Here is a 110628-nt window from a genome sequence, read left to right as displayed (position 1 = left end):
AACCGGTCTTGACGAAACTCACCCGGCCGCGACCGACCTTGTGGCGCAGGCGGCGGTTGACCCGGTAGGTACCGCCGGAGACCTGCACCCAGGGCAGCATCCTGAGCAGCCAACGCGGGCTGATGCCCTGCATCTGGGGCGCGGACTTGGTGGTGGTGGCGAGGTTCCGCGCGCCCGCCGTGCTCAGGGACTGCTGCTGCCGGATCTCCGGCTGCGCGCCCGGCGCAGGAATACCGGCATTGGTTTCGGTCGACATAAGGGGAGCCCTTCGCATGCCCGATGAAAGTGTCGGCTTGCACATTCATGTTGCAGCTTCATGGTGGGCCCGTTCGGGGGCGTCCCGCAATCACTCATTCGAGTGGTTCCGAATAACCGAACAAATAGTACGACTAGATCACCTGATCGATATTTGTTCGACTATTTATTCGAAAGTATCGGAACGTCGGCCCCCATCCTCCCCCATCGGCCGCCCCGCCCGCGCCACCCCTTGACAGCTCCCGTACGCACCCGCCCCGCCGGGGCTACAGCGGGCCGTTCCAGTCCAGCGTCGGCTCCAACACCCCCTCCAGGGTGAGCAGCCAGCGCTTCACCTCGATCCCGACCCGGCCGCCGCCGAAGCCGCCGATCCCGTCCGCCGCCACCACCCGGTGGCAGGGCACCAGCAGCGGGACCGGGTTGGCGGCCATCATCTGCCCGACCGTCCGAGCGGCCAGGCCGGGTTCGGTGACGTCCTCGAACACCCCGCTGCGGGCGGCCAGTTCGCCGTAGGTGATGGTCCGCCCGTACGGCACCTGCTCCCAGAGCGTCCGCAGCACGGTGCGGTGCGGCCCGGAGCTGAGGCTCCAGTCGATCGGCAGGCCCAACTCCCGGGTGCGGCCCGCCAGGTAGGCGTCGATCCGCTCGGTGACGGCGGCGACCTTCGCCGGGTCGGTGCACGGCGGCAGCTCGCCGTCCCGGCCGCCGTAACCGGCGGCCGCCACGCCCAGCGGCGTCACTGCGATGTGCATCGGGCCGCTGGGCAGCGGGGTGGGCACGGTCAGCCAGGACATCGACCAGGACTGCGGCACGCTCGGACCCCCACCCTCCGCCTGGACGGCCACCGGTCGTCCCGGCGTCCGGGGGGCGGGCTCGCCCCGTTCGCCATCGTACGGCGGGGCCGCGGGGGCCCCGGCGGGGTATCGGGCGGGGTGCTCGACGGGGTACCGGGCGGGGTGTTCGGCGGGGACGGCTCCGGTCAGTGCCGTCCCTTGAGCTCCGAGGACAGCGCCCGCGCCCAGTGCGACAGTTCGGCGCGGTCCGGCGCCCGGCCCTCGCACAACACGGCGAGCTGGGCCTCGTTGATCCGGTTCGGCCCCGGGATCTCCAGCAGGTACGCCAGTTCGGCCAGGACGGTGGACAGCCGCTCGGCGTCCGCGTGGTCCAGGACGGCCCCGGCCTGGTGGTGGCCGATGGTGAGCGAACCGGGCATGGTCAACCTCCTCCGTGACCCCCGCTCCTCCACGGTACGACCGACCCGGCCACCCCGCCCGCCGCGGAGGCACGCACGCGTGGGCGGAGCGACCGGCGGCACTCCGGGGCCGGCCGGGCACGGTGCGCGGTGGGCCGCACCGGTGGTGGCCGGGGGTGCGCCCCGGAGCCGTCCGAGGGGTGAGTCAGTCGCCCGGGCCCTCCTCCCAACGACGATTCCGAACGGCCGGTACGCCCAACACTACGACCCCGGCAGCCACTTGCCAGACCGCGCCGAGCAGCAGCACCCGACCGGCGCCGAACCGGTCCGCCAGCGGACCGGCCGCCGCCAGCCCCAGCGGACCGAGGACGAAGGCGCCCAGCGCCCCGAAGGAGGTCAGCCGGCCCAGCAGCTCCGCCGGCACCCAGCGCTGGGTGGTGGTGCCGAACAGCGTCCCGCAGACCGCCGAACCGACCCCCGCCGCCAGCGCCCCCGCGACCACCCACGGCAGCCCCGCCCCCGCCGCCAGCGCCGCGGACGGCAGCGCCCAGGCCAGTCCGGCCACCGTCGCCACCGCGAGCGGACGCCCGGGCCGGCGGCCGAGCATCAACAGCCCGCCCAGCACCGCGCCGGCGCCGTACACCCCCATCACCAGGCCCCAGGCCCGGGCGCCGCCCAGCTCCCGCTGCGCGGTGAGCGGGCCGAGCACCAGGAACGGGGCCCAGACCAGCAGGTTGAACAGGCCCATCTGCGCGGTGGTGATCCACAGCCACGGGCGGGCGGTGAACTCCGACCAGCCGGAGCGCAGTTCGCGGAGCATCGAGCCGCCGTCGGCCGCCCGGGGACGGTCGGGCAGCCGGAGGCCGGCCAGCGCCAGGGCGCCGACGCCGTACGTCACGGCGTCGATCAGCAGCACCGTCGCCGGGCCCGAGGTGGCCGTGACCAGGCCGGCCAGCGCCGGCCCGGCCACCGTGGACACCGACCGCGAGAGCCCCAGCAGGGTGTTGCCGTCCGCCAGCAGCTCCTTGCGGCGCACCAGGTCGGGCACGATCGCGCCGAACGCGGGCATGAACAGCCCCTCACCGATCCCCCAGACCGCCACCAGCACGACCATCACCCAGACCGGCGCGTGCCCGGCCGCCAGCAGCGCCGCGAACAGCGCCTGGACGAGGCCGCGCAGGACGTCCGTGCCCAGCATCAGCCGGCGGCTGCCCAGACGGTCGGCGATCACCCCGCCGGCCAGCAGGACCAGCACCACCGGGAGGATCCGGGCGGCCATCACCCAGCCCAGGTCCGTACCACTGCCGGCGCCGGTGCCGGCCCCAGCTCCGGTCCCGCTGCCGTCGAGCACCGCGAAGGCGACCGCAACCGGTGCCATCGAGGAGCCGAGGAGGGAGGTCGTGTACCCGATGAAGAAGCGGGTGAAGTCGCGCTCGCCCAGCACGGCGAGCCGGTCTCCCAGCCGCCGGGAGCGGGCCGGGATCCGTTCTGTTTCCACTGCCATGGGCAGTCAGTCTGCGCGCGCCGGGGAACGGGGTTCAAGGGGTTCCGGGGAAAAACTTGAGCCTGTTGGCATCAATGTTTGGCAGGGTCGGTCCTGCCGCAGTAAATAGCCTGTGATATGGCTACTGAGCTGCCGTTTACTGCGGTTGGCGGATATCATAGAAGGCGATGGACCAGGGTCGTTTACTGCGGAAGAAGGCGGACGTGACGGAGCTCCCCCCGGTCGAGTACGGCCTCGCCGTCGAGCGCTACCTGGCCGCCTCCGGGCTCGCCGAGGGCTCCCGGCGGATCTACCGGATCGCGCTCGACACCTGGGCCTGGGCCCTCGCCGACCGGACCGCCCCCACCGGCCCCGAACGGCGGCGCGCCCACCCGCCCGTACTGCCGCTCGCCCTGCTCGACCACCCGGACGCCCCCGACCGGCTGCGGGCCGCCGTCGCCCGGCGCGCCGCCGACACCGACCCGCGCACGCTCAACCGCGAACTCTCCACCCTGCGCGCGGCCGTGGCCTGGTGGCGCGCCAAGGGCTGGATCGACGGCGACCCGAGCACCGCCCTGCGCCCCAGCCCGCTGCCCTCACCGGCCGGCGCCGGGGCCGGGACCGGCCCGCTGGGCGAGGAGCAGCTGCGCGCCCTGTTCACCCGCCGGGCGCCGCTGCGCGAGCAGACGCTCTGGCACCTGCTGCACGAGTCCGGCGCCGCCATCGAGACCGTACTGGCCCTCGACACCGACCAGTTGGACCTCCCCGGCCGCCGCACCCGCCCCCGCCCCGACCGCCCCCAGCTCTGCTGGGGCACCGGCACCGCCAGGCTGCTCCCGCTGCTGATCGCCGGCCGCTCCGGCGGCCCGCTCTTCCTCACCGACCGCCGCGCCCCGGCCGGCACCCCCGCCGCCGACCGCTGCCCGCACACCGGCCGCGCCCGGCTCTCCTACCGCCGGGCGGCCGAACTGTTCACCGCCCACACCCGGCCGCTCGGGGAGGGCTGGACGCTCCGGCAGCTGCGGGCGGGGCGGTAGCGCCCGGCCACCGGACGGGCGCTAGCTCGACGGTGCCACCGCCCGGCGACCCTGCGGGAGCAAGTCGTCCAGGGTGTCGGCCAGTTGGGCCGGTGACGGGCGGTCGCCCGGGTCGAGGCGGAGGCTGGCGTCGATCGCCTCGGCGAGTGGGCGGGGCAGTCGGCGGCGCCGGGACACCGGGGGTGCCGGGCTCAACGGCGGTCCGTCGAAGGGCAGTTCGCCGGTGGCGGCCTCGTAGAGGGTGATGCCGAGACCCCAGACGTCGGTGGCGGCGGTGAGCCGGTCGCCGGCGGCCTGTTCGGGAGCGAGGTAGCCGTTCGTGCCGAGGCCCGGGCGGCCCGGGCCCGGCGGGCGGGCGATGCTGAGGTCGAGGACCTTGGCGCGGCGGCAGTCGATCACGATGTTGGCGGGCTTGAGGTCGAGGTGCAGCAGGCCCTTGCCGTGCAAGTACCGTACGGCGGAGATGAGTTGCAGCCCGAGCAGGGCCAGGTCGGTGGCGGCCGGGCGGCGCGGCTGCCGGTCGAGCAGGTGGGCGAGGGTCTCGCCGCTGAGGGTCTCCGAGACGGCGTACGGCTGGGGGCGTTCGCCGGTGCCGTAGCCGCGCACCAGGTGGGGGTGGGTGAACTCGGCCAGCCAGCGGCCCTCCTGGAGCAGGCGGGCGCGCAGTTCGCGGTCGCGGCGGTGGTCCGGCCGTAGCACCTTGACGACGCAGCGGCAGTCGCGTTCCTCGCTCCAGGCGTCGTAGACGTCCAGCCAGCCGGTTCGGCAGAGGTGGGCGAGCACCCGGTAGCCGGGGGCGATCGGCGTCCCGGCGGGCAGCGGTCGCGCAACGGGCTGTGGCCGTGCAACAGGCAGCGACCGGGCCGCGGTCATCGGGCGGCCTCCGTCGGGGTCGCGGCCCGGGCGAGCCGGGCGTAGCCGTCGTCGCGGGCGAGCAGTTGGCGGTGGCTGCCGGAGGCCACGACGCGGCCTTCGCGCAGCAGGACGATCCGGTCGGCGTTCCGCACGGTCAGCAGGTTGTGCGAGATGATGATCGTCGTCCGGCCGTTCATCAGCCGCCCCAGCGGTTCCAGGATCCGCCGCCCCGACTCCGCGTCGAGACCGGTGGTCGGTTCGTCCAGCAGCAGGACGGGTGCGTCCCGGATCATCGCCCGGGCGATCGCGATCCGCTGGCGCTGGCCGCCGGACAGCAGGCGCCCGCGCTGGCCCACCACCGTGTCGTAGCCGTCCGGCAGCCGGCTGACGAACTCGTGGGCGTCGGCGGCCCGGGCGGCGGCCGTGATCTGGGCGTCAGTGGCGTCCGGGCGGCCGTAGGCGATGTTCTCCCGGACGGTGCCGTGGATGACCAGGGTCTCCTGCAGCAGCACCGCGATGTGCTCGCGCAGGTCCGCCAGCGCCAGGTCGCGCAGGTCCGTGCCGTCCAGCCGGACGGCGCCGCGCTCCGGGTCGTAGAAGCGCAGCAGCAGCTTGGCGACCGTCGACTTGCCCGCCCCGCTCTCCCCGACCAGCGCCACCGTCTCGCCCGGTTCGGCGCGGAGGGAGACGTCGCACAGCGCCGCGCGGGCCGTGTCCGGGTAGCGGAACCACACCCCGTCGAAGGCCACCGCCCCGCGCACCCGGGCCGGGCGCAGCGGCCTCGGCGGATCGGCCACCTCCGGCCGCTGGTCGAGCAGTTCGATGATCCGCTCGGCGGCGGCCGAGGCCGAGAAGAAGCCGTTGCTGAGCCGTCCGATGCCCTGGATCGGGCTGTAGAGCCGGCTCAACAGAGCGACGAAGACGAGGAGTTCACCGAGGGTGAGGCGGCCGCGGACCAACTCCCAGGCACCCAGCCCGAGGACGATCAGCGCGCCGACCAGCTCCAGCTGCTCCACGATCGGCGTGAACAGGGCGCGCAGCCGGGTCGCCGCCATGGTCGCCCGGAACCGCGCCAGGTTCTCCCGCAGGAACCGCTCCTGCTCCCAGTCCTGCCGGTTGTACGCCTGCACCAGCGCGATGTTGCCCAGCGTCTCCTCCGCGAGGGCGCTGACCGAACCGCTGCGGCGGCGCCGCTCCCGGGACGCGGCCTTCACCCTCGTCGAGAAGCGCCGGGCGGTGATCCAGAACAGCGGGGCGACCACCAGCGCGGTCAGCGTGAGGTCCCAGCGCAGGTAGAACAGCACCCCCAGGAAGACGGCCAGCTCGGCGACGTACGCGACCGCGTCCAGGACGCCCGAGAGCAGGAAGGTCTCGACCGCCTCGACGTCCGCGGTCAGCCGCGACAGTACGTCGCCGAGCCGCCGCCGCTCGAAGAAGCCCAGCGGCAGGCCCTGCAGATGTCGGAACACGTCCGTGCGCAGGGCCAGCAGGAAGCGCTCGCTGACCCAGGTGGAGGCCGTCTCGTCCACAAAGTCCAGGGCCCCTGCCAACAGGGTCAGCCCGGCGTAGCCGAGCGCGACCGGCAGGAACAGCCCCAGCTTGCGCGGCACCAGCACGTCGTCGACGACGACCTTGAACAGCCAGACCATGGCCGCGTCGACCACCGGGCCGAGCAGGACGATCACCACCAGGAGGGTCAGCCAGCGCCGTCCCCCTCGGGTGTAGGGCCAGAACCGTCGGAACGTCCGCCGCAGCGGGACGGCCGGCGCCGGGGCGACGACCGGGTCCGCCCGGCCGTCGCCGTCACCGGTGTCGACCGCCGTCAACCGCCGCAGCGACCACACTCGCTCGTCCTAGCCCGGGGACCGGAAGCGGTCCGTCAGCCGTCAATGCCGGTCGTGCTTGTTCTTGCGGCCGTGACGACGACCGCGGCCGGTCGTGTTGTTGGTGTTCCGGGTCTCCTTGTCGTGCCCGCGATCCTTGCGGGACTGCCGCATCGCCGGCAGGAGGTTGGCGAGGATGCTCATCACTGCCACCTTTCTCTCGGTTGCGTCCCCACCGGGAAGTACGGACGAGCGGGCGGGGATGCTCAGCGGGGTGCGCGGTCGGCGTGCGCGGTCGGCGTTCGGCGCGGGCTCGGTCCCGCGGACGTCACGGGGCCGGGCCGGTCGGCCCGGAGACCGTTACGCAGCCGATGGGCGACCGTGACGCGGCCGGGCGGGGACCGCGACACGGCCCTCCTACCGTCACTCACGACGCACCGGCCGTACGGGCCGTACCGACCGTGCTGACCGAGGCGTCCGCGAGAACCGCGGTCTCGCCACTGACGCGTTCACCAGAGCCACGAAGGAGAACCCCCGCCATGAGCAGGACCCGTACCGACCGTTCGCCCGCCCGCCGTCTGCTGGCCGTCTGCGCCCTGACCGGCGCCGCGCTGATGACCGTCGTCACCGGCGGACAGGCCTGGGCCGACGGCTCCCCGCAGCCGGCCCCCGCCAAGCCGACCGCAGCCGCCCCCGACAACGCGGCGGCCGGCGCGGCGGCCGGTGGGGCCCGTCCGACCGCCGCCCCCGCCAAGCCCGGCCAGCCCGGCCAGCCGTCCGCCGCGCCCGCGGGCGGCGCCCCGGGGGTCGCCACCCCGTCGACCGGGCACGCCCCGGTCGGCTCCCAGCCGCAGGTCCGCGAGGTGCCGAAGGGCGCCGCCCAGGCCGGTGACGGCTCGGGCGCGACCGACGGCAACGGCCTGATGCTGGTCGGTGGCGGCACCGTCGCCGCCGTCGGCGCCGGTGCGCTGGGCTTCGCCCTCCTGCGCCGCCGTTCCGGTGCGCGTGGCTGACACCCGTCCCGGGTCCGCCGGGCACCCCGGCGCCCTTCCCCCGCACCCGGCCGGGCGGGGAAGCGGCGCCGGGGCGCCCCCGGCGGCGGGGACCCACCGTCGGGACGGTCGCGGGCGGCGGCGCGCCGCCCGGCCCGGCCCGAGCCTCCTGCAGCGCAGCGTCTTCGGTACGGCCGGCCTGCTCTGCCTCGCCCTCGGCAGCACCCTGGCACTGTCCGGTCGGGACACCCCGGTGGTGCGGATCGAGACCTCCGGCCACGATCCGGCGCCCGCGGCCACCGCCGCCGCCCCCGGCGCCACCACCCCCTCCGGCGCGCCGACCGCCGGTGAGCAGCCCCTCGCCCCCTCGCCGCCGGCCCGTCTGCTGATCCCCTCCATCGGCGTGGACGCCCCGGTGGCCGACCTCGGCCTGAACGCCGACGGCACCGTCCAGGTGCCCTCGGCCGACCACGCCGACCAGGTCGGCTGGTACCGCAACGGCCCGACCCCGGGCGAACCCGGCCCCGCCGTCCTGATCGGCCACCTCGACACCAAGTACGGCCCCGCGGTCTTCCAGCGCCTGCCGGAGCTCCACCCGGGCGACCGGATCGGGGTCCGGCGGGCGGACGGCCGCACCGTGGACTTCACGGTGCGCAGCATGCTCCAGGCCGCCAAGGACCACTTCCCGACCGACACGGTCTACGGCGACACCCCCGGCCCCGCGCTCCGGCTGATCACCTGCGGCGGGCGGATCGGCGCGGACGGGCACTGGACGGACAACATCATCGTCCTGGCGGACCCGGCCTGACCGGGCCGGGGCGGGCCCGGTAGAACTGCAGGACGACCACAGGGAGCGACGAACCGGTACCCCGGGCCACCGCGTCCCACTGCGGGACACCGACACCCGACCCGCGACCGACTGCGGGACCCCCGACCCGCGACCGCGACCGAGGAGGACGAGCACCGACCGTGGCGACACCGACACCGACACCGACCCCGCTCCGCCGCCGCCCCGCCACCGTGCCCGTGGCCGCCCTCGCCGTCCTCGCCGCCCTGACCGCCCTGGGTGTCCTGGCCTTCGGCCGCGCCGCCCCCGGCGGCCTGCGGGACGACGGTCCGCGCCAGGCCGTCGCCCCGCCGAGCCCGACCGCGGTGGCCAAGCCGCTCTGGCCCGGCCTGGCCGCCGCGTCGCCGCCGCCCACCACCTCGACCGACTCCGCCACCCAGGCCCCGCCGCAGCCCGTCCCCGACCTGACCGTCCCCGGGCACGACCTCGCCGCGGTCGACGTCCGCACCCTCCTCGCCAAGGATCCGGCGGTGAGCGCGGAGGAGCGGCGCGCGCTCGACTCCTGCACCGGCTGCGAGGTGCGGGCCCCCGAGTTCCGCGACCTCACCGGCGACGGGCGGCCCGAGCTGATCACCACCGTCGGCTCCCCCGGCGCGCTCGTGCTGCACGTCTACACGCTCGCCGACGACCGGGTCCTGCCGATCCTGCGGGTCCAGGTCCAGCAGGGGTTCAGCGCCGCGACCCTCGACTCCGACCTGTGGCTGTACGAGCCGACCACCTACACCACCCGCACCACCAGCCACTACCAGTGGGACGGTCACCGGCTCACCATGGTCGACCGGAAGGTGGAGGGCGTCGGCCTGCTCCAGCCCACCGACCCGGGCGCCGACGGGCCGGCCGTCGCCGGCGCCGACCACGGGCCCGCCCCGGCGCGCCCCACCGCCGGACCGAAGCAGCCCCCCGCCGGCGGCGGGGCCGCCCCGTACCCCTCACGAGCCACCCCCCAGCCGTCCGGCCCCGCCGTCTCCGCCGTCTCCCCGGAAGCCAAGCGATGACCACCGCAGCCGTCCCCGCCCAGCCGCACATCCTGCTCGTCGAGGACGACGAGGTGATCCGGGAGGCGACCCGGATGGCCCTGGAGCGCTACGGCTTCCCGGTCACCACCGCCGCCGACGGCCTGGAAGGCCTGGAGGCCTTCCAGGCCGTCCGCCCCGACCTGCTCCTGCTGGACGTCATGCTGCCGCTGCTCGACGGGGTCGGCCTCTGCCGGCGGATCCGGGAGGAGAGCCAGCTGCCGATCCTGATGATGTCGGCCCGCACCGACCCGGTGGACGTGGTGTCCGGTCTGGAGGCGGGCGCGGACGACTACGTGGTGAAGCCGTTCGAGAGCGCCGTCCTGGTCGCCCGGATCCGTACGGTGCTGCGCCGCGTCCGGGTGGCCCCGACGGCCGAACCCGACGCCCCCGCCGCCCCCTCCTCCTCCGTCCCCTCCCCCACCCTCCCTTCCGATCCCCTCCCCTCCCCCTCCGTCCGCGACTTCGACGGCCTGCGGGTGGACACCGACAGCATGGAGGTGCGGGTCGACGGCCGCCTCGTCCCGCTCACCCCCACCGAACTGCGGCTACTGCTGGAGTTCACGGCCGCGCCCGGCATCGTGCTGGAGCGCTCCACGCTGCTGGAACGCGTCTGGGACTACGAGTGGGGCGCCGACACCCGGGTGGTGGACGTCCACGTGCAGCGCCTGCGCGCCAAGATCGGCTCCGGCCGGATCGAGACCGTCCGCGGGTTCGGCTACAAGCTGCGGCGCCCGGCATGACCCTGCGCCGCCAGATCGCCACCGCCGTCGCCGCCATCTCCGTCCTGGTCGCGGTCGCCGTCGGCCTGCTGGTCCACCAGGCGATGATCCGTCAGCACGTCGACCAGGCCCGCACCGCGGCGCTCACCGCCCTCGGCTCCGCCCTGACCGACTACGGCCGCGGCATCGCCGCCCCCGGCGCCGCCCTCGACGACCCGGCCCTCCCCACCCGGCTGCACGACCTCGCCGCCGAGGGCCGGCAGGGCTCGCTGCTCGCCACCGACCAGCAGGGCGAGTCGATGTGGGCCGCGGGCCCGGTCCAGGACGGGGTGCTCTCCGTCCGGGTGGACTTCACCCAGGACCGCCGCTCGATCGCCGACCTGGACCGGATCATCCTGATCACCGTCGTCGCCGCGGTGTTCACCACCGTGCTGGCCGGCGTGCTGGTCGCCGACCGGATCAGCCGCCGCCTGCGCACCGCCGCCACCGCCGCCCGCGGCATCGCGGCCGGCGGCACCGACACCCGGATCGGCGAACTCGTCGACGGGAAGGACGAGGTCGCCGAACTCGCCGCCGCCGTCGACCTGATGTCCCGCACCCTGCACCGCCGCCTCGCCGACGAGCAGCGCTTCACCGCCGACGTCGCCCACGAACTGCGCACCCCGCTCACCGGCCTGGTCACCGCCGCCGAGCTTCTGCCGCCCGGCCGCCCCACCCAACTGGTGCAGAACCGGGTCCAGGCCCTGCGCGCCCTGGTCGAGGACCTCCTGGAGGTCTCCCGCCTGGACGCCGACGTCGAGTCCCCCGACCTCTCCGCCGTCCCGCTGGAACGCGCCGTCCGCCGCACCGTCACCCTCACCGGCCTCGACGTCGCCGTCGCGATCGCCGCCGGCCAGGAGGCACCGGAGGTCCGCACCGACCTGCGCCGCCTCGACCGCATCCTCGGCAACCTGCTGCTCAACGCCCACCGCCACGGCGCCGGCCCGGTCGAACTCCACGTCGACGGCCGCCGCATCACCGTCCGCGACCACGGCCCCGGCTACCCCGACGACCTCCTCCAGCACGGCCCCCAGCGCTTCCGCACCAACGCCCCCGAACGCGGCCGCGGCCACGGCCTCGGCCTCACCATCGCCACCGGCCACACCCGCGTCATCGGCGCCACCCTCACCTTCACCAACCACCCCGCCGGCGGCGCCCTCGCCACCCTCACCCTCCCCGCCAACGACGAAGGGCCGACCCGATCGTGATCGGGTCGGCCCTTCGGGCGCCGGTCGCATTGCTTCCTACGCGAGCCCCCTGTCGGGTTCGAACCGACGACCCCCGCTTTACAAGTTTTCGGCGGGCAAGCCTCTGACCTGCGCAAACTTCGGCCACTTGGCCGGTGACCTGCGAGAATGCCTCTCTGGGGCTCTCGCAACCTCTCCGCGTTTCTCGGCCTCATGTGTGCCGATTCCGTGCTGCGAGGCGATCCGCTGGCCTTCTGGCCGCCGCCGATCGCCCCACTGCTCGGCTGGCCGGCGGCCCCATCAGTATCGCAGGCCCACGGCCCCCTCGCAGGTACCAAGCCGGGTCGGACAGCGCTGCGAGCCTGCGGGCAGCAGCGCGCCCTCGCCCACCCCAACTATCACGGAACGTAACCAAGGAGCTGACCGTGCACCTCGACACCATCACCCCCCAGCGGTTCGACGAGTTGATCTCGGACTCGACCATCCCTGTCGCTCACCGCGCTCTGTGGGTGCTGCTCGCGGAGGTCAAGTTCAACCTCACGGACTTCCTTTCCCTCGACGTCCGGGACGCGACCGACACCACGTTGTCCACCGCTGGCGCTTCTAAGACCGGGCTGACCGAGATGCTCATCCCGGAAAGTGCATCGGTCCTCCTCCGGGAGGCCATCGGCGACCGTACGGAGGGCGCCATCTTCACCGAAGACGGAAAGGCCATGTCCCGACAGGCGGCGACTCGGGCCGCACGCCAGTACGCCGCGTGCTCGATCCATGCGTTCCGCAGCTCGCGCTTTGCATGGCAGCGGCCGGCCAGCTAGGTCAACCTCGGGCGTCCTCCGGCCATGCGGTCGTCGTTTTGCGGTAGCAAGGCCGCGCAGCATGATTGTTCCGGGCCCGACTCTCCGGTAGCCAGGGCAGACCACGTGGCGAGCCGGAAAGGAAACATCATGGGCAAGGCCAGGATCTCGGGCAGGTTCCTCTATTGGTCCGATCGAGCCATCCAATCGCTCGCGGAGGACAACGGCGTGGACCTGGGGAGGAACTCACGACTCCAGGCCAACGTCAGCGCGACGGTTTCGCACCTTCCGGTATCGGCTCAGCTCCAGGGGGCTTTCAGCGGCAGCGAGAGGAAGACCCGCAACCGATCGGAGGAAGCTGAACGGATCAAGGAGGCGATGGGCTCGGAAGCAACCGAAGCCCTCGACCAAACGCCGAAGGCCGCGTGGGTCTGGACTGTCGGCCGGGTGAATCTCTCGAAGATGATCCACTATGCCAAGAACGACGGCCTTCTCGTCCACCTCCAAACCACCAACCGCGCCGGCCAGCGGGTCGACCTCTGCCTGTTCGGCAGCTTGGACAACCTCCACGGCAGCGGACCGCTCGACAGCTTCACCGGTGGCTGGTACTCCTCGGCCTACTTCGCGGTGCAGGAACTCCTGGAGACCCGGGGCCAGGTCAACACATCGCAGTGGGACGACCCTGAGGCCCTCTCCGTCGAGGTGCTGAGGATCGCGCTCGAAGAGGGCTGGTTGCCCAATTCGCAGCCAGGGCATCCGGAGACCCGCGGCCGTACGATCCTCCACGCGGAGGCGTGCGAACTCATGGCCGAGGTCTACACGGACGTCGTGCTCACCGAATCCCGATGGAACCTCACCGACGACCTACAGGGGGCCCAACGGATCATCGTGGGCCGCCCACTCTGGGTTCGCACCACCACCGAGGAGGCCGTGGTGCGCTACGCCGAGCTGCGCAACGGGCCGCGTTGGGCTCGCTGCTGGTGGCTGTTCAAAGCTCAGCGGTTCGTTCGCCAGCAACTCAGGTGGCTTCCGCTCCTCCACCGCAGGCCACAGCTGCTCCCGATGCCCGCCCCAGAAGAACTCGCACCTCAGCCGCGTCCGGAAGCCACACCGCCAAGCCGAAGTGGCGACACATGACCTGGGAGGCAACCACCGGCCCCTCATGACCTGCTCCACTTCGGGAGGAACACCGCCCTCCCGACCGCGGTTCAGCCGACGTCGGGACCGACCTCAACGCAGCAGCTGATGACCTACACCTCTCCACCCTGGTCGACGTCGGGCAGCGTCTTGCCCGTCGACCGCGACTCGTGCCTGCGCGAGGTGGTGTTCGCCCGGTGTCACCTGCCGCTGTAGACCGGGAAGGCGCTGTGCTCGCCGTAGTCCACGTCGCGCAGCTCACGCAGGACGTCCATGTCGTCGCCGGAGATCTCGAAGTCGACCTCGGCGTTGGCGCGCATGTGCTCGGGGTTGACCGTCTTCGGCAGCGATACCGTGCCCAGTTGCAGGGTGTAGCGGATGCACAGCTGGGGGACGGAGACGCCGTACTTCTGTGCCATCGCCTGGACTTCGGCGTTCTTGAGGATCGCGCCGTGGGCGATCGGCGAGTACGCCTCGACGAGGATCTGCTTGCTCTTGCAGTAGGCCAGCAGGTCGGAGGGGGTGTTGCCGGCGTGCACGAGCAGCTGGTTCACGTGCGGGACGACGCTCGCGCCCTCAAGGATGTTCTCCAGGTCGTGCTGCTGGAAGTTGGAGACGCCGATGGACCGGATCTTGCCGGCCCGGTGGGCGTCCTCCAGGGCACGCCACGCCTCGCGGTTGCCCTGGGCGTAGTCGCCGCCGCGGAAGTCGTCCCACGGCTGCGGGCTGTGGATCAGCATCAGGTCGACGCGGTCCAGGCCCAGCTTCTCCAGAGAGCTGTCGATCGCGGCGAGCGCCTGGTCGTAGTCCTTGATCTCGGCGGCGAGCTTGGTCGAGACGAACAGCTCCTCGCGGGGCACTCCCGAGGTGCGCACGCCTTCGCCGACGCCGCGCTCGTTGCCGTATGCCTGGGCGGTGTCGATGTTGCGGTAGCCGGTCCGGACGGCCGCGCGGACCGCATCGGCCGCCTTGTCGTCGTCGATGAACCAGGTGCCGAGCCCGAGCTTGGGGATCTCGACGCCGCCCGCCAGGGTGTAGGTCTCGTTCAGGATGCTCATGCGTTCGCTCCGCTCTTCGGCAGCTTCCCGTACGCCTCGTCGGTGACGGGCTCCAGCCATTCGTTGCTGACGTCCTCGCCCGGCGTGATGAAGGCGATGTGGGAGAACCACGAGTCGGCCTTCGCGCCGTGCCAGTGCTTGGTGCCCGCGGGGACGCGGACCACCGTTCCCGGCCCCATGCTGACGACCTCCTCTCCCTCGGCCTGGTACCAGCCGCTGCCCGCCGTGCACAGCAGGATCTGGTCGCCGCCCCCGGCGCTGCCGTGGTGGATGTGCCAGTTGTTGCGGCAGCCCGGCTCGAAGGAGACGTTGCTGACGGGAACGCTCCCCGAGGCGAGCGGGGCCAGGTAGCTCTGGCCGGTGAAGTACTGCGCGTAGGCGTCGTTCGTCTCCCCGAGGGGGAAGATCTGATCGAATCCGCTGTCGGTCATGGCGTTCTCTCCTTTCGGCCCGGCAGGCTCTATCGGCCGTGCGGGCTGTCGATGTGTCGCTCGCGGTAAGGGTCAGGCGGAGCGTTCGTCGGCGATCTTCTTCAGCTGCGTGATCGCGGTCATCGCGTTGGGCCATCCGGCGTAGAACGCCAGGTGCGTGATCGCCTCGGACAACTCCTCCACGCTCAGCCCGTTGTCCAGGGCGACGCCCAGGTGGTAACCGAGCTGCTCGCTGCGGTACAGCGCCGCCAGCACGCTCACGGTCACCAGGCTCCGATCGCGGGGGGAGAGCCCGGGACGCTCCCAGACGTCACCGAAGAGGACCTCGTTGGTGACCTCGACCAGCTTCGGGGCGATTGCGGCAAGCGCCTGGGGCGCGGACTGCTTCGGCATAACGGGGTGACTCCTTGATCGGGCGGCGTGGGCCGGATAGGTCCACGGTGTGTCGGTGCCGGGTCCGCAGCAGCCGCTGCGACCCGGGTGCTGACCGGTCCGGGCGGCGCCTGCGGCCTCTGGTATCGAGGAAACCGCAGGTCACCAAGGTGGAGAAGGGCCTGCTGTTACAGGTACTGGCAGGACCCCCCACGTCTGCGCCGTCCGGTCTAGCGTGGAAGGCATGAGCACCGAGAGCGACATCCGGGAGTTCCTGGCCTCCCGCCGCGCCAAGATCACCCCGCAGCAGGCCGGGCTGCCCGCCTACGGCGGCAACCGGCGCGTCCCCGGCCTGCGCCGCGAAGAAGTCGCCCTGCTCGCCGGCGTCAGCATCGACTACTACATCCGCCTGGAGCGCGGCCACCTCGCCGGCGCCTCCGATGAAGTCCTCGACGCCGTCGCGAACGCCCTCCAGCTCGACGACGCCGAACGCGCCCACCTGTTCGACCTCGCCCGAGCCGCCGCCAAACGCCCCACCCGCCGCACCCGCCGCCCCGCCGCAGCCCTCCCGGACAGCGTCCTGCGCGTCCTGGCCTCCATGACCGACTCCCCGGCCTTCATCCGCAACGGCCGCCTCGACATCCTCGCCACCAACCCCCTCGGCCGCGCCCTCTACGCCCCCTTGTTCCCCGACCCCACCGCGAAGACCACCAACATCGCCCGCGCCCAGTTCCTCACCCCCACCGGCCGCGACTTCTTCCCCGACTGGGAAACCGGCGTCAACACCACCGTCGCCCTGCTGCGCACCGAGGCCGGCCGCGCCCCGCACGACACCGAACTGACCGGTCTGATCGGCGAGCTCGTCACCCGCAGCGAGGAGTTCCGCACCGCCTGGGCCAAGCACAACGTGCGCCTGCACCACACCGGCCGGAAGGCGTTCCACCACCCGGCCATCGGCATCCTCACCCTGGACTTCGATGCCATGGAGCTACCGGCACAGCCCGGCTTGACCCTGACCGCCTACAGCGCCGCCCCCGGCACCCCCGACCACGACGCCCTGCGACTGCTCGCCACCTGGGCAGCCACTGAGCACCCGTCAGGCACAGACGGACTCGCCGACGTGTCGTCAAGGGACATCACTTCCGACCGGCTCTGACCACGCCCATCCGGCTGCCCCGTGCTACGCGGAATCATGAGTTGTTCGATGCCTACAGCGGGTCGAGTGCTGTCCAAACCCGCGAGCAACCGCTGTGGTTCTCGGTGAATAGAGCCATCCCCAGGCCCCTGCCAGCACCGCGCTGGTGCTCGGCGCATCGGCGTGGCGAAGTGCTGATCGCAACGGGTTCCCCTACTCTCCTATTGGGCCCGGAGGTGGTCCACGGCTGGCCGTTCGCCCGGACGAATTGTGCTGGAGAGCCGGCGGGTGGGATGCCCAACCTCCTCGCGATTCGCCGTGCCATCAGACGTCTTCACCGTCTCACTTCGCGGCGCAGTCCGGGCTGTCGCCAGCGAGGATCTCCAATGCCGCATGTCAACGACCGTGCGCGCCTCAAGCAGTACCTGGCCCTCATGTCCGTGCCTCAGCACGTGCTGCGGGCGGCAACGGTCAACGGACGAATCGAGCTGGACACCAAGGACGCCGGCCAGCAGAGGTTCCAGGCCCTTCTGTGGGATCTGTTGTTCAGCTCCGGTCGTTCTCACCCGTGGGACCACCGCGGTGGAAGGTCCTTCCGTGAACTCGCCGGGTACTACGAGTGGGTCATGCCCGTACCAAACCAGCTGACGATTCAGGTGAGCGTGGCTCCACGGGTAGCGCACTACCTGCTGCCGACGACCGCGACCTACGCTGACGGCTCACATGTGCACTTCGGCATCCCGGGCCTGCGGATCGAACGTGTCTCTGCCCGAGCCGTCCACTTGCTTCACCTGCCCACGCAGGGCCGTCTCGAACTGCGCGAATCCCACCATGGCACCGTGCGTTTGATGCACTCGCGCCTGCGGTGGGAAACCGGCTCCGACGAGACCCCGGAGAACCTCACGTTCTGGCACACCTCGGGTCTCACGGATGCAGAGGAGAGTGCTTCCCCGCACTGGGCGCCCACTCCGTGTACGCCGTTGCGCAGTGGGCTGATGGTGCGCGCGAGCACCTGGTGGAGGCACTGGCCCCACACCGCCGAGATCGTTCCCGCGCGCCGGAGCAACACCACCCGTTGCCTGACATGGCGAAAGGGGCCGTCCTGCGCTCAGGTAGGGGATCTTCTGGTCAACAGCGCCATCCGAATCGCCGACGCCGTCCACGACTCCGACCCTGACGGGCTCGATGTCAGCGTGCTAAGGCTCGGGCCAGCCGCCATCGAGTTGGCGCGGCCCAGCTAGCGGACCGCCGAGCCGCGTTCGGCCACCCCCACTGAGGGCGCTCGACGTGCGCTCTCCAGGTGCTGCGGGCACCGTCGAGCTATGGGCGTACTGGTGCTGCTGGAGGTTCTTGAGGGATTCGACCCGGATGAAGCCGACCCCGTCTTCATCCGGTCGGTCCACGCCGCCGCGAGCGATCCTGAGGTGCCGGAGGACCCGCTGCTGACGACGCTCTGTGGCATCAGCACCGATCCGTTGGTGCACACGCACTACCAGGCCGGTTACGGGGAGCCGTGGTATCCAGCAGCGTTCGAGGACCGACGATGCCGTGAGTGCGAGAGGGCACTTCGACGGCTCTGACCTCGGCACCGGGCCTGGGACCCTCGGCCGCGAACGGTCATGATCGTCAGCGGATGCGCGGACCGCGCTGGTCCTGGCGAGCCTGCGGCGGCTGCTGGACTTGCTGCTGCGGCGCGGCGGGGCGCTGGACTGGGGCCTGAGCCTGACGCTGTTCGACAGGCTCGGGTCGGCGGCCGGGTACGGGCCGGGCAGCTCGGGTGGGCTGTCCGCCACGCTGCTGGAGCTGCTCACGGTGGGCCTGGCGCTCGGCCTGGCGGCCGGCGCGGCGGCGTTCGGCGAGAGTCGGCTGACGTCGTTCTTCCGCCTGCGGCTGCTCGGGCTGGGTGGCCTCGGCGGTCAGCTGGCGGCGCTCGGTGAGCACGGCGGTGACCTGCTCGGCCACGGACGGCTGGGCCAGGGCGGCGTCGTCCAGGCGCGGGAGGTTAGCGAGCCAGGTGGCGCCGGTGCGGGTGGCGACGGTGCGCAGGATCTCGGCCTGGTCGGCCTCGGGAAGGGCGCGGTAGACGTCGGCGGTGAGCTGGTGGCGGGCCTGCTGGTCGGTGTTCCCGGTGCTGCTCGCCGGGCCGACCGGCGCGGCGGCGGTCCGGCGGGCAGCGAGGGCTGCCGCGGTGGCCTGCCAGTAGGCGTCGTGGCCGGTACGGCCTTCCTCGATGTAGGGACCGGCGGGCTGGATCGCGTTGTCGTCGGTGACCCGGTACTGGTCGCGGTAGGCGGCGACGACGGCGAGGTGCTGCTGCCACTGGGCACGCTGGGTGGGGTCGGTCGGGGCTTCGCCCAGGGTCCGGCTCCACTCCGGACGGTGCTCCACGGTGCGGTCGGCGAGCACCGAGAGCCGGTTGGCGATCAGGGCGGCGCTGTCGGTGAGGTATTCGTGGTGGAGCGGGTTCGCGGCGGTGGAGCGCGGGACGGCACTGATCCAGGCGGGGAGGTCGGCGCGGCCGGAGGCGGCGCGGGTGTGGGCGAGCACCTGCCGCTGGGTGTGCTGGAGCAGTTCGGGCAGGGCGGTGCGGCCGGTCACCTCGGAGAGGGCGGTCTCCGCGGTGGTACCGGTGTTCTCGATCGCCTTGAGGTTCCAGGCGAGGGTGCGCCACAGCTCCGCTTCGGCGCGGTCGCTCTGCTGCTCAGCGGTGGCCGGGGCGTTGGCGGCGAGCTGGCGGCCGATGCGCCAGGCGAGGACCTGGCTGAGGCTGTCGGCGCCGGCGAGCGAGCGGCGCTCGGCAGCCTGGCGCAGCAGGGCGGCGGGTTCGTGGCCGGTGGTCTCGGCGCGGCGCAGGGCGGCGGTGAGGGCGGGCCAGGTGTTCTCGTTACGGGCGCGGGTGAAGTGCGCGTCGCCGAGGACGGTGGCGGCGAGGGCCTGGTGGCGGAGGGCTTCGGGGGCCTGCTGGTGGTGCTCGGGGATGCCGTCTGCGGCCAGGGTGGTGCGGGCGGCGCGGGTCAGGGCGGTGACCGGGTCGCTGGTGCCGGTGGCCTGGGCGGCGGCGGTGGTGAGCAGGTTGGTGGTGTCGTGGCCGGTGCGTTCGGCGGCGGCCAGGGCGCCGGCGAGGTGGGGCCACTGGGTGTGGGCGGTGACCTTGCCGGTGGTGGTGCTGAGCGCGGTGGCGGCGGCGGTGGCGTAGCGGTTGAGGGTGTCGGCGGAGACGTGCGGGTGTGCGTCGGGGGCCTGGGCGGCGGCGGGCGCGATGCGCAGGGCGGCCGGTTCGGTGGTCGCGGTCTCGGGGTCGAAGCGGTCGGCGGGCAGGTTGGTGAGCTGCGCGACCAGGGCGGCGTAGCGGGTGGTGTCGGCGGTGGTTGGGGCGTTGAGGTGGGCGGGGGCGGGGCGGTCGTCGGTGATGGTGTTCAGGCGCCAGGCGAGGGCCTGGGCCGGGGAGTCGGCGGTGGTCAGGTCGCCGCGCCAGGTGGCGGCGGCGATCAGCCGCTCGGGCTGCCAGCCGCCGGCTTCGGCAGTGCGGAGCGCGCGGGTGACGGCGGTCATCGCGTCGTCGGTCGTGATCTGCTCGGCGAGGGCGGGGCCGAGAAGCCGGTGGATGAGCTGGTGGTAGTAGGGGGTGGTCAGGGTCTCGGTGGCGTGCTGGTGCCGGGGTACCAGGGTGGCCAGGGAGACGGCGTCCTCCTGGGCGTTGCGGATGGTCTCGGTGGCGGAGAGCTGGGCGCCCTCGCGGCCCAGAACGCGCTCCAGGACCTCGCGGGCGGCGAAGGAGTCGGGGTCGTTCTTGGGCCGGTCGAGCTGCTCGTCGGTGTCGAACGGGAGGAGTTCGTGGGTGGCGGTGTAGAGGGTGGTCGTGTGGCGGGCGCGGGTGAGCTGGACGTACAGCTCCTCGCGGGTGGTGTCGTCGGTGACCAGGGGGTGGGCGGTGTCGACGGTGCCGCCCTGGGAGCGGGTGATGGTGGAGGCGTAGAGCAGCTGGACGTTGGCGGCGACGTACTCGGCGGGCAGGGTGAGACGTCCGCGGTGTTCCAGGTGGCGAACCTTCAGCGAGCCGTCCTCGTAGCGCTTGAGGATCTCCCAGGCGTCGCCGTTCTTGAGGAAGTCGCGGCCTCGGTTGGTGGTGAGCTTGCGGTCGTTCTCGCGGGTGACGATCCAGTCGCCGCGTCCCGCGCGGTTGCCGTCGCGCAGCAGGACGCCGTCCGCCTCGACCTGACCGGCGGCCACGCGGTCCTCGCGGGCGCGAGCGGAAAGGGCGGTGACGTCGGTGCCGGTGCGGGCGCTGATCAGGGTGGTCCGACCGGCGAGCATGTCGGCCTTCCAGCCGTCGTACGCGGCCTCGACCATGGCGGTGCGCGAGCCGCTGACGACCCGCTGGTTGGCGAAGTAGAAGTCCAGCCCGGCGGTGTCGCCGGTGCGGATCTTGAGGGTGGCGGCGGCCTCGGTCTTGTTGCTGAACCGGTGGAGGGTGGTGAGTTCGACGGCTCCGGCTTCGGCGGCGATCAGCCGCAGCGCGCCGCCCGCTTCGACGCTGCTGAGCTGGCGGTAGTCACCGAGCAGGCGCACGGTCGCGCCGCGCTGATCGGCGATCTTGACGAGGTTGTCCAGGTTGAGGGTGCCCGCCATCCCGGCCTCGTCCACCAGGACGACATCGCCCGGGTTCAGGACGAAGCCGGACCGGCTCTTGGGCACGTTCCGGCCGCTGAGCAACTCGCCCATGTACGTACCGCCGGTGTACTCCCAGAGGAACTTGTGGAGGTTCTCGGCGGGCTGCTTGAGGTCCTTGGCGAGGACGGCGGCGGAGGCTGCGGAAGTGGCGAGCGGGACGACGCGCTGGCCGGCCTGGTTGGCGACGTGGACGTACGCCTGCATCGCGGTGGTCTTGCCAGAGCCGGCCGGGCCGAGGCCGAGGGAGACCATCCGGGTGTCCGTGATGAACGCGGTGACGAGGGCGCGCTGGCCCTCGTCGAGCGCACGGTTCCGGGCCTCGAAGCCGTCCAGGGCGGCGCCGACGAAGGCCGGGTTCGGGCCCACGGTGACGGGGGTGAGGGCTGCGGTGACCAGACGGCGTTCGGCGTCCAGGATGGCGGTGCTGGTGTAGCGGGTGGAGGCGTGCTGGACGAACACGGAGTCGCCGTTGGCCCGGCGCAGTTCCTCGGGCTCGGTGAGCAGGGCGGGGGCGTCGATGCGGACGCTGTGCACCGGGGAGACGGCCTCGGTGACGATCGCCTCGACCAGCTGCTGGTGCTCGGCGGTGCTGGTGGCCGGGTGCTCCGAGCGGACCAGGCGCTCGGCGTGGGCGCGCAGGTTCCACACCGTCCACACCGCGCGCTCCTCACCGACAGCGGTGATGACGGCGGCGGCCAGAGTGGGGATCTCGACCGGCTTCGGCTCCTCCTGCTGGGCAGTGGCCGGGGCGCTTTCGGACGCGGGAACGGCCGCCATCACGCGCTGGACGATGTCCTGGCCGTGGGCGGTGGTGACGGTCTGGGTCCAGTCGGCGCGCATCTCCTCAAGGGAGCGGGCGGCCTTCTTGCCCTCGCGGGTGTCCAAGTTCGCCTGGCGGGCGAGCTGGTGGGTCATGCCGCGGGAGGGGTCGTGCCCGTGCTCGCGCCGGTACTCCCGAAGGAGCTGCTCGTAGCGGGCTTCGATCTCGGTCCTGCGGGAGGAGAAGTGGGTGATCGCCTCGACGGGGACACCGACGATCTCGCGCACCGGCTGGCGCTTGGTGGCGGAGTCCTCACGGGCCTCGAAGGTGACGCCGAGCCGGGCGGTCAGCTCGGTCTCGAACCGCGAGTTGTAGAACTCGGAGGTGGCGACCGTCATCGCCAGGAGGCCGCGGGCGTCCAGCGAGCGCCACTTCCCGTCGATGCCCTGGATCTTGTTGGCGAGGACGACGTGGGTGTGGAGGTTGGGGTCGCCGGCCCGGGAGTCGAAGTGGTCGAACGCGACGGCGACCAGGCCCTTGGTGTCGATCTGGGCCTGGCCGGTGCTGCCGGTGCGGGTGTACGCGGCGTTCTCCTCCAGCAGCTCCAGCGCGGCGTCACGGGCGGCCTCGTGGGCTGCGCGGACGGCGGCGCGGACCTCCGGGCGCTCGTCCAGCGCCCACAGCACCGCGGCGGACTTCACCGGGGCGAAGACCAGGTCGAAGCCCGCGACGGCGGCGCGCTGGCGGCGGGACTCCTCGTGCTGGACCTTCTTGATCTCGGCGCTGCTGGGGGTGCGCCGGGTCTCCTTCTCGATGACGGCCAGGCGTCGCTCGACGCGCTCGGCGAACGGGTCCAGCGGCTCGTACTCGGGGTACTTGCGGCCGAGGGTGGCGGCCTTGATCGCGGCGGCCTGGACGGCCTTGAGCTGCTTATCGTCCATGTCGGCGCGCACGTTGGCGGCCAGGTGCTCGGCGATGATGCGCTGGGCGTCCGGGTGCTGGCCCAGGCCGAACAGGTGCTTCATCTGCTGCTCGGTGACGGTGGTGCCGTCGAGCTCCAGCAGGGGCGCGCCGCGGCCGAGCCAGACGCCCGCCGGGTTGCCCTTCTGGGTGTAGTACTCCTCTGCGGACTGACCCCGCTGACGCTGTACGTCGCCGCCCGCGACCTGGCGCGTCAGGTAGGTGTAGCCGTTGCCGGCGGTGAGCTTGTGGATGGTCATCAACGCGACCACCCCCAGCTTTTCCGGTTACGGATGAGGGTAGGCACAACGGCTATTCGAGCCGCCGATTCACCTGCCTCATCAAATGCCATGTGAGTACTTTAGCCCCGCGCAGCGGACCATGCTCAGAATATCTGCAAGAGGTGTCTGGATGGCTTGGCCTGACTGGCATATGGCCAGCTCAGGACCTCTTGTTGGGCAGTTTCAGTGATTCGCCTCTCGGTTTTTCTATCGAGACTTCTCGATGTTTATCAGTGCCTATCATGCGAGGATCTACAGGGTTTATCACCTGCGGTTTTGCGGCTATGGTGCTGGCATGAGCGGACGAATTTCGGCGTCGCGGGCCAGTGCGGTTCGGGCGGCGCAGAAGGCGAAGGCAGCGCGGGACGCGGAGCGTCTCCGGCGCGAGAAGCAGGTGGAAGCGGCGCTGACCGACTTCTACGAGCAGACGGGGAGGGCGGAGCAGCTGCGCGCGAGCGCGAGCGCGCGGGCGGCGAAGGTCCTGGCGGACGCGGAGGCGGCTGCGGTGGAGCCGGAGCGGCGGGCGCGGGAGGCGGTGGTCGCGCTCCATGGTCTGGGCGAGCCGCGTGATCAGATCGCCGAGCTGACGGGGCTGGCGCTGGGGGACGTCCGGTCGATCCTGGCGGAGTCGGCCGGGTCGGCCGCGCTGCGGGACGGCGGGCGCGGGGTCGGGCCGGAGGTTGCGGCAGGGGCCGGGCCGGCGGGCTCGGCGGTCGGCTCCGGCAGCGCCGTGGGCGGCGAAGCGGTAGCGGGGTGAGCGGGAGGTCCGGGCGTTGCCGGGTGCCGCCCGGGGTGAGGAACGACGACGGCGCTGCCGACCGTGATGGTCGGCAGCGCCGTCGTCGTGTCGGGGTCCGGTTACCTGCGCCAGAAGGTGTCGAAGGCTCGGGGGTCGTAGCGCGTGCCCTCGTCGGTTTCGATCGGGGTCGGGCAGAGTGGGTCGCCGGTCTCCCGACCGCGCTTGAGTCGTCGGCTCACCGCGCTGAGGGTGACTCCGTAGTGGGCGGCCAGCTCGGTCGCCGAGCGGACGGGGCCGACCAGCCAGGCGCGGTGTTCGACGGTGCCCTCCTGGTCGTAGCCGAAATCGCGCAGCACGGCCGCCTGCTCGGCACTCGGCTTCCCCGTCTCGGGGAGGTACCCGAGTTCGACGAGGACGGCGGTCTGCTCCGGGGAGAGCGGACCCGACTCGGGCAGGTAGCCGAGACGCCAGAGCACCGGCAGCAGGGCGGCGGCAGGCCACACCCGCGAGCGGCCCACCTTGCCGCTGCTGAGATCAGCGATCTCGGGGCGGCGGACCAGGGTCTTGACAGCTTCCTTGCCCCGGCCGGTGAGCCGTTCGATGGCGGCGGTGGTGAGCACGTCTGACGTCGGCGCGGTGGCCGGCTTCTCCGTCGTGACCGGGGGTTCGACGGTACCTCGGGGACCGGTGCGGCGGTGGCGTCGGCTGAGCCACGCCTTGACCTCGCCCCAGCTGTACGTGCCCAGGGCATCGCCGACCGGGAACGGGTCGCTGCTGTCCTTGTAGTGCGTGCGCATCGGGCTCAGCGTGCCGCGAGCGATGCCGGTTCGATCCGCGATGTCGGTGATGGTGACCCGGTCGGTGTCCGCCCCGGGCAACTCGGTGACCTCGACCCGGGCGGCCTGGTGGGCGCGCATCCACTTCACGCAGGCATCGCGCGCGAACCGCTGCTCACCTGCGTCCTCCGGCCCGGTGCCCTCCGGCCACTGCGGGTCCTTGATCAGGCGGCGGACGGTGAACTCGGACAGGCCGGTCGCGCTGGCGATGTCGGCGACGCTGAGGCTGTCGGACGGGGCAGCGGCCAACCGCTCGGCAAGCGTCACGGGGGCCATCGGCTAGGTCTCCTTCGGGTAGGCCGGCGGGAGTGACGGCCTCCCTGTTCCGACATGCACTAATCTACCTGCGCGAGGTAGCCGTCTTTCGGGATCGGTCTTCTCGTGGGAGGGGGCCAGACAGCTTGCCCAGCCGACCCGAGAGGTCGGCACGGCTTCGGCCGTGCTGCTGGCCCCCGGCTTCCGTTCAGGTCACGCCGCAAGGGTGACCGAGCGCCGGGTTCCGGGCGCGGCCTGGTGGTGCAGTCGCTCCCACCAGGCGCCGAAGGCGGGCCGCTCTTTGTCGAGAACGCCGGCCGGTGCGAGGGCGAGCGCCTTCTCGATGGCCGGGTAGCCGATGGTGCGCGGGATGATCTCGGCCCTGGTGATGCCGTACTCGTCGGTGACCACGCTTCCGGCCGAGGTGGCGCGGAGCATGTGCTGGGCGTCGTCGTGGTTCCCGGTGAACACCGTACGGACGCTGCGCCACGCCGCGCCCTTGGCCGCGGGGTCGTCGCGGCGGGGGTGGACGATGCGGCGGACCTCGTAGACGCTCCACCGTTGCCGTCGAAGGTCCTCCTCGAACCGGGCGAGGACGTCGGTCAGCCCGTGGGAGCGGGCGAGGTCCTGGGCTGCGACGCTGCCGTAGAGCTTCGAGCGCGGGTTGAGGGCCATGGCGGTGAACTCCAGGGCGAGGGCTTGAGCGCCGATGGCCGGCTCCGCCCGCCAGCGTTCGATCAGCTCGGCCCGGCCTCGGTGGCCCGCCGAGAAGGGGCAGTAGCCGCACGCGGACCTCGACCAGGGCTCCCCGAAGAGGTCGAGCAGGTACTGCGCGCACTGCTGGCGGTCCCACCCCCAGTCGTTGATCAGCGGGTACTCGGGACGGCGGCCGGTGGCGGTGAACCCCTCGTCGCGCTCGGCTCGGCGCAGTTCCTCGGTGGCGAAGCCGAGGACGTGCCGGAAGGGTCGGCCGTCGAACTCGTCGCCGAGCCACCCGTCGAGTACGTCGCCCTTCGCGTGCAAGCTGCACAGCCGACGTTTGGCCGCGAGCTGCGGGACGGTGCCGCTGGCGCGCAGCTCGTCGGACAGGCGCCACGGCCCCTTCATGATCAGCCGGAGCGGGGTTCGGGAGTCGTCCAGCACGGTGTACCCGCCGCGCTGGCTGGTGCGGCTGATCTGGACGAGGCGCGTACCGGTGCCACGCAGCAGCGGCAGCAGGTGTTCCTCGGTGAGGCGGCGGGTCACGTCCGGCTCGTCGCCGGTCATCGCGGTGAGCACGGTCAGCCGCTCCAGAGGGAAGTCGCGGCTCGCCGGCTCGGTGAGCCAGCGGGCGAGGACGGCAGTGCTGTCCAGGCCCATGCCGTAGCTCAGCACGACGGGGAGGTCGGCGTCCGCGGGGGCGTGGCTGGTACGGGTCATGCGGCACACCCCTCCGTACGCTCCCCCACGGTGCGGGATGGTGCCCCGTACGGGCGCAGGGGGCGTACGGGGTCGGCGTCCGTACGCTCGGCGGCGGTGATGATCTGTTCCATCGACAGGTCGCGGCGGAAGGGCTGGCCGATCTCGTCTTCGACGAGGACGTAGTCGAGTGCGGTGTCGGGGGCCATCCGTGCGGCGGTGATGAGCTGGGCGCGTCCGGCGAACGGGCACAGGCGGCAGCTCAGGCGGGGCAGGTGCTGGTAGGCGGGGTGGGGCGGGATGCCGCTGGCCCGTACGGTCTTCCACACGTCGTCGGTGTTGAGTCGGTGGATGGGCAGCCAGGTGGTGATCTGGCGCCGGCCGGAGCTGGCGGCACGGTCCGTGCTGAGGGTGGGGCGGCGAGCCCGCACGGTGCTCTCGTCGGCGCGCAGCCCGAGCGAGGTGACGATGTGCGCGGGGCGGCCGGTGACTTCGAGCCGGGCGGTCAGCTCGGTGTAGAACTTCCTGGCTACGTCTCGCTTCAAGTACGAGCGGCAGAAGGGGGTGCCCGGTCCGGGCCACCGGCCGCGGGACCGGACGAGGTCGAGCAGTCCGCCGCGCTCGCGGCGGCGGACCTCGAAGGGCAGCCCGTACGCGGCGGCCTGGCGGGCGGCGAGGGCCGGCACTCCGTCCCATTCGGCTTCGCCAAGGTCGAGGTGGAGCACGACGGTGCGTTCCAGCATCTCCTCGGTGGCGGTGGTCGCCCACAGGTGGAGCATCGCGGCGCTGTCCTTGCCCGCGCTGTTGTTCAGCACGTACGCATCGGCGTCACGCAGCTGCGGCGGTATGTGGAGGGTGGTGCTCACGTGCGGGTTCCTTGTACGGGTTCGGTGCGGGCTGGGAGGTGGGGGGTACGGGCTGGTCGTCGGCGTCGCGGGGCGTACGGACCGGGCTGAGGGGCTTCGGCGCGTCCGTACGGGCGGCGGCCTCCTGGCAGACGGAGGGTTCCGCACGGCCCCGGTGGAGCTTGCGGGCCTCGCCGACTCGCTTCTCGCACCAGGACCGGCCATAGCCGGTCGTACGGGTCAGCGCGTCGTAATCGGGCTTCCACTGCGGGTCGGCCCTCATCGCGGCGAGCAGCTCGGTCATGACGCTCAGCTGAGTCGGCCGCCGCTGGGGCGGCTGAGCCCGGTCGGGCTGCTCGTCGTCGTCGCGCTCGTCGTCGGCCGACTCGGCGGGCTCTGGTTGCCCGGTCTCGTCCGCCGGTGGTGCCGGGGCCTGGTGCGCGGCGGCCTCGGGGTCGTCATCGTCGGTCTCTCCCGCAGGGTTGTCCTGCGGTTCGGAGGGTGCGGCTGGGGGCTGCGGGTCGGTCGAGCGGGACTCGATGATTCCGGCGGCGGCCAGGAACGCGACGGCGGGCCAGGCGGCCATCACGTATCCCCAGGGTGTGGGCTGTGCGACGGCGAGGTTGGCGGCCAGGCTCATGGCGACGCCGAGGACCAGGACGGCGCGGGGCCAGCGGGCGGAGTGTCCGTGGCGCTTGCGGCGGCGCAGTTCGGAGACGGCGCCCAGGGCCATCAACTCGACCGAGACGGCGATGGCGTACGCCACCCAACCGGTCTGGCCGGCGCGATCGGCGGTTTGGACGACGTGGGCGAAGGACACCGCGAACGCCGCGACTCCGAGGACGCCGACGACGATGTCCGCGGTGAGCGCGTCTCCGTCGCGCGGGAGGCGGAGCCTGGTGGGTGCCGGCTTGACGGAGGCGTTGTGGGAGGGCGCTCTGTTGCCGGGGTGGGTTGGGTTGCTCACGTGGTGCTGGTCTTCCGGGTTCGTGGGAGGTCGTCGCGGCCCGGTTGCCCTCCGGGCCGCGACGGTTGACGGGGCCTGATGTCAGCGGTGCTCGCCGACGTGGCGCTTGCGGCTCTCGTCCACGTAGCCCTTGGTGGTGGAGCGGGTGGCCCACCCGCACGTGCACGCGGCGGTGGAGTACGCCCGTCCGGGGCACCCCTCGGTGAGGGGCCTGCCGCTGCTGGTGTGCTTGTGGGTGGGCGGGCACTCGCTGTCGTCCGCGTGGTGGTCGGTGCGGGGTGCGCGGTACCTGAGCGAAGGAACGTTTCTTCCCGGCTGCCGGGTCGGGGGCGAGGTGGGGTGAACCTCGCGTTCGCGGCGCTCGGCGGTCGTCTTCATCGCGGCCCACTCGGCTTTCTGCGCAGCCCACTCGTCCTGGGTGAAGGCATCGCCGACCACGGGGTCAACGGTGTGGTGGAAGTGGGTCTCCCAGTCGGCCGCGACCAGCCGCCCGGCCTCGGCCTGGGCTGCTTCGGGGGTGGCCGCGGAGACGGTCACCACGTGCACGGTGATGTGGTCCACGGGAATGGTGTACTTCGGCATGCTTCTGGTCTCCTGGGCAGTTGGGGGCTTGGTACTGACCGGGCTCGGCGCGGCCAGGTGGTTGTCGGGCCATGCCGAGGCGGTTCAGGAGTCGGAGGCGCCTGTCAGGGGCTCCCAGTTGCTGCCGTTCCAGAACTCGGTCACGGCGCCGAGGGTGAGGGGTTGGCCGAGGGCTTCGAGAAGCTGCTTCCGTGTGGCGGCGGTCTCGGGCATCACGGCGTTGGCGGTGATCCGGGTGCGGTCTGCGGTGACCTCTCGGACCATCGTGCGGCCGTTGCGAAGATGAGCCCGGAGCGCGCGGGCGATGTTGTACTCCTTGACCAGCAGGTCGAGCAGCAACGACGTGCTGACGGGACGGCCGTTGAGGCGGCATGCGTCGGCGAAGCGCTCGAAGTCGGCCGCGTTGAAGTCCTTACGGGGGACGAACTCGGTGTCGTCCCCCGTGCCGTGGTTCTCCGCGCTTCCGATCGTCACGCGGCCGTGGCTGAGGGTGGCCTTGAACGGGAAGCCGCGCCGAAGCGTCAACTCGCGGTAGGCCGTGACCTCGTAGCGGGGCTGGTCGGGGGTCTGGAGCCCGGTGTGGGGCAGGGTCGGCACGGTGTGGTTCTCCTGGTGGTGCGAAGGGTGAGGGTGTGCAGCAGGAGGGCCGGGAGGGGTTGGGCCGAGGTGCGGGGTCGATCCCCGCAGCTCGGCGCCCCGGGCCGGGTGCCGGCTGGCCACGGGCGGCAGAGGCCGGCGGGCGGTGCGGCGCTTGGTGCTGCGACGGGAAAGCGGCGGGAGGGGTTGGGCCGAGGTGCGGGGTCGATCCCCGCACCTCGGCGCTCCCGGCCGGTGGGCCGCCCAGCGTCGCGCTGGGCGGCGGTTGGACCGGTTAACCGGGCTGGTCGGCCTCGGGCGCGGGCTCGGGCTCGGCTTCCGTCAGCTCGCTGATGACCGTCTCGATGCCGATGGTCGTCCTGTGGAGCAGGTCACGGGCGGCGGCGGCGCGGACGTCGTACAGCTCGAAGTACCGGACTTCGTCGCGTGGTTCGACGGGGCAACCGTCGCGGTTCGGGTCGTACGTCGGAAGAGCTACGCGCAGCTCCTCCTCCCACTCCTCTTCGAAGGTGGTGACCTCGGCGACCAGATCGCGCAGGCGGTCGACGGTGGTGTTCATGGCGGGGTCTCCCTCGGGCGCGCTGAGCTGCGGCTGGTGGTCTGTGACGGGCCGCCCGGCCCTTTCGGGCCGGGCGGCGGGGCGGTCACAGCGCGGCGGCCAGCTCCATCGCGCGGATGCCGAGCGATTCGAGTTCGTGGGCCTCGTCGGCATCGGGCAGGGTCTGGGCGACGGAGGTCACGGCGTGCATGACGCCACCGGCGGACAGGTCGGCGCCCCGAATGAAGTGGGAGAACACGTCGGCCCGAACCGCCTCGGAGAAGCGCAGGCGCTGGCTGACTGTGGTGATCGCCTTCTCGGGGTCCGTGATGCGGGCTCCGGCCTTGTCCTCGATGTCACGAATCTGCCGGAGGATGTAGTCACGGTCGAGGAAGGTTCGGACGGCGTCGGCGGTCTGGGAGGTGACCAGGTCGAGGGTGCGGTCCTGGGTATTGCCGCTCCACTGGATCACGCCGTCCGCCTGGCGTCCGCCGATGTGCACGGACTTCATGGCGTCCTTGGTGATGGTCATGCCGTTGTCGCAGACCTGGACGACCAGCCGGGGCACGATCGTGAACGCCCCGCACCCGGTCTCACTGTTGCTGATCTCGAACCCGGCGAAGACGGTCGGGTTGTCGCTGCCGCGCGCCTCGGTGAACGGGGAGCGGTAGTTGCGCAGCAGCTCCGGGGCGTAGGCGCGGACTTCGTCGGCGATAACCCGGACGTACATCTTCTGGTCGGTGAGGTCGCAGCTGTCCAGGCGGACCTGAACACCCGCGTCGCAGACGCCCCGGAGCGCGGCGGTCAGGATGTCCAGGTTGTCGATGATCCGGTAGCTCGCGCTCAGGAACGCGCGAGCCGTACCGGCGTCCTCGCCCTGGCCGGGCCGGAGCGTACGGATCATGTAGCTCTTGGCCTCGCGGCTCTCGTGGTTCAGCCAGCCGTTGACGTTCTGGTCCCACAGCTCCGGGGCCTCGACGCGGGTCTTGCGCAGGTAGCCCACCGGGATGCCCAGCTTCTCGGCCAGCCCTGCCTCGGCGACGCCGGTGAGGCGAAGCTCGGTGGCCTTGCGGGTGACCCCGTCAGGGGTGATGTCGTACTCGTAGTCGCTGCCGTCCACGATCAGCCGACCACCTTCGGCGCGGATGTTCTGCGCCGGGGTGATGATGTCGGCCTTGCGGGGCTGCTGCTCCCGCAGGATGTCCACGATCTCGCGCAGACTGGCGTTACGGGTGGAGGTCTTGGCCAGGGAGATGGTCATGTGTGAGGTCCCTTCGCATGTGGTCAAATCGTGGGCCGCTGGCCGGGGTTGCCCTCCCCGACCAACAAGACAAGAATACATCAAAGAGGGTTTTTATGCAAGTCACTGGACATGCGGACGCCTGGTCACCTCGTCCACCATGTCCGACATCTCGCGAAAGACGGACACGGTGACGGCCGCCGACCAACGCCGGGTGCAGGCAATAGCCTCCCCGGCACCCGACTCCCACGCGACCGCCGCACGCAGGCCGGGCCGCACCGGAAGTTCGGGGCTGACCACGTAGTGCGCGCCGGGCAGGTAGGCGCTTCGCCACGCCCTGCCGATGGTGTCGAGGGAGCACACGAACGCCAGGCGCAACTGCCACGGAACCGTGAGCCTTCCGCCCTCACGCACAGCCGAGACCCTGGCCTGAGCGCCCGCCAGGAAGGCGTCGAGCGCGACCAGCGCGCGGCACGCCTGCTCCCAGTCGGCGACTGCGAGCGATGGGACGGAGGGCAGTTGCGCAAGCTCCTCCGGGGCCACCTCCCGGACGACGGCGGCGGCGTCGTCGAAGCGCGACCCGATGGCGGACAGGACGGCGAGGACCTCACGGGAGCGGGCCGGACGATCAACGGTGAGATCGTGGTGGACGTCGATGATCTTCATACATCTTCCTTCGAGCGAGGGCAGGCCACGGCCCGGCGGCTCGCCGGGCCGTGTGGAGGGTCAGCTACGGAGGCCGGACGCCCAGAGCAGGCCCGCGAAGCTGCGGGCGACGGCAGCGGGATCGTCGCCGCCCCGGGTCCACGTAGGCACCTTCTCGTCACGGACCTGCGCGGCGGGCGCGGCGTAGATCGCCCCGCGATACAGCGCGTACTCCTCGCCGGACGCGGGGACGCGCAGCTCCCAGGTGCCCAGCTCTTCGCACATGATCTGGACGGCGTAGGTCCGCGCGGAGTGGACGATCACGACCGTACGGGGCGCGCGGGGGATGCCGATCTCGGTAAGCATGTGGTCGAGTTCAACGGCAGCGGCCAGGCGTTCGGCATAGGGGAGTTCGGTGATCGCTTCGGGGGTGAGCCAGCACCAACCACAGCCAGCCCCTTCGGCATGGCCGCACTCGGCCCGCTTGGCCTCGTTGATCTCCCGGAGGCGCATCAGGTCGATCATGCTTAGGTGGCACCTTTCAGTCAGTTCCTCGTGGGCCGCCGGTCGGGGTTGCCCTCCCCGACCAACAAGATAAGAATACACCAAAGAGGGTTTTCAAGCAAGTTCATGGACAGGACTCCCCGCCCCGGGAAAGGCGGGTGACGGACCGTCAGTTACGAGGGCGCACCTCCCCCGTCCCCCCGACAGCTGCCTGGGGTCCGGGGCAAAGAGGCCGTCCGGGTCAAGGGCCGGCCGCAGGCCGGTGGCGAAGCCACGCGACCGCAGGGAGCGCCCTTGAGGCGGGCGGCCGGCTCCGGATACTGGGCCGCGAAGGGGGGCCGGGGGAACCGCGCAGCGGGGCGCCCGGACCAGAAAAGCAGCCGCGCCGAAGGCGCGACCGAATCCCGCCCGCCCCCGGCAGCAACAACCACCGAGGACGGGGAGGGGGAACTGGACTCAGAACGGGTCGAGTTCGGCGATCCTCTCGTAAGCGGCTTCCTCGCGATACCGCAGGTACGCGCCGTGCGTCAACTCCTCGCGGTCGCCCTGGACGCCGGTGGCGTCGGCCAGGTGGAGCAGTCCGGTAATCAGGTCACAGACGACCAGGGACATGCCCTCCGGGATCGTGGGCTCGCACTGGTAGGCGCCAGGTGTAGCGGCGGCGAAGGCGTGGGCGGCGAGCAGCGCGCGGGCCGCCTCGTCGGCGGTGCTCCGCTCGGGACCATCGGTGAACATGAGAGGGCTCCTCGAATCGGCCGGACTGGCAGGGGCGGACAGGGGGCCTAGGAATCGATGGCGGGGATGTCGGCGGCACGGGTCGGGGCGAAGTGAAGATCCCGCTCGACCAGGATCGGGGGTGCCACACTGCCGGGCCGGACGGCAGGGGTGAGGTACAGCTCTTCCAGTTCGACCAGATGGATGTAACACCACTCGCCTTCCGGGTAGTTGACCCGTGCCCAGCCGAAGGCGAGGCCGCTGGCCGGGTCGACCTCGGCGATGTACCAGTCCGATCCGCCGGTGAAGTAGTGGAGGTGGCAGATCTTCTGGTCGACCGGCTGGCCTTCCGTGGCGTACAGCTCGGGGATCTTGGCGAGGTCGGCGAACGGCGGGTAGAACTCGTGGCCCCTGGCACGCCGGTTCTGCTCGGGCATCGCCCCCCAGGACCAGGTTCCGGGTTCGACGGTCGCACTGTTCAGCTCAGTCATGTCCTGCCTCTCGACGGGCGGTTCCTCGTGGGCCGCTGGCCGGGGTTGCCCTCCCCGACCAACAAGATAAGAATACACCAAAGAGGGTTTTCAAGCAAGTTCAGGGACAGGACTCCCCGCCCCGGGAAAGATGGGTGACGGACCGTCAGTTACGAGGGCGCACCTCCCCCGTCCCCCCGACAGCTGCCTGGGGTCCGGGGCAAAGAGGCCGTCCGGGTCAAGGGCCGGCCGCAGGCCGGTGGCGAAGCCACGCGAAGCGCCCTTGGGGCGGGCGGCCGGCTCCGGATACTGGGCCGCGAAGGGGGGCCGGGGGAACCGCGCAGCGGGGCGCCCGGACCAGAAAAGCAGCCGCGCCGAAGGCGCGACCGAATCCCGCCCGCCCCCGGCAGCAACAACCACCGCCACCGGAGACAGTCCGGTGGCGGTGGCCGTAGCTCACGCGGCAGACGAGGTTTCGTCCTCACGATCGGGGATGTCCACGGTGAGAGCTGGGTGGACGGCGGCGATGCGGCGCAGGCGGCTGCGAGCGTCGGCGCGGGCGGCAGGGCTGGGTGCCTGCCGGGCGGCCTCGGTGAGGTAGGCGGTGAAGGCCGCAAGCGCGGCGGGGGTGTGCAGGATGATCCGGCGGGGCTGGAACACCGCTGCGCGGTCGCCGAGTCGGTGAGCGGCGGTCCATGCCCGGTAGAACTCCTGGGCGCCGGGGGTGAGGGGCTGGTGTCCGGCGAACTGGCCACTGAGCCAGTCGGCGAGGAACCCGCCGACTTCCACGGTGGTGGGGCTGGCTTCGGGGGTCCGCAGGCGGCTCCAGCGGGTGATACGGGTTTCCAGTGCGGCCAGGCGGCGGACGGCCGGGCGAAGTTCGTCGGCTTCCCGCGCGGTTCGGCGGAGTTGCTCGTCGGCGGCAGCCCGCAGGTAGTTCGTGTGTTGGGCGTGACGGTGGAGGTCTGCGCGGTACTCGGTGATGATCTTCTCTCCGACGTCCCGTGCGCGGGCGCGGGCTGCCTCGGTGGCTACTTCGTAGGGGCTGCGATGGAGCCGTTCCCAAGGGTCGCGGTCGCTGGTCGCACCGGGTGGGAGCAGGGTGATGCCGTCGTAGATCCACGAGTTGTAGACGGCCAGGCGGTCGGTGTACCCGCTGGGGCTCTCGGTCGGGTCGTAGCGGCCCGAGACGAGGCGCAGGCTGGTGTAGGCGTCGGGGTCGTCGCGTTCACCGGGCGGGGCTTCGGGGTGCACGGTGATGGTGCCGAAGACGCGCGGGGCGCGGACGGTGTAGTAGGTGAGGCCGTTCTCTGCGTACTCGACGTCGTAGCGCAGCAGCAGGCGGGCTGCTGTATGGGTGGTGATCAAGGATTCTCCGGGTGGCCGGCCGGACCGTGGCGGCCCGGCCGGCTGGGGTCGGTCAGCGCTGGGCGCCGGGCAGGAAGGGCGGGATGCCGCGTGCTTCGGCGGCTTCGTTGATGAGCTTCGGCAGGCGCAGGACCACCGTCTGCAGCCAGAGCAGGCCGACGACGACGGCCAGCAGCACCGCGGTGGTGAGGATCTGGTCGTGGACGGCGCACGCCGCTCCGAAACCCATGAGGGTGATGACGGCGCCGAACAGGCCGCGCTGGATGGTGTTGATGGTGCTGGTCAGCCCGGACTCGGGCGACGTGCTGCTCACGGTTGGGGCCTTTCGGTGCCTGGGTTCGGCGGGCCGGGCGGCTTGGGCCGCCTGGCCCGGTTGATCATCCCGCCATAACCGGAGTCGGCCAGGGGTTGGTGGCGGGCGGGGTAGTGGGGCGGGGCGGCCACGTCGCGGCGGGCGCGGCCTGCTGGGGGGCGGCCTGCTGGAGGGCGGGGCGCTTGCCGGACGCCTTGGTGACCTCGGCGGTGGCGAAGCGCAGGCTCGGGCCGACCTCGTCGATCAGCAGCTCGGTGAAGCTGCGGCGGGGCCCGTCTGCGGGCTGGTACGAGCGCTGCTTGAGCGTGCCGGTGACGATCACGCGGGCGCCCTTGGTCAGGCTCGCTGCGATGTTCTCGGCGTAGCCGCGCCAAGCGACACACGGCATGGACAGGGAGTCGCCGTCCCGCCATGCGCGGGTCGCGCTGTCGTACACCTTCTCGTTCGCGATGACGGTCATGTTGACCACCGCCGCACCGCCGTCCGTGTACTGGAGGGTCGGGTTGTCCGCGAGGTTGCCGATGAGGGTGATCTTGGTCTCGCCTGCCATAGTCGCTGCTCCTCTTGAGGTTCGGTACGGGCGCCGTGGTCTCGGTCCGCCGGTCGGGGGTGCCTTCCCCGACCAACAAGATAAGAATACACCAAAGAGGGTTTTCAAGCAAGTTCATGGACAGGACTCCCCGCCCCGGGAAAGGCGGGTGACGGACCGTCAGTTACGAGGGCGCACCTCCCCCGTCCCCCCGACAGCTGCCTGGGGTCCGGGGCAAAGAGGCCGTCCGGGTCAAGGGCCGGCCGCAGGCCGGTGGCGAAGCCACGCGACCGCAGGGAGCGCCCTTGAGGCGGGCGGCCGGCTCCGGATACTGGGCCGCGAAGGGGGGCCGGGGGAACCGCGCAGCGGGGCGCCCGGACCAGAAAAGCAGCCGCGCCGAAGGCGCGACCGAATCCCGCCCGGTTCGCCGTCGAGCACCCGGGCGCTTCGGTCGGTGCTCTACCCTGGTAGTCCGCATGCTCCACCCGTTCGCGGGGGTGCTGTGGTCTCTGGCCGGTGGACCGTGCCAACCCGCTTCCGCGGGGGTGTCCACCGGCCGCCCTCGTTTCCGGGGTCAGCGCCGGATGATCGGCTGGTTGGACGGCTGGACGGCTGGTGGCTGGATCACCGGTGTCGGCGTCGGAGTTGCCCTGACGGTCGCGCTGCTCGCGGTTGCTGCTCGGGTCCTTGGTGCCGGCTGGTCGACGGTGAGGTCCGAGAGCATCGACCGCAACGGGCCGGAGTTGCCGTTGAAACTGGCGATGGACGCGAGCGTGTTGCGGTCGGGGTCGAGGCGGGTCCAGTCGATCGGGTGTCCAGCGTCGGCAGCTAGCTGGCCGAGGTACGCCCGCTGTGCCCTGCCGCTGCCCTCCCTGAACGGATGCAAGGCGTTGACGTCGCCGTACAGGTCGGCCAGGCCGGTGAGGAAGCTGTCGCGGTCGAGGCCGCGCAGGTGGTTCTGGCGGCGGGCGAGACGGCCGAAGGTGTCATTCGCGAAGTCGGGGATCATGCGGACGAGGCAGAACCGGGTGTTGTCCTTGGCGATCTCGATGCTGCGGATCTGGCCAGCCCACGGGTAGATGCTGCCGAAGATCTCCCGGTGGAACGCCTGGAGGTGCGCCAGGTCGTAGGTGCCGGGGATCGGCTTCTCGGCGAGGCGGGTGAGGCGGGCGGCGGTGATGTCGGCCTCGGCGGTGGCGAGGGCCTGGTGGTCGGTGATGCCGAGCCTGTTCCGCAGAACGCCGCTGTCCGGGTCGGCGTACGGGTCGGCCATCAGGGGGCCGGCTGCTCGGTGCCCGGGGCGCGGTGGCGGGCCTCGGCACGGGCCACCAGTTCGTCGGCGGAGATCGTTCCGGCGGCGTACTCCTCCGCGTCGGCGTCGTAGTCCGCCGTGGGGGTGAGTCCCTCCGCCTGGACCGAGCCCAGTGCGGAGGACAACCCGCGGCGGCGGCTCTCCGGAGTGTCGGGGTCGTGCATCGGTGTTGCTCCTCGTCTCCGCGCGGGGCGGGCGCGGGTGGTTCTCATCAGCGTACGTGCCCGGCGCTGACCGGCACACCGGCACTCGGGACGGGCGCGGCAGACGGTCGGCCCCGGTCGGCGGGCGCGCGCGAGGGGGAGGGGCTCGATGCCCCTCCCCCTCGGTGCCGGCCGCCGGTCCGGGCGGCCGGGTCAGGCGGCGATCGGCTGGGCCTCCGCCACCGGCTGAGGCAGCGCTGTCACGCAGCCCTCGCCGGTTTCGGCCTTCTCGATCACGACGGACTGGGCCGCTGCCTGTTCCCGCTCCCGGGCCAACTGCTCCTGGAGCTGGGCCACCTCACCCTCCAACTTCCTGACGGCGTCCTGGTGGTGGCGATGACGGGCGGGTGCGTGCTGCTCGTCGTGGGCCCGGCGCAGCTCGGCCGCCCACGGGCGGGAGAGCATGTGCCGTGTGATCGCGTAGACGATGGCGGCGGTCCTGCGCTGGGTGCCTTCCGGGGCGCTGGGACTGTAGTGACCGCCGATCTCCCGCCGGACGACCAACCACCTGTGACTGGTCGGGCTCATCGACTCGGGGTGGAAGACCGCTTGTTGGGCCAACTGGACTCCGTAGACGGTCGGCGCGTCCTCAAAGTGCTCGGTGAACGGGCTCGGCGTCGGCTTGCCATACGTGATCTCGATGGCGGTGCCGGAGCAGCAGTCCAGGTAATAGTGGCCCGGCTGCCACCCCACGGTGATGGTGCCGCCCAGCTCCGCGACGCGGTACAGGGCGGCCCCGTGTTCCCAGTCCAGAGTGACGGTGGCGTGCATCCGGTAGCCGCCTTCGGTGACCAGGGTGACGTACTGCGGGCCGACCGGCCGGGCGCTGTTCATGCCGCCGCCCGGGTGAGCGCGGGGGCCTCGGCGTCCTCGAAGATCGGCACCTTCCCGGCGGCCAGCTCCTCGATGTCGGGGAGGTTGCCCCACCGGCGCGCGGCGTGCCGGTAGGCCGTGGTCCAGAGGTTGAACTGGCTGGCGACGGCGTCCATGTCGGTGACGATCGTCAGGAGCCCGCCGATGCTGACGCGCAGCTGCGGCGCGCGGGTGGGGCTGAGCTTCGCGGGCAGAACCTCCACGACTGGCGGGCGGACCGGGGCGTCAAAGCGCAGGTGCCCGGAAATCAGGCCCTCGGGCTCCGGAACGACGCCGGACCGTACCCCCGCGAACAGGGCGGCGGCCTGAGCGGCAGCGCGCGACCACGCCTTGTACGCCTCGTAGGCGGGCTGCGGGTGGGCCAGGCGGATGCGGGCGGAGGGCATGGTCATCAGGATCGTTCGGGCGATCAGTACGGCGTGCGCCTCGTGGCGACCGGCGAGGTGCACGGCAAGATCGGTTCGGACGATGGGCGGCGGGTCGTCGGTGGTAGCGAGGTACAGCATGCGGGGCCTCCGGCCTTGGTGGTGTGGTCTCCGAGGGCCGGGGGTGTCCGGTGCCATCGGACACCCCCGGCGTGGCGGGGAGGGCGTCACCCTCCCCGTGGTCAGGCTGCGATCGGTTCGTTGATCTCCGGGTAGCGGGCTTCCCAGTCGTCGGCCTCTTCGACCTGGTCATCCGTGCCGTCGCGGTCCGCGTCTTCGGACTCGTTCTCCGTCACAACTGCGAGGTAGCGGTCCAGCGGGTCTTCCAGCTCCTCGTCCTCGTCCTCCTCGGCGACGGCCGCCAGCTCCGGCCCGTCCCCGCCCTCCTCGCCTTCCAGCTCCTCGTCCTCCTCGGCGACGGCCGCCAGCTCCGGCCCGTCCCCGCCCTCCTCGCCTTCCAGCTCCTCGTCCTCCTCGGCGACGGCCGCCAGCTCCGGCCCGTCCCCGCCCTCCTCGCCTTCCAGCTCCTCGTCCTCGTCCTCCTCGGCGGCAGCCTTGGCGGCGGCCTCGGCGATCCTTGCCCGGAGTACGGTCAACAGGTCGATCTCGGGCTCGTTCAGCTCGTAGCCGTAGGCCATGAGGAGTTCGAACCACGCCACGGCCACCGCCGCCTTCCCCCACCCGGAAACGGCATTTCGAACCTCGCGTTCCGCGCGCACCGCCACGATGGCGAGCATCACCAGGGGCAGTCGTGCCTCGGCCGTCCGTCCGATGAAGCGTCCGAACCGGGCGGTGCGGTCGTCGTCACCCGGCGCCTGGAGGAAGGCCAGCACCTCGGGGTCATGCTGGTCAGCCCCCAGCGAGTACAGCATCGCGAGCACCTTCCGGGTCATCCCCTTCGGCACCTTCTTGGACCGGCAAAGCTGCTGGATGTACTCGTGCCGCACTTCCTGAGCGATGGCGAGCGCCTCCTTTCGCTCACGGTTGGCCTGCTCCGCCGCCGCCTTCGCCTCCTCCTCGGCCGGGCTGCGGAACGAGTAGCTCCGCAGCAGCACCGTGTGCCCGTACTGGTGCGGGTCACGGCACAGCCACCTGGCCTTGATGTCGCCCTGTACGTTCTCGTTGAAGAAGGCCGCGTGTCCGCCACAGCTCTTGTGGTTCTCCGGCGTCAGCACCACCCCGTCAGCGTCGGCAAGATCCTCTAGGCCGACCTCCTTCGACGCGCCCCAGCCGAATCCGTACGGCTCGCCGACCATCCGGACGCCAGCGGCCTTGAGCGCCTGCGTGGTCTCCCGGCGCTGCACGGCCTTCACGGCCTTGGCACGCTCGTTCTTGATGGCCCAGCTGAGCTTGCCACCCCGTTCGATCGTGTCGAGCAGCCGCTTGTACGCCTTCGGGTCGCCCTCGAACTCGGCGATCAGCTCGGCGTCCTCCAGCGTGAGCGCTCCCTCGTCCACGGCGCTCCGGGCGGTCTTCGGCATCGCCGACAGAGCGATCGAGGCCCTGACCTTCTTCGGGTCCTGAGCGACTCGCGCGGCGATCTGGTCGGCGTCGAGGCCGAGTTCGATGGACAGTTGTGCGTAGGCGTCGGCGATCTCGCTTTCGCGCATGTCCTCGCGGTGCATGTTCTCGACGAGCTGCGCGATGATCCGCGCTTCCTCGGCGCTCAGGTCGTTGCGCACGATGACGTCGACGGTCCGGTTGGCCTCGATCGAGCCCTTCGCGCGCCGGTTGCCCAGGATGATCGCGACCCCGCCCTCGTAGGGGGTCGCGATGATCGGCTGGAGGAGGCCGTGCTCCTTGATCGAGCCGACGAAGTCGGGCGTCAACTCGGCCTTGCGGACGTTGCGCGTGAAGATCAGCTCGGCGGGGTCGATTCCTTCGAGGAGGATCTTCGCCGGGGCCTCCCCCGGGTCGGCGGCCTCGTCGTCGGGGTCGACCTCGATTGCGTCCGTCAGCTCGATCGGCTCCGGCGCGCAGCTCTCATCGTCCAGCAGCTCAGCAGGGGCGATTACAGTGGTCACAAATCCTCCAACAGGTGCCTGGTCTCTGCCCGTTGGGCGGGGGTGCCATCCCCTCCCAACAAGAACAATAATACCCCAATGAGGGTTTTTGGTCAACCAGGCCTGATGACTTCGGGCTGCTTCGGCCGAGGCGGATTCATGATCGTTTGCGGGTCGCGCGGAAGGTACGGCGGCACAGCTGACCAGCCCGTACACACCTCCCCCGTCCCCCTGATAGCTGCCTGGGGTCCGGGGCAAAGAGGCCGTCCGGGTCAAGGGCCGGCCGCAGGCCGGTGGCGAAGCCACGCGAAGCGCCCTTGAGGCGGGCGGCCGGCTCCGGATACTGGGCCGCGGAAGGGGGACGGGGCCCTCTGCAACGTCGAGTACACCCGGAAAACCACCCAGCGCAACTAGCGCCTCACCGGGCCCCTCGCGCACCTGGTCCGGTACTCACATGCAACGGGTCAACCCCCGGCTCCCGCAGGTCGTGTGGGGCCTCTTCGAGCACTTCCTCGGCACCCGACAGGGCGCCCTCCATGCGGCTGCGGAAGGGTTCGAACAGGGCAGCGGAGCCGAGTGCACAAGAGGCGAGCATCCGTTCGTACTCGCCTGCAACGTCGGGAACGAGGCGCTCGCGGACAACCGAGTGCCCAAGCAGGTCGCGCAGCACGTAGCCGTCGCCGGTTTCATTCGCCTGGCCGGACACCTTCGCGATCAGGCTTCGGGCGGCAGACGTGTCCGGGTCGGCGGCGTCGAGTGCGGTCAGGGCGAGGCGGGTGGCGAACACCGTGAGGCCGTCTGCCTGCTGGAGCGCGAGATAGCGGTTGATCGCCATCTCTGCGGCACGCCGGTCACCAGGGCGGCACAAGGCGGTGAGCGTCGCCGTGACCGCGTTCTCCCATGCTTCACCCGGCTCGGTGTCCTCCAGCAGGGCGCGGGCGCCGGGAAGGTCGTTGGCGGTGGCTCGGGCGAGGACCGCGACCTGGCGGCCGTCGAAGATGCGCCGACCGATGCCGCGGTGCCCCTCGATGTGTCGCAGGGCCTCGTCCCAGCGGCCAGCGGACGTGAGGGCTCGGGTGCCGTCCGCGAGGACCACACGCCACAGCCACGCCCGGACCTCGGCGCGCTGCTCGGCGGTCTCGGTGAGCTGGGCGGGGACGGTGATGCCTTCCAGGACCGTCTCAGTGGCGCTGGTGATGGCCTGGTAGAGGTCAAGCAGGAGCTGGTGGCCGTGCTGGTGGTGTCCGGCGCGGATGTGAAGGCGTGCGAGGTTGACGATGGGTTCGAGGCCGCGGATGGCGCTCATCGCGGGGAGCGGGCCGCGGGTGAGGTAGAGGGCGGCGTGGCGGTGGCACAGCTCGCGGGCGTAGTCGGGGAGGCCGACGTCGGAGGCCAGGAGGGCGGACTGGTTGAAGACGGTGGAGGCCAGGCCCGGGTCGGTCTGCCGGGAGGCCGTGTCGGCCAGCTGCTGGAGCCGGCCGACACGGGCTTCGAGGGGCAGGCACGCGGGCCGGACGCGGGCGATCAGCGGGAAGCGCTGGGCTATGGGTCCGGTCGGGTGCACGGGGCTACTCCCAGATGACGGTGATCGGGTGGTGGGGGCGGTCCAGGACGAAGCGCCCGGCGGCAGGGTCGGCGGGAGCTCCGGCGGCGTCGGGGAGTTCAAAGCGGAGGGTGCGGTCGCGGAAGTGCTCGTTCCAGGTGCGGAGTTCCTCGCAGACGAGGTCAGCGAGGGCAGCGCCGTAGGGGCCGTGGCCGACGACGCCGGTCTCGTACACCTTGCGGCCGTCGCTGCCGGGTTCGCCGGCGCGCAGGGTGAGGTAGGCGAGGGAGCCGTCGTGGACGGTGGCCATGGCGCCCCAGGGGAGCATGGGGGTGACGCCGCGCTCCTGGGCGGTCTTGGCCACGCTCATCCGCATGATCGACTTGGGGAGGGTGAGGGCCAGCCAGAGGTCGTGGTACTCGTAGGTGGTGCCGGCCGGGATGGTCACGCCGCTCCAGCGCTCGTGGCGCCGGGCGTCGAGGACCCCGAGCAGCTTGGAGGCGTCGACCGCGTCGGCCTGGTCCTTGTGGACCTGGAGGGTGACGTCGCCCTGGCTGGTGAGGGTGACGGTGCGGCGTTCGTCGTCCATGCTGCCGCGCAGCGGCATGAAGACGGCGAGCTGGTCGTTGACGGAGGCCCAGCCGTCCTCACAGCGTTCGAAGGCGATGACCCTGCTGGCGGTGCCGCGCAGGCGCAGCGGCAGGACGATCCGGCCGGTGGGCTTGACCTGCTGGGGCCAGGCGGTGGGCATCTCGCTGGTGCTCACGGTGGCGATGATCCGGTCGTACGGTGCGCCTTCGGGGTGGCCGAGGGCACCGTCGCCGAGGACGACGGTGACGTTGTCGGCTCCGGCGTCGGCGAGGTGCTTGCGGGCTCCGTCGACGAGGTCGTCGTCGACGTCGACGGCGACCACGTGTCCGTCCGGGCCGACGATGTGGCCCATGTAGGCGGCGTTGACGCCGGTCCCGGCCCCGGCCTCGAAGATCTTCTCGCCGGGCTGGACTTCGAGCTGCTCCAGCATCATGGCGACGATCGTGGGCTGGGAGGCGGCGCTGATCTGGGTGCCGGAGCCGTCGGTCTTGGTGTAGGTCGGGTTGTCGGCGTAGGCGACGTCGAGCGGGAAGCCGGGCAGGAAGTGCTCGCGGGCGACGGCGCGGAAGGCGTTCTCGACCGGGGCGCTGGTGATGTGCTTGCCGGTGAGCAGGCGCTCGGTGAGAGCGTCGCGCAGCTGCTCGGCGGCCGGGGTGGTGCTGTCGCTGAGAGTAGTCACGTGGGCGACCCTAGTGGTTGTGCGGATGGTTGACTGCGAGGGCGCGGGGTCCTCGCCGGAGTGGAAGACTGCGGCCACCGCCCTTGCTGCGGTGGCGGATTGGTGCTCGACGGGAACGCCGGCGCGGTTGGCGTGGAAGAGCGTGTGGTGGGCGAGGACGGCGCGCAGTCCGCGGGTGAGGCGGCCGTCGCGGGCCAGGCGGACGAGGTCCTGTCCGGCCTTCTCGAAGGCGTCGACCCAGGCGGTGTGCGCGGCGAGTGGTTCGCCGGGGCGGGTGAGTTGGCGGGTGTCGAGGGTCATCAGTCGGCGCATCGCGGCGGTCAGGGTGGTCACCCGCTCGGGCGCGAGGGCGGGCGGGTCTGGCCGCAGGTCGGCGACCCTGCTCCAGACGTCGCCCTGCTCGTACTGGTCGAGGCCGGCGGCGCGGAGCATGGCGGAGACGAGGACGACGGCGGTCTCGGTGCGGCCGAGGGCGGGCGGGTCCGGCCGGGCGGCGCGGGCCATCAGGTGCCGGCTGTCGGTGTGGAAGAGCCGGTGGGCGGTCTCCATGGCCTCGGCGCCGCCGAACGCCATGGTCTCGGGCTCGTAGACGACGCTCGCCCAGCCGGTGAGGAGTCCCTCCTCGGTGAGGGTGTCCAGGAGCGAGGTGACGACGGGGGCGGGGGCGTCGGCGAGGTAGCGCAGCCGCAGCCCGTGCTTGCGCATGTACCACCAGCCCTCCAGCGCTCCGGACTTCTCGGCGAAGTCGAGGGCGGGGGTGAGGTGGTGGGCGGCGATGGGTTCGACGGTGGCGGGGTCGGCGAAGGTGAGGTCGTGCTGAATCCAGCTGGTCGTCATCGGTCGGTCCTCGGTCAGGCGGTCAGGAGGCAGGCGTCCCAGCGGGTCGCCGGTGCGGCGTGGGTGGCGGGGGCGAGCAGCGCGAGGGCGGTGCCGGCGGCGCCGTCCAGGAAGGCGGGTCCGGTCTGGGCGAGGAGCCGCCGGGCCTGGGCGTCGGGGTCGGTGCGCGGCGGGTGGGCGGTGTCCAGGAGCAGGGCGGCGGCGGAGCGCAGCCGGGCCGCGGTGCGCGGGAGGGCGTCGGCGGCGGCGCGGTGGGCGATGTGGGCGAGTCCGGCGTAGCCGTGGCAGGCGGACAGGTCGGTGGTCGCCGCCAGCGATGGCGGGTCCAGCAGGGCGGTGGCGAGGGCGTCCTCGGCGTCGTGCCGTAGGCGCTGGTCGCCGAGGGCGAGGGCGGCGAGCTGCTGGGCGCGGGCGATTCCGGCGGTGCCGTAGCACCAGCTCGGCCGCTGCGGGGCCAGCGGTCCGCGGACGGCGCCGGTCAGGTGGGCGGGGGTGATCCAGTACGGCCAGGCGTGGCGCTCGCGCCAGCGCTCCAGCCGGGCCAGGATCGTTGCGATCGCGGACCGTTGGCCGTCGACCTCGACTCCGTAGTGCAGGGCTAGGGCGAGGAGGGCGAGGGGACCTGCGATCCCGTGCGCGAGCCCGTTGTTGGCGTGCCCGTCCGGGAACCGGTCGTCCGGTTCGCCGGAGGGGCCGCTGGGGGTCCACCAGCCGGGCAGGACCCGGCCGTGGTGCTTGACGTCGTCGGTGAGGCGGACCAGGTAGGTGAGCACGGTGCGGATCGCCTCGCCGCGCGGGGCGCGGTGCAGCAGGACGGAGCCGATGCCGGCCAGCCCGCGGATCGTGTCGAACTCGGCCAGGGCCGGGAGTTCGGCGGCGTCGATCCGGGCGAGCGCCGCCTCACAGCGGCGCTGCGCGTCGGCGGCGACGGCCTGGCCGAGGTGGTCGAGGGCGCGCCGGTAGGAGCCGGGCCGGGCCTGGGCGGCGCAGCCGAGGACGTGCGCCAGGGCGGGGGCGCCGTAGTAGAGGTGGCTGTCGGGGCCGCTGGTGACCTGGTTGTCGGCCGCCACCTCCAGCCATGCCCGCGCACGCTCCCATGGGCCCCGCCCGGCGGCGGCGCGCTCGATGTGGAGCAGGGCGACGCCGGGGGCGCCGGTGGCCAGGGACTGGCGCCACTGCGGACGCGAAGCCCAGCTCTCGGGGACGCGGTTGGGGTCGGCGAGGAGGTCGGCGATCCGGTCGGAGAGGTGGAGGGCGGGGTGCGTGTTCACAGGTCACCGTCCCGGGAGAGGCGGGCGAATGCGGCGGCGCGGGCCAGGTACAGGACTTGGGCCTCGTCGTCGAAGTCGATGCGGTGGGCGCGGCCGTAGGAGCTGTGCAGCAGCGAGCCGAGGACGTCGTCCGGTGAGACGCCCTGGGTGTGCGGGCCGGGGAAGAAGCGGCGGTAGGCGTCGAGGGCCTGGTGGCGCTCGGCCCAGGCGTCCACGATCGCGGCGCCGCCGGGCTGTTCGCGCAGCGCCGCGAAGCCGTCTGCGGGGTCGGCGAGGCGGACGGCCTCGCGGAAGAGGGGCCGGGCGATGGTGGCGGGGGGCATGGCGGGGACGTTGCGGATGAGCCAGCGCAGCCCGGTGCCGGGCGAGCCGGTGAAACCTGAGGCGATGGCGACGGCGTGGGCGGTCAGTAGCGCCAGCCTCCCGGGCCGGGCGGGCTGGGACAGGTGGGCGAGGGCGGCGGCGGAGTCGGCGCGGAAGGCGCGCTCGGCGGCGGCCCAGGCGGGGCCCTCGCCCCAGCGGCCGTGCTCCGTGTAGGAGGTGGGGTAGACGACTGCGGACAGCAGCCCGGCCCGGTGGAGTCCGGCGGTCCAGGTGCTGATCACTGTGGCGGCGTGCCCGAACGCGTCGGGGTGGGGCAGGGTGATGCGCAGCCGCAGGTGCTGGCCGGGGTCGCGGAAGCGCACGAACCACCAGGGCGGGGAGCCCAGTTGGTCCAGGAGGTCGGGCAGGTGCTGGGTGAGGATGACGTCCTGGCGGTCGAGGTCACCGTACAGCGAGGCGAGCAGGAGGCGGGAGGTGCCGGGGGCGTCGCCGTGGCCGCGCGGCAGGAGCCGCGCGGTGGTGGGCCTGGGCAGCACCGGCCAGGGCGGCGTCTGGGTGGCGGTGACCGGGACGGCGATCTCGTGGGCCCGGCCGCCCGCCCAGCCCAGGTCGGTCGGGGCCGGTGTCTCCACGAGGACGGCGTGCGGCGCGGAGGCGAGGTGGGAGCGCAGCAGGACACGGTGGCCGGGGTGGTCCAGGTCGAGGGGCAGGCCCTGGCTGTCGGCGGCCAGCAGCACCCGCCGCGGTGCCCGGCGCCGCTCCAGCAGGTCGAGCAGAGCCGCCTCCCACTGCTGCCACGGCGCGCGCGGGTTCGGCAGTTCGGCGGCGGACAGCCGCCATGCGGCCGGGGACAGGATGACGCGGCCGTGCCGCAGCCGGGGCCGAAACGGCAGGCTGGACAGCGCGCCCCAGGAGAAGGCGGTGACCTGCGCGCCCTGGGCACGGGAGAGTTCGCAGATCAGCCGGGCCATCGGCGCCGTGTGGGTGCGCAGGTTCAGGGCGTGGGTGGCGTTCGCCTCGATCCGCACCCCGAGCGCGGGCGCGGCCAGGTACATCCGGCGCCCGTCGCAGCCGACCGCCAGGTCCTCCAGCCGCACAACGCCCTCGGTGCCCGAGCGGTGCTCGGCGAGGCTGACGACCAGCTGCCCGGTCGCCGCGCTGCGGGCCACATGCCCAGTCGCCGGGTCCAGCGGCGGGCAGGACAGCTGTGCGGTGACCGCCTGGTCGTCCATGGCCGGCAGGTTCGTCAGCACGCTGGTGAAGGCCGCCCGGTGCTGCGGGTCGAGGAGGTGGAGGAAGCGTCCGGTCGAGACACCGGCGGCGCGGGCGACGGAGACGACCTCCAGCCAGAACTCGCCCCGGTCAAGGGCCTGTCGGCTGGCGGCGTGGAGGCCGAAGACGACTTCCAGGTGCGGGGGCAGGCGCGGCCCCTCGGCGGGGCCGAGGTCGAGCGCGTCCAGCAGCTGCTCGCCGAGGACAACTTCGCGGTGCCCGTCGAGCGCCGCCCGCTGGGCGAGGGAGGCCAGGATTTCATCGCGCTCGCCGAAACGCGGCGGCTCGGCGGGCCGGGCGCCCGGGTAGCCGTCCGGCCAGCCGATCCCGCTGTCCGCGACCACGTCCAGCAGCGGTACCAGCGCGCCCCGGCCGAACCGCTCGTAGAACCGCTGGTGGTAGGAGCGCCACGCCGCCGTCCCGAAGGGGAGGGCGCTGAGGCGGGTGAGCAGCCCGGCGGCCTTCGCCGCCTCGTCGGCCACGGCCTGGGGCAGGACGAGGTCGGCGTCCAGGCGCACGTCGACGGCGAGCCCCGGCCGGTCCTGCGCGCCGGGCCGGTCGGTGGCGGCCATCGCCCGGGTGATCTCCGCACGGGCGGCACGGCTCGGCGACCGGGTGTGGGCGGCGATCGCACGGTCGGCGGCGCGCAGGTCGGCGAGGACCTCGGCGGCGTCCGGGACCTGGTCGGCGCCGGCCTTCTCCAGCGCGGCCAGCAGGTGAGCGAGCGGGTCCGGCTCGGTGGCCGGGGCCCGGAGGCTGGTGATCAGCGCGCCGTGGGCGACCAGCTCGGCCAGCACGCCCTCGATCCTCGCCGTGGCCGCCGCGGGAAACTCCGCACGGAGCTTGCCGGTCACCACCCCGAACGGGACCGGGCGGCGGGCGGCAGCGAGGGCGAACGCAACGGGGCGGGTGTGGCGCAGGCTCACCTCCGCCGCGCCCGTACCGCCCCCGGGCCGCTCCAGCGGCCGGTGCGGGATCACCAGCCGGTCACCGCGAACGTGGCCGGTGTCGTTCGCCGCCACCTCCAGCCGGGAGAGCAGCGCAGGTATGCGCTCCAACTGGCCGGTCACATGGGCGAGCCAGGCGGACGAGGCCCGCGCGACAACCTGGTGGCCGTCGCCCCAGCGCAGGTCGGCGACGGGAGCGAAGGTCGCCGCCTGGACGCCGGCGAAGTGCCCGAACGGAGTCGGCCGCCCGGTCGCCCGCAGCAGGTAGCGGGCGGTGGACAGGGTGGCGCGCCGCACCTCCCGTGGCTGCAGCTCACCGGAGAGCAGCTGTCGGACCTGGCGGGCCAGGGCAGGGCTTGCCAGCGCGAGCGCCTCGGCGGTGTCCTCGTCGGCCCACACCTCGCGCAGCCACCCGGCCTGTTGGGCGGCCGACGCGGGGCTGGTGGTGAGGTCCGGCCAGGCGGGGACCGGCAGGGCGGGACGGGCGACAGCGCGCACCAGTGCCACGTCTGCAGCGCGGTAAGGGGCCGAACGGGCGGAGCGGCGCATCGGGGACCTTCGGGAGTAGTCGGGACGCTGGCGGGGCGGTGGTGCCGCCGGAAGGACGGCTGTCCTTCCGGCGGCACCACGTGGATCAGTGGAAGCCGGTGGTGCAGGCGCCACACGTCGCGCCGCAGCCGTCGTCGGTGAGGACCTCCAGGCTGGCGGCGTCGGTCCGCTCGACGATGGTCACGTCGAGGTCGAACTCGTCGGTGGCCGCCACCGGGGCGGCCGGGGTCTCGGCCTTGATCTGACGGGCCATGTGATACCTCCTGTTCGAACTTCCCTTGCGGGACCTGGTGTCGGGGCGCGGACGTGCGCCTCGCATCACCAGGAGATGGTGGGGCGACCGCGTCGCTCGTGGCCGGGATGTCCAGGGCGGCGGGCGGTCAGCCGTGAGCGCGGGGCGTTACGGCCGGTCGCGGTGACCGGGCGCGGGACGGACCGGGGAGCGGTCGTCGCCGGCGTGGCTCGTGCCGGTTCGGCCGGGGGCGGTCACGGGAGGTTCGCCTGGGTGATCCGGGCGTCGAGGCGCTCCATGTCCCTCAGGCTGGCCAGCGCGGTGTACTGGTCGAGGCTGGCGCTGTACCAGGCGAGCGCCGCCTCCTTCGCCCCCGCGCGTTCGGCGTCCTGGCCGAGGAACTCCGTGGCGTGGGCACACCAGTGGCCGTGGCCGATCCCCTCGAAGGTCTCCCGGGCCTGGGTGAGGGCGGTGACGGCGAGGTCGTGCCGCCCGGCGAGGGAGTGGGCTTCGCCGAGGAAGGCCAAGGCCCGGGCGGCGTTGAGCGGGTCGGGCGGCGTGAGCAGGGCCAGACTCGCGTGGGCTTCCGAGAGCGGCGCCACGCCGTCGTCGGGCTGGCCCTGGCGGGCGGCGGCCGAGCCGAGCAGGATGTCCGCCAGCGCGGCACCGCGGAGGTCTTCGAGGTCGTCGTAGAGGCGGGCGGCCTCCTTGAGGTGGGGCTTCGCGTCGGCGTAGTGTCCGCCGGCCCACAGGCACGAGCCGATGCCCATCGTGCACTGGGCGATCCCGCCGAGGTCCTCGTCGGCAGCGGCCAGGTCGAGGGCCTCCTGGTAGCGCTGTCGGGCATCGGCGAGGCTGCCGGTCCCTTTCAGGGCGAGGGCCAGGGTGGTGGTCATCTCGCGGATCGCCATGCGGTCGCCCCAGGATCTGGCGGACCACAGGCCCTGCTCGTGGGCGGCCACGCTGAGGTCGAGGCGTCGCAGGCGGTGGAAGAGCGGCCACAGGTCGTGGACCAGGACGGTCAGCGCCTGGTGCTCGCCGAGTTCGCGGGCGGCGTCGAGGGCGGGCTGGACGGCGGGTGCGATGGCCTCCAGCCAGGCCAGCGCGCTGTGCTCGCCGTCGAAGCGGATCGGTTCGCTGGGCAGGTGGCGGTGCTGGCGGGGCAGCACGCGGTGGTGCGGGGTGAGCTGCTGGACGGTGGCGTGCGCGGTGGCGGTCAGGACGTCCAGGTAGCGCTGGACGACCAGGGTCCGGATCTTGTTCGAGTCGGTGCCGACTGCGGAGGTCCGGAAGCTGTCGTGCAGGGCGGGCCGGAACCGGTACACCTCGCCGCGGCCGGCACATCGGCCGGTGTGCTCCAACAGGTGGCGGGCGGTGAGGTCTTGGAGCAGCTGTCCGGTGTGGACGACCGGGGTCGCGGTCGCTGCGGCAGCTGTGAGCACGTCGAAGTCGGGTGCGGGCAGCAGCGCCAGGAGCCGCAGCAGCCGGGCCTCGGGTTCGGGCAGCGAGTCGTAGACGAGCGCGGTCGTCATCGTGACGGCCTCCGTGGGTGTGGGTGCGGCGAGCACCGGGTGAGCGCTGAGCGGCCGGGCCGGGTCGAGCACGGCCTCCCCGGCGGCGAGGCCGACCGCGAGCGGGTTGCCGCCGCAGGCCAGGACCATCGCGGCGGCGGCCTGCGGCTCGGCGTGGACGCGCTGCTCGCCGACGATCCGGCCGAGCAGCAGGAGGGAGTGCTCGGGTGAGAGCGCCTCCAGACGGTGGTGGCGTGCGCCGTGGGCGGCGAGGGCGGGAAGGGGCGCCGAGCAGGTCACGACGACCGCGCACTGAGGGCTGGCGGGCACGAGCGGGAGGACCTGCTCGGCCGCTTCGGTGTCCTCCAGCACCACCAGCAGCCGCCGGGTGGCGGTCACCGACCGCCACAGCGCCAGCAGCTCCTCGGTGTGCCACGGCAGCACCTCGCCGTTGCCGAGACCGAGCGCCCGGAGCAGGGCTCGGGTCACCTCGCCGACCGAGGCCGGACGGCCGGCGCGCAGCCGGGCGACCAGCTGGCCGTCCGGGAACCGTTCGGCGGCCCGGTGGCCCCAGCGGGCGGCGACGGTCCGCTTCCCGATTCCGTCCGGGCCGCTGATCACCGCGACCGGCGCGGTGGTCGGCGGCGGGTCGGCCAGCGCCGCGTCGAGGAAGGCGAGCGCGTCCGAGCGGTCGGTGAAGACAGCGGGCACCGCGAGCAGTTGCCGGGGAGTCGGCCAGGCCCGGCGCTCGGGGTGGAAGTGGATGGTGTGGATGTCACGCGCCTGCACGGCGGTGTGGAGCTCGGCGGAGCCGCCGATGGTGTTGCTCACCGAGCCGTGAGTCACTGTGCCTCCACAGCGGTGAGCACGGCCGGTGCGGGCCTGGGCTGGGTGGGCAGAGCAACCGCCTGGTGCTGCTGGGCGAGGCAGGAGTCGACGAGCGCGAGCATGCTGAACGCCTGCGGGTAGTTCCCCAGCTGGCGATCGCTCACCGGGTCGTACTCCTCGGCAAGCAACCCGACGTCGTTGCGCAGCACCAGAAGGCGGTCGAGCAGCTCGGATGCTGCGTCCCGGTAGCCGATCGCGTGGAGCGCGTCGGCGAGCCAGAACGCGCAGGGCAGGAAGGCGCCCTCGCGCCCGGCCAGGCCGTCGACGTTCGCACCGCTCGCCGCGTGGGTGAGGTAGCGGTGGACTAGGCCATCGGGGGTGGCTTGTTCGCGCTGGACGGCCTCCACCGTGGCGATCGTCCGCTTGTCGTCGCCGGGCAGGAACCCGAGCGCGGGGATCAGCAGGAGGGAGGCGTCCAGGTCCTCGCCGCCGTAGTACTGGGTGAACGCCCCGCGCTGCGGGTCCAGGCCCCGCGCGCACACGTCGGCGTGGATCTCCTCGCGCACCGCGCGCAGGTGCTCCAGCCGCTCCGAATCGACAGGAGTCCGGCGCTCCAGCAGCGTGACGAGCCGGTCGAAGAAGACCCAGGCGAGGATCTTGGAGTGGGTGAAGTGCCGGCGCGGCCCGCGCACCTCCCAGATTCCCTCGTCCGGGTCGCGCCACCGCTGCTCCAGCACGTCGGCCTGGAGGAGTAGCCACCGGTCGGCGTCCGGGTCCGGGGCGAGCCCGGCGTCCTCGGCGGCCAGCAGGGCGTCGGCCACCTCGCCGGGAACGTCGAGTTGGAGCTGGTCGGCGGCGCCGTTGCCCACCCGGACCGGACGCGAGCCCTCGTAGCCGGGCAGGTGGTCCAGGACGTACTCCTCCACGCCGGTCTCACCACCGATGCCGTAGAGCACGCCCGGGTCGACGGGGTCGACGTGGGCCAGCAGCCACTCGCGGAAGGTCCTGGCCTCGTCCAGGAATCCGCACCGCACCATGGTCTTGACCGCCAGCGACCAGTCGCGCAGCCAGGCGAAGCGGTAGTCCCAGTTGCGCTCGCCGCCGAGCACCTCGGGCAGCGACGTGGTGGGGGCCGCGACCATCCCCCCGTCCGCGGAGCACATCAACTTGAGGGTCACCAGGGCCCGCAGGACCACGGCCCGGTGCGGCCCCTGGTAGGTGCACGCGGATGCCCAGGACTCCCAGAAGCGCAGGGCGTCCGCGAGTTCGGCCAGGCTGTCGGTGGGCGCGGGCAGCGGCAGGTCGGCGGGCTGCCACGACAGGGCGAGCACCGTCTTCTGGCCGGCTGCCACCGTGAAGTCGGCCCGGCAGGGGCCCTGCTGGCCGACGCTGTGGAGCGGCCCGTCGAGGCAGAAGGAGTCGTGCCCGCTAGTAGCCACGAGCCGGGCCTGTCCGCTGTGCTCCACACGGTGGAAGACCGGGCGGAGGCTCCCGTAGCCGGGGCGCGGGTGGAACTCGGAGGCAAAGTCCACCTTGCCGGTCAGGCCCTCCACCACCCACACGATCCGGGCCGGGGCGTAACCCGTCGCGTCGGGCGCCGGCATGAAGAGCGTGACGCGGGCCGAACCCAGCGGGGTGCTCCACTCCTGCTCCAGCACCGCGGAGTTGCCCGCGTAGCGCCGCCGGGTCCTGAGCGTCGGCGCACCATCGCTGTCGCGGGCGGGAGCGACGCGCCAGAAGCCGTGCTCGTCGTCGCCGAGCAGCGCGCTGAACACGGCGGCGGAGTCGAACCGGGGCCAGCACAACCAGGTGAGCATCGCGTCGCGGGTGACGAGAGCGGCAGTGCGGCCGTTGCCGATCAGGGCATGGTCCTCGATCGGCGGGGCGGACATGGGCAGGGACATGGTGGTCCTGACGCTGGGTGGAGAGGATGGCAGGGCGCCTCGTGGGACGGGCGTTCCCGGCGGCCTCGGGGCGGGTGGGGCGGCTGCGCGGCTACGGCCGGGTGTCGGGCATCAACTCGCCTGCTGCTGCGCGGGCGGGCTGGTGGTCGCGGAGAGCCGGGTGTCCGGCCAGCCGTTGCCCAGGGCGCTCAGCGGCACGATGCCGGTGAGGACGGCGAGGGCCGTCGCCTGCTGCCGGGTGCGGACGCCCAGGATGCGCATGATGGTCTGGAGGTAGGTGCGGACGCTGCTCTCGGCCAGGCCGAGGCGCTTCGCGGTCGCCCTCGGGTGCTCACCGGCGACCAGGCCGGCGAGCACCTGCTTGTGGCGAGGAAGCAGCGCCTCGCCGGTCGGGTGGGACACGGGCACGTCCTCAGGGCGCACCCACCCCCAGGCCGCGCCGAGAGCGGCGGCGCGGTGGCGGTACGGCGTGCCGAGCCGGGCCGTCAGCGCCTCGATGGCGGGGTTGACCGCCTTGGCGGCGAGGCCCGTGGCGCGGCTGATCGGGTCGATCAGGTGACCACCGGCGACCTGGCGCAGCAGCAGGACGTCGGCCTCGGACAGGTCCGGCCGGTCAGGAAGGGAAACGGGCATGACGAAGCTCCTTGGCACGATCAGGTGAGGGCAGGGTGGGGTGTGCTGCTACTGGGCGGCCCGGTCAAGGGCGGCCAGCAGCCTCGGGCCGCTGCGGCGGGCGCCCTCGCTGCCGATGGTGAGGATCACGTCGTCGGCGCGGGCGAGGGAGGCTGCCACCTCCTCGGCGCCCATCTCGCAGGGTCCGGGCTCGGGGATCACGAGCGCGCCGCCGTCCTGACCGCCGACACCGTCGCTGGCGCTGGCGAGCGCGGCGATGCCGTCAAGGTGGAGCTGGGGGCGGGCCGGGGTGGACAGGACGGGCAGCAGCACCGTGTGGTCGGCGGCGGCCAGGGCCGCGGAGATCCGCTCGGCCAGCGCGGCGGTGCGCAGGTGACCGACCGGCTCGTACACCGCGATCACCGCCCCCTCGGTAAGCATCTGCGCCCCCTGGAGGTCGGCGGCGATCTCCTCCGGGTGCTGTGCGCGGGACTCCATCACGGTGACGCGGCCGACCGTGCCCAGCCGGGTCAGCGACCTTTCGGCCCCGGTGAACGCCCCGAGCCCGTCGACGAGGTCGGACGGGGACACCCCGAGGGCCCATCCGGCCGCGAACGCCGCCGCGACGCCGAGGGCGGACGTGGTGCCCGCGATGGGCACGGTGAGCGAGACCCGTTCGCCGCCGGCCTGGATGGTGAGGTGGTGGTCCTCCCCGCTCCAGAGGAGACGGAGGATCTGCACGTCCATGCCCTGGCCCCGGCCCACCGTCACGACCCGCGGGCCTGGGGCTCGGCGCAGGCGCTCCAGCAGTTCATCGCAGCCGGGCTGCCCGGCCCACACCACCACGCTCTCGCTGCTGCGGGCCAGGGCCTCGATGTCGTCCAGCGCGTCCTCGCGGGTCGCGAACATCGGCGGGGCCGTGTCCACGGCGGTGACCAGCGTGACCGCCGGGCGCAGGCCCGAGCCTAGGGTGCGGTGGCGCCAGCCCGGCGGGGCCGCCTCGTGGAGAGCGGTGTCGGGGCAGAGGTCCACCACCAGGACGTCGCCGCCGCCGTCGTAGCCGGGTGCGTCGCCGTGCGGGGCGGCGGTCAGAATCCAGCCCGGGTCGCGGGCAGTCAGGGCGCAGGTCAGAGCGGCGGCGGCCATCGTGGTGGAGTGGCTGCCCACGACGGCCACGACGGTGGGCGCGGTGCCGCCCAGCAGCTCCAGCGCGCGCGAGTAGCCCATGCTCGGCAGGCCCTGGCCGGTCGCACGATCGAGGATCTCGTGCACCGCCGCGCCGTGTCCGCCCCAGAGCAGCGCCGTCGTCACGCCCGGCACCACGGGCTGCAGCACGGCGCCGGCGCGGGCGAGGCGCTGGAGCAGCTCGTCTTCGCGGCCGTCCTGCTGCGGCGCGACGGTCACGCGTGCACCGCGCCGGGCCAGGTAGGACGCGAGCCCGGCCATGCCGGGGCTGTGCGGGTCGACGACGTGCGGGGCGATCAGGACGTCGGGAAGCGGGCGGGGACATCGGAAGCCCCGTGCGGCTCGCCCGGCCGGTGCCGCTTTCACGCCGCCACCAGAGCGAGGAGGCCCTGCTCCGCAAGGCGGATCATCCGGTCCAAGAGTTCGCCCAGGTCCGTGGCCTCGGTACCGACCACGGCGAGCATCGACTTGTCGGGCGCGCCGACCAGCGTGAGGTTCCGGCCGAGCCGGTCCTCGATGATGCTGTGCCCCCAGGGGTACCTGATGGAGGTGACGCTGCCGACGATGTCAACCCCGTTGGTGCTCACGGCACTCAGCGCCGCCATCACGGCGGCCCACTTGTCCGCATCGTCGCGGTCGAGCCCGGGCGAGGTGCCCACGACGAGGCCCTCGGAGCTGACGTGGATGGCGGCAACGGCACCGGTGGTGTCGGTGACCAGCTCCTTCAGGAACTGCGGGTGGGGTGAACTCACGGTGTTGCTCCTTCGCCAGGTCGTGCGGGGAGATGGCCGAGAAGTCGGGGCTGTCGTCTCTGAGTTGCGCGTGATGCCCCTATGGCCAGCGCGCCGACCTGCCCCGGGCCGTAGCCGCTGCTACGGCGGCCGGCCTGCCGCTCCGACTCGGGTGCTCGTCCACCGCTTGGATCACCCAGGCGGACGGCGCTCTTCTGGCGCGACAGGGGGAATCCTGCTCGTGTCCGACCGACTTCGGCTAGTAACCAAACGCTGACACGAGCCGACACAGGTGGACATGAGCCGACATGAGTGCCGACATTTCGCCGCTGCCCCTCCCGCCTCGGGCTGGGATCGGAGATCGTTGACCTGAGGCCGTTCCATCGATCGCCGTAACGGAGTTGTCATGGCGTCAGACCAAGAGATCTCCCTGTTCCAGGTCCTGGTGCAGCAGCGCGGGCTGGGTGAGTACCTCGTCTTCCTCAAGCAGCTGCAAACCGCTGCTGCCGAGGTAGCGCGCCTCGAACACAACCCCGCGCTGGCGAAGGTCACCATTGGAGAGCGTCAGTTCTCCAGATGGACGCGCGGACAGCACGGCAGCGGGCCCAGGCCGCTGACAGCGCGGGTCTTGGAGCACCTGTTCCAGCGCAGTGCCCGGGACCTGTTCGGGCCTGCCCGCGCCGCGGGGGAGCGCAGTTCGCGTCTCCCTGCCGCACAATGCATAGAGCCGGGCGCCAGCTCGGACGCTCACACCCGGGACCTGCTGATGACAGCCGCCAGCGAATCGGCTTCCTTCGCCGCCTATGCGGAACAGAGCAACGTCGGCCCGCACAGCCTCGAACAGCTGTCGGCCGACATCCGCAGGATCGTCTCCACCTACCCCAACCGGCCGGTCGTCCCACTCTTTGAGGAAGTCCTCTCCCTTCGGGACCGATGCTTCGAGCTTCTGGAAGGCCGACAGCCTCCGGCGTACACCAGCGACCTCTACCTGGCGGCCTCGGTGCTCTGCGGAATCCTCGCCAACGCGAGCTTCGACCTCGGCGCCTACCGCGAAGCGGAAACCCAGGCCCGGACCGCGTTCGTCTGCGCCGAACAGGCCGGCCACAACGGACTGCGATCGTGGATCAGGGGCACCCAAGCGCTGATCTGCTACTGGGAGGAGCGCCCGCACGACGCGATCCGCCTGGTGAAATCAGGCGAACAGTACGTCCCGGAAAACGGAACCGCCCACATCCGTCTCGCCAGCATCGCCGCAAGGGCGCACGCCCGCCTCGGTCAGGAGCACGACGCCGTGGCAGCCCTGCGCCGGGCCGACGAGTATCGGGAGCAAGCGGCCGATGACGACATCCCTGGCGGGATGCTCGCCTTCCCGTTGGCCAAGCAACGGTTCTACGCCGCCACCACTCGCCTGTGGCTCGGCGGCGACGCGAACAACAGGGAGGCAGCGGCCCTGGCCGAAGAGGCCGTCGCACTCTACGAGTCCGCCCCGCCGGAGAATCAGCGGCTGGGCGAGCTGTCTCTTGCCCGCATGGACCTGGCCCTCGCAGAGCTGGCGGGTGACGAGATAGAGGGAGCAGCCCACCAGATCGACGCGGTGATCGCCGTCGCGAGCAGGCGACCCACAGAGAGCGTCAGCCGACGACTCGGTCAGTTCGCGCGCCGACTGGCTGCGAGCCCGGCCGGTACCTCGGCGATCGGGTTGTCCCTCCAGGATGGGATCATGCAGCATCGAAGGGCCCGCAACGAACTACCAGCTGGGGGACGCGGTTGAGCACCATCACGGTTCTGCACCCGGGACAGATGGGTGCCGCCGTTGCCGCCCAGGCCGTCACCGCCGGGCACAGGGTGCTGTGGCTCCCGAAAGGCCGCAGCGAGAGCAGTCGGCGCCGTGCCGATGACGCAGGCCTGCTCCCCGTCGATGACCTACGCACCGCGCTCGGGCAGAGCGAGATCGTGATCTCGATCTGCCCACCGGCCGCCGCCGAGGACGTCGCGGCTGACGTGGCGGCCGTCCCTACCTTCGCGGGCATCTTCGTGGACGCGAATGCGATCAGCCCCAGCCGGGCCATGAACATCGCCCGTACCATCTCCCACGCAGGTGCGACCTTCCTCGACGGCTCCATTATCGGCCCGCCACCAGCCGGTTCGACTACTGCACGCCTGTACCTTGCCGGCGACCCGGCAGCGGCGAGGCGGGTGGCCGAGAACTTCGACAACACGTTGGTCACTGCCCGCTGCCTCGACCGGGAGGCCGGTGCCGCCTCAGCGCTCAAGCTGGCGTTCGCCAGCTACCAGAAAGCCGTCAGGACCCTGGTCGGAGTTGCACACGCACTCGCCGATCTCCACGGAGTGACAGCTGAGTTGATCGACGAAGGCAACACGATGGCCGGACCCTTCCTGGCCGATCCGGACTACCTCCGCTCCGTCGCCCCCCGCGCCTGGCGCTGGGTGCCAGAGATGGAGGATGTGGCCCAGACTCTGACGGACGCTGGCCTGCCCGCCGACCTCGCGCACGCAGCTGCCAGCACCCTAACGAGATGGACCAGCCTGAAAGACCGTGGCGATCTCACGGTTGAAGACGTGCTCGACGCCCTCAGATCGACCGACTGACCTTCGATCCACAAGCGAGTTCGCTACGGACGAGAAGCGTCAGCCCGGGGAGTAGGGCGGTCGGCGGTCACAGGGTGAGCGCCTGGCGGTGGACGGCGGCCAGGCGCTCACGCAGGTCCTGGTCACGGATGAGTTCGAGGACACGCGGGTGGTCGGCGGCGCTGGCGGCGAGGAGGCCACGCTGCTGGTCGAGGTAGGCGGTCAGGAAGGCCCGCACGTCGCCTTCGGTGTGCTCTAGGACGCGGGCGGTGTAGAGCATGGTGAGGGGGAAGGCCCAGCAGGCGTGGAGGAAGCCGAACGCGGGCCGCATGCTCTCCCTCCAGGGGGAGTGGAAAACGGCCTGGCCGTCGAACGTGCACCTGGCAGCGGTGAGGGCGTCGTTGAGCCAGTTGTGGCCGGCCTCGTGGATGAGGTCGCGGGCCAGCACGGTGGGGTCGCCGGTGTGGTCGAGGAACACCGTGCCGGGCAGGCGGGTGATGGTCCAGCTGATCAGGGTCTGGCCGAGTTGCTTGGTCCGCAGCAGGACGACCACGACGGCGTGCGCGGCCAGCAGGGGGCCGAAGCCGGTCTGGTCGGCGGTGGTGAACGCGTCGGCCACCAGCGTCCGCAGGCCGGGCGCGGCGTGTTCGGTGCCGGGGCCGAGCACGTAGTACGGGGTCTCCGAGATCGGGGAGCGGGGCAGGCCGGCGGGGTCGGGGGCGACGACGACGCGCGGGCCGAGCACGGTGGGGGTGGAGCTGGCGGTGGCGCCGGCGTGCGGGTTGGCGGTGTACCAGTCGAAGGCGGCCCGCTCGCCGGAGCGGGCGGCGGCTTCGGCACCTTCGAGGGCGTGGTGGGCCAGGCAGTAGTCGGCGGCGACGCCAAGGCCCGTGGGCCGGGGTCGGGTGCCGGGGTTGAGGATTGTGTGGATCTTGGCGGTGCGCTCGTCGTGCAGGCGGCTGGTCGGCGGGTAGTCGAAGAGGTCGGGGTTGTCCACGTGCGGGCTCCTGTCCGGGGCGGAAGGGGTGGCCTGGGGCCGGGCCCGCCGCGGTCGGGTCCGGCCCCAGGTTGGTCACCGCCGGCGTTCAGCGCGCCGGGCGGTCAGGGGTGTTCAGGCGACGTCGCCCTCGGCGGTCAGCCAGCCCTCGGCGGAGACGCTGGAGGTGTGGGCGGTGGCGCGGACGGTCTCGTCCTCGCCGCGCAGGCCCTCGACGTCGGCCAGGAACTCGGAGATGCGGTCGTTGTCCATCGGGTCCTTCTCCTTCTGAGCGAATCGGATGGTGGTGGTGCGTGCCCGTTGCGGTGGTGCGTGCTCGGGCACCGGGCGGTGAACGCGCCCGGGTCACGGCGGCCTCCCGGTCAGTGCGAGGCGGTGCGGGCTGCGGTGCGGAGGGCGGCGGCGAGATCGCTCATGGCGGGACGGTCGCCGCCCTCGTCGGAGAGCGCGGCGACGACCAGGGTCCGCAGCACCGCGGGGATGAGGGCGAGGTTGGCGTGGCCACCGAGGCGGGGGATGTCCGCGCACAGGTAGCGGTAGACCAGGACGGCGAGGCTGAACACGTCGGCGGCCGGGCCGGCCTGGTGGTAGCCGGTCAGGTACTCGGGCGGCCAGTGGACCTCGGGGCCGCGGTGCTCGGGGCCGCGCGGGACGCTGAGGCGGCGGGCGGCGCCGAGGTCGGTGATCAGGCCGCGGCCGCCGTGGATGAGGATGTTCTCCTGGTAGACGTCGCGGTGGACGATGCCGCGCTGATGCAGGACGGTCAGGCCCTCGGCGACGTCGGCGAGGATGTCCAGGCCCTCGTCCGTGTCCTTGCCCGAGGCCATGAAGGTGCGGAAGTTGCCGCCGCCGCACAGCGGCATGGTGTACCAGTCGAACCGCTCGCCGGTGCCCTGTTCGAGCAGGGGGACGACGTGGTCGGCGCCGCAGGCGGCCAGGGTGAGGTCGGCCTCGTGGCGGAAGTCCTCGCGGGCCAGGGCGCGTTCGGCGTCGGTCATCTGCGCGTACCAGTAGAAGCCGTAGGCGGCGCCTCGCTGGTCGGCGGGGAGTTCGGCCAGGACGTGGTTGGAACCGAAGCCGGCTTTCAGCACGACGGGTTGCTGGCCGTCGCGGCGGGCGGTGACCAGGGTGCTGGCGCGAGTGAAGGCGAGCAGGTCGCTCACCTGCCAGCCATCGGTGCGGAGTTGGTCGAGGACCCAGGCGGCGGGGTGGAGGGGGTTGAGGTTCATCAGCTCGCTCCTCGGGTCGTGGACGGGCGGGTGGAGCCGTTCAGGTGGGCGAGGCAGTCAGCGGCCAGCTGGTCGAGGTCGGCCTTGGTGGTGCAGGGCCGCTGCCAGACCTCCAGGCCGGTGCGGCGGGTCCAGGCGGTGGCGGCCTGCGGGTAGAGGTCGGCAAGGCGGGCGGTGGCCTCGGGGCGGTCGGTGAATCGCGGGGCGCTCTCGCGGCCTGCGAGGCGGGCCTGGCACAGGCCGGGCTCGGTGGTCAGCAGGACGGTCAGCTGCGGGCGGGCCCGCTGTTGCTCGGCGAGGCGCTCGACGTACTCGGCGACCGGGCGCTGGTGGACCAGGGCGAGCAGGCAGGCGGTGGACAGGCTGAGCCGGTCGGCGACCACCGGGCCGCGGGCGAGCGCCGGGGTGAGGTTGAAGCGGGCGTGGAGTGCGAGGTCCCAGCAGGCCGCTTCGACGGCCTCCTCCGGGTCGTCGGCGCCGTGTCCCGCCCGCACCCGCACCAGGGTGCGGGTGGCGGCCAGGGAGAGCCAGGAGAACTGGCCAGTGTGGTCGAGCGGGACGCCGCCGGTGCGGGCGTCGGCGAGGAGCCGGTCTCGCAGGGTGCTCTTGCCGGCGCCGGGTAAGCCCTCCAGGGCCATGAGCACGGCGGTCACCTCGCCGGTTCGTCGGCGGCGAGCCAGCTGATGAACTTCGCGCACCGCCCGGCGGTGACCGGCAGGGTGCCGTGGGCGAGCTGGGAGCCGTACAGCAGCGCGGTGCCCGGCGCCGGGTCGACGGACCAGCGGGTGCGGGGCATCTGCTGGAACCAGGCGGCAGAGTTGTCGGCGCCGTCGTGGGCCAGCCACATGCCCTCCGCGTAGCCGTTCGCCTCCGGGTCGGGGGCCGGGCGGTACCAGAGACGATCGCTGGATGCGGTCTCGACGTAGAAGTCGCCTCCGGCATCGGCCTGGGCGACGACGACGCTGATGCCGGCGATCTGGCGGGGCCAGGTGAGGGGGTCGGGGGCGATGCCGTCGAGGTGGCTGGTGATGTGCTGGCCCGCCCCGTACTCGACGTACGTCCACGGACGGCACACGGTGATGGAGGGCATGATTCGGGCCAAGGCCGGGCGGGCGCGGTCGAAGGCGTCCTGGAGGATCTTCTCCGCCGCCTGCGGGATGTCGGGGATCTCGACGCGGCCGGCAGGCTCGTAGACGGCCATCGCCTGCTCGTGGCTGTGGCCGGGGATCTCGTGGATGGAGGTGCGGCGCCCGTCGCCGAACCGGTCGGCGTCGGTCAGGACGTTGTGCATCAGGGCGGCGAGCTGGAGCCGCTCGGTGGAGCCGAGGAAGTTCTCGATGCTGCCGACGCCGGTGGTCTCGGCGATATGGATCGTCACGGTGTGGGCCTCCTGGTGTCGAGGACGCGGCGGATGTCGTCGAGGTCGGTGCAGTGGTTGAGCCAGCTGACGACCGGGCTGCCGCCGCCGGCCAGCGGGTCGCGCCACAGGGCGAGGAGTTCGCCGGTCAGCGGCAGCTCGCCGGTGCCGGGCAGCAGCCAGGCACCGGCCTTCTCGCCGGCCTGGGCCGCGGGGCAGGGGGTGTGGTGCTGGTGGACGAAGACGCGGGTCAGCCGGGCGGCGGCGGCCTCCCGGCACGCCTGCCGCATCGGGGTGTTGGGTTCGGGCCGCTGGTAGGCGCGGTGTTCGGTGGCCAGCCACGCGTCGGCGACGGCGGCGGCAGAGCCCGCGACGCGGCACGTCGCACAGCAGGCGGGCCCGTACGACGGGCACCGCCCGGCCCACGTGCCGAGGGTCGCGGCGACCTCGTCGAGGACCGACCACGCGCTGTGGGCCAGCAGAGCGCCCGCGTCCGGCCGCACCGCCCGCGCCGGGGCGCGGTGGTTGCAGCACGGCTCGCCGCTGACCGAGGCCGGGGCCGAGGCCGGGGCGAGGGCGGGTTCGATGAACAGAGTGTGGAAGTAGGAGATCCGGCCGAGGAGCTGGTGGACGGTCACCTCGTCGCCGGGCCTCATCCCGCCACCGCCCGCTCCACGGCGGCCGGGGCCGGCAGCGGGCAGGCGCACGCGGTGCCCGCCGGGCGCTCGGCCGCCAGCACTGCGGCCAGGGCACGGGCGGTGGTGCCCAGGTGTGCGAAGTAGGCGTCCCAGTCCTGGCGGTGGTTCGGGTGGAGGCTGAGGTCGAGCACCGGGACCGTGGTGCCGGAGGTCTCGCAGGTCAGCTCGGAACGGGCGACGCGGACCTCGATGCCGCCGGACAGCGCGGGGGCGACCGCGGTGGCCGCTCTGCACAGGGCCGCGGCGGTGCGGGCGTACTCGGCGCGGTCGCGCGGCAGCAGGCCGACCCGCAGTTCGGCCGGGGCCAGGTCCAGGCCGTCGTACCGGTGGCCCTGGCAGCTGTCGTAGGTGATCAGGCCCCAGCCGGTGGTGAGGACGTCCACCAGCGGCCAGATGCGGGGCTCGATCGCCTCGCGCCACTTCGGGTGGGCGGGGTCGAGGTCGTCGGCCTCGTGGATGCCGGGCAGGCCAACGGTGTTGATGTTGCCGTGCTCGCTGGCGTGCAGCCTCACCTCGGCGCGGACGGCCGCGGGGTCGTCCCAACGGGTGGCGAAGGTGTTCACGTCGCGCATGTTGTTCGGGCTGCGGGGGTGCCAGCGCAGGGTCTGGCACCAGGCGCCCTCGGGGTGGGCGGGCTGGGCGAGGAGGGCGGCGATGCCGTCGACCATGCGCATCCGGTAGTCGCAGTAGGCGTCGCCGTCCACGGCCGGGTCCTGGCGCCAGCGGGTGGCGATGCAGCCGCCGCCGCAGGTGCTGCGGTAGTCGCAGCTCGTGCACTTGGCCATCAGCGCCTTGCCCTGGTTCAGCAGCAGGCTGCCGTGCTGAAGGCGGGCCACCTCGGCCTGGCCGGTGATCTCGTCGAGCGGGCTCAGGTGGGCCTGGGGCCAGGGCAGTTCGTCGCACGAGCCGAACCGGTTGTCGGGGTAGAGGGTGAAGACGTGGTCGCACTTGAGATCGGAGAAGTGGCAGAAGCCGCTGCCTAAGCCGCGCAGGCGCCGGATCGTGGAGACGGCTGGCTCCAGCTTGATCCGGGTGAAGTGCCCGGCGCTGATCCAGTGGGCGGTGGCGGCCAGCACGAACTCGGCGTACTCGTCCGGATGGATCGCCCACGCCGGACCGCCGTCGCCTGCGAGGGCGGCCTGCTGGAGCAGGCGGCTCGCCGGGACGCGCCTGGTTCGCACCGTGGTGGAGCGGCGGATGGCGGTGTCGAAGCAGGGCACGACGCTGACCGCGTTGACCGCCGCGAAGGAGGCGAGGTGGTCGAGGACCTGCTCGGCCCGGCCCAGTACGGCCGGGGTCACGGTGGTGATGACGCCGACCTTGCGGCCCCTTTCGGCCAGCAGTTCCAGGGCCGCCGCGACGCGCGGGTAGACGGGCTGACCGTCGTAGCCGATGCGCCAGGCGTTGCCCTGGGCGTCGCCGTCGAGGGAGACACCGATCTGCAACTGCGGGCAGAGCTCGTCGAACAGGTCGAGCCAGGCCGCGTCGAGCTGGACGCCGTTGGTCTGCATCGACACCCGCACGACCTGCGGCTGGGCGGCGAGTTCGCGCAGGACCTCGGCGACGGCCTCGCGGCCGGCGGTCAGCGGCTCCCCGCCGTGAAGCTCGACGGCGAGGGGGCGGCCCCGGAAGAGCCGGGCCAGCTGGCCGATCTGGTCGGCGCTGATCCGGGCTCCGCCGGGCACCTCCTTACGCTTCTCGTAGCAGTGGGGGCAGTCGATGTCGCAGGTCTCCCCGCGCAGCTTGACGATCACCGACACCGCGGTGCTGGTGTCTTCGGGTTGAAGGCTCCGGTAGAGCCGGTCGATCGGGTGGTGCTGTTCGGTGGTGCGGTGCATCGGCTGCCTCCCTTGCTGCCGTGACCGGGGTGTTAGTCGAACAGGCGTCCCAGCAGGGCGCCCTGGCCGGACTGGAGGACGTGCGCGGCCTCCAGCGGAATCCAGAAGCACTCGAAGCGGGTGGGCTCCTGCTCGCCGTCGTGGTCCTCCTGGCTCGTCCACCGCTCCGGGGTCGGCTCGGTGAGCTCCAGGTGGAAGACGTGCCGCTTCTGGATCTCGAACCGGTACGGGCTGATGTCGTACTCGGTCTCGCCGAGCTTGCGCACGATCTTGAAGTCGGAAAAGCCGGTCTCCTCCCGGGCCTCGCGCAGAGCAGCGGCCTCCGGGGTCTCCCCGGGGCGGATGCTGCCAGCCGGGGCCTGGATGCCGACCTCCTCGTAGCTGTAGTCGGTGTGCCGGAACACCAGCAGCCGCCCGTTGCGCACGACGTAGACGAGCACCTTCTCCTTGGTGACCTTCTCGGGCATCGGAACCTCCACGTGGTCGGGAATGATCGTCTGGAGCCTGCGGGAGCGCGGCTCCAGCCCTTCGTTCCGGCGGTGACACCGGACCGGGAAGCCCACGAGTCTAGGTCCCCTGACGAGATGTCAACTCACGGTCTCCCGAGCCTTTCCAGGACAGTCGAAACACCGTGCGATGGGATGATCAGCCGGGCGCCACGGCCATCGCCGCACACTCCTCGAAGGCACTTTCGCCCTCGCCGCCCGCGACCTGGAGACTGAACCCGATCTCCTTGCCCCGTGGCAGGAGTTCGGTCTCCAGTCCGCCTGCGAGGCCGGCGAGCAGGAGGAGCCCCCGCCCGCCGGTCGCGTCCCGGTCCGGCTCGCCAGCCGGCGGCAGCTGGTCGTCGAAGTCGGTGACGCCGACGCGGATGCCGTCTGCGGTCTCCCTCATCCGCAGTTCGCCCCCGCCGTCGGCATGCAGGAGGACGTTGGTCAGCAGTTCGGTCACCCCCAGCTCCGCCACGTCCGCGAGCTCGCTCTTGCACCAGATCTGCAGCTGGGCCCGCACGATCTCGCGCACGCACCGCATCGCTTCGGGCCGCAGTACGGGAAGGGCCAGGCGGAACTCCCCGAACTGATCGGCAGTTTCGGCAGACATGGGCCCTCCGGATGGCTTCGGATACAGGGCTGGCATTGCGCTCCGTGCCCATCGGGGCACTCTGCGCTCGGCCGGACTCCGATGATGGACCCGCCCGCGACAGAAGGGCAAGGCTTTCGTAGAGGAAAGCCTTTCCTCTTGGCAATCTGTCATATGCGCCTACTGGCGCGGCCACTACGCTTTCCTCCTGAAAGCTGTGGTTCCAGAGTCAGGAGGTGCGATGCCCGTCGAGCCGACCCCGCGCCGAAGGCGCCTGGGCACAGAGATCCGCCGTGCCCGCGAGGCACTGGGATGGAGCCTGGAAGAGGCCGCCCAGCACCTCGGCTACAAGGCGCAGTCGACCGTCAGCAAGATCGAGAATGGGACTCAGGGGATCAGGGTCCAGCTCCTACCCCACTTCTTCGAGGTCCTGCAGATCCACGACCCGACCCAGCGCGAGCAGTGGCGCGAGCTGGTCCGACGTGCCGGCGAGCCGGACTGGCACCAGCGCTACCAGGGCGTCGTCGAGGACCCCCTGAGCGACTACCTGACCGAGATCGAGGAAGCCCTCGACCTGTTCCACTGGAACTCGGGCTCCCTGCACGGCCTGCTCCAAGTCCCCGCGTACGAGCGGGCGATCGTCGAAGGCAGCCGGGCGTGGACCACTGCCGAGGACATCGAGCGCTTCATCGCCATGCGCGCCGAGCACCGGCAGGCCATGGCCGAGCGCCAGCCGCCCCTGAAGATATGGTCCGTGATCCCCGAAGGGCTCCTGCGCCAGGAGGTCGGCGGCCGGGCCGTGGCCAGGGCCCAGGTCGAGCACCTCATCGGCCTGTTGAAGAGCGACCCGAACACGACGATCCAGGTCCTGCCGCTGAGCGCCGGCGCGCACGCGGGCATGGACGGGCCGTTCATGCTGATGTCGTTCGCCACCGGCGCCGACACGGTCACCATCGAGGCGACTCGTGCTCGGCTCCACCTCACGGACCACGAATCGGTCGAGGTCTACCGCACCACCAGCAACCACCTTAAGTCCGATGCCCTCGGCCAGAAGGCATCCTTGTCCCTGCTCAAGACGATCGCCAAGGAACTCGCGTCATGAACAAGAACGACCTCGACCCCGCCTGGCTCGAAGAGCAACTCGCCGGAGCCGAGTGGCAAACCGCCAGCAGCGGCGGCACCAACTGCGTAGAGGTCGCCTTCCTCGACAGCGCCATCGTCGCGATCCGCGACTCCAAGAACACGCACAAGCCGCCGCACATCTTCGACGACGCCGAGTACGACGCCTTCGTCGACGGCATCATGCGCGGCAAACTGCGCAGGCCCTGACCATCTTGGCGGGTGGCCCGAGCGGACACATTCTCGGGCCTCTCTCCGCCATTGACGCCGCCTCTCGTCTGGAGGAACCGATGACGTCCCTCCCGCCCGAGCCCGGCACTGGCTCCCGTGCGACCGCGTACGCCTTGCTCTGCACGGCCTTGGGGTTGCTGGCGACCGCCAACGGTGAACACCCTCACGCCCTGCCCGTACTCCGGCGGACGGCTTGGTCCGCGAGCCGCATGTTCGTCTCCATGAGGTCCAGTCCGGCGGCGACGTCCGCTCTGGTGACCTCCCACCAGCCCGCCCGGTCGAAGATCCACCAAGACTCCCGGTAACGGGCGAAGTCCCTGATCGTCTCGCTGAGGAAGCGGGCGTCGCCGTCCGCAAGGGCTGCGTCCATGACGGCGTGGCTGAGGTCGGCCATCATGCTCGCGTCGGAGTTGGTCATCTTGGTCCCCCTCACGCCCGGATGTTCGGCTGGATGCTGGGGGCCTGCTGCTGGACCGGCGGAGGCTGCAGAAGCGGTGCCGGCTCTACCTGGGCGGTCGAGGTGGCGGCCCGGACGGCAAGGTCCACCTTGGGCTCCGCTCCGGACGTGCGGGCGGTGACGTCGGCGGTGGCGAAGTCTGCGGCGAGCTTCGTCCGGATGTCCTCCGCCAGCATCTCCCCCGACAGCTCGACAGCGGCACCGACAACGACCGCGGTGACGGCCAGCCGGGCAAGGTAGTCAGGGCGCTCCTCACGCTGCTCGACGCTCACCTCCACCGTCACCTCGTACGCCTGGGGGTCCTGCTGGTAGGCCTCCCATTCGACGGTCAGCTGGTCGACCGGTTCACCTCGCTCGGCCACAACCACGATCGCCTCGTAGACCTCACGGCGAGGGCCTTCCTCGAAAACCTCGGGGTACAGCCAGCTGCTGACCTCCCGGACCTGCTCCGGGTGCTGGAGAAGCTCTGCGAGTACGGCGTCCTGGCGCTCAACGCGTACCTCGACCCGTACTTCCTGCTCTCCGGACGTCCTCGCCCGGGGCTCGTACGGAGCGGGAGCCGACTCGTTGATCCTGGCGACCGGAGCCGTCTGCTCCGTGCGTCGCATCGCCTGAGCGAGGCGGTCGAGCACCGGGTCCGGACCGCGCATGCCCGGGGCGGCCGTCCGGAGTCGGTCGACGTGGAGAGCGAGGTCCCGGCGGACGGCGGCTTCCTGGACCATGCGGGCGTAGCTGGCGATGTTGCGGGGCTGCGGTGCAGCGTCGGCGAGGCGCCGCAGGTAGTCGGCGTCGACACCGCTGATGGCCGTACGTTCGGCGATCAGCTCCGGCAGACGGTCGGCCGTCGCCGCCGGGGCGCTGGTGCGCGACTCGATCAGCGCAGCCAGCAACGCGCGGTGGGTGGGGTGGGCCATGCGGTCGGGGGTGAGGTAGCCGATGTCGTCCAGGCGCTGACGGTCGCGCAGGGCCGCGCCGATGACGGCTTGCTCGGCGCGGAGTACGAGGTCGGGCTGGGTCATCAGGCTGTCCTCGACTTCGTGGCGGTGGTGGCTTCCCTGTAGCGGCGGGCTGCGTCGTCTGCGGCGGCCATCCGTGCGGCGGCGTCTTCGAGCCGCTCCAGCAGCCCCTCGTTGACGACGCGCAGCCAGTCGCCGTCGACGTCGACGGCCCACCAGGCGTCGGCGAATCGCACGTACTCGGGGATGCCGGGGCTGATCGGCTTGGCGAGGCCGCGGGCCCGGGCGTCGTCCATCTGCGCTGCGGTGAGGTGGTCCGGGCTGCCGGCTTCGGCGGTGTCGGCGTGGGCTGCCAGCAGTCGGCTGGGGATGCCGGTCCAGGGGTCCGCGTCGGTCCAGCGCTTCTGGAGCTCCTGGTCCTCGGCGGCCGGAAACTCCGTGCCACGGTGGCCTGTTCGGCATGCGGTGGCGTAGACGGTCGTCGCGTTGGCGACCACCGTGCGCAGTTCGGCGTGCCAGTAGCGGGCGGCCTGGCCGACCTGCTGGTCCGCGGCGGCGCCGTAGATTTCTTCCCGCCAGACCTTGAGCGCCCACAGCTCTTCGATCAGACCGGGGTGCTCGGCCCAGCAGCGTGGCAGCCTGGATTCGACGGCCAGCTCGTAGCGGTCGTGAAGCCAGGTGACCCAGTCGCAGAGGCCGCCCCAGGCCGCGATGCGCTCGGGTCCGGTCATGGTGTGCCACTCGACCAGCCGGGTGCGGGGGCTCGCCTCGGCGGCGGCCGGCTTGGTGCCGGTGGCAGGTCCGGAGGTGGTGCGGCTCCCGCGCGGGCGGCGGATGAGTGCGCGAGGGCGGTGCTTGACCCTTCCGATCGGTGTGATCGCGGGCTCGGTCATGGCTGGTCCTGGAGCTGGGTTGGAAGGTGCGGGTTGACCTCGGTGGGGTCGTCCGGGAGTCCGGTGTGCTGGTGCCTCGCGTCCGTAGGGCTGGTGGTCCGTGTGGCCTTCCAGTCGGCCATCACCAGGTGCACGGCGGCGTCGAGCGCTTCGATCGACGTGCTCGGGGTGACCATGAGCCGCCGAAGGTAGGCGGGGGTGTCCATGGTTTCGGCGACCAGCTGCGCCAGCCGGGGCGACAGCTCTTCGGTGCTCCGGCGCACGCGCTGTTCGACGGCGGCCGAGGTGGCCAGTTCCTCCTCGGCGTGCAGCGCGAGCATGGCCTCGAAGATGCCGTAGCGGACGTGGGTGGTGAAGGTGTCCACCGGGACCCACCTACCGAGGTCGGCCAGCTCGCGCGGGCGCTGGATGAGGTAGGCGAGCACCAGGTCCTCGTAGTCCGCGCGCGTCCGGCGCCAGTCACCGAGGGGGACGAACAGCCCATCGGTGCGCGCCCGGTGTTCGGCCCAGTCGTCCGTGGCCCACGACGCGGGGACGACCTCCTGGTGGCCGGGGCTGAACACGAAGATCACCGGCGCGCCGGTGCGGTCTTCGCCGGCGTGGTAGAGAGCGCCGTCGATTCCGCGCACCGGACCGCTCCACCGGAGGGTGTAGTCGGTCGGGGGCTTCGGACCGCGGAGCAGGCCGTGACGGTGCCGTTGGGAGAACCGGGACTCCCAACGGCGGTCGGCTTCGGTGCGTTCCTCGACCTGGTGCCCGCTCCACGCGGGTCGGGGGGTCACCCGGCGTCCTTGAGGAAGTCGATGCGCTCGAAGGACTCGACGTCGCCCGCACGGTAGCGAATCGACCACTCGTTGCTCTCCTCGTACAACTTCCGGTCGGCGCCTTCGTAGTGGCGCTGCATCCGGACGCGGGTGACAGGGGTGGTGGCATGGATGACCAGGGCCTCGCGCCGTTCCTCGTCCAGGGTGCGGATCTCGTCCGGCGTGACGGTCTTGCGGTCTTGCAGGGTGGTCTGCATGGTGGTGCCGTGGCTGCCGCTCTGGTAGGTCGTCAGAGACTCCCGGTAGATTCCGGCGAGCTTGGAGAACTCTTCGAGCTCGTCACCCCCGAGGCCACCGAGAGCGATCTTGACCGTCGAGCTTCCCCAGAGCATCTCCGCGCCGTCGCGCCCCCAGGTGCTTCGGGCTTGTGCCATGTTCTGTAGCACCGCGAGTACGTAGATGCCTGAGCCGCCCGCGAAGGACATCAGGTCCGGGAGGGTCGGCAACGGGGTCACGTTGGCCACCTCATCGAGCAGTAGCCCCATCGGCGGGTCGAGTCGGCCACCCGGCGAGCGGTCGGCGAGCCGCTTCGCGGTGGCGACGACCTCGGAGACGAACGTGGTGATCAGCGGTGCAAGGGCTTTGGAGTCTTCCTTGTCGACGAGCAGGTAGATGGTGCCGTTACTCCTCAACCACCGCTCGATGTTGATGCTGTCGCCGGCCTTGGGGGCGAACGTACGGCGGGCAAGCGGCGAGAAGAGGGGAGTCAAAGCCGTCTGGACGGTGCTGAACAAGTTCGCGCGGGTCTCCCCTGGCTGCCGGTAGAGCGCGTCGAGCATCTCGGCGACTCCGGGCTCGGCACGGCGAGAGTCGGCAAGGAGCTTGATCGGCTCTTCCATGTGGGCGTTGAACGCCCAGCGGAGGACGTCCTCCATGCTGCGGCCGGTGATCTCTGCGGCATGCAGCCAAGCAGCGAGCAGCGAGGTTGCAGTGGCACCGAAGAAGCCGGCGCCGGAGCTGTCGGTGGTTTCGCTCTTGCCGATCCGGACCATCAGGTCGGCCCGCTGCATGGCCTTGCCGAAGTCGTCGCAGCCGCTGGCGGGTGACCACTGCACCTGGTCTGGCCACTCGACCATGCCAGTGGGCGTCATCGCGAGAGTGGGGCCGAGTCGGCGTCGGATCAACGCGGTCGCGTCGAGCAGGTCGCCGCGGACGCTGGTGACCAGCATCGGCCCCCGCCATGCCTTGATCCAGGGGATGATCACCTGGGAGGTCTTGCCCTGGCGCGGTGCTGCGAGCATCAGCACCGACGACTCCACGCAGATCCACAGCATCATCCCAGCCGTGATCCGGCCGAGTTGTACGGCCACATCGGCGGGGGTGATCCGGCCCTTCTCAAGGGAGGGGCGCACGATCGGCCCGCGCTTGACGACCGCCGAGGCCGACATCGTCTTCGCGAGCTGTGCCGTGGACGCGAAGCCACGCACCGAGCGGTTGCGGCGAAGGCGACGCAGGACGAAGGCACCGGCAGTGACCATCGAGCTGACGACGATGGCTGCGGCGACGGCGAAACCGACCGGACCGGGCAGGTCATGGCGTACCCCCTCGGGCCAGGCCGCCTTGGGGTCGTGCAGGTGGTGCGGCAGTTGCTTGGCGACGCTGAACGCGTCGCCGAACGGGACCGCCGGCCAAGAGGCACTGGTGATCATTCCGGCGACCTGGCCGGTGGCCCACGTCCCCACGGTGACGGTGACCACCACGATGATCAGCAGGACGATCAAGTAGTCTGCGGGGCCGTCCAGCACCGGCCGCCGCGCGACGGTGGAGTTCGAGGCGGAGGCCATCTCACACAGCCATCCGCTCGTTCGTGTAGTACAGCTGGCGCTCGATCGGGCTGAGGATGGTCTGGACCACGTGGCTAGAGGTTCGGCCGACCTTCCAGATCGCTCGGCCGATCTGTTCACCGCTCCATGACGCGATGTGCGCGCACTCGGTGTCGGTCAGGCCGATCACGTCGCGCGTCATCGCCAGGGGCGCGGTGTCCTGGCGCAGGCAGATCCGTACGTCGCAGCTGGAGATCAAGTTGCGGGCGATGCTGACTTCTTCGCTGCCCTGGGCGCCGACCGCCTCGAAATCCGACAAGCGATGAGTACTCAAAACCTGGATCGTTCCCTGGGCGCGCGAAAGCCGCAGGTCCGAGTCCAACTTGCGGATCATCGCCGGCACGCGCATCGCGCGCCACAGCTCATCGCGCACGACCAGGCGCACAGGTCCACCCGGTTCGTCAATGGCGGCTTGGCCCCAAGTACTCACGCAGGCGAGGGTCATGGCCACGGTCTCGTCGCCTCGGCCGTCGATCCTCGACAGGTCGACGGTCTGAATCGGCGCGTCGAAGTCGGGCCGTACGGTGGTTGGCCCGTCGAACAACCCGCTGAGGGAGCCGCGGACCATGTTTCCGAGCGCGTCGGCGGCCGGGCGGATCATCTCCCGCAGCTCGGTCACGTCGGCGTCGCGGACGCGCAGGTCCTGGGCCATCTCGGGCAGCGGGTCGCGCAGCAGGGCCCACACCTGGGGGATGGTCGGGTCGGCGAGGTGGCTCGCGCCAGCTGCCTGTCCGGAGGCGTGCTGGATGGCGAGGGAGAGCGCGGCTTCCTCGGTCGGCGTGAGGTTGCGGCCGAGCCGCATGACCAGCAGGGAGGAGAGCAGGGTGATCCGACGACGGTGGACCTCGTCCAGGCGCTCGCGCAGCTCCTCCGGGTCGGACGGCAGGTTGGTGCCGAGCGGTCCGCTGTCCAGTGGGTTGAGCCGATTCCGCAGCCCGGGGCCGAGTTCGACCGGCTCGACGCCGAACGCGCGGGCCAGCCCGGCGTACTCGTTCTTGATGTCGCCCAAGATGAACGATCGGACGCCGTAGGCGGCCAGGCGGGTCACCAGGGACTTGATCGTGGCGCTCTTGCCGGTGCCGGGGACGCCGGTGATCAGCAAATTAGGATTTGTGATCAGGCCGCGGTGGAGCCACTCGATCGGGTGGCAGGAGAAGGCGCCGCCGGACAGGCAGTCGACGCCCATGTAGGCGCCAGCCGGGGGCATGGATGCCCCGTACAGCCAGGGGTAGAGGCCCTGCACCTGGCCGGTGGAGCCGCGGTACACCGGCACCTGCGGCATCCTCGGCGCCCGCCCGCCGAAGGGGCGGGCGTGCCCGCGCCGGGGTGCGACCGGCTCGCGGCGCTGCTTGGGCGCCTTCTGCTTCACGGGCTTCGTCGCGACCGGGGCCGGGCGGCCGAGCACGTCGGTCAGGTCGAGCACGGGCAGGTCGGTGCCACGTCGACGGAAGATCATCACGCCACCCGCTTCTTGGGCAGGCCCATGCCGACCGGCAGCGCGCCGAGCGCGAAGCCAACGTCCTGGGCCATCCACATGCGCTGGAGTTCGATCCGGCCGTTGTTGGCGTCGGCGAGCAGCTCGGCGCAGGCGTCTTCGAGGTCGGCGGGGTTGGTGACGGTGACGGTGCAGTAAGCGGTGTAGCGGACCAGGCCGTGGCCGGCGGCGCGTTCGGCGTCCTGGACCTCGGCCTGGCGAAGTGCCTGCTTCTCGTGCTCCGGGATGATCTGGCCCGTCTTGTGCCGCATGCTGACGGCGACCTCGCGGGCGGTGCGTTCCTGCATGACCTCGCGCTCGGCGGCGCGGGGGCTGCGCGGCTCGATGTGCAGGTTGAGCGACCGGCGGTACTTGCCTTCTCCCAGCAGCGGGGCGAGGGCGGTGCTGTACACCTTGTTCTTCGGCCAGCTGTGGACAGAGAAGGTGACGGACACCGCGCCGTCGTGCTCGTACCGGCCTCGCCAGCTCTCGGCAGCGGACGGGCCTGCCGCCGCCGGGTCCACTCCGGCTTCGAAGGGGGCCTTGTGTCCGCGAATCGTGGCTGCGGTGGCCGTCGCGCGTCGTTCTGCGAGCATCCGGCCGGCGTCCGGGTCAAAGGCGGTCCGCAGGGTCTCGGCCAGCTCCCGGGGGTTGAGCCAGCTCTCCACCTGGAGGTCGGCGGAGGCGATCGAGGACGTCATGGCCCTGAGGTTGCGGACCAGGACGGCGGCGGCTCCCGCGCTACCTCCGCCAGCGGCCTTGATGGGCCCGGCGGCGCGGGCGGCGTCCATCGTGATCGCCAGGTACGCCTCGCGCTGGCTGGTGGCCAAGGTGGCGGTGGACAGCAGCGACTTGGTGATGTCGACGGCCACGGTGGGCGCTTCGGTGGCGACGTGATCGGTGTGCCAGCGCTGGAGGGCTGCGCCGGATTCCGGGACCAGGCGCTGGAGGGCCTGGATTCGGATCACGGGATTTCCCTCGGTGCACTGGGAGTTGAGCAGTTCGCCCCAGCTCGCCACCCGCTGGTCCCTGCGTGCGGAGTCGACGAGGCCGATGCCGGGGAAGCGAACCCGGGCGACCGCGGTGTACGTGCGGTCGAGCTGGTGGTGGATCACGGCGATCGGGGCGCCGCCGCCCCCGTCCGCTTCGAGGATCGCCAGCGGGGCGAGGATGCCGGGAAGGTCCAGCTTCGGCTCGTCCGTACCGGAGCGCGGTGCGAAGGCACCGGAGAGGAAACGATTCTGCCCGCGGAAGCGGAGGATTTCGAAGGACACGAAGGCCACCAGCCACTCGTCGACGGTGCGTCCGGCGACCCGGATGAACGCGAGAAGGAAAAGGACAAAGGACAGGGGCCAGGTCACGAGGCCCGCCCGGAGGTAGGAGATGGCGAACGGCCAGATGAGCGCGAGGACTGCGCCACCGAGCATGGCGGCGCGTTGGGTGGAGAGGCCGAAGAGGAAGGCCACGCGCTCTTGCTGCCACCCGAAGTACGTACGGGTGCGGGCAACTTCGGTGCTCATGAGTTGTCCTTTCCTTCGGAGCGGTCAGTGCGGATGGACTTGGCAGGCGGCCTGGAAGGGCTCTCGACCGGAGTTGCTTCGGCCGGGGGGCCAGGAGGTGGCTGGGTCGCGCTGAGCGCGGCCCCTGAGACCGGCCGGGCCGCGGTGCTCGGCGCTTGGCCCTCGGATGCCGCTGCCGCAGAAGGAGCGGGCGCACCGGCCGGGCTGCCGCTCGGGGAGGTTCCCGGGGCGGGAACCGGCGCGGCACCACCGCCGGGTGCGGACCCGGCCAGGGGCACCTGCGCTGCCGAGGCGCCGGTGGGCGGGCCTGAGGGCACTGGGGGCATCTCGATCGTGGGAGGGTCGCTTCGGCCAGCAGGGGCGACCGGCAGGTCTGGGGTGGAGTCCTGGAGTGCCTGCTGGTGGTCGGCCTGCGGACTGGCCGGCTGAACCTGCTCCTCCTGGGGCCCGTGCTGGCCCGACCAGTCCGGCTCCGGCTGGCCGGGAACCATCTGGTCACCGGTCGGCAGCGGGGTTCCCGCGTGACGGTTGACGTAGCCGGCGGGCTGCGCCGCGTAGGGATTCGCCCCCTGCACACCAGCGTGGCCGGCCATCTTCTCCATGCCGCTGGCCAGGCTGTTGACGGCCTGCTGCGCGGCCTTGACCCCTGCGACGGCGATCATCCCGATGGGGCCCGCCGCCGCACCGGCTCCTCCGGCCGCCGCGCCTCCGGCACCACCGGCTGCTGCACCTCCGGCACCACCGGAGGCTCCCCCTGCGGCAGCGCCGCTGCCACCCTTGCTGGCGAAGTTGCTCATCGTCCGGCTGGCGCTCTCCTGGCCGAAGGAGTCCGGGGAGGCACCGGTCGGAGAACCTCCTGGGGCGCTCAGCCGGCCTCCGGCGAAGCCGAGCAGGGCGGCGAGACCGGAGCCGCCGCCGACCTGCACCGATGCGAAGGTGAAGAAGCGCGCGATGGCCGGCCAGGCGAGGGCCGCGAGCAGCAGGATGAGCATCCCCGACAGGGTCGTCTGGATGTCCTTGGAGTCGCCCGCGACGTTGAAGCCGAGGGCGAAGACGAGCGCGATGACGGGCTTGAGGATGATCAGCTGGACGGTGGACGAGACCAGCTTGGACCACCAGGTCTTGGTGGAGTCGGACACCTGGCCTGCCGCGCTGATCGGCGAGGTGGCGACCAGTGTGGCTATCGCGGCGTTGCACAGCAGCAGTTCGAACCAGAGCACCAGCGTCAGCAGGATGCCGATGATGGCGATGATCAGCAGGAGCGAGGCCGCGGTGCCCGGCGTGTAGGAGACCAGTTTGGCGATCTTGTCGCTGAGGGCCTTCTCCCCGCCGAGCGTGTTGTCGACGATGTACTTGGTCAGCTCGTCTCTCGCCATCAGCGCGGTGGAGGCGACGATCAGCGTGAGCATGAACGCGAGCACCGCCTTGCCGATACCTACGGCGGCGGTGGCCAGCGGGCGGCCGTCATGGGTGATCACCGTACGGATGACCTGGACGATGACCAGCAGACAGGCCACGAGGCCGGCGATGCCGAGAGATATCGCGTAGACGCTGCGTATCCCGTTGCTGGAGAGGTCGACCGGCGGGATCTTGACGAAGCTGTTGGCGAAGGACTTGAGCAGGTCAGTCGCGGCGTCGGCGAAGCTCTTGCAGATCGACTCCCACGCGCTACCTGCCACCTTGCTGGCGGCGTCGCCCGCGAGGCCGCCCAGGACGGTGTCGCCGATGCCGGGAACGCAGTCGAGGGGACTTGTCAGGCCGCAAGCCATGCGGTCCCCCTGGTGGTACTGGTGGCAACCATGGTTATCGCTTCAGTTCCTGCCAGCCCTTCGCCGAGGCTTGGGGGCTGCCCGGCTCGGCGACGAGGCTGGTGTAGTCGGTGGTGGAGTTGCCCGAGGGGGCCGGGATGCGCCAGTCGTTCGCGGACCAGGTGAGGTCGAGCGGATAGACGCCCATGCGGGTCTGCATCCCGGCGCCGGGCACGCTGGTGGTGTACGTGGCCAGCAGCAGGACCTGGATGTTGTCGGAGCCGACCGAGCGCACCTGGTACTCGATGGGTGACAGGACCACGGAGGTCCCGGACGGCAGCTGGCCGCTCTGCGGCAGGCCGAGCCCCTTGCGGGTGGCGACCGGACCCTTTGCAAGGGCGTCCGCAGCGTCGGACCAGGAGTCGACGGCGACGAGTCGGGCGACGGCCGCGGCACGGTCGGACTCAAGGGTGGAGCCGAGCTGGCGCCAGTACTCGACCGCCGCCGAAACAGCGCCTACCGTGGAATGTGGATAGCCCAACTGAACCCCGTTGACGAGGCGCTCTCCGCGAACGAGCTGGAGCGGGCCGGTCAAGCCAGGGGCGGGCGATCCGGTGGAGTCCACGCCGGTGACCGAACCCGGTGGAGGGATGGCGGCCGGCGGCGTGAACACCTTGGGCCCGCGGGGCTCGCTGGCGGACTCGATGGCAACCCCGATGGCAACGAAGGCAAGCAGGCCAACGACACCGAGGAGGAGGAGCGGCAGAATCCGGCGGCGGGGGCGGTGGTCGAGGAACTGGTTCATGGCGTGCCTAGGCCGCAGCGCCGAACACGGTGTTAACCACCGGGATCGCGCACGCGGTCACGATGACACCACCCAAGGACCAGACCAAGGAGCGCTTCCCCTTCTCGGCGCTGTCAGGCCGGTTGGAGAGGTGGCCTATGCCCATCAGGCCCCCGGAGACCACAGCGGCGACGGCGCACGCGATCAGCGCGCCCCACTTCGCGTAGCTGAGCAAGAGGTTCGCGCCCTTGCTGCCGTTGGTCGGGTCGGCCGGCGCGGGGTTCTGGATATCCGCGAGGTAGTGGGCGTCTGCAAGGTGGTGAACGGCTTGCAGGGTGAGGGACATACCGGGCTCCCGGAAGGCAGACGTGCCAGCGATCCCGCAGGATCTGTCCTGGTCAGAAGGAGCCGCCCCTGCTGTCGGGCACGGGGAGGCGAATGAGCAGCCTTCACCTTGGTTCAGCACGTGGAGTCAGTGCGATTCACTTTGGCTAATGGGCTGTGAGCAAACGATAAACATCCGCAAGCCCCGCGCGTCAACCAAAGTGAATGTGACTAGGCTCACCCGGCCACTCTCTGTTTACGGTGGCTAATCGGCGTCACTGTGCGCAACGATGAGACCCAGTCAGCAGCAAGGAGTGCTACGCGCGTCATGCCAGTCGAAGAATCTGCCGAGGCCGGACCAATCGCGAACCGGTTGAACCACCTATTCGAGACGGTGCACCCCGCCGACCGGGGGCCGTACACCAACCCGGAGGTCGCCCAGGCGATCAACGCGAAGGCGGGCCACCAGGTCCTCGGTGCCACCTATCTGTGGCAGCTGCGCAAGGGCAAGCGGACCGACCCAACACACAGTCGCCTCATGGCAATTGCGGACTTCTTCGGCGTCTCCCCGCTCTACTTCTACGAGGAAGAGACGGCAAAGCGGACCGACGAGCAGCTACGCCTCGCAGGCGCACTGCGGAGCGCGTCGATCCGGCGGATGGTGCTCGACATGGACGGCCTCTCGGAGCGCAGCATGGCGGCCATCGCCGCCATGATCCAATCGGCGCGGTCAATGGAGGGTCTGCCCGACGCCAGCGCCGCACCCGAGTGACGAGGCCCACACGCCACCCCGCCCACTCAATCATCACAAATTCACATAGTCGGCACACTCCCGGTGTTCGGTCGCATACAGTTCTGCGAGCCGGGAGGAGTGACCGGCCGACTACCGTCGCCCGCTCCAAGGACTGCCTCCCGACCAGGGAGGCATCTTCATGAGCGCGTCGCAGCTCTGCGGCAACCGACAGCTGGACCGCGGCGCCCCTTCGCAGCCGTCCCAGCAGTCGCCAGCGGCAGCCGCTCCGCCGAAATCGGCCGGAGTGCCTCCGAGGCGGCGCCCGCTTGCAACGGCGGACATCCGGCTCCACGCGGCCGGGGCGGAGGGAGTCGCCGAAGCAGCCCTTCGCCTGGCTTTCCCGGATCTGAGGCCCGCCGCTCTCCAGCACCTGTTCGGCCGCCCCGGCGCCTGAGCCACTGCCAGCACGTGTACCGCGACCATCTCGCGACAGCAGGGCCCCCTCAAGAACCTTCATGGGCGAGGCACGCCCAACTGACTTCACTCTGGCTAATCAGTGGCATTGATCACGCTCACTCTAGTTGACCAGAGTGCACCACGTCAGCCTATGGTTCGGACGAATCCCATTAGCTGATGTGAAACGGCCGTGCGCTGCTCTGCGTCGACGGCCGCAGAGGTGGCACGTGAAGAAGGCAGCCCATCTGGCTCTCGCGGGCGTCCTGGCGCCCTTCGGGGTGGTCCTTGGCGTCGCGCTCTCCGGCGGAGGAACCGCCGCCGCCACCCCGGCCGTCTCCGCCGCGAACGGCGGGCTGGGCTGTTTCAAGCCCGTGGCACCAGGACAGATCACCGCGGACGGACAGCAGCTGACCACGGAACAGATCAACAACGGCCAGATCATCTACCAGGTCTCGGTCCAGCTCCAGCTGCCGCCGCAGGCCGCAGTGGTCGCAATCGCGACCGCCTTGCAGGAGTCGACACTGCGGAACCTCAGCTCCGGCGACCTGGACTCGGTCGGGTTGTTCCAGCAGCGCCCGTCGCAGGGGTGGGGCTCGCCTGCACAGATCATGGACCCCGTCTACTCCGCGACCAAGTTCTACGCCGCCCTCGTCAAGGTTCCGGGCTGGGAGACCCTGCCGGTCACCGTGGCCGCCCAACGGGTCCAGGCCAGCGCGTTCCCCTCCGCCTACGCGAAGTGGGAGAGCACCGCCCAGCAGCTGGTGGCCACCTACAGCGGGAACGCCACGGGCTGCTCGCAGGGCAACGGCGACGGTCAGACGACGACGGAGGCCACCAGCCTCCCCGCCGGTTTCTCCCTCCCCGCCGGAACACCCGTCCAGGTCGTCACCGCGATCAAGTTCGGCATCTCGAAGCTGGGCATGCCCTACCAGTGGGGCGGAACCGGCGATCCGAGCTACGACTGCTCCGGCCTGATGCTGCGCGCCTACGAGGCCGCCGGCATCACGATCCACCGAACCACGTTCGAGCAGGTCTTCGACGGGACACCGGTCTACGCCGCTTCGCAGCTCAAGCCGGGCGACCTGATCTTCCTCGCCGGGACGGACGGCACCCCGACCTCCCCCGGACACGTCGGGATGTACCTCGGGTCGAACCTCGTCCTGGACGCTCCACGGACAGGAAAAAATATTCAGATCACGAACTTCACTGGCGGATACTGGGACAAGCAGGCGGTCGCCTTCCGCCGAATCGTGTCGTCCTGACGTGGGTCCTCGCGGTGGGCCGCGCCCTCTCGCCAGCCCGCGAGCCTGCGTTGTGCGGCGCCCGCAGGGCCCTGGACAAGGCCGCGGGCCGGGGACGCACTCCAGCGAACTAGGATCTGACATGCAACTTATCGCGCCCCGGAGGGCCCCATGCTGATCCGGCTTCGCCGGCTACTCCGCGCGCTTGCTGGGCACCGTGACTGGCTGGTGCACGACGTTGAGCGCGGCATCGTACGTCGAGAGCGGACACGACGCGCTGCGGTCCGATGGGGACACGAGTGGTTCGCCTTCCACGGCGATCCGAAGCTCGCGTTCATGATCTTGCCAGTTGATCGGTGCTCCCGATGGGGTATCGATCCGACCGAGCCCGAACTCTACCCAGGCGACGCCCACGCCAACGGTCCGCGCTAGAACAGAAGAAGGCCGGGGGCCTCACCAATCACGGTGAGGCCCCCGGCCTTCTCTGCTCAGTCCCTGGCGAGCGTCCCCCTGTCGGTGGTGGTCCACTCGGCGCGGTCTGGATGGCCGTCCGAACGCGGCCACTGGACCTGCACACCGCCGGGGCGCACGTCGATGATCAATCCGCGCAGGTACTGGCCGGAGCCGTCCCTGGTCGTCGCCATCCAGTGCCGGCCTATCCAGGTGGTGGGAGGCTGCGCGGCGTAGCGGTCGTGGGTGATGTTGTTCAAAGTGACTCCTGCGGTGCTAGGGGTGGCTTCGGCGCCGGTGTGTCGGGAGGAGCAGTTCCGGTCACGGTGGCCGGGGCGGGCTCGGGCATCCCGCTGGGCCGGCTGGGCCGCAAGCAGACGGGCGGGCACGCCATCTCGTCATCGGGCGTCCCTGTTCCATCCGCAGCTGTCGCGCACCAGGCCCGCCGAAGCCCAGAGCCTGACGTCGGACGGCCGGTAATGCCGCAGGCCGTCAGTGCTCTCGGTGTACCTGGGGCCGGTGCCGATGGCGGCCAGGTCCCGCAGGTGTGTGCTCGTGATCCCGAGGTACATCGCCGCGTCATCCACGGACCACCACGGGCGACGGCTCGTACAGTGCTGTCGCTTCATCGCCGGCTCCCCGCGTCGGAGGAGCGGCCTTCCAGCCACTGCATCACGTCTTGCTCGGAGTACCGCCTGCACCGCCCGACCTTGTAGCTCCGCGGTCCGGTGCCCTTCCAGTTCATCTGGTAGATCGTCTGCGTCGGCACGCCCAGGAACTCCGCGAGTTCCTTCAAGGTCCACAACCTGTCCGCACTCATGCGCTCACATCCCGTCCATATGTCATTTCGACAACTTCACTTGTCGTTTGGACAACCGAGATGAGCATCGGACAACGCGGCCGCCATTGTCAATACGACATCCAAACTTGTCGTTTCGACAATCATGGCCCACCAGGCTCGACCCGTCCCGCCTCAGCAGAGAGGATCTGTCGAATCGACACGCAGCACGTGCCGCGCAGTTGTCGATTGCGCAATCGAGAGACGATGAGTAGAGTCGCCGATACGACAAGCAAGGAGGCCAGATGTCGAGCGACTCGGTCCCGCCGACCCTGTCGGTGAGCGACGCGGTAGCTCTTCGGGTGAAGGAGGCCCGGAATCGGCGCGGGTGGACCATGAAGCAACTTGCGACCGCCTGCCACGATGCTGGCGCGACGAAGTTGACGTCCTCCGTCCTGGCCAACATCGAGACGGGTCGGCGCGACGCGAACGGCGTGCGGCGGCGCGAGCTGTCGATCGACGAAGTCGTGGCCCTCGCAGTGGTGCTGGACATCTCGCCGGTACATCTGCTGGGCCTTCCAGATGAGGCCGAGCCCGGCACGACGATCCTGCTGACCCCCGAAGTAGCGGTCAGCGACGGCGAGTTGCTGGTGGAGTGGTTCTGTGGGCAGAAGGCGTTGCCCCAGGGCGACTCCAGACAGTTCTACTCGACGGCCATCCAGCGGAGGCCGGCTGGCGACAGCCAGCAGGCCCTCGCCGACTTCACCAGCTCGGTCCTCCAGGACCGGGCCGCCGCGATGACCGCCGCCTTCAACTCGGAGATGGCGGCGACCTTGGCGAAGATCAATGCTGCGGTTCAGTCGGGAGCAAGCCCGGAGGAGATCGCGGATTTGATCAACCCGGGCGAAGCCGGCCCGGAGTAGGGCCACTGCACCACCAGGCGTTCGGCACGACGCCAGTTCAGCGAACCCGATTGCGCGGCCAACCGGTCCCGCACCCGTACGGGCAGAGAAGAGGAAGCTTTATGGCATGCACTCATCAAAGATTGGCAGAACACCATGCTTCACGCTCGGATCGAGGACCGCGGTAGGCACGCGGACTACCTGCCGGCCGCTGCACGCGCTCGTGCGGCTGGCCGCACCCCTCCCGCCCGCTACCGCGTCCGCTGGCGCGACGATGCGGGCACGCTCCACAGCTTGAGCCTGCCGACCGCACACCTCGCGGCAGCGGTGCGCGTCGACATCGACCGCGGCCGGGCGCCGCTGACGCTTGGCGATCTTGTCGACCGCTGGTCCTCCCTGCCGGTGCGCTCTCCCCGGCCTGGGGCACCGAAGTTCCCGAACCGCCGACCACTCGACAGGCACGTGCTGCCGCGCCTTGGACGCCGGCTTGCCATCACGATCACGCGGGCGGACGTCGAGCGCCTGATGTCGGCACTGCACGCCGAAGACCAACTGGGCGCCGCCACCATCAACAGCGTCCTCGCCGCGCTCAAGCGGTCCCTGGAACACGCCGTCCGCCACGGGCACTTGCCCAGCAACCCGGCGCTCGGCATCAGGCCGGTCCCTCGACCGGCCTGATCTCCGGCACAGCACCCGCCCTCCGGCCCTCCCCCTGGCACACCGCGCCGTCGTCACCGCCTGCGCAGTGTCCGGACCACTGATAGACCATGCAACCCGAAATGCGACAGAAGTCGCGTACTCGAACGGGCAGAAAGAAGGAATGGATATGACCATGAACATTACAAGGCAGATCCAGGTGATTCATGTCCCGCGTATGGATAGAAGACCGCATTAACCACGCCGCCTACAAGACGGCTGCCGCGAAGGCAAAGCCGACTGGGCGCAAGCCCCCCGGTCGATTCCGGGTTCGCTGGTACGACCCGAGCGGGAAGCCCCGGATGTTGACCTTCCTCAGGAAGATCGACGCCGAATCCAAGCGAACCGAAATCGAGAGCACCCTCGGCCTCGGAACGTACCGAGACCCGAAAGCCGGCCGCACCAAGGTGGCCGAGATCGCGGAGAGCTGGTTCGCCTCCAAGGTCGACATCCGCCGGTCGACCCGAAGCCGCTATCGGGGCGTCCTCGACCTCCACGTGATTCCCCGCTGGGGTACCACCGCAGTTGCCGATGTGCAGCACGAAGACATCGTGACCTGGCTGGGCACCATCATGTCGGATTCGGTCGCCTCCGGCTCCCCGCTGAGCGCGGCGACCATCCGGAAAATCTGGGTTGTCCTCAAGGGCGTCCTCGGCTATGCGGTCCGGACGAAGAAGATCACGCATAACGCCGCCATCGGTGTACCACTCCCCCGGTACACCCCTGCCGAACACGTCTACCTAACAGACGTTCAAGTGGAAGCGCTTGCGGAAGCCTGCGGCGAATACCGGACCCTTATTCTCTTCCTGGCCTATACCGGAGTTCGCTGGGGTGAGGCGACGGCGATTCAGATCAAGCATGTCGATCTGAAAACTAGGCGCGTCAGGATTGCGCAGACATGGGGGTCGGATAAGGGGAAGCTGTACCTGGAGGACAGCCCCAAGAACCACGAACGAAGGTCTGTCCCCATCCCCGCGTTTCTCGTCGCCGAGCTGGCCAAGATTACCGCCGGGCGAAAGTCGGAAGAATATCTCTTCGTCGCACCGCGTGGTGGCGTCTTGATGATCCGAAACTTCATGCGGAGGCACTTCAAGGGCGCGCTCATCACGGCCGGACTCGGCGAACTGGGAATCACCCTGCACAAACTCCGGCACACTGCCGCCTCGCTGGCGATTGCCAGTGGAGCCGACGTCAAGGTGGTCCAGACGATGCTCGGGCACAAGACCGCGACGCTGACCTTGGACACGTACGGTCACCTCTGGCCGGACCGCTTGGACGAGGTCTCCGACCGGCTCGACGCGCAGCGCACCAAGGCGCTGGAGAAGGCCAGGAAGAAGGCCGAGAAGGCGGCGCGCAAGGCCCGGGAGCTGGCCGAGCAGCTGGCGGCCCTGGAGGCCGGTGATCTGGCCGCCGCAGCCTGATGTGTGCTGAATGTGTGCTGGGAACCGTTGAGGGCCGACACCCTTCCGGGGTCGGCCCTCAACTTCCCTGCCACGTATGCGAGTTGTGGAGCCCCCTGTCGGGTTCGAACCGACGACCCCCGCTTTACAAGATCAAGCGCCCTCATCGGGGACCGGCCCGAACGCATCTCGCGCGCCAGGGCCGAGTGTTCACCGGGACGGGCAAATGTGTCGGCGTCCAATCGCGTTGATGTCAGGAAGCGATGTCAGCATCACGTCTTCACAGGCCCTACAGCTTGCCCAGGAGCCGCCATGCTGACGTCTCGCTCGAAGAGAGCGCCTGACTGTCGGTGAGGTAGGTCTACGGTCCGCACCAGAGTGAAGCCCTGCCCCAGGTAGTACCGGTGGAGCGCCGGATTCGTCTTCCACGCGTCGAGTCTGAGCTTCGACTTCCTCGCAGCCACCGCCCGAGCCGCGGCCCAGTCCAGCATCCGAGCACCCACGGCCTGGCCGGCCATGTCCCGGGCGATGGCCATCCGGTGCACGTACAGAGCCGTCTCCGGGGCGTCGTCGGCGCGCCAGAACTCCGGGTCGGCCTGCTCGTCCACGGTCAGTGTGCCAACCGGCCGACCGTCCTGGAAGGCGAGGAAGCACTCCCCACGCCCCATCGATTCGAGCAGTCGAGCACGGCGCGGCGGGAACTGCCACTGGTCGCTTCCGAGCGACGCGAGCCACTCTCCCGCGCCGATCAACAAGCCTTCCACCAGGGGAAGTTCGTCCGGCCTGGCCGCGCTCATCTCCAGCCCGGTCATTCGGCACCGTCCTGCGGCTGCTCCCACTGCCGCTCGTACGAGATGACGTGCCGGTCACCCGGCAGCACGCTCACCGCGACGCGCACAGGCCGGGCGTCAGCCGTGTACCCGGTGCAGACGTGGTATGCGACGGGAGTCCCGGGACCCAGTTCAAGACGGTCAGCCTCGTCCGGGGTCGGCATCCGCACGTACAACTCATCGAGTGCCCGGACCTGCCGATATCCCAGCTCGGCCAGCACTTCGTTGGCACCCCGAGTGATGTCCTCGGGGCGCATGATCTCGGAATCTCGGACTAGGTCCAGCGGGAAGTAACTGTCGTTCACGTTGAACGGCTCGCCATCGAGCCAGCGGATTCGGCGGCGTACCGCGGCGAGCTCCCCCGGCTCCAGGTGCAGGCGCTTCGCGATGTCCGGGGTGGGCTCCACGATGGCCACCTCGATGAGCTGACGCGGCTCCCGCCCATCCGCCGAGTGTTCCGTGACGAAGGCGTCCATCTCTGCCGAGTACGGGCGCTTGCGGAACTCAGCCTGCGGCCGAAAGACCATTGGCCTGCGCTCTTTCACGAAGTAGCCCCGGGGCCGCTGCGGCACGACCAGGCCTTCGTTGACCAACTCGCCCAGCGCCTGGCGCACCGTGGCTCGGCCAACGCCGTACTGCGCCGTGAGGGCTGCTTCGGTCGGCAGCTGCGCGCCGGCCGAGAGCGTTCCATCCGCGATCTGTTGCCTCAGTGCGTCGCGGATCTGCTGGTACATGGGCGCTCGCCCAGATCGCATCGCTGACATGTGAACCATGAAACCGCAGCTCAAGACGCATTGTCCAGTCAATGCGGACGATGTGCTTGACCACACGTAGCCGAGCGTGCCAATCTCTTCACCGGCAGCATTGTCCGGACAATCCGGATGATGCGAGAGGGGCCCTTCTTTGGGCTGCTCTGAGCTGGACAAATGCGCCCGGAAGCTGGCTCGTCAGGGTCGGCCAGGGAAGCGCAGTTCCTTGAGAACTGAACAGTGATCGTGCGGGACCGACGCGAGGGCGGCGGTCGCGGAAGGCACCTAGGGGGCTCAGGCCCGCCGGGGAGTTGAACCACCGCGACACGTGCTCTCCCCCTACGCAGTGGCATGCCGCCCCTTCGGGGCGTGGGGAGATGCAGCGGAGTCCCAACGCACGTGGCGGATATGAGAAGACCGCCCCCGCGGCGACCGGGTGATGTCGCCGGCGGCAGCGAGCCACGCAGCACCCCTTTCTGGGGTGCGCCGCCCTGCTGGTGCTGAGCAGAGAGAGGCACCGGACCAGGCCCGAAAGACCTGATTCCCGTAGGACGGGAAACCCCAACAAGCAGCCCCACCAGGGGCTTTGACCTGAGGAGCCCCATGGGCATGCCCCAGATCTGTATCCAGCCCCGCCGCTGACAGCGGGCGGGGCTCACCGCTTCCGATCGCTTCACCAGCGATCACGGTCCCCGGCGCGCGCCGGCCGTCCTGAACGGCTGCGGTTCGCGTCGGGTTCCGCGGCTGCTCGTGACTCGACGAGTGGCTGGGCCCGCGTAAGGCGGGCCGCCGCGCTCCCGGCCAAGGTTCGCGCGGCGGCCCTGCGGGCTCACCCCCCGATTGGACGAGGTGAACCCATGAAACTGATTGTTGCAGGCCACAAGGCCGCAACCCCCGAGGAGTTCGCGGAACTGGCCTTCGGTACCGGCGCCGACTTCGGCTTCGGCGTCGACACCGAGCTGTTCGACGGCACTACCGACACCTCCGCCGAGGACCGGCGGGCCCGGCTCGACGCCGCGCGGGAGATCCTCCGGGACTTGCCCGCCCCGGCGGCCCGGTTCGCGTCCGCCCTGATGCGCACGGCCGAGCGCCGCTGGGTGCTGACCTGGAAGGCGGCCGCCTGATGATTCGCCGCCTGTACCTCACCGGCACCCGCGTCCCGCACCGGAGCGCCCTCCCGCTGGCCACCCGGCTCGCCGAGTACCGGCCGGCCCCGGACGGCGCCCTGCCGGGCGCGGCCTGCGCCGGCACCGACCCCGACCTGTTCCACCCGGGGCCCGACGAGGATGCCGAGGTCACGGAGGAGGTGACCGCGGCGGCCTGGTGGGCCGAGCGGCGCGCCAAGATGATCTGCGCCGGCTGCCCGGTCCGGCTGATGTGCCTCGACGGCGCGCTCAAGCGCCACGAGAAGCACGGCATCCTCGGCGGGCTGACCGCCGCCGAGCGGGACGCGCTGCACCAGCGCCGCCTCCGGGCCGCCGCCCGTACGCGCCGCGCCCTCGGAGGTGCCGCGTGACGGCCGGACCCGCGCTCACGATGCTCACGTCCGCTCACGGCCCGCTCACGGCGACCTCTCCGCTCGCCCGGAGGTGGTCGTGGTGAGGGTGCCGATGAGCCAGGAACAGATCCGCTCGGCCGAGAAGGCGCTGGCGGTCGGCACGTGGACGATCACGCTGGGCGCGGTTCTCTACAGCGTGCTCACGGTGACCCCGCTGATGTCCCACCACACCCCGAAGGACTGGGGGTGGACGGCGCCGATCCTGCCGCTGGTCGTGGACGCGGCGGTGGTGATCGTGGTCCGCATGGACAGCACGCTCGCCCGCCTCGACGGCGACGGCGGCCGCTGGCCGGTCGTGCTGCGCTGGATGACCGGTGCCATGACGGTGCTGCTCAACGTGGGTCAGTCCGCCCTGGACCGCGACAAGGTCGGGGTGGCGGTCCACGCGGTGGCGCCGCTGCTGCTGATCGTCACGGCGGAGACCTCCCTCGCCTACCGGCGCGCGATCGCCGCCGCGTTGGCCGCGCGAGCGGCCCGTGAGCGCGATGAGCGGGCCGAGCGCGACCGCCGCCAGGAGGAGCGCCGGCAGCAGGAACGCGCGGACCGGCAAGCCGAGTACGACCGTGCCCGGCAGGCCGAGCGTGAGCGCCGTGAGCACGACGAGCGGATGGCCGACAAGCAGCGTGAGCACGAGGAGCGCATGGCCCGCGAACAGCGGGACGAGCGGGCCCGCCGGGACGATGCCGAGCGGGCCGAGCGTGAACGCCGTGAGCGCGAGGTGAGCGAGCGTGAGCGCCGTGAGCGCGAGCGTGAGCAGGCCGCCGGGCGCGAGATCGAGCGGCTGAGGCAGGAACTCCTCACCGCCCCGGCCGCTGATGAGCAGCTGCCCGAGGACCAGGCCCGGATGAAGATCCAGGAATGCGTGACGGCGGGCGTCCCGCAGCGCCGGGCGGTCGACCTGACCGGCTGGTCGGGCGGCTGGGTCGCAGCCCGCTACAAGGAACTGCGCGCCGCCGGTCCGGAGCGTCCGGCCCTGCACGCCGTCCCCGCCACCACCGAAGAGACCACCCCCGCCGACGTCGAGGAGCAGGCATCGTGACCACCGCCGACCACATCCCGGCCCCGCAGCCGGAGTTCGAGCAGACCCGCGTCATCGACGTCTTCCCGTTCCACGGCTTCACCTGCGCCCAGACCAGCAACGACGACGGCACCGTCCGCTGGTGGCACCTGTTCACCGCCACCGGCGCCTCGCTCGGCTCCACCAGCCGGCCCGAGCTGCTCGCCTCCCTGATCCAGCAGACCCGCTGACTCCGAACGGAGACCGTGATGGCCCGCATCCGCACGACCAAGGTCCAGATACCGCAGCAGCGCGGCCGGCGGGGAGCCGCCGCCGCGCACGTGGTCGACCTCGGCCGGGGCACCGCCCCGGTCGTGCTCGTCGTCCCCCAACAGCCCTCCATCGCCGGGCGGTTGGCCCTCGCGACCGGCCGCGCCCTGTGGCGCGGCCGCGTCGCGTGGGCGCCGACCTGGGGCGGGATCGGCGCCTTCGCGGCGGCCGGTGTGCTGTCCGCCGCCCCGGCCACCGCGCTGGCGCTCGCCGTCCCGGCGGTGCTGCTGCCCGCCGGGTGGGCGCTGGTCCTGCGCCGTCACCCGCGCTCGGCCGTGCGCCGCAAGGCCCGCGCCCGCACCCGCTCCGTCGCCGCCTGGTCGGCCGGCCTCGTCTGGTCGGCGCTCGCCGTCTGGTTCGGCCCCGCCGGCGGCCTGCTCGCCCTCCTGTGGCTGGCCGGCACCGCCACCGCCCAGACCCTTTGGTGGCAGCGCCGCCGCAAGCTCGCCACCACCCCGCTCACCGCCGAGACCGACTGAACTCCCTTAGGAGGCAGCACAGATGAGCACCCCTCCCAACAGCCCCGGAAGCCCGTTCCCGCCCCCGCGCCGCCCCGGCAACAACGGCGGCGGCAACCGCGGCGCGGGCGGTGGCAAGACCCCGCCGCCGAGCGGCGGCAACTCCCGCACCCGGGTCGGGCCGAGCTACCACTTCAACTACACCCGCAACACCTCCGGCGGTGGTGGCGGCGGTGGGTACGGCGGCGGCCGCGGTCCCGGCGGTCCGGGACCGGCGTCGGGCCCGATCGGCTCGCCGTCCGGCGGCGGGCAGGGCGGTGGCGGTCGCGGCTACTCGCCGCTCGGCGACCCGGAGTTCTTCACCAACGCCGACGTCCGCGAGTTCTGCGAGCGCGGCCGCGCCACGTTCGCCCAGCTCTCGTTCGACCTCGCCATGGCCTATGAGCTGCTGAGTGCCGTGCTCAAGGAGGTCCCCGACGCCGACGGCCGGCCGTTCGGGTCGCTGACCCGGGCCCGGCGGGTGTCCAAGCACCTCAAGAAGGCCGCCGACGACGCGAAGGACTGCGCCGCCGAGATCGCCCGCACCTACGCCGCGTTCCAGCGCGAGTACGACCCCGAGATCTCCCGCGTGGCCAAGCCCCGCCAGCCCCGCCGCCGCTTCGACTTCGGCTGATCCCGCTCTGATCCCCGGCCGGGGCAGGGCGCGCACCGCCCCCGCCCCTGGGTCGGGTGAGCTGTGCCGCGCGCTGCCCCGGGCCCGGGCCCCCAGCCCTCGCCCCGCAGCCCAGGGAGGCCGCCCGTGCGCCGCCAGCAGCCCCAGACCATCGCCCACCTCGACACCGGCCAGCACGCCGGGTACCTGCACCTCGACCCCAACCAGCACGCCGGCGGGATCGGCGAGTACCTGCTCCACCGCGCCAAGCCCTACCTGCCGCCGTGGATCGTCGCCGCGGGCACCGGGATCCTGTCCCTGCCGGCGAACGCCATGTGGGGCGAGTCCGCGGCCGGCGCGGTCGGGCTCACCCTCGCCTCGCTCGGCGTCACCGCGGCCACGTGGTGGGCGGGCAAGCCCACCAGTCAGCAGCGCCGTCTCCACTCGGCGATCACGGTTGCGGCCGGGACTAGCTGGTTCACCGCCGCAGCCCTCGCCGGACCCGCCGCGGGCCCCCTGCCGAGCCTCTACCTGATAGGGGCACCGGCCCTCGCCGCGACGTGGAACATCCGCCAGCTGCTGCGGGTCAACCCCGACGGCACGCCGAACGACGGCGACAAGGGGCTGCTGGAGAAGGTCGGCCTCGCCAAGACCATGGTCACCTCGGCGAAGGTGCAGCCCAACAAGGCCGAGTTCGAACTCCAGCTTCCTGCTGGGGAGTTGACGCCGGACGATGTCTCGAAGGCGCTGCCCAAGCTGGCCGGCGCGCTGCGGGTCGCCAAGAACGCCCTGCGCACGACCCCGGACCCCGACGACTCCTCCCGCACGACGCTGACCGTCGTGCCCCACGACCTGCTCAAGGCGGGCGTCCCCTACCCGGGGCCCTCGCACCCCGGCGGGTCGATCGCCGACCCGATCCACGTCGGGATCTACGAGGACGGCGCCGACATGGCGATGTTCTTCCCCGGCGACCCGGCCGCCCACCGCAACGCCATGCACCTGCTCGGCATGGGGATGACCGGCGCGGGCAAGTCCGAGGGCGGCCTCACCGCCCTGACCGAGGCCGCCACCCGGCGCGACGTCATCATCTGGGCGTCCGACCCGGCCAAGGCCGAGCAGACCCTCGGCCCGCTGCTGCCCGCACTCGACTGGGCCGCGCTGACCGTGGACGACACCAAGGCGATGATCACCGCCCTGCGCGCCGTGATCCCGGCCCGCACGTCCTGGCTGGCCAAGTACGGCTACAAGCAGTGGGAACCGGCCTGCGCCGAGATCCAGGCCGACGGCGCCCCGGGCATGCCCTACCTGCTCGCCTGGTTCGAGGAAGCCGCCAAGACGATCCGCGAGACCGACGACGACGTCTTCACCGGCATCGCGCAGGAAGCCCGCTCCGCCGGCGTCAGCCTGGTCGTCTCGCTCCAGCGCGCCTCCAGCACGCAGATGAGCACCGACACCCGGGCCTCGCTCGGCTCGTCGTGGGTGTTCGGGCTGCGGGACGAGCGGGACGCGCAGTTCGCCCTGCCCGACGAGGCCCTGGACGCCGGCGCCGCGCCGCACGTCTGGAAGGACAAGAAGCCCGGCTATTCCTACCTGGTCGCCAACGGCATCCCGGAGACGTTCTGGGCCACCCCCGGGCGCGCCTACCTCACCCCGGTGGAGGACATGACCTGGGCCGTCGTGGAGTTCGCCGATGTCCGCGCCGAGTGCGACCCGGTCACCGGCAAGGCCGCCGGGAACGCGGTCGGCCCCGCTTTCACCCAGCGCACCCGCTACCCCCTCCCCACCCTCGCCGAGGACGGGTACGGGGACGACGGCGGGATCTACGACGAGGAGAACGCCCCGGTGCACTACGACTACGACCTGGACCCCGACGACGACGGCGAGGACGAGGACGGCTGGATCGACCCGGACGCCGAACTCCCGCCCGTCGACCGGGTGGTGGAGATCGCACCGCCCGAGGTCCCGCCGCGCACCAAGGTCGGCAAGGCCGAGGCCAAGAAGATCATGGCCGAGCTGCTGGCCGAGTTCGAGGACGAGGGCCGCACCGTGGTCGGTCCGGTGGACTTCATGGAGTTCTGCGACCGCTTCCGCCGAGGCCGCGGCTGGGTGTCCGGGGAGGTCGCCGCGATGGTCGCTGAAGGCCGTCTGCGCGAGACCGACGAGGTCGGCCGCTACGAGATCGTCCCGCTCCAGCCGGTCGCGGTCTGAACGCCCGACCGGCCCGCTCCTGACGGCTCTGACGCGTCTGACGCGTCAGACGGCCCTGACGCCGGACGGGCCGATTTCCCCAGGTAACGCGTGCGCGCGAGGGGTGTCTGACGCGTCTGACACCCACTCCTGACGCTCCTGACACCCCCGCCCCGCACGCCCCTGACACCCCTCGCCGACCCGATCGACCACGCCCCGGGAACCCGCCCCGGAGCGCCCGAAGGGACCCTCCGCCGTGATCGTCTCCGTCTCCTCCGCCCTGCTGTTCGCGATCATCACCGTCGTCCTCGTCCGCTCCCAGCGCGTCAGCACCGGAAGCGCCGTCCTCGTCTGGCTCTCCGGCTTCACCGTCGCCGGCACCGGCCTCGCCGGACCCGTCAACAGCTCCCTCGGAGCCATCGCCCACTACCTCTCCACCCTCCACTGACCAACCGCCGGACCGCCGACAGGAGAAGCACCGTGGACCGCACCGCCAACCCGCAGCCGTACGTCGCCCAGGTGCTCTACACCCCGGACGGCGCCCCCTACTACGCCACCGCGCCCGCCCCGGCACCCCTCGCCCTCTACCAGCCGCCCGCACCGCTCCCGGTCCCGATACAGCACCCCGGGCCTGCCCTCGCCTACCTGCCCGCCCAGCACGCCCCGGCCCCGATGCCGGTCCCGGCGCGCGACCCGTGGCCCGCCCGCCTGCTCGCCGGCGGCATCGGCATCGGCGGCGCAGGCCTCGGCGTCGGCTTCCTGCTCCAGACCCTCGCCGCCGCCACCACCGGCCTCGGCCTGCTCGTCGCCGCCCTCGGCGTCCTCTACCTGCTCAAGAACAGCGGCGGAGCGGGCGGCCGGGGCGGGCAGGGCGCCGTGAACGTGAGCGTCAACGTCACCAACCGCAACCGCTGACCTGGGAGAACCCCATGCCCTACCGCGACGACTCGCACTACCCCGGCTACATCGCCCACCAGACCGGCGTCGAACACAACGCCGTCCCCCAGCCCAGCGAGGCCTTCGTCCAGCAGGAGCTGGACAAGCTGGTCGCCTGGATGGGTGCCCCAGCACGGCCCGCCGAGGAGGAGCAGGCCAACCTCCGGCCCGGCCACACCGAGATGTGCGAGGGCTGCCACGGCACCTGCGAGTTCGCCCAGAACCCCGACGAGGTCTGACCGGCCTGCGCCGACCGCCGTGCCACCCGGACCACCGCCGCGTCTGCGGCGCGGGTCCGGGTGGTGCGGGGGACGGGCAGACCCCGCTCCCGACACCCGAGCGCCCTTGGAGGCACCGTGTCCGTGGGAGAGACCCCGATCACCGTCGTCGGCAACCTCACCGACGACCCCGAACTCCGCTTCACCCCGCAGGGCGTGGCCATGGCCCGCTTCACCGTCGCCTCCACCCCGCGTACCTACGACAAGGCCACCGGGCAGTGGAAGGACGGCACCGCGCTGTTCCTGCGCGCCACCGCCTGGCGCGAGATCGCCACGAACATCGCCGAGTCCCTGACCAAGGGCATGCGCGTCGTCGTCACCGGCCGCCTGGTGCAGCACAACTGGCAGACGGAGCAGGGCGAGAACCGCTCCATGCTCGGCCTCGACGTCGACGAGGTCGGCCCGAGCCTGCGCTTCGCCACCGCCAAGGTCACCAAGGCCCAGCGCACCGGCGGCGCCCCGGTCCCGCAGCAGAACGACCAGTGGTCCACCCCCGCCCCGGCGGCGCCCGGCACCGAGTGGGCCGGCGCCCCGGCCGGCGGCCCCACCGAACCGCCGTTCTAGCCGAACCACGCTCCCCGAGCAGCACAAAGGGCCCCGCAGCAGCCGCCGAATCCTGGCAGAGAAAACGGCTGCTGCGGGGCCCGTCCGATCCCCTCGCAGAGACCAGAGGACTCCAGCATGCCCCAGTTCACCGACGGCACGCTCGCCATCGCCGACGACATCCACGACCGGGAGCACGCCTCCAACGGCAACTCCCGCTACGGCTCCTACCTCGCCCGCAACGCGCGCCTGCTGCACGACGACGGACAGCCGCTCACCGCCGCCGAGTTCGCGTGCAGCGCCTGGCAGATCGCCACCAGCCCGATCATGTCCCCCGGCTACGTGCGCATCCGCCCCGACGTGCACGCCGTCACCGTCGTCTCCGCCAACGGCGACAGCCGCGACGTGGCCCTGCGCATCGAGGTCCCCCTTCGGCACTCCGCCCTCGCCCACCGGCCGGACAGGCGCCTGGGCGACTGGCAGCCCGACCCGTGGGGCTCCGACCGGGGCTCGTTCTGGCGCTTGTTCGAGCCCGACGCCGACAAGGCCCTGCTCCTGACCACCGCCACCCTTCTCCTGCCCGTCCCCGACCACCTGCTGATCGAGCCCGGCTCTGCCGAGCTCGGGCCGATCATGACGATCGAGGCCAAGTCCGTGGTCAAGGAGCTGGCCGTCTGGGCCAACGCCCACGCCCACCTGGTCAACGACCTGCTCGGGGGCGCCCGATGACCGCGCTCACCCTCGCGCTCCGCCCGGCGGCCGAGTGGCTGCCCGCCCGGCCGTGGAACGGCATGACGGTGCTGGACGCCTACTGCAACATCGGCGGGACCGGCATGGGGTTCTGGCTGGCCGGGTTCGACGTCGTCGGCGTCGACATCCTCGACCAGCCCCGCTACCCCTTCCCGTTCCTGCGCGGAGACGCGGTCGAGACCATCGCCGCCCACGGCCAGCGGTTCGACCTGATCTCCGCCGGGCCGCCCTGCCAGTTCGACTGCACCCTGACCGTAGGCACCAACCAGGCCCGCCGCGACCGGTACGCGGACCTGCTGGAGCCCACCCGCGAGGCGCTGGAGTTCACCGGCCGCCCGTACGTCATCGAGCAGCCTCCCGGCCGCGCCTCCCGCCGTATGCGGATCGACCTCACGCTGTGCGGGGAGATGTTCGGCCTCAGGGTGCTCAGGCATAGGAACTTCGAGGCCGGCGGCGGGCTCCGGCTCGACCGGCCGTCGCACGTGCCGCACCGCGGCCGGGTCGCCGGGTACCGCCACGGCCGGCACTACGACGGGCACTACTTCCAGGTCTACGGCAACGGCGGCGGCAAGGGCACCGTGCCCGAGTGGCAGCAGGCCATGGGCATCCACTGGACCGACGTCCGCCGCGAGATCGCCGAGGCCATCCCCCCGGCCTACACCGAGCTGATCGGCCGACAGGCAGCCGCCCAGATCGGCGTCATGGACGAGGCGGTCGCGTCGTGACCGGCCGCACGCCGCCGCTCGGCGACAACCGGGGCCTGTGGCTGGTCGTCCTCGCCGCCGCCGCGGGTCGCTGCCAGTGCCGCGGGACCTGCGGCAAGAGCCACGACAAGGACGGCGGGCGCTGCAAGACCGTCCACGGCGGCTACGGCCGCCGCCACGGCACCGGCCCCGTCCGCCTCCTCGCCGCTCCGGCCGAACCGGCCGATCTGCTGCTGCCCACGCACAAGGCCGCCGCCCTGCCGAAGACCGCGCTCATCGCGTGGTGCCCGGAGTGCCACGACGCCACCCGCCGCGCCGCCGCCAAGGCCCAGCAGGCGGACACCCCGGCCGCCGAGCCGGACTCCCTCTTCTAGCCCGAGCTGCTCGCCCGGGGCCGACCGACCGCCCTCGGTCCCGGGCCCAACCCGCCGAAGGGATCGCCGTGACCGGCAACCCCCTGCTCAACGCCGCCCTCAACGCCGTCGAACGCGGCTGGCACGTCTTCCCCCTGCTGCCCCGCAGCAAGCGCCCCGCCCTGCACCCCGCCACCACCTGCCCCCGCACCGGCCCCTGCACCACCGGCCACCAGGGTTGGGAGCAGCGCGCGACCCTCGACCCCGACGTCGTGCGTCGGACCTGGTCGTACGGGCCGTATGGAGTCGGCCTCGCCACTGGCCCGTCCAACCTGGTCGTGGTCGACCTCGACACCCCCAAGCCCGGCGCCGTCCCGCCCCAGGAGTGGGCCAACGAGCAGGTGGCGGACGGGTTCGACGTGCTGTTCGCGCTGTGCGAGCGCAACGGCCGGCCGTTCCCCGACGACACCTACACCGTCATCACCCCCTCGGGCGGACGGCACCTCTACTTCACCGCCCCCGCCGGGACGGCTCTGCGCAACACCGCCGGTCAGCATGGGTCCGGGCTGGGCTGGCTGATCGACACCCGGGCCGGTGGCGGCTACGTCGTCGCCGCGGGCAGCACCGTCGACGGGCGCCGCTACGAGATCGGCTTCGACGCCGACCCGGCGCCCCTGCCCGGCTGGATCACCCGCCTGCTCACCCCGCCACCCAGGCCCGTCACCACGCCCTTCCGGCCCGGCCGCCGCACCCCGGGCAGCCGGCCCGCGTACGTGGACGCCGCCCTGCGCAACGAGACGGCGAACGTCGCCGACGCCATCGAGGGCACCCGCAACTGGACCCTCACCAGGGCCGCCCGCGCGCTGGGCCGCTTCGTCGCCAACGGCAAGCTCAGCCGGGGCGAGGTCGAGGACGCTCTTAAGGGGGCGGCCGAGCGGGCCGGCCTCACCGCGCGTGAGGCCGACGCGACCATCACCAACGCCCTGAACTGGTCCATCGCCCACAACCCGGCCGGAGACGCCGCATGAGCCTCCCGAACTCCCCCCTTAAGAGCACCAGGACCCCGGACCGGCCGGGCCCCGAGGACGGCGCCGCCCTGCTCGACGCCGTCGAGGCGTTCCACCGGCGCTTCAACGTCTTCCCCAGCGAGGCCGCGTACACCGCGGTCGTGCTGTGGGACGCCCACACCCACCTGCTCGACTGCTTCGAGTCCACCCCGCGCATCGCCTTCCTGAGCCCCGAGCCCGGATCCGGCAAGACGAGGGCCCTGGAGATCATGGAGACGATCACCCCGCGCCCGGTGCTGACCACCGACGTCAGCCCGGCCGCACTGTTCCGCACCGTCTCCGACTCCGACGCCCGCCCGACCGTGCTGTTCGACGAGATCGACACCGTCTTCGGCCCCAAGGCCGCCGGCAACGAGGACCTGCGCGGACTGATCAACTCCGGCCACCGCCGCTCCGGCGTCGTCCTGCGCTGCGTCGGCGACGGCGGAACCCAGACCGTCCAGCCCTTCCCCGTCTACGCCGCCCTCGCCACTGCCGGGCTCGGCGACCTGCCCGACACCATCATGAGCCGCTCCGTCGTCATCCGGATGCGCCGCCGCGCCCCCAACGAGCGCGTTGAGCCCTACCGCGAGCGCATCCACCGGGCGGAGGGGCACAAGCTGCGCGACCGCCTCGCCGAGTGGGCCAGCAGCGTCCGCGACCAGCTTCACGACGTCTGGCCGGAGCTGCCCGAGGGCATCAGCGACCGCCCCGCCGACGTCTGGGAGCCCCTGCTCGCCGTCGCCGACGCCGCTGGCGGCCACTGGCCCGAGCGTGCCCGCACCGCCTGCGTCGAACTCGTCACCGCCTCCAAGGCCAACGACAAGGGCAGCGTCGGCATCCGCCTGCTCGCCGACCTGCGGGACATCTTCGGCGGCGCCGAGCGGATGCTCAGCGCCGAACTCCTCAGCAGGCTCGCCGAGTTGGACGACGCGCCGTGGGCCGACCTCGACGGCAAGCCCATCACCGCCCGCGCCCTCGCCAAGATGCTCGGCGACTACGTCACCGCCGACAACGACCCCATCAAGCCCCGCAACATCAAGACCGGCCCGAAGAGCAGCGCCAAGGGCTACTACGCCGCCGACCTCGCCGACGCCTGGCTGCGGTACTGCCCGCCCCGCCCGCCTCGTCCCCAGGAAGCCGCTACCGCCGCTACTGCCGCTACCGCGCAGGTCAGGACCCTGTTTCCGGTAGCGGATACGCCCGAGGTAGCGGATACCGATCCGCTACCCGACGCCCCGGCCGCCGCCGCGCCGTAGGCCGCCCGCCGCTCCCGCCCACCCCGGCGGGAGCGGCACCAATCCGCTACCGCTACCCAATCCGCTACCCAAAACATGCCCCTGACCAGGGAGGTAGCGGCAGTAGCGGCAGTAGCGGATCCCAGAGAAGGAAGAGCGGAGCCCAGACTCCGCCCCTTTTCCGTGCCTCGATTCCCGGGAGTCGCCCAATGGCCACCGCCATTCCCGAAGCCCTGACCGTGCCCGAGGTCATGGCCGCACTCCGGATGAGCCGCAGCAAGGTCTACGACCTCATCCGCTCCAAGACGCTCAACAGTTTCAAGGAGGGCGGCCTTCGCCGCATCCCCGCCGAGTCCCTCGCTGACTACTTCCGCGCGAAGAAGGAGGAGAACGCCTGATGGCAAAGAAGCGCAACCCCAATGGCGCCGGCACCGTGACCCTCCGCAAGGACGGCCGCTACCAGGCCGCTGTCTACGTCCCGCAGCCCGACGGAACCCGGGCCCGCAAATTCGTCTACGGCAAGACCTGGACGGAGTGCGACGAGAAGCGCCAGGAACTCGTCCGGCGCGACCGGCAGGGCGTCCCGACGCCCACCCGGTCGGCCAAGCTCACCGAGTGGCTCCCCTACTGGCTGGAGCACTTCATCGCGCCGCACCGCAAGCGGACGACATACGACAAGTACGAGATGCACGTCCGGCTTCACCTGGTGCCGGTACTCGGCTCCAAGAGCCTGGAGAAGCTCGGCACCGCCGACGTCCGCAAGCTCATCAGCACCGTGACCAAGAAGGTGTCGGCGGCCACCGCCAAGGAGTCGCACCTGGTGCTCCGCACGGCGCTGTCCGCCGCCGTGCGGGACGAACTGATCACCCGCAACGTCGCCAAGCTCGTCCAAGCCCCCCGAGTGGAGTACCGAGTGACCAAGCCCTGGAGCCTCGACGACACGCTGGTCTTTCTGGAGGGATCCCGGCGGGACCCGCTGTACGCCGCGTTCGTCCTCGCCGTGGCGCTCGGCCTGCGGCGAGGGGAGATCCTCGGGCTGCACTGGTCCGACATCGACCTGGAGAGCCGCACCCTGACCGTCCGGCGCCAACTGCAGCGCCGGGACGGCGAGTTGTACGAGGACACTCCGAAGTCGCGTCGCCAGCGGGTCATCCCGCTGCCGATGATGTGCGTCGCCCCCCTTCGCTGGCAGCGTCTGCGGCAGGCCGAGCAGCGGCGCCTGCGGCTGGAGGCGGGGAAGGACTGGCCCGAGTCCGGCTCCGTCTTCACCACGGCGACCGGCCAGCCGATCGAGCCGCGGAATCTCACCCGCTCGTTCACGCGGGTGGCCAAGGCCGAGGCCCTGCCGCCGATCCGGCTGCACGACACCCGGCACGGCTGCGCGACGCTCCTGTCCGCCGCCGGCGTGGCACCCCGGGACCTGATGGCGATCCTGGGTCACAGCCAGATCGCCGTCACGATGGAGATCTACACGCACGTGGTGCAGGAGAAGCAGCGGGAGGCGATGCGGCACATGGACCGCCTGCTGAAGCGGCGCCGCAAGACCGACTGATGTCATCTGGAGATGTCAGAACGCCCCGGGCCATGGACGGCGCCGGGGCGTTCTGCGTTCTTCGACCCTCTGACCTGGGCCGGAAGCGGAGCCCCCTGTCGGGTTCGAACCGACGACCCCCGCTTTACAAGAGCGGTGCTCTGGCCAGCTGAGCTAAGGAGGCACGGTGGCCGTCCGCGATGGATCACGGCGGCACCGGGGGCAGTCTACCGGGCCGGGGTGGTGGGGTGGGGGGATATCCGGGGGACGGCCGGGTGGGCGGGCGTGATGGAACCGATGCCGAAAAGCGGGCGGAGGGGGCTGACAAGCGGCGGAAGCGCAGGTAGCGTCGCCGGGAGTCGGTGCGGTAGTGGTTCAGACCACTGACGGACCGACGGAGACGACGAACCCCCCTTTACTCGGATCGTCCGGCACGTTCCTGCCGGTGAAGGAGAGAACGACCATGGCTTCTGTCACGTACGACCAGGCGACCCGTGTCTACCCCGGGGCGACCAAGCCGTCGGTGGACGCGCTGGACCTGGAGATCGCGGACGGCGAATTCCTCGTGCTCGTCGGCCCCTCGGGCTGCGGCAAGTCGACCAGCCTGCGCATGCTGGCCGGTCTGGAGGACGTCAACAGCGGCGCGATCCGGATCGGCGACCGGGACGTCACCCACCTGCCGCCGAAGGACCGGGACATCGCGATGGTGTTCCAGAACTACGCGCTCTACCCGCACATGACCGTCGCCGAGAACATGGGCTTCGCGCTCAAGATCGCCGGCGTGAACAAGGCGGACATCCGCACCAAGGTCGAGGAGGCGGCGAAGATCCTCGACCTGACCGACTACCTGGACCGCAAGCCGAAGGCGCTGTCCGGCGGTCAGCGTCAGCGCGTCGCGATGGGCCGGGCGATCGTCCGCCAGCCGCAGGTCTTCCTGATGGACGAGCCGCTGTCGAACCTGGACGCCAAGCTCCGCGTCTCGACCCGTACCCAGATCGCCGGCCTGCAGCGCCGCCTGGGCATCACCACGGTGTACGTCACCCACGACCAGACCGAGGCGCTCACCATGGGCGACCGGGTCGCGGTGCTGAAGGACGGTCTGCTGCAGCAGGTCGACACCCCGCGCAACATGTACGACAAGCCCGCGAACCTGTTCGTGGCCGGCTTCATCGGCTCGCCCGCCATGAACCTGGTCGAGGTGCCGCTGGTGGACGGCGGCGTGAAGTTCGGCGGCTCGGTGGTCAACATCTCCCGCGAGGACCTGGCCGGCGCCCTCACCGACAAGACGGTGACCGTCGGCATCCGCCCCGAGCACTTCCAGATCGTCCCGGCGGGCGGCATCGAGGGCGTCGCGGTGACCGTGAACGTGGTCGAGGAGCTCGGCTCGGACGGCTTCGTCTACGGCACCACCCAGATCGGCGGCGTGGACAAGGACCTGGTCGTCCGCGTGCCCGGCCGCCAGATCCCGGCCCGCGGCGAGACCATCCACGTCGTGCCGACCGCCGAGGAGACCCACGTCTTCTCCACCGGCACCGGGGTCCGCCTCGGCCGCTGACCCCCGGCGCGCAAGCACCCACGCGGAGCCCGTCGGACCGTTCCCGGTCCGACGGGCTCCGTCCGTACACCCCCACGTCAACACGGTGCAGGGACGAACCCGGACACCCTGTCACTCGATGGCGTGACGGAGGGCGATCCCGGCCCTACCCACCGCTACTCTCCTGAGGGTGAAGCAGCTTGTGCGCCGTATCGGCCAGACCGTCGCCCTGACCCTGCCGGTCGTCCTGGTGACCACCGGCACCCTCGCCGTGACCAGGGTCCCGTGGGCCCCACCGACCGGGCTCGACCAGCAGGTCGTGGCGGCGTCCAGCGGCGACGGCGCCGGGATCGGCCGGTCGTCCACCGTCGCCACCAAGACGGACGGGCTCGCCCCGCAGGACTCGCTGCGGGTGGCGCTGCTGGACGAGCTGCGCGCCAAGAACCCCTCCGCCGCGCTGGACCTGCTGGAGCGCTCGATGCGCGAGCAGCCGGCGCTGACGCCGTACTGCACCTCGCTGGCCACCGAGTTGGGCAAGGCCGCGGTGCGCAAGTACCAGGGCGACGTGCAGCGGGCCCGCTCCTTCGCCCGCCCGGTCTGCGACGGCTCCTTCGCGGCCGGCGTCGTCGGCTGACGGTTCCGTCCTCGGCGGACGGGCGTCGCGTCGGCTGACGACGACGTCGGTCGACGGTTTCCCGGACGAGCGGTCCACCTGAGGCCCCAACCCCCGTCGGGCGCCCTATTGTTCAGGCATGACCGCTGACTCCGGCCCCGCCGCCGACCTCGCGTCCCCGCAGCCCCACCAGTCCCGGCCGACCACGACGCCCGTCACCCAGGCCGTGATCCTGGCCGGCGGCCAGGGTTCCCGGCTGCGCCCCTACACGGACGACCGCCCCAAGCCGCTGGTCGAGATCCCGGGCACGGGCACGCCGATCCTCGGCCACCAGCTGGCCTGGCTGGCCGCCGAGGGCGTCACCGATGTCGTGGTGTCCTGCGGTCACCTGGCCGACGTGCTGGAGGAGTGGCTCGACAAGGCCGACCTGCCGCTGCGGGTGCGCACGGTGGTCGAGGCCGAGCCGCTGGGGCGCGGCGGCGGGCTCAAGTACGCGGCGAAGGCGCTGCCCCGCCCGGACGAGCCCTGGTACGCCACCAACGGCGACATCTGGACCAGGTTCAGCCTGCGCGACATGGCCGCCTTCCACCACGAGCGGGACGCCGTCGCGACGCTCGCGCTGGCCCGGCCGCGGATCCCGTGGGGCGCCGTGGAGACCGACCAGTTCGGCAACGTGCTGGACTTCATCGAGGCCCCGCCCTCGCCCTTCCTGATCAACGCCGGCCTGTACGTGTTCAGCCCGGAGTTCGCCGAGCTGCTGCCGGACGTGGGCGACCACGAGCGCACCACCTTCCCCCAACTCGCCCGCAGCAAGCGGCTCGCCGGGTACCAGCTGCCGCAGGGCGTGTACTGGCGCGCCATCGACACGGCCAAGGACCTCACCGAGGCGGCCAAGGAGCTCGCCGCCTACCGCGACAGCTCCCGCTGAGCGAGCGCTGAGGGAGCACGGAACAGCCGGCCCGGCACGCGAACGGCCGGGAAGACCGACGTCGGCCGGGAAGCACGACGGCCGGGTGCTCCCCCACGGAGCACCCGGCCGAAGCGCGTCCGGCGGCCTCAGGTGGCGGTCGGCGTCCCCAGACGGGAGGACTGCCCACCGGTCTGCCCGCCGGCGCCGCCACCGGCCTGCTCACCCGACAGCCCGGCCAGCGGGCCGCTGCCGAGTACCGGCCCGCTGCCCAGCACCCCGCCGAGCAGCCCGGAGCCGCTGCTCGGGCTGGGCTTGGGCGCGGTGCCCGAGCCGCCGGGGGCCGGGCTCCGCTGGGCGGGCGCGGAGCCGGAGCCGGCGGCCGGGGCGGCGGGCGCCGGGGAGGCGCCGCCGGTCTCGGCCTTGCCGGTGTGCTTGCCGCTGGGCGTGGCTCCGGCCGACTTGGCGGGGGCCGTGGAGGGCGTGGCGGTGCTCGGCGTCGGGGTGGCCGGGCGGGGGGCGGCGGGCTGGGGCTGGGTGGACGCGCCCTGGCCGCCGGGGGCACCGGACGGGCTGCCGGACGGCCAGACCGGGGTGCCGTAGTCGCCGGCCGGGCGGCCGGGCGCCTGGTGCGGACGGGCCCCGGTGCGGACGGCCGCGCCGAGCATCGAGCCGAGCAGCAGGGTGAGGCCGACCACGACGGTGGTGACGACCGCGCCGCGGCGCAGCACCCGGCGGCGCAGGGCGCCGGGCGCGCCCGCCCCGATCCGGCGCCAGGCCTCCAGGTTGAGCCGCCCGTCGAGCGAGGCGAACGGCGCCCCGGCGATCAGCAGCGGGCTCCAGGCCGCGAGGAAGATCAGGTCCGGGGTGTCGTAGACCGGGACGGCCCGCCAGCTGACGGTGAACAGCAGCGCGGCGGAGAGCAGCATGGCCGCCCCGGCGGCGAGCCGCTGCCACAGGCCGAGGACGGTCAGCACGCCGACCACGATCTCGGTGAAGGACACCACCAGGCCGGAGCCGACGGGGTGGGCCATCGCGAAGCCGAGCAGCGGCTCGGCGACCTTCCACGGGTGCAGCGAGGAGAGCCACCGCATCATGGAGCCGCGCTCGCCGCCGTCGAAGTACACCGGGTCGCAGAGCTTGCTGAACCCGGCGTAGACGGAGAGCGAGCCGAGCACCGCGCGCAGCGGCAGCAGGACCAGGCCGAGGTCGACCCGGCGGCCGGGGTACCAGGCCTGCTTGCCGTCGGCGTCGGTGGCGGAGACCTCGGGCAGTTCGCCGCTGGGCGTCCAGCCGTGCGGCCGGCCGACCGGGCCGACGCCGGCGTCGGTGGCGGTGCCGCTGCCCTCGCGGGGCTGGCGGGGGACGGTCCGGGCGCCCGCGTAGGCGGGCAGCACCTGGGTGTCGGCGTCGTCGAGGTCGATGCCCGCGGGGGCGCCGTTGGTCCGTACCGCTTCCAGCAGCCGGGTGGCCGCGAGGTCGCCGGGGGCCGCCTGTCCGGTCCAGGTGACGGCGGTGACCCGGCCCTTGCGGCGCGGCGCGCCGCCGCCGGCCCCGGCGAGCGCCGGGACGGCGGAGGCGGGCACCACGACCTGCGGGGTGACCAGCGGACGGCGGATCAGGCCCTGACTGGCGTAGGGGTCGCCGAACGCGGCACCGGTGGACAGCAGTCCGGCCGGGGCCTCGATCAACGGCGACACCGGGGTGCCGAGCCGGAGCCGGAAGCTCGCCTGGGTGCTGCTGAGACGCGCGGGGTCCGACGGCACCTTGACGGTGTCGATCCCGGGGCCCGCCTCTATCCCGGTGCTGCCGCCGCCGAACAGGGGGCGCCGAGGTGTTCTGGTGTCCACGTCCACGCCCGTCTAACCGGGTGACGGCCGCTTAGGACACTCTCCCGAGTGGATGTCCGGCGCATACTTGAAGTGATCATGAGAAAAGCGATCGGACCCGGTCGGGCCCGATCGCTTTTCACTCGGATCGCGGAGAATTCAGAAGATCTCCTGCGGACGGGGGTCCGTCCGTGCTCAGCGCTTGGCGCGCATCCGGGCGGCCTCGTACAGCACGATGCCCGCCGCGACGCCGGCGTTCAGCGACTCGGTCAGACCGCTCATCGGGATCCGCACCCGCATGTCGCAGGTCTCCGAGACCAGGCGGGACAGGCCCTTGCCCTCGCTGCCCGCGACGATCACGACCGGGCCGGTCAGCAGCTCCAGGTCGCCCAGCTCGGCCTCGCCGTCGGCGGCCAGGCCGACGACCATCAGGCCGGCCTTCTGGTAGGCCTCCAGGGTGCGGGTCAGGTTGGTGGCACGGGCGACGGGCAGCCGGGCCGCGGCACCGGAGGAGGTCTTCCAGGCACCGGCGGTCATGCCGGCCGCGCGGCGCTCGGGGATGACCACGCCGTGCGCGCCGAAGGCGGCGGCGGAGCGGACCACGGCGCCGAGGTTGCGCGAGTCGGTGACCCCGTCCAGGGCGATGATCAGCGCGTCCTGGCCGGCGTCGGAGGCCTCGACGAGCAGGTCGTCGGGGTGGGCGTACTCGTACGGCGGGACCTGCAGCACCAGGCCCTGGTGGTTCATGCCGCCGGTCATCTGGTCCAGCTGCGGGCGCGGGGCCTCCATCAGCGGGATGCCGCGCTCGTTGGCGGCCTGGAAGGCGTCGCGCACGCGGTCGTCGGTGTCGATGAACTGCTGGACGTACAGCGCGTTGGCCGGCACGTCGCCCTGGAGCGCCTCGACCACCGAGTTGCGGCCGAAGACCAGCTCGGCGCTGCCCGCGCCGCCGCGGCCGCCGCGGCCGCCGGCGCCGGCCCGGCGCATGCCGGCCCGGGCCTTGGCGTCCCGCTCGCGCTTGATCGCGGCGTTGGCGGCCCGCTGCTTGGGGTGGCCCTTGCGCTCCTCGCCGGGCGGGGTCGGGCCCTTGCCCTGCAGCGCCTTCCGGCTGTGCCCGCCGGTACCGACAGCGGCCCCCTTCTTCGACCCGGGGTTGCGGCGGTTCCTGCGCTGGCTGTTGCCGGCCATGGCTGTACTTCCTGTCTGTCCGGCATGCCCGGCCGCTCCGCTCGGTGCGGCGGCGGCCGTCGGCATGCGCTACGTCATGCGGGAGGGCCGCACCGGTCCGGTACGGCCCACCCATCACCCCGATCGTCAGATGGGGTTACTGGCTGTTGATCGTCCAGCGCGGGCCGGACGGGGTGTCCTCGATCACCAACCCGGCCAGGCCGAGCTGGTCGCGGATGGCGTCCGCGGTGGCGAAGTCCTTGCGCTGACGCGCCGCCTGCCGCTGGTCCAGGACCAGACGGACCAGCGAGTCGACCACGCCGTGGAGGTCCTCGCCGCGCTCCGTCCCGGCCCAGTGCGGGTCGAGCGGGTCGAGTCCCAGTACACCGAGCATCGCACGGACCTCGCCCAGTCGCGCCACCACGCTCTCCTTGTCGTCCGCGTTCAGGGCGCTGTTGCCCTGGCGGACGGCGGTGTGCACGACGGCCAGCGCCTGCGGGACGCCGAAGTCGTCGTCCATCGCCTCGGCGAAGGCCGGCGGCACCTCGGGCGCCGCGTCGACCGTGCCGCAGCGCTCCACGGCCCGCTGGATGAAGCCCTCGATCCGGCCGAAGCCGGCCTCGGCCTCGCGCAGCGCGTCCTCGCTGTACTCGATCATCGAGCGGTAGTGCGGGGCGCCCAGGTAGTAGCGGAGCACGATCGGACGCCAGCGCTGCACCATCTCCGCGACCAGCACGGAGTTGCCGAGCGACTTGCTCATCTTCTCGCCGGCCATGGTGACCCAGGCGTTGTGCACCCAGAAGGCGGCGAAGTCGTCGCCGTACGCCTTGGACTGGGCGATCTCGTTCTCGTGGTGCGGGAAGATCAGGTCCAGCCCGCCGCCGTGGATGTCGAAGGCCGGGCCCAGGTACTTGTGGGCCATCGCCGAGCACTCCAGGTGCCAGCCGGGACGGCCGCGGCCCCACGGGGTCTCCCAGCTCGGCTCGCCCGGCTTGGCGGCCTTCCACATCGCGAAGTCGCGCTGGTCGCGCTTGCCGGTCTCGCCCTCGCCCTCGGGCTGGCGCAGGTCGGCGAGCTTCTGGTTGGAGAGCGCGAGGTAGTCGGGGTACGACTTCACGTCGAAGTAGACGTTGCCGTCGACCGCGTAGGCGTGGCCCTTCTCGATGAGCCCCTGCATCATCTCGATCATCTCGGGCACGTGCCCGGTGGCCCGCGGCTCGACGGTCGGCGACAGGCAGCCCAGCGCGCTGTAACCGTCGTTGAAGGCCCGCTCGTTCTCGTAGGCGATCTGCCACCACGGCGTGCCGAGCTCGCGCTCCTTGGCGATCACCTTGTCGTCGATGTCGGTGACGTTGCGGGCGAAGGTCACCTGGTAGCCGCGGTAGGCGAACCACCGCTGCATGATGTCGAAGTTGAGCCCGGACCGGATGTGCCCGATGTGTGGCGCCGACTGGACGGTAGCGCCGCACAGGTAGATCGAGACACAACCCGGTACAAGCGGGACGAAGTCGCGTACCTGGCGGGTGCTGGTGTCGTACAGACGAATGCTCACAGCGTCAAGCGTAGTGGGCGGCGGGGGGTGCCCCGCGACATTAACCGGGAACGGGCCGGGCATTCCCCGGGAGCGGCAGGACCCGCCGCCCGGGGAACCGCGGTTCGACCGGGCCGGTCAGATGCTGCCGACGACCTTGCGCGGCGTGAGCCGGACGACCACCCGGACGTCCTCCGGGCCGTCGAACAGGTACTCCTGCTCGCCGCGGTACTTGAAGCCCAGCTCGTTGATCAGCTCCCGGCCGCCCTCGGTGGTCATCGTCACCGCGCCGCGGACCTCCAGGTACTCGTACGGGCTCTCCGGCGGGTTGATCACGATCGAGACCCGCGGGTCCTTCACCAGGTTGAGGTGCTTGCGACGGCCCTCGACGGTGGAGAACAGGATGTCCTCGCCGTCCCGCTTGACCCAGACCACCGAGGACTGGGGGCTGCCGTCCGGCTGGATCGTGGAGATCACGGCGAAGCTCTTGCCGTCGACCAACGCCTTGGCGCGGTCGGAGAGTTGGGAAGTCATCGGGAACCTCTTCTCGTCGGCGGCGGTACGGCCCGGGGGCGAGCTCCGCACGGGCCCGGACCGAACCCTACCGATCCGGACCCCTGCGACATTCGGTGAACACCCGTCAGCACCGGTCTATTTCAGGCCGACCGGCCGACCCGCGGCCGACGTACGGATCAACGCCGTTCGTACACCAGGGCGGTGGCGATCGCCGCCAGTCCCTCGGCCCGGCCGGTCAGGCCCAGGCCGTCGGTGGTGGTGCCGGAGACCGAGACCGGCGCGCCGGCCGCCTCGGACAGCGCGGCCTGGGCCTCGGCCCGCCGCTTGCCGATCTTCGGCCGGACGCCGATCACCTGGACCGAGATGTTGCCGATCTCGAAGCCGGCCTCGCGCACCAGCCGGGCCGCCTCGCCGAGCAGCTTCACCCCGGAGGCGCCGGACCACTCCGGGCGGTCGGTGCCGAAGTGGGCGCCCAGGTCGCCGATCCCGGCGGCCGAGAAGAGCGCGTCGCAGGAGGCGTGCGCGGCCACGTCGGCGTCCGAGTGCCCGGCCAGTCCGACCCCGGCGTCCGGCCACTCCAGTCCGGCGACCCAGAGCGGGCGGCCGGCCTCGAAGGCGTGCACATCGGTGCCGATCCCCACCCGGGGGATCAGGGGCTCAGTAGGCATCGGCGGCCCTCCGGCGGGCGAGTACGGCCTCGGCGAGCACGAGGTCCAACGGACGGGTGACCTTGAACGCCTCCTCGTGGCCGGGCACCACGACGACCGTGCCGCCGTAGCGCTCCACCAGTCCGGCGTCGTCGGTGACGGGCACGGCGTCGGCGCCGCCGGCGGCCTCCTCGGCCAGCGCCTTGGCGTGCACCTCGACCAGGGTGGCCCGGTCGAAGCCCTGCGGGGTCTGCACCGCGCGCAGGGTGGCCCGCTCGGGCGTGTCGAGCACCGGCTCGGGGTGGCCCGGGTTCGGCTCGACCCGCTTCACGGTGTCGGCCAGCGGCACCGCGGGCACCACGGCCGGAGCCCCGGCCCGGACGGCGGCCGCGACGGCGTCCACCACCTCGACCGGGACGAGCGGGCGGGCCGCGTCGTGCACCAGGACGATCCCGACGTCCTCCGGGATCGCGGCCAGGCCGAGCCGGACCGACTCCTGGCGGGTCGCGCCGCCGGCCACCACCCGGATGTCCTTGCCGTCCAGCCCGTGGCTGTCCAGCAGGGCGACCACCTCGGCCACCCCGTCGGCGGGCGCGGCGACCACGACCAGGCCGACCGCCCGGCTGCGGGCGAGGGCCCGTACGGCGTGCACCAGGAGCGGCACCCCGCCCAGTTCCCGCAGGGCCTTCGGGGCGCCGGGCCCCAGCCGCTCACCGCGTCCGGCGGCGGGCACCACTGCTGCTGCGACTGCTGCTGCGGTGTTCAGGTTTCACTCCTTCGGCGAAGTGGGTATGGCCATGGCGTGCCCGGCGGGCGCGGGGCCCCTTCCGAAGAACCACTGGTCCACTGCCCGCCGCACAACTGCGCAGAAACGGTCTTGCAGGCCTGGACCGGCTCGGGTGGGGGGCGTCGTCCGGACACGCCTCAGCGCCCGGAGTGCCACTGCACCACCCCCGGACGGTTCGTCCTGGGAGCGGCACGCCGGCACCGGGCGCTGTGGGCGATGTGGGCGGAAGCCCGACCGCACTACGAGGCGAGCACCTCGTCGAGCAGCGTCTCCGCCTTGTCCTCGTTGGTGTTCTCCGCCAGCGCGAGCTCGCTGACGAGGATCTGGCGCGCCTTCGCGAGCATGCGCTTCTCGCCGGCCGAGAGGCCGCGCTCGCGCTCGCGACGCCAGAGGTCGCGCACGACCTCGGCGACCTTGATAACGTCGCCCGAGGCGAGCTTCTCCAGGTTCGCCTTGTAGCGACGGGACCAGTTGGTCGGTTCTTCGGTGTACGGTGCGCGGAGCACCTCGAAGACCCGGTCCAGACCCTCCTGGCCGACCACATCGCGCACGCCGACGAACTCCGCGTTCTCGGCGGGCACGCGGAGCGTCAGGTCTCCCTGCTGCACCTTGAGCACCAGGTAGGTCTTGTCCACACCTTTGATCTGGCGAATTTCGATGGCCTCGATCAGCGCGGCCCCGTGATGGGGGTAGACCACCGTGTCGCCAACCTTGAACGTCATGTGACAGGACCCCTTCCGTGGCTTTCCAGAATAACACGCCTCGCGGCGCACCCGAAGGGCGTTTTCGCAGGTCAGGGCCGGTCCCGGGGCTTGACAAGGACCCCCGTGACGTGCTGCGACCGATGTTCGAGAGGGGCTTCCCGCAGGTCGGAGGCGGTTCCGAGGTCCGGCGAAACCCTTGCGCAACACCCCCGCAACCATGATTGGATCTTGAGCTTTCGCCCCGTTCCGGGCCGTGACCCGATCGTTATTCGATCTTGGTCGAAGCTTGTCCTACTGGTGACCGGTTCATGCCATGGGTACCGCCGGACGGCCCCCGCGCGGCCCCGGGAGTGCGACACGGGGACCACCCCGTGAGGAGCGCATAAGTGAGGTCGATAATCTGAGACCTGACCTGTCGACACGTGACCTAGGAGTAGCCGCCGCATGAGCCGCAGCCTTCGACGCGGCAGCATCGCCGCCATCGCCGCCCTCGCCATCGCCTCGCTGTCCTCCTGCGCAGCCAGCAACACGCCGGACACCCTGCAGATCAAGCCGGACAACGCGGCGGCGACCCTTGGGACGAACCTTCGACTGAACAACATCGTGATCGTCACCGGGGTCGGCACCTCGGGTGACTACACGGGCCCCGCCAACGTGGTCGTGAACATCTCCAACACCGCCACCACGCCGGCCGAGCTGCAGTCGATCACCGTCGGCAACGCTTCCGCCACCTTCGCGGACGCGGCGGGTGCTCCGCAGTCCACCATCGTCATCCCGGCCGGCAGCTCGGTCGCGATCGGCGGCCAGGGCAACCCGTCCGCCTCGGTGAGCGCGGCGGCCGTCCACATCGGCGGCTTCGCCAACACCACCTTCACCTTCAAGGACGGCCAGAAGGTCGACGCCCAGGCCGGTGTGAACCCGGACCCGAGCCCGAGCCCGGGCCTGTACCAGGGCTTCGGTCCGACCCCGGCGGCCACGCCCTCCAAGAGCGCCTCCCCCGCCGCCACCGCCCCGGGCGCCCCGGCCACCCCGGCCGCCGGCACCACGCCGAGCGCCCCGGCCACCCCGGCCACCGGCACCACCGCGCCGGCCACCTCGGGTGCCCCGACCGCCCCGGCCACCGGCACCACCGCGCCGACCGCCCACTGACAGTGAGGATGTTCATGAGCGGTTTCCGGGCAGGTCTGACCCGCCCTCTGACTGACCTCGGGTCCTCAACGGGATCTGTCGGCCTCGTCCG

At 71.8% G+C, this 110628-nt stretch carries 114 protein-coding genes and 1 tRNA gene (1 of these 115 only partly in view); 43 read left to right on the top strand and 72 right to left on the bottom strand.

Going from position 1 to position 110628, the window contains the following annotated elements; translation table 11 throughout:
* From ACFVXG_RS12050 to ACFVXG_RS12035, 4 genes are all read right to left on the bottom strand, one after another.
* Positions 1-256, bottom strand: the 5' portion of a protein-coding gene (locus tag ACFVXG_RS12050; RefSeq protein ID WP_387926700.1) for a family 2B encapsulin nanocompartment shell protein. The gene continues 1166 nt to the left of window position 1, outside the view; 256 of the gene's 1422 nt are visible here — the first part of the coding sequence; the start codon lies at positions 254-256; its stop codon lies beyond the left edge, outside the window.
* 265 nt (positions 257-521) lie between these two features.
* A complete protein-coding gene (locus tag ACFVXG_RS12045) occupies positions 522-1067 on the bottom strand; it encodes a methylated-DNA--[protein]-cysteine S-methyltransferase (protein ID WP_387926699.1) in 546 nt (181 codons plus the stop codon).
* Positions 1068-1234: 167 nt separating this feature from the next.
* Positions 1235-1468, bottom strand: a complete 234-nt coding sequence (locus tag ACFVXG_RS12040) for a hypothetical protein (RefSeq protein WP_387926697.1) — start codon at positions 1466-1468, stop codon at positions 1235-1237.
* Positions 1469-1652: 184 nt separating this feature from the next.
* The gene (locus ACFVXG_RS12035; protein ID WP_387926696.1) at positions 1653-2951 is read right to left on the bottom strand and encodes an MFS transporter; all 1299 of its coding nucleotides are present in this window, start codon (positions 2949-2951) and stop codon (positions 1653-1655) included.
* A 203-nt stretch (positions 2952-3154) separates the two neighbouring features.
* Here ACFVXG_RS12035 and ACFVXG_RS12030 point away from each other — a divergent pair, with 203 nt between their 5' ends.
* Positions 3155-3967 carry a hypothetical protein gene (locus ACFVXG_RS12030; protein WP_387926694.1) on the top strand — a complete coding sequence of 271 codons (813 nt, stop codon included), beginning with the start codon at positions 3155-3157 and terminating at the stop codon, positions 3965-3967.
* Between the two features lie 21 nt (positions 3968-3988).
* On the opposite strand, the gene ACFVXG_RS12025 is transcribed toward ACFVXG_RS12030, so the two are convergent.
* From ACFVXG_RS12025 to ACFVXG_RS12015, 3 genes are read right to left on the bottom strand one after another with little or no spacing between them, the layout of a single operon-like run.
* Positions 3989-4840 carry a serine/threonine-protein kinase gene (locus tag ACFVXG_RS12025; RefSeq protein ID WP_387926692.1) on the bottom strand — a complete coding sequence of 284 codons (852 nt, stop codon included), beginning with the start codon at positions 4838-4840 and terminating at the stop codon, positions 3989-3991.
* The gene (locus tag ACFVXG_RS12020; protein WP_387926690.1) at positions 4837-6666 is read right to left on the bottom strand and encodes an ABC transporter ATP-binding protein; all 1830 of its coding nucleotides are present in this window, start codon (positions 6664-6666) and stop codon (positions 4837-4839) included. The genes ACFVXG_RS12025 and ACFVXG_RS12020 overlap by 4 nt, the downstream gene beginning before the upstream one ends.
* Positions 6667-6708: 42 nt before the next feature.
* Positions 6709-6849, bottom strand: a complete 141-nt coding sequence (locus ACFVXG_RS12015) for a hypothetical protein (RefSeq protein ID WP_387926688.1) — start codon at positions 6847-6849, stop codon at positions 6709-6711.
* 335 nt (positions 6850-7184) lie between these two features.
* Here ACFVXG_RS12015 and ACFVXG_RS12010 point away from each other — a divergent pair, with 335 nt between their 5' ends.
* The 7 genes from ACFVXG_RS12010 (at position 7185) to ACFVXG_RS11980 (ending at position 13376) form a co-directional block, all read left to right on the top strand.
* Positions 7185-7658 (top strand): hypothetical protein, encoded by a 474-nt coding sequence (locus ACFVXG_RS12010; RefSeq protein WP_387926686.1) that lies wholly within the window; start codon positions 7185-7187, stop codon positions 7656-7658.
* Positions 7651-8445, top strand: a complete 795-nt coding sequence (locus tag ACFVXG_RS12005; RefSeq protein ID WP_387926684.1) for a class F sortase — start codon at positions 7651-7653, stop codon at positions 8443-8445. The genes ACFVXG_RS12010 and ACFVXG_RS12005 overlap by 8 nt, the downstream gene beginning before the upstream one ends.
* A 161-nt stretch (positions 8446-8606) precedes the next feature.
* Positions 8607-9479, top strand: coding sequence for a hypothetical protein (locus tag ACFVXG_RS12000; protein ID WP_387926683.1), 873 nt, complete (start codon positions 8607-8609; stop codon positions 9477-9479).
* Positions 9476-10240 (top strand): two-component system response regulator CseB, encoded by a 765-nt coding sequence (gene cseB, locus ACFVXG_RS11995; protein WP_387926681.1) that lies wholly within the window; start codon positions 9476-9478, stop codon positions 10238-10240. Before ACFVXG_RS12000 ends, cseB begins: the two co-directional genes overlap by 4 nt.
* Positions 10237-11466 (top strand): sensor histidine kinase, encoded by a 1230-nt coding sequence (locus ACFVXG_RS11990; protein ID WP_387926679.1) that lies wholly within the window; start codon positions 10237-10239, stop codon positions 11464-11466. The genes cseB and ACFVXG_RS11990 overlap by 4 nt, the downstream gene beginning before the upstream one ends.
* 404 nt (positions 11467-11870) lie before the next feature.
* Positions 11871-12260 (top strand): hypothetical protein, encoded by a 390-nt coding sequence (locus ACFVXG_RS11985; RefSeq protein WP_387926678.1) that lies wholly within the window; start codon positions 11871-11873, stop codon positions 12258-12260.
* 129 nt (positions 12261-12389) lie between these two features.
* A complete protein-coding gene (locus ACFVXG_RS11980) occupies positions 12390-13376 on the top strand; it encodes a hypothetical protein (protein WP_387926676.1) in 987 nt (328 codons plus the stop codon).
* Positions 13377-13576: 200 nt separating this feature from the next.
* Here the strand turns inward: ACFVXG_RS11980 and ACFVXG_RS11975 are convergent, their stop codons facing one another.
* The 3 genes from ACFVXG_RS11975 to ACFVXG_RS11965 form a co-directional block, all read right to left on the bottom strand.
* Positions 13577-14434 (bottom strand): aldo/keto reductase, encoded by an 858-nt coding sequence (locus ACFVXG_RS11975; protein ID WP_387926674.1) that lies wholly within the window; start codon positions 14432-14434, stop codon positions 13577-13579.
* Positions 14431-14865, bottom strand: a complete 435-nt coding sequence (locus ACFVXG_RS11970; RefSeq protein ID WP_387926672.1) for a cupin domain-containing protein — start codon at positions 14863-14865, stop codon at positions 14431-14433. The genes ACFVXG_RS11975 and ACFVXG_RS11970 overlap by 4 nt, the downstream gene beginning before the upstream one ends.
* A 72-nt stretch (positions 14866-14937) precedes the next feature.
* Positions 14938-15258: a carboxymuconolactone decarboxylase family protein gene (locus ACFVXG_RS11965; RefSeq protein WP_387926670.1), complete on the bottom strand. Its 321-nt coding sequence runs from the start codon at positions 15256-15258 to the stop codon at positions 14938-14940.
* A gap of 223 nt (positions 15259-15481) precedes the next feature.
* On the opposite strand from ACFVXG_RS11965, the gene ACFVXG_RS11960 reads away from it, so the two are divergent.
* From ACFVXG_RS11960 to ACFVXG_RS11950, 3 genes are all read left to right on the top strand, one after another.
* Entirely contained in the window at positions 15482-16393 is a 912-nt protein-coding gene (locus tag ACFVXG_RS11960) for a helix-turn-helix domain-containing protein (protein WP_387926668.1), read from the top strand.
* 365 nt (positions 16394-16758) lie between these two features.
* On the top strand, positions 16759-17613 hold the full coding sequence (locus tag ACFVXG_RS11955) for a hypothetical protein (protein WP_387926666.1): 855 nt from the start codon (positions 16759-16761) through the stop codon (positions 17611-17613).
* 81 nt (positions 17614-17694) lie between these two features.
* Positions 17695-17952: a hypothetical protein gene (locus tag ACFVXG_RS11950; RefSeq protein WP_387926664.1), complete on the top strand. Its 258-nt coding sequence runs from the start codon at positions 17695-17697 to the stop codon at positions 17950-17952.
* Positions 17953-17998: 46 nt separating this feature from the next.
* Here the strand turns inward: ACFVXG_RS11950 and mobF are convergent, their stop codons facing one another.
* Positions 17999-23023, bottom strand: a complete 5025-nt coding sequence (gene mobF, locus ACFVXG_RS11945; protein WP_387926662.1) for a MobF family relaxase — start codon at positions 23021-23023, stop codon at positions 17999-18001.
* A 316-nt stretch (positions 23024-23339) separates the two neighbouring features.
* Here mobF and ACFVXG_RS11940 point away from each other — a divergent pair, with 316 nt between their 5' ends.
* Positions 23340-23801 (top strand): hypothetical protein, encoded by a 462-nt coding sequence (locus ACFVXG_RS11940; protein ID WP_387926660.1) that lies wholly within the window; start codon positions 23340-23342, stop codon positions 23799-23801.
* A gap of 101 nt (positions 23802-23902) precedes the next feature.
* Here the strand turns inward: ACFVXG_RS11940 and ACFVXG_RS11935 are convergent, their stop codons facing one another.
* From ACFVXG_RS11935 to ACFVXG_RS11790, 30 genes are all read right to left on the bottom strand, one after another.
* The gene (locus tag ACFVXG_RS11935) at positions 23903-24895 is read right to left on the bottom strand and encodes a hypothetical protein (RefSeq protein WP_387926658.1); all 993 of its coding nucleotides are present in this window, start codon (positions 24893-24895) and stop codon (positions 23903-23905) included.
* Positions 24896-25087: 192 nt separating this feature from the next.
* A complete protein-coding gene (locus ACFVXG_RS11930) occupies positions 25088-26293 on the bottom strand; it encodes a hypothetical protein (RefSeq protein ID WP_387926656.1) in 1206 nt (401 codons plus the stop codon).
* Positions 26290-27138: a phosphoadenosine phosphosulfate reductase family protein gene (locus ACFVXG_RS11925; RefSeq protein ID WP_387926654.1), complete on the bottom strand. Its 849-nt coding sequence runs from the start codon at positions 27136-27138 to the stop codon at positions 26290-26292. Before ACFVXG_RS11925 ends, ACFVXG_RS11930 begins: the two co-directional genes overlap by 4 nt.
* Positions 27101-28084 (bottom strand): DUF2637 domain-containing protein, encoded by a 984-nt coding sequence (locus tag ACFVXG_RS11920; protein ID WP_387926652.1) that lies wholly within the window; start codon positions 28082-28084, stop codon positions 27101-27103. Before ACFVXG_RS11920 ends, ACFVXG_RS11925 begins: the two co-directional genes overlap by 38 nt.
* 81 nt (positions 28085-28165) lie before the next feature.
* Positions 28166-28666, bottom strand: coding sequence for a hypothetical protein (locus ACFVXG_RS11915; protein WP_387926651.1), 501 nt, complete (start codon positions 28664-28666; stop codon positions 28166-28168).
* An 84-nt stretch (positions 28667-28750) separates the two neighbouring features.
* Positions 28751-29263 carry a hypothetical protein gene (locus ACFVXG_RS11910; RefSeq protein WP_387926649.1) on the bottom strand — a complete coding sequence of 171 codons (513 nt, stop codon included), beginning with the start codon at positions 29261-29263 and terminating at the stop codon, positions 28751-28753.
* A 274-nt stretch (positions 29264-29537) separates the two neighbouring features.
* Complete coding sequence (locus tag ACFVXG_RS11905) at positions 29538-29822, bottom strand: hypothetical protein (RefSeq protein WP_387926648.1); 285 nt, start codon at positions 29820-29822, stop codon at positions 29538-29540.
* A gap of 85 nt (positions 29823-29907) precedes the next feature.
* A complete protein-coding gene (locus ACFVXG_RS11900) occupies positions 29908-31062 on the bottom strand; it encodes a DUF932 domain-containing protein (protein ID WP_387926646.1) in 1155 nt (384 codons plus the stop codon).
* 102 nt (positions 31063-31164) lie between these two features.
* Positions 31165-31707: a hypothetical protein gene (locus ACFVXG_RS11895; protein WP_387926644.1), complete on the bottom strand. Its 543-nt coding sequence runs from the start codon at positions 31705-31707 to the stop codon at positions 31165-31167.
* A 60-nt stretch (positions 31708-31767) separates the two neighbouring features.
* Positions 31768-32211 carry a hypothetical protein gene (locus ACFVXG_RS11890; protein WP_387926642.1) on the bottom strand — a complete coding sequence of 148 codons (444 nt, stop codon included), beginning with the start codon at positions 32209-32211 and terminating at the stop codon, positions 31768-31770.
* Positions 32212-32646: 435 nt separating this feature from the next.
* On the bottom strand, positions 32647-32925 hold the full coding sequence (locus ACFVXG_RS11885; protein ID WP_045705967.1) for a hypothetical protein: 279 nt from the start codon (positions 32923-32925) through the stop codon (positions 32647-32649).
* 47 nt (positions 32926-32972) lie between these two features.
* Positions 32973-33395, bottom strand: a complete 423-nt coding sequence (locus ACFVXG_RS11880) for a hypothetical protein (RefSeq protein ID WP_387926640.1) — start codon at positions 33393-33395, stop codon at positions 32973-32975.
* 435 nt (positions 33396-33830) lie between these two features.
* Positions 33831-34742: a hypothetical protein gene (locus tag ACFVXG_RS11875; RefSeq protein WP_387926639.1), complete on the bottom strand. Its 912-nt coding sequence runs from the start codon at positions 34740-34742 to the stop codon at positions 33831-33833.
* A 52-nt stretch (positions 34743-34794) separates the two neighbouring features.
* A complete protein-coding gene (locus ACFVXG_RS11870; protein ID WP_387926637.1) occupies positions 34795-35055 on the bottom strand; it encodes a hypothetical protein in 261 nt (86 codons plus the stop codon).
* Between the two features lie 64 nt (positions 35056-35119).
* Positions 35120-35605 carry a single-stranded DNA-binding protein gene (gene ssb, locus ACFVXG_RS11865; protein ID WP_387926635.1) on the bottom strand — a complete coding sequence of 162 codons (486 nt, stop codon included), beginning with the start codon at positions 35603-35605 and terminating at the stop codon, positions 35120-35122.
* Between the two features lie 553 nt (positions 35606-36158).
* Entirely contained in the window at positions 36159-36857 is a 699-nt protein-coding gene (locus ACFVXG_RS11860) for a Fic/DOC family protein (RefSeq protein WP_387926633.1), read from the bottom strand.
* Positions 36857-37060 (bottom strand): hypothetical protein, encoded by a 204-nt coding sequence (locus ACFVXG_RS11855; protein WP_387926631.1) that lies wholly within the window; start codon positions 37058-37060, stop codon positions 36857-36859. The genes ACFVXG_RS11860 and ACFVXG_RS11855 overlap by 1 nt, the downstream gene beginning before the upstream one ends.
* A 192-nt stretch (positions 37061-37252) precedes the next feature.
* Complete coding sequence (locus ACFVXG_RS11850; protein ID WP_387926629.1) at positions 37253-37933, bottom strand: hypothetical protein; 681 nt, start codon at positions 37931-37933, stop codon at positions 37253-37255.
* The gene (locus ACFVXG_RS11845; protein WP_387926628.1) at positions 37930-38478 is read right to left on the bottom strand and encodes a hypothetical protein; all 549 of its coding nucleotides are present in this window, start codon (positions 38476-38478) and stop codon (positions 37930-37932) included. The genes ACFVXG_RS11850 and ACFVXG_RS11845 overlap by 4 nt, the downstream gene beginning before the upstream one ends.
* 101 nt (positions 38479-38579) lie before the next feature.
* Entirely contained in the window at positions 38580-40421 is a 1842-nt protein-coding gene (locus tag ACFVXG_RS11840) for a ParB/RepB/Spo0J family partition protein (RefSeq protein ID WP_387926626.1), read from the bottom strand.
* 397 nt (positions 40422-40818) lie between these two features.
* Positions 40819-41964, bottom strand: a complete 1146-nt coding sequence (locus tag ACFVXG_RS11835) for a hypothetical protein (protein ID WP_387926624.1) — start codon at positions 41962-41964, stop codon at positions 40819-40821.
* Positions 41965-41968: 4 nt separating this feature from the next.
* Positions 41969-44050, bottom strand: a complete 2082-nt coding sequence (fxlM, locus tag ACFVXG_RS11830) for a methyltransferase, FxLD system (protein ID WP_387926622.1) — start codon at positions 44048-44050, stop codon at positions 41969-41971.
* 14 nt (positions 44051-44064) lie between these two features.
* Positions 44065-45321: a lanthionine synthetase C family protein gene (locus tag ACFVXG_RS11825; protein ID WP_387926620.1), complete on the bottom strand. Its 1257-nt coding sequence runs from the start codon at positions 45319-45321 to the stop codon at positions 44065-44067.
* Complete coding sequence (locus ACFVXG_RS11820) at positions 45318-48371, bottom strand: lantibiotic dehydratase (protein WP_387926618.1); 3054 nt, start codon at positions 48369-48371, stop codon at positions 45318-45320. Before ACFVXG_RS11820 ends, ACFVXG_RS11825 begins: the two co-directional genes overlap by 4 nt.
* A 127-nt stretch (positions 48372-48498) precedes the next feature.
* A complete protein-coding gene (locus ACFVXG_RS11815; protein ID WP_078860513.1) occupies positions 48499-48666 on the bottom strand; it encodes an FxLD family lanthipeptide in 168 nt (55 codons plus the stop codon).
* Between the two features lie 233 nt (positions 48667-48899).
* Entirely contained in the window at positions 48900-50987 is a 2088-nt protein-coding gene (locus ACFVXG_RS11810; protein ID WP_387926616.1) for an NB-ARC domain-containing protein, read from the bottom strand.
* An 11-nt stretch (positions 50988-50998) separates the two neighbouring features.
* Positions 50999-52888: a glycoside hydrolase family 15 protein gene (locus tag ACFVXG_RS11805; protein WP_387926614.1), complete on the bottom strand. Its 1890-nt coding sequence runs from the start codon at positions 52886-52888 to the stop codon at positions 50999-51001.
* A 111-nt stretch (positions 52889-52999) separates the two neighbouring features.
* Entirely contained in the window at positions 53000-53521 is a 522-nt protein-coding gene (locus ACFVXG_RS11800) for a LuxR C-terminal-related transcriptional regulator (RefSeq protein ID WP_387926612.1), read from the bottom strand.
* 48 nt (positions 53522-53569) lie between these two features.
* Positions 53570-54946, bottom strand: a complete 1377-nt coding sequence (locus ACFVXG_RS11795; RefSeq protein ID WP_387926610.1) for a hypothetical protein — start codon at positions 54944-54946, stop codon at positions 53570-53572.
* A 101-nt stretch (positions 54947-55047) separates the two neighbouring features.
* Entirely contained in the window at positions 55048-55437 is a 390-nt protein-coding gene (locus ACFVXG_RS11790; RefSeq protein ID WP_045700703.1) for a roadblock/LC7 domain-containing protein, read from the bottom strand.
* A gap of 385 nt (positions 55438-55822) precedes the next feature.
* Here ACFVXG_RS11790 and ACFVXG_RS11785 point away from each other — a divergent pair, with 385 nt between their 5' ends.
* The gene (locus ACFVXG_RS11785) at positions 55823-57187 is read left to right on the top strand and encodes a hypothetical protein (protein ID WP_387926607.1); all 1365 of its coding nucleotides are present in this window, start codon (positions 55823-55825) and stop codon (positions 57185-57187) included.
* Entirely contained in the window at positions 57184-58026 is an 843-nt protein-coding gene (locus ACFVXG_RS11780) for a DUF1932 domain-containing protein (RefSeq protein WP_387926605.1), read from the top strand. The genes ACFVXG_RS11785 and ACFVXG_RS11780 overlap by 4 nt, the downstream gene beginning before the upstream one ends.
* Positions 58027-58093: 67 nt before the next feature.
* Here ACFVXG_RS11780 and ACFVXG_RS11775 read toward each other — a convergent pair whose 3' ends face one another.
* The 9 genes from ACFVXG_RS11775 to ACFVXG_RS11735 form a co-directional block, all read right to left on the bottom strand.
* The gene (locus ACFVXG_RS11775; RefSeq protein ID WP_387926604.1) at positions 58094-59002 is read right to left on the bottom strand and encodes an aKG-HExxH-type peptide beta-hydroxylase; all 909 of its coding nucleotides are present in this window, start codon (positions 59000-59002) and stop codon (positions 58094-58096) included.
* Positions 59003-59116: 114 nt separating this feature from the next.
* A complete protein-coding gene (locus ACFVXG_RS11770) occupies positions 59117-59254 on the bottom strand; it encodes a hypothetical protein (protein ID WP_167352958.1) in 138 nt (45 codons plus the stop codon).
* Positions 59255-59364: 110 nt separating this feature from the next.
* Entirely contained in the window at positions 59365-60231 is an 867-nt protein-coding gene (locus tag ACFVXG_RS11765) for a protein kinase (protein WP_387926603.1), read from the bottom strand.
* Positions 60231-60884, bottom strand: coding sequence for a hypothetical protein (locus ACFVXG_RS11760; RefSeq protein WP_387926601.1), 654 nt, complete (start codon positions 60882-60884; stop codon positions 60231-60233). The genes ACFVXG_RS11765 and ACFVXG_RS11760 overlap by 1 nt, the downstream gene beginning before the upstream one ends.
* Entirely contained in the window at positions 60881-61609 is a 729-nt protein-coding gene (locus tag ACFVXG_RS11755; RefSeq protein WP_387926599.1) for a hypothetical protein, read from the bottom strand. The genes ACFVXG_RS11760 and ACFVXG_RS11755 overlap by 4 nt, the downstream gene beginning before the upstream one ends.
* A complete protein-coding gene (locus ACFVXG_RS11750; protein WP_387926597.1) occupies positions 61606-62244 on the bottom strand; it encodes a hypothetical protein in 639 nt (212 codons plus the stop codon). The genes ACFVXG_RS11755 and ACFVXG_RS11750 overlap by 4 nt, the downstream gene beginning before the upstream one ends.
* Positions 62241-64124, bottom strand: a complete 1884-nt coding sequence (locus tag ACFVXG_RS11745) for a radical SAM protein (RefSeq protein WP_387926595.1) — start codon at positions 64122-64124, stop codon at positions 62241-62243. The genes ACFVXG_RS11750 and ACFVXG_RS11745 overlap by 4 nt, the downstream gene beginning before the upstream one ends.
* 32 nt (positions 64125-64156) lie before the next feature.
* The gene (locus ACFVXG_RS11740; RefSeq protein WP_387926593.1) at positions 64157-64591 is read right to left on the bottom strand and encodes an NUDIX domain-containing protein; all 435 of its coding nucleotides are present in this window, start codon (positions 64589-64591) and stop codon (positions 64157-64159) included.
* A gap of 178 nt (positions 64592-64769) precedes the next feature.
* Complete coding sequence (locus ACFVXG_RS11735; protein WP_387926591.1) at positions 64770-65225, bottom strand: ATP-binding protein; 456 nt, start codon at positions 65223-65225, stop codon at positions 64770-64772.
* Between the two features lie 220 nt (positions 65226-65445).
* Here ACFVXG_RS11735 and ACFVXG_RS11730 point away from each other — a divergent pair, with 220 nt between their 5' ends.
* Positions 65446-66306, top strand: coding sequence for a Scr1 family TA system antitoxin-like transcriptional regulator (locus ACFVXG_RS11730; protein ID WP_387926589.1), 861 nt, complete (start codon positions 65446-65448; stop codon positions 66304-66306).
* On the top strand, positions 66303-66533 hold the full coding sequence (locus ACFVXG_RS11725; protein ID WP_387926588.1) for a DUF397 domain-containing protein: 231 nt from the start codon (positions 66303-66305) through the stop codon (positions 66531-66533). The genes ACFVXG_RS11730 and ACFVXG_RS11725 overlap by 4 nt, the downstream gene beginning before the upstream one ends.
* Before the next feature lie 184 nt (positions 66534-66717).
* Here the strand turns inward: ACFVXG_RS11725 and ACFVXG_RS11720 are convergent, their stop codons facing one another.
* Genes ACFVXG_RS11720 through ACFVXG_RS11675 form a run of 10 tightly spaced genes read right to left on the bottom strand, consistent with a single transcriptional unit; the run spans position 66718 to position 77379 of the window.
* Positions 66718-66972, bottom strand: coding sequence for a hypothetical protein (locus tag ACFVXG_RS11720; RefSeq protein ID WP_387926586.1), 255 nt, complete (start codon positions 66970-66972; stop codon positions 66718-66720).
* An 11-nt stretch (positions 66973-66983) separates the two neighbouring features.
* Positions 66984-68030 (bottom strand): DnaB-like helicase N-terminal domain-containing protein, encoded by a 1047-nt coding sequence (locus ACFVXG_RS11715; protein ID WP_387926585.1) that lies wholly within the window; start codon positions 68028-68030, stop codon positions 66984-66986.
* Positions 68030-68860, bottom strand: coding sequence for a hypothetical protein (locus tag ACFVXG_RS11710; RefSeq protein WP_387926584.1), 831 nt, complete (start codon positions 68858-68860; stop codon positions 68030-68032). The genes ACFVXG_RS11715 and ACFVXG_RS11710 overlap by 1 nt, the downstream gene beginning before the upstream one ends.
* Entirely contained in the window at positions 68857-69642 is a 786-nt protein-coding gene (locus ACFVXG_RS11705) for a DnaB-like helicase N-terminal domain-containing protein (RefSeq protein ID WP_387926582.1), read from the bottom strand. The genes ACFVXG_RS11710 and ACFVXG_RS11705 overlap by 4 nt, the downstream gene beginning before the upstream one ends.
* Positions 69639-71468: a type IV secretory system conjugative DNA transfer family protein gene (locus ACFVXG_RS11700; RefSeq protein ID WP_387926581.1), complete on the bottom strand. Its 1830-nt coding sequence runs from the start codon at positions 71466-71468 to the stop codon at positions 69639-69641. The genes ACFVXG_RS11705 and ACFVXG_RS11700 overlap by 4 nt, the downstream gene beginning before the upstream one ends.
* Before the next feature lies 1 nt (position 71469).
* Positions 71470-72963: a VirB4 family type IV secretion system protein gene (locus ACFVXG_RS11695; protein WP_387927133.1), complete on the bottom strand. Its 1494-nt coding sequence runs from the start codon at positions 72961-72963 to the stop codon at positions 71470-71472.
* Positions 72963-74501, bottom strand: coding sequence for an SCO6880 family protein (locus tag ACFVXG_RS11690; protein ID WP_387926579.1), 1539 nt, complete (start codon positions 74499-74501; stop codon positions 72963-72965). Before ACFVXG_RS11690 ends, ACFVXG_RS11695 begins: the two co-directional genes overlap by 1 nt.
* On the bottom strand, positions 74498-76270 hold the full coding sequence (locus tag ACFVXG_RS11685; protein WP_387926577.1) for a hypothetical protein: 1773 nt from the start codon (positions 76268-76270) through the stop codon (positions 74498-74500). The genes ACFVXG_RS11690 and ACFVXG_RS11685 overlap by 4 nt, the downstream gene beginning before the upstream one ends.
* A 34-nt stretch (positions 76271-76304) precedes the next feature.
* Complete coding sequence (locus ACFVXG_RS11680; RefSeq protein WP_387926575.1) at positions 76305-77054, bottom strand: hypothetical protein; 750 nt, start codon at positions 77052-77054, stop codon at positions 76305-76307.
* Positions 77055-77061: 7 nt separating this feature from the next.
* Positions 77062-77379: a hypothetical protein gene (locus tag ACFVXG_RS11675; protein ID WP_387926573.1), complete on the bottom strand. Its 318-nt coding sequence runs from the start codon at positions 77377-77379 to the stop codon at positions 77062-77064.
* 306 nt (positions 77380-77685) lie between these two features.
* On the opposite strand from ACFVXG_RS11675, the gene ACFVXG_RS11670 reads away from it, so the two are divergent.
* Both ACFVXG_RS11670 and ACFVXG_RS11665 read left to right on the top strand, forming a co-directional pair.
* Positions 77686-78129, top strand: a complete 444-nt coding sequence (locus tag ACFVXG_RS11670) for an XRE family transcriptional regulator (RefSeq protein ID WP_387926572.1) — start codon at positions 77686-77688, stop codon at positions 78127-78129.
* A 644-nt stretch (positions 78130-78773) separates the two neighbouring features.
* On the top strand, positions 78774-79808 hold the full coding sequence (locus ACFVXG_RS11665; protein ID WP_387926570.1) for a C40 family peptidase: 1035 nt from the start codon (positions 78774-78776) through the stop codon (positions 79806-79808).
* Positions 79809-80275: 467 nt separating this feature from the next.
* On the opposite strand, the gene ACFVXG_RS11660 is transcribed toward ACFVXG_RS11665, so the two are convergent.
* Both ACFVXG_RS11660 and ACFVXG_RS11655 read right to left on the bottom strand, forming a co-directional pair.
* The gene (locus tag ACFVXG_RS11660; protein ID WP_387926569.1) at positions 80276-80497 is read right to left on the bottom strand and encodes a hypothetical protein; all 222 of its coding nucleotides are present in this window, start codon (positions 80495-80497) and stop codon (positions 80276-80278) included.
* A 365-nt stretch (positions 80498-80862) separates the two neighbouring features.
* Positions 80863-81033, bottom strand: a complete 171-nt coding sequence (locus ACFVXG_RS11655; RefSeq protein WP_387926567.1) for a helix-turn-helix transcriptional regulator — start codon at positions 81031-81033, stop codon at positions 80863-80865.
* 287 nt (positions 81034-81320) lie between these two features.
* Between ACFVXG_RS11655 and ACFVXG_RS11650 the strand changes: the two genes are divergently transcribed.
* The 3 genes from ACFVXG_RS11650 (at position 81321) to ACFVXG_RS11640 (ending at position 84034) form a co-directional block, all read left to right on the top strand.
* Complete coding sequence (locus ACFVXG_RS11650; RefSeq protein WP_387926565.1) at positions 81321-81938, top strand: helix-turn-helix domain-containing protein; 618 nt, start codon at positions 81321-81323, stop codon at positions 81936-81938.
* A 273-nt stretch (positions 81939-82211) separates the two neighbouring features.
* Entirely contained in the window at positions 82212-82595 is a 384-nt protein-coding gene (locus ACFVXG_RS11645; RefSeq protein ID WP_387926563.1) for a hypothetical protein, read from the top strand.
* 320 nt (positions 82596-82915) lie between these two features.
* Positions 82916-84034, top strand: coding sequence for a tyrosine-type recombinase/integrase (locus ACFVXG_RS11640; protein ID WP_387926561.1), 1119 nt, complete (start codon positions 82916-82918; stop codon positions 84032-84034).
* 251 nt (positions 84035-84285) lie between these two features.
* Here the strand turns inward: ACFVXG_RS11640 and ACFVXG_RS11635 are convergent, their stop codons facing one another.
* Positions 84286-84825, bottom strand: a complete 540-nt coding sequence (locus ACFVXG_RS11635; protein WP_387926560.1) for a GNAT family N-acetyltransferase — start codon at positions 84823-84825, stop codon at positions 84286-84288.
* A complete protein-coding gene (locus tag ACFVXG_RS11630; RefSeq protein WP_387926558.1) occupies positions 84822-85577 on the bottom strand; it encodes a GntR family transcriptional regulator in 756 nt (251 codons plus the stop codon). Before ACFVXG_RS11630 ends, ACFVXG_RS11635 begins: the two co-directional genes overlap by 4 nt.
* An 872-nt stretch (positions 85578-86449) precedes the next feature.
* Between ACFVXG_RS11630 and ACFVXG_RS11625 the strand changes: the two genes are divergently transcribed.
* The 18 genes from ACFVXG_RS11625 to xerC all read left to right on the top strand — a co-directional run bounded on the left by ACFVXG_RS11625 (position 86450) and on the right by xerC (position 99174).
* Complete coding sequence (locus ACFVXG_RS11625; RefSeq protein WP_387926557.1) at positions 86450-86716, top strand: hypothetical protein; 267 nt, start codon at positions 86450-86452, stop codon at positions 86714-86716.
* Complete coding sequence (locus tag ACFVXG_RS11620) at positions 86716-87108, top strand: WhiB family transcriptional regulator (RefSeq protein WP_387926556.1); 393 nt, start codon at positions 86716-86718, stop codon at positions 87106-87108. Before ACFVXG_RS11625 ends, ACFVXG_RS11620 begins: the two co-directional genes overlap by 1 nt.
* A 94-nt stretch (positions 87109-87202) precedes the next feature.
* Positions 87203-88189 carry a DUF2637 domain-containing protein gene (locus ACFVXG_RS11615; protein WP_387926554.1) on the top strand — a complete coding sequence of 329 codons (987 nt, stop codon included), beginning with the start codon at positions 87203-87205 and terminating at the stop codon, positions 88187-88189.
* Entirely contained in the window at positions 88186-88398 is a 213-nt protein-coding gene (locus tag ACFVXG_RS11610) for a hypothetical protein (RefSeq protein ID WP_387926552.1), read from the top strand. The genes ACFVXG_RS11615 and ACFVXG_RS11610 overlap by 4 nt, the downstream gene beginning before the upstream one ends.
* 18 nt (positions 88399-88416) lie before the next feature.
* Positions 88417-88956, top strand: coding sequence for a hypothetical protein (locus tag ACFVXG_RS11605; protein WP_387926551.1), 540 nt, complete (start codon positions 88417-88419; stop codon positions 88954-88956).
* Positions 88957-88978: 22 nt separating this feature from the next.
* Complete coding sequence (gene traA / locus ACFVXG_RS11600) at positions 88979-89608, top strand: plasmid transfer protein TraA (protein WP_387926549.1); 630 nt, start codon at positions 88979-88981, stop codon at positions 89606-89608.
* Positions 89609-89734: 126 nt separating this feature from the next.
* Complete coding sequence (gene traB / locus ACFVXG_RS11595) at positions 89735-91795, top strand: plasmid transfer protein TraB (protein ID WP_387926547.1); 2061 nt, start codon at positions 89735-89737, stop codon at positions 91793-91795.
* Positions 91796-92030: 235 nt separating this feature from the next.
* Complete coding sequence (locus ACFVXG_RS11590) at positions 92031-92222, top strand: hypothetical protein (protein WP_387926546.1); 192 nt, start codon at positions 92031-92033, stop codon at positions 92220-92222.
* A gap of 32 nt (positions 92223-92254) precedes the next feature.
* On the top strand, positions 92255-92689 hold the full coding sequence (locus tag ACFVXG_RS11585; RefSeq protein ID WP_387926545.1) for a hypothetical protein: 435 nt from the start codon (positions 92255-92257) through the stop codon (positions 92687-92689).
* 14 nt (positions 92690-92703) lie between these two features.
* Positions 92704-92949, top strand: a complete 246-nt coding sequence (locus ACFVXG_RS11580) for a hypothetical protein (RefSeq protein WP_387926543.1) — start codon at positions 92704-92706, stop codon at positions 92947-92949.
* Positions 92950-93066: 117 nt separating this feature from the next.
* Entirely contained in the window at positions 93067-93552 is a 486-nt protein-coding gene (locus tag ACFVXG_RS11575; RefSeq protein WP_387926542.1) for a single-stranded DNA-binding protein, read from the top strand.
* Positions 93553-93669: 117 nt separating this feature from the next.
* Positions 93670-94260 carry a hypothetical protein gene (locus ACFVXG_RS11570; RefSeq protein WP_387926540.1) on the top strand — a complete coding sequence of 197 codons (591 nt, stop codon included), beginning with the start codon at positions 93670-93672 and terminating at the stop codon, positions 94258-94260.
* Positions 94261-94322: 62 nt separating this feature from the next.
* Complete coding sequence (locus ACFVXG_RS11565; RefSeq protein ID WP_387927131.1) at positions 94323-95006, top strand: DNA methylase; 684 nt, start codon at positions 94323-94325, stop codon at positions 95004-95006.
* A complete protein-coding gene (locus tag ACFVXG_RS11560) occupies positions 95003-95359 on the top strand; it encodes a hypothetical protein (protein WP_387926538.1) in 357 nt (118 codons plus the stop codon). Before ACFVXG_RS11565 ends, ACFVXG_RS11560 begins: the two co-directional genes overlap by 4 nt.
* 68 nt (positions 95360-95427) lie before the next feature.
* Positions 95428-96366 (top strand): bifunctional DNA primase/polymerase, encoded by a 939-nt coding sequence (locus tag ACFVXG_RS11555; protein ID WP_387926536.1) that lies wholly within the window; start codon positions 95428-95430, stop codon positions 96364-96366.
* Positions 96363-97643, top strand: coding sequence for a DUF3631 domain-containing protein (locus ACFVXG_RS11550; protein ID WP_387926534.1), 1281 nt, complete (start codon positions 96363-96365; stop codon positions 97641-97643). Before ACFVXG_RS11555 ends, ACFVXG_RS11550 begins: the two co-directional genes overlap by 4 nt.
* A 188-nt stretch (positions 97644-97831) precedes the next feature.
* Complete coding sequence (locus tag ACFVXG_RS11545; RefSeq protein WP_387926532.1) at positions 97832-98020, top strand: helix-turn-helix domain-containing protein; 189 nt, start codon at positions 97832-97834, stop codon at positions 98018-98020.
* Positions 98020-99174, top strand: coding sequence for a tyrosine recombinase XerC (gene xerC / locus ACFVXG_RS11540; protein WP_387926529.1), 1155 nt, complete (start codon positions 98020-98022; stop codon positions 99172-99174). Before ACFVXG_RS11545 ends, xerC begins: the two co-directional genes overlap by 1 nt.
* A gap of 89 nt (positions 99175-99263) precedes the next feature.
* Here xerC and ACFVXG_RS11535 read toward each other — a convergent pair.
* Positions 99264-99337, bottom strand: a tRNA-Thr gene (locus ACFVXG_RS11535).
* Between the two features lie 279 nt (positions 99338-99616).
* Here ACFVXG_RS11535 and ACFVXG_RS11530 point away from each other — a divergent pair.
* The 3 genes from ACFVXG_RS11530 to ACFVXG_RS11520 all read left to right on the top strand — a co-directional run bounded on the left by ACFVXG_RS11530 (position 99617) and on the right by ACFVXG_RS11520 (position 102228).
* Entirely contained in the window at positions 99617-100708 is a 1092-nt protein-coding gene (locus tag ACFVXG_RS11530) for an ABC transporter ATP-binding protein (protein ID WP_387926527.1), read from the top strand.
* Positions 100709-100877: 169 nt separating this feature from the next.
* Complete coding sequence (locus ACFVXG_RS11525; protein WP_350507737.1) at positions 100878-101321, top strand: hypothetical protein; 444 nt, start codon at positions 100878-100880, stop codon at positions 101319-101321.
* A 118-nt stretch (positions 101322-101439) separates the two neighbouring features.
* Entirely contained in the window at positions 101440-102228 is a 789-nt protein-coding gene (locus ACFVXG_RS11520) for an NDP-sugar synthase (protein ID WP_387926525.1), read from the top strand.
* Between the two features lie 128 nt (positions 102229-102356).
* On the opposite strand, the gene ACFVXG_RS11515 is transcribed toward ACFVXG_RS11520, so the two are convergent.
* The 7 genes from ACFVXG_RS11515 to ACFVXG_RS11485 form a co-directional block, all read right to left on the bottom strand.
* On the bottom strand, positions 102357-104057 hold the full coding sequence (locus ACFVXG_RS11515) for a DoxX family membrane protein (RefSeq protein ID WP_387926524.1): 1701 nt from the start codon (positions 104055-104057) through the stop codon (positions 102357-102359).
* 174 nt (positions 104058-104231) lie between these two features.
* A complete protein-coding gene (gene rlmB / locus ACFVXG_RS11510; protein WP_387926522.1) occupies positions 104232-105224 on the bottom strand; it encodes a 23S rRNA (guanosine(2251)-2'-O)-methyltransferase RlmB in 993 nt (330 codons plus the stop codon).
* 136 nt (positions 105225-105360) lie between these two features.
* On the bottom strand, positions 105361-106755 hold the full coding sequence (gene cysS / locus ACFVXG_RS11505; protein ID WP_387926520.1) for a cysteine--tRNA ligase: 1395 nt from the start codon (positions 106753-106755) through the stop codon (positions 105361-105363).
* Between the two features lie 117 nt (positions 106756-106872).
* Entirely contained in the window at positions 106873-107268 is a 396-nt protein-coding gene (locus ACFVXG_RS11500; protein WP_387926519.1) for a PPOX class F420-dependent oxidoreductase, read from the bottom strand.
* Between the two features lie 158 nt (positions 107269-107426).
* Entirely contained in the window at positions 107427-107918 is a 492-nt protein-coding gene (ispF, locus tag ACFVXG_RS11495; RefSeq protein ID WP_350507743.1) for a 2-C-methyl-D-erythritol 2,4-cyclodiphosphate synthase, read from the bottom strand.
* Positions 107908-108663: a 2-C-methyl-D-erythritol 4-phosphate cytidylyltransferase gene (gene ispD, locus ACFVXG_RS11490; RefSeq protein WP_387927129.1), complete on the bottom strand. Its 756-nt coding sequence runs from the start codon at positions 108661-108663 to the stop codon at positions 107908-107910. The genes ispF and ispD overlap by 11 nt, the downstream gene beginning before the upstream one ends.
* Positions 108664-108923: 260 nt before the next feature.
* A complete protein-coding gene (locus tag ACFVXG_RS11485) occupies positions 108924-109406 on the bottom strand; it encodes a CarD family transcriptional regulator (RefSeq protein ID WP_030244332.1) in 483 nt (160 codons plus the stop codon).
* Between the two features lie 426 nt (positions 109407-109832).
* Here ACFVXG_RS11485 and ACFVXG_RS11480 point away from each other — a divergent pair, with 426 nt between their 5' ends.
* The gene (locus ACFVXG_RS11480) at positions 109833-110537 is read left to right on the top strand and encodes a DUF461 domain-containing protein (protein WP_387926517.1); all 705 of its coding nucleotides are present in this window, start codon (positions 109833-109835) and stop codon (positions 110535-110537) included.
* The last annotated feature ends 91 nt before the right edge of the window (positions 110538-110628 follow it).

Source organism: Kitasatospora sp. NPDC058162, assembly GCF_042884005.1.
Classification (GTDB): Bacteria; Actinomycetota; Actinomycetes; order Streptomycetales; family Streptomycetaceae; genus Kitasatospora.
This window is presented reverse-complemented; position numbering and strand designations above follow the sequence as displayed.

Bases quoted from the DNA above. Each gene is read 5' to 3' on its own strand.
- ACFVXG_RS11675 (WP_387926573.1), bottom strand. From the start codon at position 77,379: ATGTCCCTCACCCTGCAAGCCGTTCACCACCTTGCAGACGCCCACTAC.
- ACFVXG_RS11955 (WP_387926666.1), top strand. From the start codon at position 16,759: ATGCCGCATGTCAACGACCGTGCGCGCCTCAAGCAGTACCTGGCCCTC.
- ACFVXG_RS11905 (WP_387926648.1), bottom strand. From the start codon at position 29,822: ATGAACACCACCGTCGACCGCCTGCGCGATCTGGTCGCCGAGGTCACC.
- ACFVXG_RS11550 (WP_387926534.1), top strand. From the start codon at position 96,363: ATGAGCCTCCCGAACTCCCCCCTTAAGAGCACCAGGACCCCGGACCGG.
- ACFVXG_RS11500 (WP_387926519.1), bottom strand. From the start codon at position 107,268: ATGACTTCCCAACTCTCCGACCGCGCCAAGGCGTTGGTCGACGGCAAG.
- ACFVXG_RS11970 (WP_387926672.1), bottom strand. From the start codon at position 14,865: ATGACCGACAGCGGATTCGATCAGATCTTCCCCCTCGGGGAGACGAAC.
- ACFVXG_RS12040 (WP_387926697.1), bottom strand. From the start codon at position 1,468: ATGCCCGGTTCGCTCACCATCGGCCACCACCAGGCCGGGGCCGTCCTG.
- ACFVXG_RS11740 (WP_387926593.1), bottom strand. From the start codon at position 64,591: ATGCCCGAGAAGGTCACCAAGGAGAAGGTGCTCGTCTACGTCGTGCGC.
- ACFVXG_RS12015 (WP_387926688.1), bottom strand. From the start codon at position 6,849: ATGAGCATCCTCGCCAACCTCCTGCCGGCGATGCGGCAGTCCCGCAAG.
- fxlM (WP_387926622.1), bottom strand. From the start codon at position 44,050: ATGACGACCAGCTGGATTCAGCACGACCTCACCTTCGCCGACCCCGCC.
- ACFVXG_RS11735 (WP_387926591.1), bottom strand. From the start codon at position 65,225: ATGTCTGCCGAAACTGCCGATCAGTTCGGGGAGTTCCGCCTGGCCCTT.
- ACFVXG_RS11950 (WP_387926664.1), top strand. From the start codon at position 17,695: ATGGGCGTACTGGTGCTGCTGGAGGTTCTTGAGGGATTCGACCCGGAT.
- ACFVXG_RS11695 (WP_387927133.1), bottom strand. From the start codon at position 72,963: ATGATCTTCCGTCGACGTGGCACCGACCTGCCCGTGCTCGACCTGACC.
- ACFVXG_RS11880 (WP_387926640.1), bottom strand. From the start codon at position 33,395: ATGACTGAGCTGAACAGTGCGACCGTCGAACCCGGAACCTGGTCCTGG.
- ACFVXG_RS11680 (WP_387926575.1), bottom strand. From the start codon at position 77,054: ATGAACCAGTTCCTCGACCACCGCCCCCGCCGCCGGATTCTGCCGCTC.
- ACFVXG_RS12010 (WP_387926686.1), top strand. From the start codon at position 7,185: ATGAGCAGGACCCGTACCGACCGTTCGCCCGCCCGCCGTCTGCTGGCC.
- ACFVXG_RS11690 (WP_387926579.1), bottom strand. From the start codon at position 74,501: ATGAGCACCGAAGTTGCCCGCACCCGTACGTACTTCGGGTGGCAGCAA.
- ssb (WP_387926635.1), bottom strand. From the start codon at position 35,605: ATGGCAGGCGAGACCAAGATCACCCTCATCGGCAACCTCGCGGACAAC.
- ACFVXG_RS11710 (WP_387926584.1), bottom strand. From the start codon at position 68,860: ATGACCGAGCCCGCGATCACACCGATCGGAAGGGTCAAGCACCGCCCT.
- ACFVXG_RS11940 (WP_387926660.1), top strand. From the start codon at position 23,340: ATGAGCGGACGAATTTCGGCGTCGCGGGCCAGTGCGGTTCGGGCGGCG.
- ACFVXG_RS11480 (WP_387926517.1), top strand. From the start codon at position 109,833: ATGAGCCGCAGCCTTCGACGCGGCAGCATCGCCGCCATCGCCGCCCTC.
- ACFVXG_RS11580 (WP_387926543.1), top strand. From the start codon at position 92,704: ATGCCCTACCGCGACGACTCGCACTACCCCGGCTACATCGCCCACCAG.
- traA (WP_387926549.1), top strand. From the start codon at position 88,979: ATGAGCACCCCTCCCAACAGCCCCGGAAGCCCGTTCCCGCCCCCGCGC.
- xerC (WP_387926529.1), top strand. From the start codon at position 98,020: ATGGCAAAGAAGCGCAACCCCAATGGCGCCGGCACCGTGACCCTCCGC.
- ACFVXG_RS11800 (WP_387926612.1), bottom strand. From the start codon at position 53,521: ATGCCCGTTTCCCTTCCTGACCGGCCGGACCTGTCCGAGGCCGACGTC.
- ACFVXG_RS11625 (WP_387926557.1), top strand. From the start codon at position 86,450: ATGAAACTGATTGTTGCAGGCCACAAGGCCGCAACCCCCGAGGAGTTC.
- ACFVXG_RS12025 (WP_387926692.1), bottom strand. From the start codon at position 4,840: ATGACCGCGGCCCGGTCGCTGCCTGTTGCACGGCCACAGCCCGTTGCG.
- ACFVXG_RS11770 (WP_167352958.1), bottom strand. From the start codon at position 59,254: ATGGACAACGACCGCATCTCCGAGTTCCTGGCCGACGTCGAGGGCCTG.
- ACFVXG_RS11605 (WP_387926551.1), top strand. From the start codon at position 88,417: ATGGCCCGCATCCGCACGACCAAGGTCCAGATACCGCAGCAGCGCGGC.
- ACFVXG_RS11650 (WP_387926565.1), top strand. From the start codon at position 81,321: ATGTCGAGCGACTCGGTCCCGCCGACCCTGTCGGTGAGCGACGCGGTA.
- ACFVXG_RS11885 (WP_045705967.1), bottom strand. From the start codon at position 32,925: ATGTTCACCGATGGTCCCGAGCGGAGCACCGCCGACGAGGCGGCCCGC.
- ACFVXG_RS11960 (WP_387926668.1), top strand. From the start codon at position 15,482: ATGAGCACCGAGAGCGACATCCGGGAGTTCCTGGCCTCCCGCCGCGCC.
- ACFVXG_RS11745 (WP_387926595.1), bottom strand. From the start codon at position 64,124: ATGCACCGCACCACCGAACAGCACCACCCGATCGACCGGCTCTACCGG.
- ACFVXG_RS11895 (WP_387926644.1), bottom strand. From the start codon at position 31,707: ATGAAGATCATCGACGTCCACCACGATCTCACCGTTGATCGTCCGGCC.
- ACFVXG_RS11620 (WP_387926556.1), top strand. From the start codon at position 86,716: ATGATTCGCCGCCTGTACCTCACCGGCACCCGCGTCCCGCACCGGAGC.
- ACFVXG_RS11845 (WP_387926628.1), bottom strand. From the start codon at position 38,478: ATGCTGTACCTCGCTACCACCGACGACCCGCCGCCCATCGTCCGAACC.
- ispF (WP_350507743.1), bottom strand. From the start codon at position 107,918: ATGCCTACTGAGCCCCTGATCCCCCGGGTGGGGATCGGCACCGATGTG.
- ACFVXG_RS11640 (WP_387926561.1), top strand. From the start codon at position 82,916: ATGTTGACCTTCCTCAGGAAGATCGACGCCGAATCCAAGCGAACCGAA.
- ACFVXG_RS11720 (WP_387926586.1), bottom strand. From the start codon at position 66,972: ATGACCAACTCCGACGCGAGCATGATGGCCGACCTCAGCCACGCCGTC.
- ACFVXG_RS11670 (WP_387926572.1), top strand. From the start codon at position 77,686: ATGCCAGTCGAAGAATCTGCCGAGGCCGGACCAATCGCGAACCGGTTG.
- ACFVXG_RS11990 (WP_387926679.1), top strand. From the start codon at position 10,237: ATGACCCTGCGCCGCCAGATCGCCACCGCCGTCGCCGCCATCTCCGTC.
- ACFVXG_RS11855 (WP_387926631.1), bottom strand. From the start codon at position 37,060: ATGCACGACCCCGACACTCCGGAGAGCCGCCGCCGCGGGTTGTCCTCC.
- ACFVXG_RS11635 (WP_387926560.1), bottom strand. From the start codon at position 84,825: ATGACCGGGCTGGAGATGAGCGCGGCCAGGCCGGACGAACTTCCCCTG.
- ACFVXG_RS11485 (WP_030244332.1), bottom strand. From the start codon at position 109,406: ATGACGTTCAAGGTTGGCGACACGGTGGTCTACCCCCATCACGGGGCC.
- ACFVXG_RS11935 (WP_387926658.1), bottom strand. From the start codon at position 24,895: ATGGCCCCCGTGACGCTTGCCGAGCGGTTGGCCGCTGCCCCGTCCGAC.
- ACFVXG_RS11860 (WP_387926633.1), bottom strand. From the start codon at position 36,857: ATGGCCGACCCGTACGCCGACCCGGACAGCGGCGTTCTGCGGAACAGG.
- ACFVXG_RS12035 (WP_387926696.1), bottom strand. From the start codon at position 2,951: ATGGCAGTGGAAACAGAACGGATCCCGGCCCGCTCCCGGCGGCTGGGA.
- ACFVXG_RS11930 (WP_387926656.1), bottom strand. From the start codon at position 26,293: ATGACCCGTACCAGCCACGCCCCCGCGGACGCCGACCTCCCCGTCGTG.
- ACFVXG_RS11965 (WP_387926670.1), bottom strand. From the start codon at position 15,258: ATGCCGAAGCAGTCCGCGCCCCAGGCGCTTGCCGCAATCGCCCCGAAG.
- ACFVXG_RS11715 (WP_387926585.1), bottom strand. From the start codon at position 68,030: ATGACCCAGCCCGACCTCGTACTCCGCGCCGAGCAAGCCGTCATCGGC.
- ACFVXG_RS11750 (WP_387926597.1), bottom strand. From the start codon at position 62,244: ATGAGGCCCGGCGACGAGGTGACCGTCCACCAGCTCCTCGGCCGGATC.
- ACFVXG_RS11815 (WP_078860513.1), bottom strand. From the start codon at position 48,666: ATGGCCCGTCAGATCAAGGCCGAGACCCCGGCCGCCCCGGTGGCGGCC.
- ACFVXG_RS11980 (WP_387926676.1), top strand. From the start codon at position 12,390: ATGGGCAAGGCCAGGATCTCGGGCAGGTTCCTCTATTGGTCCGATCGA.
- ACFVXG_RS11900 (WP_387926646.1), bottom strand. From the start codon at position 31,062: ATGACCATCTCCCTGGCCAAGACCTCCACCCGTAACGCCAGTCTGCGC.
- ACFVXG_RS11725 (WP_387926588.1), top strand. From the start codon at position 66,303: ATGAACAAGAACGACCTCGACCCCGCCTGGCTCGAAGAGCAACTCGCC.
- ACFVXG_RS11730 (WP_387926589.1), top strand. From the start codon at position 65,446: ATGCCCGTCGAGCCGACCCCGCGCCGAAGGCGCCTGGGCACAGAGATC.
- ACFVXG_RS11520 (WP_387926525.1), top strand. From the start codon at position 101,440: ATGACCGCTGACTCCGGCCCCGCCGCCGACCTCGCGTCCCCGCAGCCC.
- ACFVXG_RS11805 (WP_387926614.1), bottom strand. From the start codon at position 52,888: ATGTCCCTGCCCATGTCCGCCCCGCCGATCGAGGACCATGCCCTGATC.
- mobF (WP_387926662.1), bottom strand. From the start codon at position 23,023: ATGACCATCCACAAGCTCACCGCCGGCAACGGCTACACCTACCTGACG.
- rlmB (WP_387926522.1), bottom strand. From the start codon at position 105,224: ATGGCCGGCAACAGCCAGCGCAGGAACCGCCGCAACCCCGGGTCGAAG.
- ACFVXG_RS11545 (WP_387926532.1), top strand. From the start codon at position 97,832: ATGGCCACCGCCATTCCCGAAGCCCTGACCGTGCCCGAGGTCATGGCC.
- ACFVXG_RS11570 (WP_387926540.1), top strand. From the start codon at position 93,670: ATGCCCCAGTTCACCGACGGCACGCTCGCCATCGCCGACGACATCCAC.
- ACFVXG_RS11565 (WP_387927131.1), top strand. From the start codon at position 94,323: ATGACGGTGCTGGACGCCTACTGCAACATCGGCGGGACCGGCATGGGG.
- ACFVXG_RS11615 (WP_387926554.1), top strand. From the start codon at position 87,203: ATGAGCCAGGAACAGATCCGCTCGGCCGAGAAGGCGCTGGCGGTCGGC.
- ACFVXG_RS11530 (WP_387926527.1), top strand. From the start codon at position 99,617: ATGGCTTCTGTCACGTACGACCAGGCGACCCGTGTCTACCCCGGGGCG.
- ACFVXG_RS11785 (WP_387926607.1), top strand. From the start codon at position 55,823: ATGGCGTCAGACCAAGAGATCTCCCTGTTCCAGGTCCTGGTGCAGCAG.
- ACFVXG_RS11630 (WP_387926558.1), bottom strand. From the start codon at position 85,577: ATGTACCAGCAGATCCGCGACGCACTGAGGCAACAGATCGCGGATGGA.
- ACFVXG_RS11685 (WP_387926577.1), bottom strand. From the start codon at position 76,270: ATGGCTTGCGGCCTGACAAGTCCCCTCGACTGCGTTCCCGGCATCGGC.
- ACFVXG_RS11795 (WP_387926610.1), bottom strand. From the start codon at position 54,946: ATGGCCGGGCTCGCGTCCTACCTGGCCCGGCGCGGTGCACGCGTGACC.
- ACFVXG_RS11850 (WP_387926629.1), bottom strand. From the start codon at position 37,933: ATGAACAGCGCCCGGCCGGTCGGCCCGCAGTACGTCACCCTGGTCACC.
- ACFVXG_RS11700 (WP_387926581.1), bottom strand. From the start codon at position 71,468: ATGGCCTCCGCCTCGAACTCCACCGTCGCGCGGCGGCCGGTGCTGGAC.
- ACFVXG_RS11975 (WP_387926674.1), bottom strand. From the start codon at position 14,434: ATGAGCATCCTGAACGAGACCTACACCCTGGCGGGCGGCGTCGAGATC.
- ACFVXG_RS11915 (WP_387926651.1), bottom strand. From the start codon at position 28,666: ATGCCGAAGTACACCATTCCCGTGGACCACATCACCGTGCACGTGGTG.
- cseB (WP_387926681.1), top strand. From the start codon at position 9,476: ATGACCACCGCAGCCGTCCCCGCCCAGCCGCACATCCTGCTCGTCGAG.
- ACFVXG_RS11890 (WP_387926642.1), bottom strand. From the start codon at position 32,211: ATGATCGACCTGATGCGCCTCCGGGAGATCAACGAGGCCAAGCGGGCC.
- ACFVXG_RS11765 (WP_387926603.1), bottom strand. From the start codon at position 60,231: ATGAACCTCAACCCCCTCCACCCCGCCGCCTGGGTCCTCGACCAACTC.